Consider the following 86,925-nt stretch of genomic DNA (forward strand, 5'->3'; position numbering starts at 1 on the left):
CGCCTTGATAATAAGTTCAAGTTCCGCGAAGCGTATCATGTCGATGGCTCAGATCCGCTCAATGAGATTGAGCCTGATGCCACACAAGAAGAGTTACTTGAGTACTTCAAAAAGCGTGTACACATCAATCTGGACGAGCAAAGCTATGTGCTGTCAGTATCGACAGAAGCCTTTGATCCAAAGTATGCTTTTGAGCTGAATAAAACGATCCTCAATGAGTCTGAGCAGTTCGTCAACCGTATTTCACAAGAGGTGGCTCGTGATCAGCTGGTTTTTGCTGAGACACAGTTAGATGAATCACAAGATCGCCTAAATGATGCTAAAGAACAGTTATTAAAGTATCAAAACGAAAATGAGATTTACGATCCACAATCCAATGCTCAAATTGTGAATCAGCTGATTGGTAGTTTGCAAGCGCAATTAAGCTCATTACGTACCGAAGAGCGTCAATTACTCAGCTATCTGAACCCAGACGCACCGCAAGTAGTGTCATTAAGAAGTCAGATTAAAGCAGTCGAAGAGCAAATCAACCAAGAGCAAACCAAGCTGACCTCGCCAAATACTACTAAGCTAAATCGACAAGCGGTACAGTTTGAGACTATCAAGGCAGATGTTGATTTCGCTACTGAGCTCTATAAATTGTCGTTATCTTCACTTGAGAAGGCACGTTTAGAAGCCTTTAAAAAGATGAAAAATTTGATTGTCATCTCAACACCATATCAAGCTGAAGAAGCAACTTATCCACGCCGTGCTTATATTATTTGGACGTCGCTAGCATTACTTTTGATGCTTTATGGATTTGTGCGCCTAGTGATGGCGGTTGTTCGTGATCATCGTAGCTAGTTTTAACACACCAGATATCAGTAATGATCGATAGATCAGCAAAGGAATACCACTCATGAATATGAAACCACGTCCTCTTGTGACCGTGATAAAAGTGTTAAGTTTGGCCATAGCAGCCAGTAGTGTATCAGCACTAGCAGCAGGCAGTTATGCTGATCAAATCTCAGGATCTAGCTTTGGCTCCAGTAATAACAGCATGAGTCAAGACCAAAACCGCAATAACATCAATGTCTCAACACAGGCATTTGCAGGTGGTGTATCAGGACAAGCGACCCCGCAAGAAGCGGTTAATGCCTCAAGTTTGCCAAGTCAGTCAGTCATCAATACCACGCGCCCCTATCAAGAAATCAACACGCAAGACATGATGTTTGGTGAGCAGCTCTTCCGTGGAGCATTTTCGACCACCTCTGGCTCTACCTTTAATGACAGTTACGTGATCAACCCGGGTGATAACGTCCAAGTACGGATGTGGGGCGCTTATCAATATGCGGCTACCATGACCGTCGACCCACAAGGCAATATTTTCTTGCCAAATATCGGTCCAGTACGTGTCTCAGGTGTGCAAAATGGCAGTCTGCAAAATGTGGTAAAAAGTGCTGTCAGTCGTATTTATCGCTCGAACGTTGGCGTTTATGCCTCATTAGAGCAAGCACAGCCAGTGAAGGTGTTCGTAACAGGTTTCGTCAAGCAACCAGGCTATTACGGCGGTTTAGCAGCAGACTCGGTATTGTCTTATTTGGATAGAGCAGGTGGCGTTGACCCAACACGTGGTAGTTATATTGATATTCAAATCAAACGTAATGGGCAAATGCTACAGCAAGTCAACCTGTATGATTTTTTACTAGCGGGTAAATTACAAGCATTCTCATTTCGTGACGGCGATGTGATTACGGTCGCGCCGCAGAAAAAAACCTTTGAAGTAGGCGGTCAAGTCCAAAACGAATATACCTTTGAATTTGATGTGAATGATTTGACCATTGGTGATGTGTTGCAAGTGGCCAATCCCGCAGCAAATGCGACCAACGTTAGTATCACTCGCAGTGCAGGACGTGCACAGACGGCGGAATATTACTCGTTGGCAGAAGCTCAAAACGTGCCTGTTTATAATGGTGATCAGATGGTCGTTACCTCCGATCGTTATGCGGGCACAATCGCGGTACAGGTAAAAGGTGCGCATACGGGTAATGGCGCCATGGTTGTGCCATATGGCGCTCGTTTAAAGGACATAGTGCCACAGCTACAGCCAAGCCCACTCGCTAAACTGACTCATTTGACCATTTATCGTGAGTCTGTTGCTGAACAACAAAAACGCATGATTAATGAGTCGCTCGATCGCCTAGAAGAGCTGACGCTTGCCACGCAGTCGACCACTCGTGAAGAAGCAGCACTGCGTCAAGACGATGCAACGTTGGTTAAGCAGTTTGTTGCCAAAGCGCGTAATGTTAAAACGACGGGTCAAATTGTTGTCGTCCCGAATTCGTGGCAGGATATTATTCTGCAGCAAGGTGATATCATTGAGATACCTGCGCAAACTTCTGTCATTACCGTTAATGGTCAAGTACGAGCACAAGGCGCGTTGACCTTTAATCCAGATTATACCGTTGGTGATTATGTTGCCAATTCAGGCGGTTTCTCTGACAATGCTGATGTTAAAGAAATCTTGATTATCCATCAAAATGGCGCCAGTGAGGTGGTCAATACCGCTTATCGTATCCAGCAAGGCGATGAGATTATGGTATTACCAAAAGTCAAAACTAAGCGCGTAGAAATTGCGCGTGGCTTATCGCAAATTGTTTATCAATTAGCCATCGCTGCTAAAGTGGTTCTCGATTTATAACCATTATTGAAAAGTTGTATAACAAGAGAACAAGTCATCTGCATAGATAGATGTAAAAGTAATGAATAAGGGTGTTAGAAATGGCAAAAAGCGCGGCAGATGATGTCAATGTGGCAGTGACCTCTCACTCTGATAATGCGCTGCTTTTGCCATCATACCAATACCAATTGCCACAGCATTTGGCGGTCATTGGTAAGGGTATGCGTCAAAACAATTTACTTTTGTCTCAGGTATTACAAGCAGATATTCAGCGCTGGTATCCGTGGTCAGGTCTACCGCAACGTATCAATGTAGGTAAAACGCTTTTACTGTCTGCATTGCCATTACCTAATGTTGTAAAAAATCAGATAACTCATTTGTCCAGCTCCTTTCTCTCTTTTCAGCAACCCGATGCCTTTATCGGTTGGGGTCGCAAAAAAAGTTATCATCGAGCTAATAAAGTGGCTAAGCGGCAAAAGCTTGAGACATTAAGTGTCGAAGATGGCTTTTTGCGTTCATTAGATTCTGGTATTAGTAGCCGTCATGGCCTGAGTGTCGTCGTTGATGACCTTGGTATTTATTTTGATACGACGCATGACTCACGCCTTGAGCGGCTGATTATTGAGCGTACTAAAAACGCTACTACGCCTAATAATTACGAAATAGATGACGCGCGTGCGCGGCAATTGATGGCACGTATTTGTAATGAACAGCTCAGTAAATATAACACAGTGATCGATTGTCCATCCTTGGATGAATTGATAAGTGAAGACGGCGTTAACACAACGCCAGATTCCTTGAAATCGCATGTTTTATTGATTGACCAAGTGGTTGGTGATGCTTCTATCACCGGTGCGGGCGCGGATAAACGTCAGTTTAAGAAGATGTTAAAATCTGCGTGTCGTAATCATCCTCACGCCCATATCTGGATAAAGGCACATCCTGCGTCAAAATCGGGATACCTGACTCGTTTAAAACTACCTAAGCAGGTTCGGTTATTAACTCAAGCACTCAATCCTATCCAGCTATTAGATCAAGTTGACCATGTTTATACGGTCAGCTCACATATGGGCTTTGAAGGGTTGATGTTAGGTAAAACAGTACATTGCTTCGGGGTCAACTGGTATAGTGGCTGGGGTCTAACTGATGACAGCGGCGCACCCAAAAAGCTGCTTAAAGCGGTCGAGAAACGTCGTCAAAAACTTGTCAGCAAACAGCTAGAGTCTAGAGGACATTCAAATCCTGCGTTGTTTCCTATATCATTTGCTAAAAAAACATCTGCGACGTTAGAAACGTTATTTTATAGCGCCTATATAGATTATAATCGTTATGTAGATCCGGCCACCAAGCAAGCCTGTGATATTGATACAGCGATAGAATGGCTAGTGACTAATCGGTATTGGCAAGCGCATCTTGAAGGTGATTTAACGGTATATGAATTTAGTCGCTGGAAATTACCATTTGTAAAAGCTTTTACGAATCTACCGCGTACGACATTATTTATCAAACCCAAGCCACGTCTCAAGAATCTACTGCATCCTGATCATTTTCGTGTTGATTATCAGCAGCCTCTACTAGTGTGGGGTTTGGCTAAGCGGCAACAAGTAAAAAATAAATTACAGCTTAAGCTTGAGAAACAGCCGCATTTATCCATACCGTCTATATACTGTATGGAAGATGGGTTTATTCGCTCAAATGGTTTGGGCGCGACGTTGTTAGCACCGTTGTCGGTCGTCATAGATAAGCAAGGCATTTATTATGATGCGACCCAGCCCTCAGATTTAGAGACGTTGCTACGTCATTGTCAATCACTGAACCCACAGCAAAGTGTCCGTGTACAACAGCTGCAAGATAAATTGCTGAATCAGCGGGTGAGTAAATACAATGTTGGAGCTGATGTCGACAGTGCTAATAACCAGCATACTTCGTGGATGGATGATGCTAGGGTATCTGGCAAGCGCCGTCTGCTTATCATCGGTCAAGTCGAAGATGATTTATCGGTGCAGTACTGCGGCTCGATCATCAAAACCAACAGCGGCTTGATTGAGCGTGTATGCCAAGACAATCCTGAGGCTTATCTTATTTATAAGCCGCATCCTGATGTTGAAGCAGGACTAAGGGCTGGTAAGGTTAGCGCAGAGTTTTTACAACAGGTTAGTGCCGTCGCCTATGATACTGCGATGCCTGATTGCTTAGAATGTGTCGATGAAGTACATACGATTAGCTCATTGACTGGCTTTGAAGCGTTGCTGCGCGGTTTAGACGTTACTTGCTACGGCTTACCGTTTTATGCTGGATGGGGGTTAACGGCAGATATTGATGCCCAATTATCACCGAAAGCTGACTATTTAGAGAGACGAAAACGCGACACTACATTAACGCTTGAGCAATTATTATATTGTGCGCTTATCCGCTATCCATTATATCGTTTGCCTAATGGCTATGGGCTTGCACAAGTAGAGCAAGTGATTGACTATTTATACCCTCCTAAAAGCGATCCTTTGCTTAAAGATATTCATAATACAGCGTCTCAAGCGCAAATATCTAGCATTATAAATAGCTCGATTAACCATGCGACTTCAGTTTTATCCACGCTACCTGAAAATTTTAAACGCCAAGTGACTACTCGTTTTATGCAGCAGCGTCATCAATGGCAGCAGCGCCTGCGTAAACTATCTCGTTAGTTTATTCTAAACTTGTGACGCAAATCCATTGCGACAAGTAGGGGCTTTTTCGGTATAATCAGTGATGATTAGTGTGTATTTACACGGCTTAATATTCAAGTTATTTAATAAATACTCTCGATTTTATTCTTCATCTTCTCATTAATGGTAATTCAATACTATGGCAGCTTCGATGTCTCACTTGCTTACTCATCGACACGTCTTGCTGTTACAAGGAAAGATGGGCGGATTCTTCAACCGTTTTTCGACATTTCTGCAAACTCAAAATATTAAGGTTAGTAAGATTAACTTTAATGCAGGTGATGCATTTTTTTATCATCATGATAATACCTATGAATATACCGATACGTTAGCGCAGTTCTCTTCTTGGTTGCAGGTTTTCATTGAAGAAAATAGCATTGATGCGATTGTCTGTTTTGGTGATTGCCGTCCGCATCACACCCAAGCTGCTTGTATCAGTGAGCAGTTGGGCACCTCTTTTTTTGTATTTGAAGAAGGCTATTTGCGTCCCGATTACATTACATTGCAAGAATATGGCATTAATGGCTATTCGCGCTTAAATACGGCAGATATTAAAGCGCTCAAAAAAGCCAATGATAAACCACTGTATACTCACAATCGATTTTACCGTTTGAGTATCGCTGCGATTGTCTACTATATTATCGTTTGGATATACAAAAGTCGCTATCCGCATTATTCGCACTATCGCGGTATGACGGCGTGGCAAGAAGCAATCGCTTGGCTCAAAGCACCATGGCGTAAATTGCGAGGGTATTTACCTGATAAGCGATTGCAAAATAAGCTAACCAAAGAACAAAGCAATAATTATTTTTTGATTAGTTTACAAGTGCATAATGACTCGCAGATTACCCATCATAGTGACTATCGTGATGTGGTGCAGTTTATTGATGAGTCTATTGCCAGCTTTGCAGAGTATGCTGATAAGCAGCAATTACTAGTATTCAAGCATCATCCGTTAGATCGTGGTCATCGAGATTATCGCGAGCTGGTATCTAGCTTGGCTAGACGCTATCAAGTGGCGGATCGTGTATTCTATGGTTGCGACATGCACCTGCCAACCTTGATGAAACACAGTATTGGGATGGTGACCATCAATAGCACGACAGGGTTGCAATCGGTATATCACAAAAAACCTACCAAGATCATGGGTCGCGCGATTTATGATACGCCGAAACTGATAGATCAAAAACCCCTTAATGAGTTTTGGCAACAACCTAACCGCCCAGATAATGAGTTTTATCTTAGATTTCGTGAATACTTGATAGAGCAAACTCAGATCAACGGGGCTTTTTACGGTAGGTCACCATGGATGCATAAATATCTGCATAGCGCAGGATGTGAACCCATAGAGAGCGATCTGTCCAAAACCAATACCCCTCAGTAGATTATTGATTGTTCATATCCAGTTAGCATGAGTCTTGTCGAAGTGAATAAGGTGCTATCAAGCCGCTCGCTTTCTATCTGTACAGTTATCCGCTCGTAACTTCACTTGTAAATCATCCCTCTGCTAATAAAATCGCCTTACTTTATGGTAGAAAACTGCTAGAATGCTCTTTCATGCCTGCGCGTAAGAGTTGACGTCCTGAGCGGTTGATTGGAGATGATAATATTGGCAAATAAGCTGATTCTAATTATTTTCTCTTGTTATTGATCCCTTAATGATGGACAGCTATTTTAGCGGTTGCGCCTGACAGTATTTATTTCTTAATTTTATTATTCTATCACTCTTAATTTAGTAGGCGCTTTGTGACTGCATTAGCAAATATTCGTAACTTTTCAATCATTGCCCACATTGATCATGGCAAGTCGACGCTTGCTGATCGTTTTATTCAAATGTGCGGTGCCTTGCAAGATCGCGAGATGCAGGCGCAAGTACTTGACTCCATGGATATTGAGCGTGAGCGCGGTATCACCATTAAAGCGCAGTCGGTAACCTTATTCTACGATCACCCTAATGGTGAGCGCTATCAGCTCAACTTTATCGATACCCCAGGACACGTTGATTTTTCTTACGAGGTGTCGCGTTCACTAGCCGCTTGTGAAGGTGCGCTATTGGTCGTTGATGCCGCGCAAGGGGTGGAAGCTCAGTCCGTGGCCAACTGCTATACTGCCGTTGATCAGGGTCTAGAAGTCATGGCGGTACTAAATAAAATTGATTTGCCACAAGTCGAGCCAGAACGCGTCATTCAAGAGATTGAAGACATCATTGGGATTGACGCTGTTGATGCACCACGAGTTTCTGCTAAATCGGGTTTGGGCGTTGATAAATTACTAGAAGCATTGGTTGAATTTATCCCTGCACCGACTGGTGATCGTGATGCACCCCTACAAGCATTGATTATTGACTCTTGGTTTGATAACTATCTAGGCGTTGTGTCTTTAGTTCGGGTACGTGAAGGTACTATCCGAAAAGGTGATAAGCTTTATATTAAATCAACCAAAGAAGCGCATTTAGTCGGCTCGATCGGTGTCTTTACGCCTAAGCCTGTCGATACAGGTATCTTGGAGGCGGGTGAAGTCGGTTTTATTATTGCTGGTATCAAAGATATCGCTGGCGCGCCAGTGGGTGATACGATTACTCATTCTAAAACGCCAGACGTTGAGCGTATTCCAGGGTTTAAACAGATTACTCCGCAAGTCTATGCCGGTATGTTCCCTGTTGAATCTACAGATTTTGAAAAATTCCGTGAAGCGCTGCAAAAGCTGCAAATCAACGATGCCTCATTGTTCTTCGAGCCTGATACCTCCGATGCGCTAGGTTTTGGTTTCCGTTGTGGTTTCCTTGGCATGCTGCACATGGAGATTATCCAAGAGCGTTTAGAGCGTGAATATGACTTGGATTTGATTACTACTGCGCCATCCGTTATCTACGAGATCGTCAAGAAAAATGGCGATATCATGTATGTTGATAATCCATCAAGACTCCCTGAGCCGAATAATATTGAAGAGTTCCGTGAGCCCATTGCCCGCTGTCAGATTTTAGTACCGCAAGATTACTTAGGTAATGTCATGACGCTTTGTATCGAGCGCCGCGGCGTACAGGTAGATATGCGTTTTATGGGTCGTCAAGTACAGCTGATCTTTGATATTCCAATGGGTGAGGTCGTCATGGACTTCTTTGACCGTCTAAAATCAGTTTCGCGCGGTTTTGCCTCACTTGACTATAATTTTGAGCGTTATCAAGTCGATAAATTGGTTAAAGTAGATGTATTAATCAATGGCGAAAAAGTCGATGCGCTGGCCATGATTGTTCATGAAACCCAATCACGCTATCGTGGAAATGCGTTGGTGACTAAGATGAAAGAGTTGATTCCGCGTCAGATGTTTGATGTGGCAATTCAGGCGGCGATTGGTAGCCAAATTATTGGGCGTAGTACAGTGAAAGCCATGCGTAAAGACGTCTTGGCTAAGTGTTATGGCGGTGATGTGTCGCGTAAGAAAAAGCTATTGTCTAAGCAAAAAGCGGGTAAGAAACGTATGAAGCAAGTCGGTAATGTGGAGATTCCACAAGAAGCCTTCTTAGCGGTATTGCAGGTTGAGTAAGTCATTACTAATTGACTGGTCAACGATAGTTTTGTTGGTGTAATTAGTGGCGCAGTTGATAGTATAGATAGCCAGATAAGTCGCTCGTTAATAGGCAATTGAGTATGGATTTTGATTTTAATTTAATTTTAGTACCGTTAACCATTGGTTTGGGTATTATTTGGCTATTAGATAAGCTGACCCTGAAACAACGTAAAACTCGCGGGCGTGGTCAAGAAAGTCTCTTGGTACGCTGGGCTTACGATTTTTTCCCCGTATTGGCAGTGGTGTTAATAGTACGCTCGTTTTTGATTGAGCCTTTTAATATTCCCTCATCTTCTATGGTGCCGACATTATATACGGGCGATTTTATTGCGGTTAATAAGTATGCCTACGGGGTGCGCCTACCGCTGACGTATAACAAAGTTCTGGATACTGGCGCGCCTGAGCATGGTGATGTGGCGGTATTCCGCTATCCTGAAAACCCAAGTATTTATTATATCAAGCGTGTCATTGGTTTGCCTGGTGATACTGTTAGTTATGATCAAGGGACACTTTCTATCAATGATGTCCCAGTTGACACTAAGCCTGTCGATTTTGCGGCGAACCCTGAGTTGACCTCACAGCTTTATTTACCAGGACAAATTGGTCCAGGGCAAGTACTGACCGAAGACAGTGCGGCAGCGATGGGTCAGCAAGAAGAGGGTGAGGCGCAATACTTTCAGGAAACACAAGGTGAAAACAAGCATCTTGTTCGTTACTTAAATGGTATGAATAGCTCTCAATATGCACCATTTTTGCAGCAGCAATCGCCAGAGGTGGTTAGCTCAGCAGGTACTAAATGGCGTATTAGCGTTCCAGAAGGTCAGTATTTTGTGATGGGCGATAACCGCGATCGTAGTGCTGATGGTCGGTTTTGGGGATTTGTTCCTGATGAGAACTTAGCGGGTAAAGCGGTTTATATCTGGATGCATAAGCCACCCGGACTTAATTTACCAACCTTTGAACGCAATGGTACTATTGATTAAGATTATGTAATTAAGATTATGAGACGCTCTATTGGTTGATTTATCGATAATAGTTTTATGCTAATATTGTTGCTATCTAATAAACGGCTACCTAGTATTTTGGTAGCTCCTAAAAATAGTTGTTTACCAGTAGAGGGATATCATAGTGCAGCAATTATCTGGAATCGCCACACAGCGTGGTGCTAGCGTAACGAGTATCGTTTTAATTATTCTTGTGTTAGGAGTTGCTGCCAAATTGATGGTTGCTATCATACCTGCTCAGATTGGTGATTATCAATTGACCAAGACCTTAAGCGCACAGCTTAAGGAAGCAAATAATAATAATGAGACGGCCAAGCAGTTTGTCGAGCGTGTTAATAGACAGCTATCTATTAATGCTGACTACGATACTCAGGCGGAAGACGTATTTACTTTTATTGATAAAAAGACGGGACAATTGGCTATCCGTAAAGAATATGCAGTCACTAACAATTTCTTTGGTAATGTTGATATCGTCAATCGCTTCGAAGGTGATATCGATATGACAACAGCAGAGTAACTAAAAAGAGTGTTAGATCACTCTTAAACTTTTTAATATCTGAATGTCTTTATAATATTCATTAATCCATACTATTACTAACCAAATCAGTAAAACAGAAGGGATAACCACAAGCCACGCATGAAACCAACTTTGCAGCATTCCCAAGCGATTCCTACTCCTCAACAAAATAGCACGTCTGTCGACACGCTGATTGTTAGCTCAGAATTTATTCAGCAATTAGCCGTATTAACACGCAAGTTAGGCTATGTGTTTAAGGACTTGAGTCTCCCCAAACTTGCGTTGACACACCGCTCATTTGATAGCAAAAAAAATTATGAGCGTTTAGAGTTTTTAGGAGACGCTCTGTTAGGAATGATTGTGGGTGAGGCTTTATATCATCGCTATCCTAGCCAAAATGAGGGTCGCTTGACTCGTATGCGTGCCACTTTGGTACGTCAAGAATCATTGGTCATCATTGCGCAAAACTTAGAGCTCTCTAATCACCTGATATTAGGGATAGGTGAGCGTAAAGGTGGTGGGCGCAATCGCGCTTCTATATTGGCTGATGCTGTGGAGTCTTTGATTGGTGCTATTTATTTAGACAGCCAAGATTTGGATATTACTCGCGATTGTGTTCTCTCATGGTATGGTGATTTGATTGACAACGTTAATGACCAAAAAGCGTTAAAAGATGCCAAGAGTCGATTGCAAGAGTGGCTACAATCTAAGCAATTTGATCTGCCACATTATGAGCTAATGGAAACACGTGGTAACGCGCCGCATCAAATTTTTGTTGTACGTTGCCATGTTAATATCAATAACTGTGCTGATATTACTGAATCTGGTGAGAGCCGCCGTATCGCTGAACAAAAAGCAGCAGAACTAATGATTAACCAATTGCATAAACTGCCGAGCTCAGCTAAAAAGCGATCCTAACTAGGATTAACCTATGGATAGCACATACCAATTTTTTTGACAGTATATGTTAAGTGACGTTTTAAGAATCGTTTATTTGACTTAGCGTAAACGTCACACATTTCAAAACCTTAAATATTTCCCAGCCGATGATGGTTTTGCTTTTTTAGTGCTGATACAGCCAATACATCATTAAGCACCATTTGACTGGGTATAAATTCTATAGGATTAACCTATGAGCAATCGTACTGACTTGCCATCCAATGATGAAGATAATGCCAAAAATATGACCGAAAACACAGAATTGAATCAAAACCAAGATAATATCGATACTACTAACGATGGTATCAATCAAGCAGAAGTTATTACTGTAGACAATGATATGGCAATTGAAGAATTCTTTGCCCCTACTAGTCATGCAGGTATTGCTGATGATTTTAAAGCGGGTTATGTCGCGATCGTTGGACGTCCAAACGTTGGTAAATCGACTTTGATGAATCACTTATTGGGTCAAAAGCTGTCTATTACATCACGTAAGCCGCAAACGACTCGTCACCGTATCCACGGTATTTTGTCAAATCACGAGATGCAGGCAGTATTCGTTGACACGCCGGGTATTCATCGCAATGAAGTACGTGCTATTAATGAGCGTATGAATAAAGCTGCGGTATCTGCATTAGTAGATGTTGATTTGGTGTTATTCGTTGTTGATTCAGATCAATGGCGTGATGATGATTTGTTAGTTCTACAAAAGCTTGGCGACACCAATTTAAATGTGGTATTGGTTATTAATAAATCTGATACCTTAAAAGATAAAGGCAGCGTGTTGCCGCTGATTGAGACGTTTAATGACAGTTTTGATTTTGCCGATATCGTACCAGTATCTGCCTTAAAAAACCAAAACCTAGATCGTCTACAAGAAGTGATTGCTTCGCATCTTCCTATTGCTGCTCCTATCTATGATACCGAGCAAATTACTGACCGCTCAGAACGATTTTTGGCCAGTGAAATTATCCGCGAAAAAATCATGCGTAGCGCTGGTGACGAAGTGCCATATGACTTAACTGTACAGATTGATGGGTTCAAAGATGAGCCTGCGCACACTGATCCAAAGACAGGGCGTCCACGTAAGGCTTGTACTTTCATCGATGCGACTATTTATGTTGAACGTAGTGGTCAAAAAGCCATTGTGATTGGTGATAAAGGTCAGCGTATTAAGCAAGTGGGTATGGATGCTCGTAAAGATATGGAGCAGCTGTTTGATAAAAAAATCATGCTGACACTGTGGGTGAAAGTGAAACGTGGCTGGTCTGATGACGAACGTGCATTGACTAGCTTAGGATATTGATTAAAGAATAGCGCTTTAATCACTTTTCTATATGCTCGATGCTGAGGTGATAAAAAATGCGTAACGAAGCGTTAATCGGTTATTTATTGCATCAGCGTCCTTATCAAGAAAAGTGCGCCTTATATTATCTGTTTTCTCAGCAACATGGCGTGATTCATGGTATTGGGAAAAAAGGCGCGCCATTGTTCATGCCATTGCAGCTCTTTGCCACTGGTAAACGGGATTTAAAAACGTTTAGTCAGATCAATATTGCATCGCAACACACAACTCAAACAGGCATAGCAAAAGAAGATGATGGCATTGCCACTGTTTTAGAAGCACTGTCCTACGAAAATATTACAGGTCAACATCAATATGCGGCGTTGTATTTAAACGAAATACTATGGCGGTTGTTGTCGACTGAAGATCCAATGCCGGTATTATGGCTACATTATCAGGACAGTCTGTCTCAGCTTAGGCGACCTCTGAGCGCCAACGAATTACGGTTGTGCTTGCGCCAATTTGAGCAGCATTTATTCAATGAGTTGGGTTTTAGCTTAATATTGACGCACGATAGTATTGAAAAAATCATTCAGCCTGACGATTCTTATCGCTTTTTACCTGATGTTGGTTTAGTGCCTGTCTTGCAGAATGATATACAGACTGAGCATTTAGACAATACTATGGGGCAATTTTTTTTCAAAGGTACTGATATTATCGCAATGACGCAGTTAGGTATTACTGACAAAACCTTAAATAATTGGTCAAAAATCCATCGACAGCTTATTGATCATTTACTGGATTATCAACCATTGCAAAGCCGCCTACTATGGCAGCAGCAACAGCGTTACCAATAAATAATAGTACTATCCTCAAAGTGTTATAACCAATCCGATTGCTACTGAGACTGTCTAAAGTTTCATATTCTTGTACCGTTGATCAGTTAATTGGGTTTCGTTATCAAAAAGATTTCTTATGACCACTGCTTCATTACCTTCATTTAACAACCCTTTGCAAAAACCTTTATTAAGTATAAACATTGATCACGTAGCAACTCTGCGTTAAGCGCGTGGGGTTAGTTATAAGCCCTTTAGCCGCCGCTCTTTGGTGCGAGAAGGCGGGAGCAGATAGTATTGAGTTACATACAGGCGCTTATGCTGAGGCAAGCTTGGTAGCCGATATGAACATGCAAAATGCTGAGCTGAAACGAATTAAGCAAACTGTTGCTACTGCTTGACGCAGTGATAATAAGCTCTTAATTAACGCAGGTCATGGTCTGACACGTGATAATGTGAACGCTATCGCACAAATTGAGGGTGTTTATGAGTTGAATATTGGCCATACACTCATTGCAGATGCTGTATTTGTAGGACTCGAGCAGGCAGTTATTATGATGAAAGAAGCAATATATACAGATCTACAAAGCTATCAAAAAATATCATTGGTAATTTATGTGAGTGGTAACTTATGCCATTAGTAATTTCTTATTCGTCACATTCAGTGGGATGGTCTTCATTAAGTTTTTGTTTAACAATACCTCCTTGGTTAAATGATATTAGATACATTGCTTCATTATAAGCAACGATGGGACAGTATTTTATATGGCCAAAATGTCCTCGTGGTTTGCCACTATCACCCCAAAATTTGGTGTAGTGGCGTCGACTTCCAACTCGTAAACTTAGCTTACTGTATTTAGGATTTAAAGACTGCTGAACGACTAATGAATCTACCTGAGCATCAAAGTGATTATTGTCATTTTTATCTATGAATAACAAAAGTGTCTTATCGCTGTCTCTATGGCAGCGCCCTCCAGTATCAGACAAGCAAACAATCACATTCTGTCTTCTGATGTAACTCTCAGCCTTGGCTAAGGCAAGAGAATTCTCTAACTGACTTTGAATCCGTTTGGCTTCCATACGTGCTAATTGCGTTCGTATGACTGGGGCTGCGATCGTCACTATAATTGCTAATACACATACAGTGACGATAAGTTCAACCAGCGTAAAACCTTTGTTATTTCTATTAACAGTGCTTGGGTCTGTTCTAATGTTTGTATTAGGTGCTCTTTTATAGAGAGATACTATATATCTGTGATACACATAAAGAATCAATCGGCTTTGAGCTAGCCTGTGCTTATTTGAAGTAAAAACCCATAACATAAATGCTGAGAGCTCTTTGTAACTTGATAATGTTTTATGCAGCAATGCCATGAGGCTTGTTACCTATAATAAGTAGTTTAGTTCAATAAAACAGTCTCGCTTCTTGAAATGTTGTTCAATCCAATCATTGCGTAAAGTCGAGCCAATATGCGCGCGAAATTTTGGAGTAATGATCAAATTTATGATGTATGAAATAATGTTGAGTGCTATAATATAAACAGAATATATGTCTACTGTCAAAAAATGTTTCAATTAGTGAATGACTGGTTTTAATAATAGAGAAAAAACACTAATTGTACTAAAATACGCCCAGACAATAGATACTGTTAGGTTTACTATCTATTGTGAACTGACATACAAAAGATAAAAAGCGTAAGGTGTGTTAGTTCTAGGTAACTTAAGCTGGTTATTGTGTTTTAGTTACGACATTATCGTGTAATAATGTGTAGCTCGTTAACGAAAAAAGTTGTAAACTGAATTGATAATCGCTAAGCTACTCCTTAATTGGTTTTGCTTTGTCACTTAAAATTCGTAAAAGATGTCTATTTTAGAGCATCTTGAGAAGCGGTTTTGCTTAATGCATCACTCAAATTATCCTTTGGAGGAAGTCCATGAAATTGAATAAAATTGCTCTAGCTCTGGTTGCTGTAGCAGCTGCACCTTTAGCAGCTAATGCTGGCGTAACTATTAGCCCATTGTTACTAGGTTATCATTACACTGGCGAAGCTCATGACGAGCAACGCGAAGTCCTTAAGACTGGTAAAGACCTTTATATGAATGGTCAGAATCCATCACAACCAATTGATGGTCGTAACGGAAATCTAAACGGTGGCGTAGCTAAAGAAAGCAGTCTATATACTGGTGCTGCACTAGGTATTGAGCTAACTCCTTCTACTCAGTTCCAAGTAGAGTACGGCGTGTCAAGTGCAAACGGCGAAGCTTCAGAAAGATCAGCAGACGCTGGTGTTAACCGTTTTGACGTAGAACAAACCATGCTTTCTGGTAACTTCTTAATCGGTACTGAAGAATTTACTGGTTATACTGATAGCGCATTCAAACCATATGTATTGGTTGGTGCTGGTCAATCTAAGATTAAAGTAGAGAACCAAGAGCAATATGTTGCGACGGGTAATGCGCAAGGTACTACAGCAGGTCAACCTGTATCAGCTGGTACTGAAGTTGCAGAGTCTAAAGATACCATTGGTAACCTAGGTCTAGGTGCTATGTATCGTATCAACGATGCTTTAAGCCTACGTGGTGAAGCTCGTGCGATTCATAACTTTGATAATAACTGGTGGGAAGGCATGGCTTTGGCCGGTCTAGAAGTTGTACTTGGTGGCCATTTAGCACCTACAGTAGCAGTACCACCAATGCAAGAGCCAGTTATCGATACTACTCCAGTAGTCGTAGTTGAATCTGATCTTGATTCTGATGGCGATGGCGTACCTGATAGCATCGATGCATGCCCAGGCACTCCTATGAATGTTGTAGTAGATGAGCGCGGTTGCCCAGTACCAGTAGATATTACTGATGAGCTGAAAATGGAACTACGTGTATTCTTTGATAACGATAAATCAACGATCAAATCTCAGTATCAACCTGAAATCGCTAAAGTAGCAGAGAAGATGCGCGAGTATCCTAACTCTACAGCACGTATCGAAGGTCATGCTTCTAAAACTGGTCCTTCAGCACGTTATAACCAACGTTTATCTGAAGCCCGTGCCGTTGCTGTTAAATCTATGTTGACTAACGAATTCGGTATTGCTCCAAACCGTATATCAACAGTTGGCTATGGTTATGACCAACCAATCGCTCCAAACGACACTGAAGAAGGTCGTGCTATGAACCGTCGTGTTTATGCCATCATCACTGGTGACAAAACAATGACTGTTGAACAAACTAAAGATATGGTTGTTCAGTAAATAGTATTAAACCGATTGTTATACTAAATATATAGTTACAAAAAAAGTCACCTAATGGGTGGCTTTTTTTTATTTATGGATTGAGAAAAGCAAGTTATTACATAAATTTGTGAAGCAATAATGTTATACTAGCTGCCCAAACATTCTGTAAATTGACAGAATGTACATTAGCATAGCTATCTGTATGATGAATTTATCAGTGTAGATACTTGATTATATTGAAATTATTTGATTAACCGCATCTATTGTGCAGTCTTCCAAAAGTAAGTACTCAATATCTATCTGGTTGATGATAAAAGTTTATCCAGCGGCGCTTATTGCTACTGCATTTTTTTAAGACGAAACGAGCATTTTATATGGCGAACGATATCAAACACCTGCGTAACATTGCAATTATTGCCCACGTTGACCACGGTAAAACAACTTTGGTTGACAAGTTATTACATCAGTCTGGTACTTTTGGCGACCGTGCAAACATTGCTGAACGTGCAATGGATTCAGGCGATATTGAGCAAGAACGTGGTATTACCATTTTGGCTAAAAATACAGCCATCCGCTGGACAGATAAGACTGATGATACTGAATATCGTATCAACATTGTTGATACCCCAGGTCACGCCGACTTTGGTGGTGAAGTTGAGCGTGTAATGTCTATGGTTGACTGCGTGCTTCTAGTCGTTGATGCGGTTGATGGCCCAATGCCACAGACCCGTTTTGTGACGCAAAAAGCGTTCGAGCAAGGTCTAAAACCTATCGTTGTCATCAATAAAATTGACCGTCCTGGCTCACGCCCTGACTGGGTAATGGATCAAATCTTTGATCTTTTTGATAACTTGGGTGCAACTGATGAACAGCTTGATTTCCCAGTTGTTTATGCCTCAGCATTGAATGGTATTGCAGGTTTGGAAGCTGACGATTTGGCTGATGACATGACACCGCTTTTCAAAACAATTGTTGATGTGGTTCAGCCTCCTCAAGTTGATGCTGACGCACCTTTCCGTATGCAAATCTCAAGCCTTGATTACAACAGTTTTGTTGGCGTTATCGGCATTGGTCGTATTCAGCGTGGTAAAGTTAAAACCAATACTCAAGTGACTGTAATCGACAAAAACGGCAATACCCGTAATGGCCGTATTTTGAAAATTATGGGTTATCATGGTCTTGATCGTATTGATGTTGAAGATGCACAAGCTGGTGACATCGTTTGTATTACTGGTATTGATTCGCTTAATATCTCAGATACGATTTGTGATCCTAGTGCTGTCGAAGCATTACCAGCATTAACGGTTGATGAACCTACCGTTTCAATGAACTTCCAAGTAAATAACTCACCTTTTGCTGGTCGTGATGGCAAGTTTGTGACCTCGCGTAATATCCGTGAGCGTCTTGAGCGTGAATTGATTCATAACGTAGCATTACGTGTAGAAGATACAGAGTCTCCTGATAAATTTAAAGTATCAGGTCGCGGTGAGTTACATCTGTCTGTATTGATTGAAAACATGCGCCGTGAAGGTTTTGAGATGGGTGTTTCAGGCCCAGAAGTTATCGTTAAAGAAGTTGATGGTAAATTACAAGAGCCGTATGAAAACGTTGTTTTTGATATTGAAGATGAGCATCAAGGTTCTATCATGGAGCAGGTTGGCTTGCGTAAAGGCGAGATGACCAACATGGAGCTTGATGGTAAAGGTCGTATGCGTATCGAAGCGACGATGCCTGCCCGTGGTTTGATCGGTTTCCGTTCTGAGTTCTTAACGTTGACCTCAGGAACTGGTATCATGACGTCAAGCTTCTCACATTACGGTCCACAAAAGATCGGTGATGTTGGTGGTCGCTCGAATGGTGTCTTGGTTTCTATGGCGAAGGGTGTTTGCTTAGGTTTTGCGCTATTTAACCTACAAAAACGCGGTAAGTTATTTGCTGAGCCACAGCTTGAAGTTTACGAAGGTATGATCGTTGGTCTTAACTCACGTAACGATGATATGGCTGTTAACCCAACGACTGCTAAGCAGTTAACCAACGTTCGTGCGAGTGGTACTGATGAAGCATTGACGTTGACTCCAGCAGTCAAGTTCACACTTGAGCAAGCGCTTGAATTCATTCAAGATGATGAATTGGTTGAAGTAACACCTAAGGCGATTCGTCTACGTAAGCGCTATTTGACTGAAAGTGAGCGTAAGCGTCACGGCCGTGGTAAAAAAGGTGCTTAATATTGAGCCATGAATTACTGAGTAATTTATTGGATTGATATTTTGTAGAAGCATTTGATGCTGTTGTTATTTAATAATAGGCATCAAGATAGCTAAAAAATTAGCAGTGTAGAGTGAACTAAATATGGTTCATTTTATGCTGCTTTTTTTTGTTGTAATTTCCATAAAATATAGACAGAATAACCGACAGTAGTAGTGTTTCTTACTATTACTCTTAAGGCTCAAGATTGGGTCGACTGTTGAGATACTTATTCGATTATAGATTGGTATTTTGAGGAGAAAATAATGAGTATGGTTTCTGAGTTTAAAGAATTCGCTCTAAAAGGTAATGTGATGGACTTAGCGGTCGGTGTCATTATCGGTGGGGCATTTACTACTATCACAACGTCCTTAGTTGAAGACATTATTATGCCAATAGTGGCCTTCATAGCAGGTGGCGAAATCAATTTCAAAAACATGTTCTTAGTGTTGGGTGATGCGCCTGAAGGCGTTGCCATGACCTATGATGCCCTCAAAGCGGCTGGCGTTCCTGTATTAGCCTACGGCAGTTTCATTACCGTACTGATTAATTTCTTAATTTTAGCATTTATTATTTTTATGATGGTTAGAATGGTTAATAAAATGCGTCGTAAAGAAGAAGTACAAGAGTTGGTAAAACAACCTTCAGAAGAGGTGCAATTGCTTCGTGAAATTAGTGCTAAATTAGGTAATACCGCTGTTTCAAAATAAAATATGATGATTTGATTAAAAACACAAAAAAGGCTAACGTCGTGTTAGCCTTTTTTATGGATAATTTATAAATGCATTGTCTTTAGCGCAGTTGTATCATTTAACCAGCTGTTAATATAAAGACTATGGCGTAACTACGACATAATCGTTGGTATTAATCAAAATCTCAGATGGTTGATCAACGACAATACGGACAACATTATCATTAGTCACTTGTGATTTGTAATAATTGTCTTCAGCCACAGTACAACCTAAACAACGTCCCATCGCATCCCAAGGTTCAACAAAAAGTTTCTGCTGCGCCTGATCCGCATTACCACCGATAAGCGAGAAGGGTAGACTAACTAGGTAGGCGGCAGTACCAGCAACGGCACTGACCAGTTGTAAAGGTTTACCCACTACAGTATCAACCACCATTGTCTCATAAGAAGGCCCAAAGTCTGTCTCATCAATTTCTATGGCTGCCAAGGCAGGCTGCATAGTAGCAGCCATTAAACTTAAGCTTGCGACTATAGTAAAGGCTTTTTGCTTAACTGTGCGTTGGTTTTTAGCTTTAACAGTCATAACGATGTCCTAAAATTCATAATTGGTATGATTAATGGCTGCTGCTATTCCCACACAGAGACAATTTCCCTATATAAACAATGCGCAACGATAAGTAATCTAAATATATTACAGATGTATAAACATTATGCACTATTTATGTAAGTGCTCATACTATTAAAGCAATATGTGTGTCAATAAGCAACAAAAATGGCGCGCGATATAATGATATTAGTGCAAAATAATAGGACACTCAGTCAAGAGTATTGTGCTGCCATATTCTACTACTTGATACCTAAGTTATTCTGGTATTTAAGGCAAAACAGATAGTGATAGTTTCAGATAATATTTAAAGGATTGGCTGACAGTTAGGACAGAATACACTGGCACGACCATTAATTTTGATATTCTCAAGCACGGCATCACAATGCGGACAAGTTTCCCCTTGTCTACCATAGACATTTAATGTTTGCTGGAAGTAACCAGTTTGACCATCTGCTACGGTGAAGTCTCGCAGTGTCGAACCACCAAGCGTTATCGCCTTTTGTAGAATAACTTTAATATGATCGACCAAAATAATCATCTGAGCATGGGACAGTTGGTGAGCGGGGGTGGCTGGATGAATAGCTGATAAATATAGGCTTTCAGTTGCATAGATATTACCGACACCCACGACGACCTGTTGTTCCATGATGACTGATTTTATAGCACGAGCAATGGGATGCTTCTTTGATTTGGCTTTGCCAATTGCTACGGTATCAGCACTGTGATCAAGCAAGTTTGACCGTTGAATCAATTGATACAGGTAGTCTGCAGTAAATTCATCTGATAATGGTTCAGGACCTAAATGATCTAATAGCTTAGCACTATAATCCTTGTGCCATAACACTGACCCAAAACGTCTTGGGTCATAGTAATGTAGCTGGACTTTTGTATTGTTAACGCCCTTAAAAACAATGATGAGATGATCATGCTTGCGCTTTTCAGTACCGTAGCTCTGCTGTTGCAGGCTGCCCGACATGCCTAAATGAACCAAAAGTTGACGTGGTACTAACGTATCAGTTTGAGCCGCAGCGCTATCATCATTGGGTAATAAAGGTAAAAAGTTAAGAATTAAATATTTTGCGCGGCGCTCAACGCTATCTAGCGTGTAATCAATCAAGCTATCTAAATCATCTGGCATCGCCCAGCGCAGCTTTGGCTGAAAAACTTTTATATCGATAATGCGTTGCCCTAATAACGGTGCAAGGCTGGTTTTGGTTGTTTCTACTTCAGGCAGTTCAGGCATGATGTTTTTATAATAACCTTATGATTCAATGGACGTACTTTGTGATTTTATATCTAAGCGACGGCGCGGCGAGCATGCAAAATACCATGCTGTTGCTCTAGTTTCGCCAAAAGCTTAGATAGGTGCGCCAATCCTGAGACTTCAATATGAAATTTCAAAAAGGCAATGTTATCATCATTACTGAGCGTCTCAACTTGACGAATATTGACATTTTCTTTATCAATAATTTGCGTCAAATCACGCAACAGTCCACGCCTATCATAGGCTTCTACGTGAATATCAACGGGTTGATAACGACCAGCTTGTACCCGCCACGAAGCCTCTATTTCGCGCTCAGGATCGCGTTCAATCAAGCGCGAATATTCAGGGCAACCACGATTATGGACACTGACACCTCGTGATAAGGTGATGTAACCAGCAATTGGCTCGCCATGAACAGGGTGGCAACAGCCTGCTAGATTGATTTCTATATTATCCAGCCCATCGATACGAATTTTATAAGCATCGATTTTTCCTGCCTCTCTAGCATCTATACTTGGCGCAAAATTTTCTGGCGGTCTTTCAGGTTCTAGATGTAGCTGACGAGAGATGTGGCTGGTGAGTTGGTTGAGACCAATGTCGCCTGTGACCAATCCAACGATAATATCATCAGTCGTATTAACATGGAAATGCTGAATATAGTCGTTTAAATCGATACTATTGGGATGTACCGATAATCGCTCAAGCTCTTTACTGAGCATTTGACGACCAATTTCAATGTTCTTATCACGGTCTTGCTTATTGAACCATTGACGCAATTTTGAACGTGCGCGGTTGGTATGAATGTATCCAAGTGAAGCAACTAGCCAATCACGGTTGGGCTCACGTGATGCTTTGGTGATTATTTCAACTTGTTCACCCGTTTTGAGTTGATAGGTTAATGGTACATAGCGCTGATTGACTCGCGCAGCTTGGGCACGATTACCAACTTGTGTATGTACATAATAAGCAAAATCAAGAACGGTCGCCCCTTTTGGCAGTTCAGTAATGTCACCATCACGGCTAAAGATATAAATGCGTTCGAGCTCGTCAAAATCAACGAGTTGCTCTTCTTCGTCAAATTCCATGCCCTCTATTTCTTCACCTGTTAGTAAAGATGAGCGCGGTTGGTTACGAGTTTCATTATTGATAGATAACAATTGGCGCAGCGAGCTGATTCTTTGATTAAGATAATTGTCTTTTTTATTCTTTAGACCTTCTTTGTAGTTAACATGAGCACACATACCAAGCTCAGCTTCGAAGTGCATTTCATGAGTACGAATTTGCACTTCCAGTGACTTGTTTTCAGCAATGACTGCCGTATGTAGTGAGCGATAACCATTGGACTTGGGGTTGGTAATATAGTCATCGAATTGTTCTGGAATATATCGCCACAAGCCATGTACCAATCCAAGCACGTGGTAACAGTCTGACGGGTTGGTGACCAATACTCGCAGCGCACGAATGTCATAAAGCTGATCAAACGATAAGCCTTTGAGCTTCATTTTTCGGTAGATAGAGTAGATATGCTTGACACGTCCAGAGACTTCACCTTCGATATTAGCCTCTGCTAGTGCTTCATTGAGCTTATCTTGTACGCGCTGAATATAGGACTCGCGTTCGCTGCGTTTTTCGGAGAGCAGTTTGGCAATCTCTTTATAGCGTTCAGGCGCAAGGTAGCGAAAGGCTAAGTCTTCTAGCTCCCATTTAAGTTGCGCGATGCCCAAGCGATGCGCCAGTGGTGCATAAATAGTCATAACTTCACGCGCCACACGATTCTGTCGCTCTTCATTAGAAAAGGTCAATTCGCGCATGGCGAAAGTACGCTCAGCCAATTTGATAAGCACGACGCGTACATCATTGGTGACGGAAATTAGCATGCTATAAATATTAGATAGCTGGTCGCGCTGATTGTTTACGAAGTGATCTTCTAGACGCTTATTGCTTTCAATAATCTCAGACAGCTTACCCATTGCCAAGGTATCTTTGACTAAAGTTGATATGTCTACGCCGAATTTTTTCTCGATATCAGCGAGGCTTATGATTGATTTTCGTGCACTGCGATAGAGCATTGCAGCCACAAGAGCGTCTTCGTCTTGGTAGAGATAGGTCAATATGTCTGTCATGCCAATACCCGTGACATAAGCACCTGAACGCTCAGATTCGCTGGTATTCATATGACTACGAATAAATTCACAAGCAGCACTCAAGTGAGGAACAGACGCTTGTCCGATACGTTTGGCGACGTTGTCTAACCAAGTAGGAACATCAATATTGACTTGATCTAAATCAATTGCTTCCAGCTCTTTATCTGAGAGAGCATTATTTTTATCTAAAAGCGGGTTATCAGAATATTCGTTTTCAAGCTTTGGATCATGACTATGAAAGGCATGTAGTGCTGAGCGATCAAAAGTGGTGTGTAGCTTATGAGTGGACAGCTGGTATTTGATATCGAGGGGGATTTGGGCATAGCTATTGGCAGACTGGTGCGAGCGTTGGCTCGCGACCAGTTGAGCGGCAAGTGCTGCACTATCGGCTTGGGTGGTCTGTCCATCCACCAGCGGTAATCCTTCACGAATTTTTACCATAGCCGACTCCTCTTAGCTATTTTGAATTGATTATAACCTCATCTACTATGCACACACGTTGAACTTACGATTCATAAAGTATCAGCTATAAACCAATATAACTGCTAAAAAATCTGTTTTTTAGCAGTCATAAAATGCGCGTAAAATATATAAAGCTATGAGTGCAAACGTTCACAAGAATGGAAAAAACCAGCCTAGGAATATTGTTTACTATTATCTCACTTTAAAGAGACAAATCAAGCGAGGCTATGTAATGTCTGCGGTTAATCAGGATAAATAACCATCATTTTTTGCCACCGCTTGACTCAAATTTTGAATCAAGCTCAGTGACATGCAGTATGGCTATTTAACGCTCTGAACCGCTCACTTAACCGTAAATTGAATTACACCGCTACTTTTTCAAAACGAGCGATGGACTCAACATGACCGGTATGACAGAACATGTCCATTACGCCAGCATGAGTCAGACGATAGCCTTGCTCTAACAATGCTTTTGTATCACGGGCGAGGGTTGCAGGGTTGCAAGAGACATAAACGATTCGCTCAGCGTTAAATTTCGGCAAGTACTGCATAATTTCCCAAGCACCAGAACGCGGCGGGTCGATCAATAGCGCATCAAAGCCCTGATTTGCCCAAGGTTTATCAGTACAGTCTTGCGTCAAATCTTGGCTATAAAATTCTGTATTATTGATGCCATTACGACGTGCGTTATCGGCTGCACGTGCGGTCATCGCTTCGCTGCCTTCAACACCAACCACAGAACCTGTCTCACCAACGAGGCGCGCAAGTGGCAAGCTAAAGTTGCCTAGACCACTGAATAAATCAAGTACGCGTTCACCTGCTTTTAAGTCTAACAAATCGCAAGCAAGCTTGGTCATTTGACGATTAACGGACAGGTTCACTTGGGTAAAATCTGTCGGGATAAACTCGAAAGTCAAATCGTATTCTGGCAATTGGTAATACAAACGACCAAATTGCTGGCTCATGTCATCATCTGCAGTCAATGCAATACGCTGGATACTGTCCGCACCTTTAGACTGCAAGTATAGCTGCCAGTTGCGTTCGGCAAAAAACACTTTTAACTTTTCTATATCAGCGTCTGATAACGGCTCCAAGTTGCGTACGATAAGGGCAACGGGCTGATTGCCATCTGGCAGCTCAGGCATTTCCTCACCCATGGCCAACTCAAGCTGAGCAATCTTATTACGACTCTCTAGCGTACTAATCAGTGTTTTTAAGTTTTCAATCTCAAAACCAATTCTTGGATCTAAAATATGACACTCATTTAATTCTGCCAAAAAGTTACTTGAGCGCTCACGAAAACCGACAAGCGCGGTTTCTTTTTTGGTGACATAACGCACACCCAATCGTGCTTTGGTACGATAACCAAGACGATCACCAACCACTGGAGCGAGCCAGTTATCAGGCGTGACATTGGCTTGGTGTATCAGCATTTCAGCCAGTACAGATTGCTTAAAGTTGATTTGACCGTCTGGCTGCCAGTGTTGCAAATTACAGCCACCACACACCCCAAAATGTGGGCAGGGCGGTACGGCACGTTCAGAATTTGGATTGGCAGTAATACTGACAGCCTCGCCTTCTTCAAAGCTGGCACGGCTATTGGTTATTTTGACCAAGGCACTTTCACCTGGCAATGCAAAGCTTACAAAGATTTTTTTGCCATGTTTGTCTTCGATATGGCCATCGTCTATACCAAAACCATTACCATAAACGGCAACGCCGCGACCATCATGCGACAAACCATCAATGGTGAAGGGCAGAGGTTCTGCATCCTTTAGACGGCGGCGTGTCTTTGATGAGGGTTTAGATTTTTTCTTATTAGGCGGAATAGTAATCGTTTGGGTCTCGCTCGTTGCTGGCGTAACATCAGAGGTTGTAGACGTTTTTGAATCGGTGGGTTGCATAAACCTGCCTTAATAATAAATGATAAATAATTAAAAAAATGAGGATAAACGCGATGTCTTATAACGCGCCTTCATATAACTTCATTTGTTATGATGTGGGCGCAGATGACCAATCAGCGATGAAGTCTTGATGGCGAGCATGACCATCCGCTTGGGTATATTTTACTAAATAGTCATAGCTCTGCTGCTGCCAAGCGTCAAAATCTTGTGAGGATAATTGTCCAGTTAAACGCAACCAGCGCAAATAGATTAGCCATGTATTCATGACGTCAGACTCGCAATAAATAGACAGCGTTTGCCAGTCATCGTTATTGACAAGCTCACCAACCATACTACCGTCGACAGCTGTTTTACCCGGTAGACCATATAAGCTTGCGACAATATCCATGGCTTCGCGGCGGCTGGCACCATACTGGCTAAATCTGTCCATCAAATCAAGGTGACGCGTGTGGAAGCGATTGACGTAATTATCAAAGCGCATATTTTTGATGCGCTCGCCTTCTTCAAATAACCATGGCGCTGATAAATCGTATTGCATAGCCCGATATATCAGTACAGGGATATCAAAACCTGAGCCATTCCAACTAATAAGCTGAGGCAGTTTTTCAAGGTCACTAAATGCCCGAAAAAATTTGGCAAGAATATCTTTTTCACTGAATTTATCAGCGGTCAATGAGAACAACGAAAACTTGCCATCTTTGATATATAACGCTGAGATACAGACGATACGCTGCAGTGGCAAGCGCATAAAATCATGCCCAGCTTCTTGTATTCGAAGCGCTGTGAGTGCGCTCAACGCATCTGCATCATTCAACTCTGCCAATTGCGGATAGATACGGCGCGCCGCATCGGTATCAGCGACAGTTTCGATATCAAAGACCAATATAGGGTCGGATGGTAGAGCTTGTGACATAAGAAATCCTGATTGAATCAACTAAACTTAGCAGCGTTGTCTGTGCGTTAATTAACTTCTATATTGTTATCGACATTGCTGGCGTCAATATTGTCGTCGTGAATATTGTATAAACCCGTCGACAAATAACGATCGCCGCGATCACAGACAATAAAGGCGATGACGGCATCAGGGTTTTCTTTAGCGACTTGTACGGCAGCCCATGCTGCAGCACCTGATGAAACGCCCGCGAAAATACCTTCGGTTTTGGCCAGTTTGCGCATATAAACTTCTGCGATACGCTGATCCACATCCATGATTTCATCAACCAAATCTGCGTTAAAGATACCCGGCATGTAAGCTGCAGGCCAGCGGCGAATACCAGCAATCGAAGCTTCTTCATCAGGTTGTAGTCCGATGATTTTGATATCTGGATTTTGTTCTTTGAGGTATTGCGATACACCGGTAATAGTACCAGTGGTGCCCATTGAGCTAATAAAATGAGTGATTTTCCCTGCCGTTTGCGCCCACAGTTCAGGCCCTGTGGTCAGGTAATGGGCTTGACTGTTATCAGGGTTATTAAACTGATCCAATACGATGCCTTTGCCATCTGCTTGCATTTGCAGCGCCAAATCGCGTGCGGCTTCCATGCCTTCATCCACCTCGATTAACGTCGCACCATACGCAATCATGGCATCTTTGCGCTCTTGAGTTGAATTGGTTGGCATCAGTAGCGTTATCGGATAGCCACGCATCGCGGCGACCATGGCTAAAGCGATACCCGTATTGCCACTCGTGGCTTCAATCAGCATGTCGCCCGCTTTGATGTCACCGCGCTGTTCTGCTTGATAAATCATATTAAACGCAGGACGATCTTTAACAGACCCCGCTGGATTGTTACCTTCAAGCTTGGCCAGTAACGCAGCACCATTGGTCAGCTGCTCTTGCTCAGGTAAGCGCTGCAATTTAACCAATGGCGTCTGACCGACACAATCAGCAAGTTTGGTGACTTGAGTAATGAAATTAGAGTTGGAGATAGCCGTTGCGGACATAAAGTATCCTTGTTAATTTTTAAAATTGATTTTTAATTACCGTTTATTTTTTAATTATCATTTTGATTTTTGAATAAATATCTTGATACGGCTGCTATTGAGTGAAGTGAGTGATTTGATTGTTAATGACATTTCTGTCGCTTTAACCAAATAGCAATAAATGAAAAGTTGCGTCATTATATCATTTTGTTTTTGGCTACGCTGAAGGCATCAAGAGATTTTGGTAAATGAGTGGTGTTTAAAAAGGGCTGGACAGTTAAAATGCCTTTGCGTCATAGCCACTCACCATGATCGATGAAATGCGTTATAGTTATGGCAATATATAGGTACGGCAATAACAAGAACCATTAAATTTTATCATGGGTAGGCAGTTATTATTTTTAAAATGACGATAGCTTTGAAATGAGAATAGCTTTGAAATGAGCACAGCCCCTAAAAAAATTATGATTGGCTAACACCGCTTACCGCCGCTATTGATTCATAGTGCAATTTTCTGTAGAGAGTAAAGCTAGCATGGCATACAAAAAACGTTTTGATACTAGCAGTGCGTATGGCCAGTTGATTATATTGGTGTTTCTACCCATTTGTATCTTGGCAGCGGTGGGCGGTATTTTGGTCTTTTATGAGACCATGCGTGCCAGCAATTCCGAACAAGAAGTATTGGCGGAGGCGGTGCTGATTCGTTATACCCCAGCGATTGCAGAGCTAATCCCTGAGCTGTTAGCGCAAGAGCGCCAGCAAGCAGACGGCGAACCCAATGCGGATGGCGAAGTCAGAGCAAATGATGCCACTCAAACGACCATCACGAAGCTTGAGGAAATACAAGATAAACTGGGTCGTATGCAGTCCGAGCAACATGTACAGCGTATTGCGATCATCAATGAAAGCAATCAAGTGCTCGCCGCAGTCGGCTATGGACTGAACGAAGCATGGCCTGTAATAGAGACAAAAGAGAATTTTTTATCGCAGCAACCAACACCTATTGGAACCGCTTATGGCAGTGTGTTAGGGGAGTTTGAAGGACAAAAGCTGTGGCTGCTCGTCGATATGGACAATGAACCACTCTATATCGCCCGCTACCGTATCGCCATGGCGTTAGTGATTACTGGCTTGTTCACCATTTTGATTTTATTGCTGAGTTTAAATATTTATTCAAAGCGCTGGATAGCACCAATTTATGAGCTACGTTTGCAGTTGCAGCGTACCCATGTCGACAATTTGTATCAGCCTATTCCCGTTGAGTCAGATGGTGAGCTGAACTTATTGCAGCAAGACTTGGTCAAAACTTTGCGCCGTTTGCATAGAAGCTTTCAGGAATTAAAAGACCATGCCGAGCAAACTGAGGATGATTTGCGCCTCGCGTTTGATGAGATGGAAATGCAAAACATCTCTATTCGTAATGCACGTGATGCGGCAATTTCAACCAGCCAAGCAAAATCGGCGTTTTTGGCCAATATTAGCCACGAGCTGCGCACGCCATTAAACAGTATCGATGGCTTTATTAATTTGCTAGCAAGGCATGGCGAATTGAATCCTGAACAAGATTTGTACGTGCAAACCATACGTAAGTCATCAGCACACTTGCTTGCCTTGGTTAACGATGTTTTGGATTTCTCCAAAATTGAAGCGGGCAAGCTGGTACTTGACCGTCATGAGTTTGACCTTTATGACACCATTTATGACGTGGTCGATATGCTTTCGCCGGTATCCGCAGAAAAAGGTCTGCGCATGGCGGTGCTGTTTTATAATGATGTACCGATGCGCATCAATGGCGATGCCCTGCGCCTCAAGCAAGTATTGACCAATATCGTGGGCAATGCGATTAAATTTACCGACAGTGGTGATGTGGTAGTGCGTGTCAGCTTGGATGATCATCGTGATAATTATCTCATGATCAGTGTGCAAGACAGCGGTAAGGGCATCTCTTTAGCCGATCAAAAGATGCTGTTCCAAAGCTTTAGTCAAGGCGACCCTTCAATCACTCGTCAGTATGGCGGTACAGGGTTGGGGCTCGTTATTTCCAAGCAATTAACGCGGCTGATGGGCGGTGATATTGGCTTTCATGATAATGCTCAAGAGAATATTGCCAATCAGGGCGCGACGTTTTGGTTTCGGATGCCAGCACATGTCGATGTGTTAGAAGCCGCTACTGGCCAGACAATTGAGCTTCCAGTCTTGGCTCCATTGGCGAGTGAGACCGATGAGTTTAATGTATTGGTATGGATCAATCATACCGCCTCTATCCAAGTGCTCAAAGCCAGCTTGCAATATTTGCCGATTAAATTGACCCAAGCCAATTCCTTACCAGGCGTACTTGAGTCATTAAAAGAGTATGGTAATTATTGGGATTGGGTCATCGTCGATGATGATACCCAAGACGATATGATGGCATTACTCAAACAAATTCGTCTGCATTATCAAGGTAAGCTTGCGGTATTTGGCTATCAAGTTGCTGCCGATCAAGCATTATTAAATCGTTATCATGCCAATATTTTGTATGAGCCTTTAGACAAAAGACAGCTTTATGCCATGCTCGACACCCAAAATCGCAGTACCAAAAAAAGCGTGCAAGAACCGCGCTGGACAGGGGTGACGGTACTGGCAGTCGACGATCATCTGCCCAATCTGTTGGTGCTCGATGCATTACTTAGTGAGCTTGGCATCCAAGTCATCACAGCGAGTAGTGGTTTTGACGCCATAGAAATTATCAGTAAACAACAAACCAAAAATCTTAAAACCACAAAGAATGATAAGCAAAGTCTGTCGAATAAAACGCAAATCTCTAAAGCTGAAACGCGCGATGAGGTGAATAAAAAATCAAATAGTACGCTTTATGAAGAGATGAATACCGACGATAAAGTTGCTACTCAGGATAAAGGTCATATTGATCTAATATTCATGGACATCCAAATGCCGCGTATGTCAGGGCATGAAGCTGCAAGACAAATTCGCAACATTGAAAATGATGATAGCCGTATCCCGATTATTGCGTTGACTGCACATGGTTTGGCTGATGAGCGAGACAAACTGATCGCCAGTGGCATCAATGACTATGTAGGTAAACCCATTAGCCAGCCTCAGTTATTACAAGTGCTGCAAAAATGGCTTGGACGCACAACGACAATGCCGCAGTTAACAGCGTTGCCTGATACCAATCTGCACAGTACGGATGTGCACAATACTGATGTGCAGGTCATCGATTTGTCAAAAGATAACTCACACTCTACTGATTTACAGAATAGGGAGGCTGAAACGTATTCAACGTGGCCATCAGACTCTACAACCATTGCCTATCCTATGGTGAAAGGTGATGAAAATAACCGTCATAGCGGTTCTAATACAATCAATCAGCCAAAAATAACGCGTCCTTTATCATTGAAGAAAATTCGTGATAATTACTTGCGAGACAGCCAACCACGCGAGGATTATAGACGCGAAACACCGCGTGACACCCAGCCACGCTATGAGAACTTGCGCTTACATAAACAAGGACAGTCGCCACTATTAAAGCCATCGGAAACACCGATAAATAGTGCTCACAACGGAGTAGCAACGCCTACAGATTCACACACATATGCGCAAGAAACAAAGAGTTGGGACAGCAGTCACCACCATTTAAGCCATCACTCTTTGGGGGCTAACGAAGGTGATGGGTTTGCTATTTTAGATTGGCAAGACGCGTTGACCCGCTCAGCGAATAAGCCCGACTTGGCAGCCAAGCTTATCATTATGATGCTTGATACTATTAATGATGAAAAGCAGGCGTTGACGCAAGCGTGGGACGCCCGTGATCGCAGTATGCTAGCGCAAATTGCCCATCGCATCTTAGGCGGCAGTCGTTATACTGGGGTGCCGCAATTACGTCAGGCCAGTCAAGACCTAGAAGATAAATGCCTGCTGAATGTCCAACACACCACCCCTGCGCAGTTTGCCATGCTTGAGCCATATTATGCCGCATTAATAACAGCGTTAAATAACTTGCAGGCGCTGGATTTATCAGCCTATCCTCAGCTCAATTATCATCGTTTGAGTGAAAATGATATGACGTGGAAAATGATTTAGAACAGTTGGTTTTTTGACACTGTTGGTTTATGACATTAAGGTTGAATCGAATCTTTGCAGTCAGTTATTGATGAGGTAGCGTCGTAACAAGGCTGTTAATATTGTTGCCATCAGCTTTAGACATATCGGCATCATATTTAGATGCCATTTCTATTTTATTCATGAATAAGGATTGTTATGAACGCGATTGCCACTTACCAATATGAAACCTTACAAGTTAGTACGACCGACAATATACTTACGGTAACCTTGAATCGCCCACACAAAAAAAATGCCATGAGCTTTAAAGTGGTGAAAGAATTGATAGCTGTCGCAGAACGCATTGGTAAAGATAAAACGATACGTGCGGTGATTCTAAATGGCGCTGAAGGCACGTTTTGTGCAGGCATCGACTTGGGTGATTTAAATCATCCAAAAAATCAAGCGTTCGCCGTTTGGGAGCTTATAAAGCCATGGCAGAGTTCATTCCAGCGTGTTTGTCTGGTATGGCGCGATGTGCCTGTACCGGTCATTGCCGTACTAGAAGGCTATTGTATTGGTGCAGGTCTTCAGCTAGCGCTGGCTTGCGATGTGCGTATCAGTCATCCAGATTGCAAGCTGTCTATTATGGAAGCTAAGTGGGGGCTGGTACCTGACATGGGTTTGACGCAATCGGCGTTTGGCGTGGTACGTGAAGATGTGCTAAAAGAGCTTGCCATGAGTGCGCGTATCGTGACTGCCAGTGAGGGCAAAGCATTGGGTCTTGTCAGCCATTGCAATGAAACGCCACTTGATCAGGCGCAAAAGCTCGCTGCTGAATTTGCAGAGCGCTCTCCTGATGCGGTGTTGGCGAGTAAGCGTGTGGTCAATGCTATGTTCCAGCAGCCAGCCACTACTTTATATAAAGAAAAAGTATGGCAGCTTAAAATGATGCTCGGTCGTAATCGCAAGCTTGCTTTAAGAAAAGCCAAGCAAGCCAGTACGGCATTTGGCAAGCGCCAGTTCCGCTAGATATTTTTTACTAATTATGCCGCTACGCTAACGCTCAGACCTATTTTGATAAATTATTGTGATTGTTTTTAGTTGTTATTGTTTGTTTTATTCACGTCATACCTCTATTGAAATATGAGCGGATAGTACGATATAACACTGTCCACTTGCGCCGCTGTATGCAAATGTGCACTAATGGTGGCAATGACCCTTGTTTTCAGTATTGAGTAAAGACTAAATATTAAAGACAATGGAAGCCTGAATAATACAATAACAATCACTAGAGTGTATTGAACCTTTATAACGATTCAATACACTCTATATAAAATGGTCTGAATATGTCTGCTCCAAAATCCTCTCTACCCAATCGACCCGTTGCTTCTGAGCGTGTACGCTCTGCTGATTTGCCTGTTGCATGGATTATGATGCTTGGACTTATCGTGGCAGTGGGACCATTGTCTATTGATATGTATCTGCCGGCATTACCATCGATGGCAGATGACTTTGGCGTATCCACAGCCTTTATGGCCAATTCTGTTCCTGCCTATTTTTTAGGCTTGGTATTTGGTCAGTTATTTTATGGACCATTTAGTGATCGTGTTGGTCGCGTTAAGCCTTTATATATCGGTATGACGCTATATGTCATCGCCTCCATTGTTTGTGCGACTACTAATAACGAGTATGTATTGTTTGTTGGACGGACGATGCAAGCGCTTGGTGCCTGTGTCGGCGCGGTGGTCACTCGTGCCGCGATTCGCGATCGATTGACTGCTAAGCAAACCGCAAAAGCCTTTTCTATTATGATTTTGGTGATGGGTTTAGCGCCGATATTAGCCCCATCGCTTGGTGCGCTATTTCTACAGTTTTTTAGCTGGCACTCTATTTTTTGGTTTTTGGCTGCTTTTGGCACGTTGAATTTATTACTCACAAAGTTTTTCTTCTTTGAAACGTTGACGGAAGAAAATCGTAATGTACGTCCTGCAAGAGAGGTACTGAGTCAATACTGGGACTTATTAAAAGACCCGACGTTCAATTATCCAGCGATTGGTGGCGGCCTGCTGATGGGGGCGATGTTTGTTTATATCAGTTCAGCCTCTGAGCTGATTATGGATACCTATGGGGTATCCGCTACCCACTTCGCTTGGCTATTTGGGATGAATGCTGCTGGTTTTGTGGGTTTGACTCAGCTGAATCAGTGGCTTACCAATCGCTTTCGTATTTTGAGTATTTTGCGCTTTGGTGCGATGATGCAGGTTATTTCTGCAGGGGTGCTATTTGTAATAGGTCTATTTTTGGGTACTGATGCTTGGCTTCCACTGGTACTGGCTTGTATTTTCTTCTGTATCGCAGGCTTAGGTCTTACTCAGCCAAATGCTTCTGCTATTGCGCTGGCCTTTCAAAAACGCCGAGCGGGCATGGCAAGTGCGCTACAAGGCTCGCTCATGTTTTCAGTCGGTATCTTTGGTGGATTATTATTAAACCTATTTCCAGTTAATCCTGTACTCAAAATTGGTATTGCGATGTTCGCTTTGATGAGTCTTGGCTGTTTTTTAATTTGGCAGATAGATCGTAATTTAAATCTGGACGATGCGGAGTAAGCCAGAGACTTTATAATTCTTGCACTAGCATCTTAAAAGGCATTCTTACATTGATTATGTAAGGATGCTTTTTTTGTGCTTTTTATTTTATTTTTTGCCTAAAAATGCTCATAAAACAAGACCATATTACAAGTTTTCAGTCGTAAAGGTAGACTTATGTACGCCCTTAATATCCTTTATTTGCCATATATAACAAGTTGTACGTAATAACTAAACATAATTATTGCAATCATAAAGTTAGGCAAGTATTATCAAACGTAACTTTCTGTAAGTAAGTATTGTGAAGATATTGCCTAACCTTGCTAGATTGTCATTAATTAATATGTACAACCACGTGAAGCTTTAAGGGTAAATTATGATGCAGTTATATCGAGTGTTACCAATTGTATTGAGTGTTGGCCTGTTTGGCTGCGGTAACTCTTCCACTCAAGAAAATGCCAATTCGACTGGTACGCCAGTAACAGAAAATAAAGATAATTTTGTCAGTAATTTGCCTGATACGGCACCAACATTAAAGGTCGCTATGACGGGTGATTTACCGCCTTTCTCATTTCAAGATGACTATGGCAATATGCAGGGCACGGACGTTGATTCCATTAGAGCTATCGGCGAGGAGCAAGGCTTTAAAGTCGAGTTTTATAAAGAAACTTGGCAAGACATGTTCGATAGTGTGGAGTCAGGAAAACGTGATTTAGCTATTTCTGGTATCTCTTATAAAGATGATCGTGCGGTAAGATATGGTCTATCAACGCCTTACTTTTTTAACCCAGCTACCATCATGTACTTGGAAGGTAAGTTTGATATCAAAGGCTTAAACGATATAAAGGGTCTAAAAACTGGCACGTTGGCAGGTTCTAAAGAAGAAGATACTCTAAAACAGATGGGTAGCTCGGTTGAGTTGGTTTCAAGATCTACTGCATTTTTGGCTTATCAGGACTTAGTACAAGGTAAGACTGATGTTTTCTTATACGACATGCCAGTGCTGCAGTACATCATAAAAGGTTATCCAGAACATAAAGTGAAGATTGTACCTTATGAAGCGGCAGACGCACCTTCAGCGCAACAAGTTGTATTAATGGCAAAAGAAAATACTCAGTTGATTAATACGGTTAATGAGGGTATTGCTAAATTGAAAGAAAAAGGGACATTTCAAGAAATTGAAGAGCGCTGGTTAGGTGAGGCTGTACCTGCATCTGCTGATAAGAGCAATTCTGATACTAATACTACGCAATTGAACTAAGGAATTCTGAAGATGGCAACCACTCCCAATGTTGACAATAAGCGCTATCAAGGTCTGATCATTTCAATTGCACTATTTTTATCGCTCATCGGTGCTTTGTTAGCCTTTACGTTCTATACCTCAAACTTATTAGAAAGAAATACCGCGTTAATTGACCAAACCAACCAAGTCGCTAATAGCGCGCAGGCGGTAATTAAAGATTTATTCGATTTAGATAATAGCTATGGAGAAGATACGAACTCTCCACATATTCAGCGCGTTTTGGAGCGTTTGGAGGAAAATACGGCGTTGATTACCAGCTCTATTGCTGCTATTGAGCAAGGTGCAACGATCACTGACGTTGATGGCAAAACTTATGATCTGCCAAAGATTGACAGCAACGCACAAGTAAACATTACCGCGGCTAATGAGCAGTGGAAAGCGTTAGAGCCTAAGATTCAAGCATATCTCAAAGATGCTGATAATATTATGGTTTCCTCTGAAGATGATCTGACCCAAGCCGTTGAACAAGCCAAGACGTCAAGTCTATTGATTAACGATTCGTTAGACAATTTGACCAAAGATGTTTTCAATAGTGCAGAACGCCAAGCGACGACCATTCGTCTTATTCAGGTACTTGGTGTTGCCGCCATCTTTACCTACTTTCTAATCTTTGTATTCTTCTTTGTACGTCGTTTACGTGAAACCGATGCTGAAGCGTTCGCTGCTCGTCGCGAGACGCAAGAAATTATGGAAACGGTAAATACGGGTCTATTCTTGCTTGATAAAGACTTGAATATTGGTCAGCAGCATTCTCGCGCACTGAATGATATTATCGGTGAGGACAGATTGTCAGGAGAGAACTTTACTAACGTTTTACGTGGGCGTATTTCTGATAAAGATCTGAAAACTACACAGCAATTTATTGAGCAGCTTTACAATCCACGCGTTAAAGAAAAATTGGTAGATTCTCTGAATCCGCTGCACAAAGTCATGCTACACAACAACGCTGGTGATAAAGCACAGAATAATCGCTTCTTAGACTTCAAGTTCTCACGTGTTTATGACAACAAAGACATTGCCCGTATTTTGGTCAACGTTAACGATGTATCGGATGCCGTATATTTAGAGCAGCGTCTAGAAAAAGAGCGTTCGCAAAATGATATGCAGATTGAGATGCTCACCACTATTCTAAATGTAAATCCAAAGATTATTAATGAGTTTATTGATAATACTCAGATGCACATTGAGAAGATGAACAATATTTTGAAAAATCCTGGTAGCTCACAATACGAGCTTGAGGGCAAACTAAAAGCCATCTATCGCGAAATGCACAGCTTAAAAGGTGAAGCTTCTGCGCTAAAACTGCATAGCTTTACCAAGATTGCCTCAGATGCGGAAGACAAACTGCACGCATTGCAAAACCAAGGTCAATTATCTGGTAACGATTTCTTGCCATTGGCCGTACATTTGGATGACTTATTAAGCCTATCAAATACCATCGCAACCTTGGGCGAGCGTATTAACCGTTCAGCACCAGCGACTGCACCAACTGCAAATGGGTTAGATGATAATATTGCTCAAAACAGTATGTCAAAAACGGTAGTGACTGACAGTCAGACATCAAATCCTTCAATCAGTAGCATGGATACTGATATTGGTCAGGATATTGACCTAGATAATGAAGCAACTGATGATCATCTGTCTTTTTATAAAGCATTTGCAAAAGATATTGCCGCAAGACAAGGTAAGCAAGTAGAGCTAAAGAGTAATACGCTGATGCAAGCGGACATACCAGCGCATCTGGTAAAGCCGATTAAAGAGATTAGCATTCAGCTACTACGTAATGCCGTGGTGCATGGCATTGAAGCGCCAAGTGTTCGTCATTCGATTGGTAAGACTGCGGTTGGGACGATTGATTTAGAACTAAAAGACAACGGCTCAGATTTCATGCTAATGGTGCAAGATGATGGTCAAGGTATTGATTATGACAGCATTCGTGCCAAGTTAAGCAGTGACGGTCGTTTTAGTACAGAAGAAGCCAGCCAGCTCAGTCAAAGCGAGCTGCTCAAACAACTGTTTTCTTCTGGTTTCTCTACCAAAGAACATGCAGATGAAGATGGCGGACGCGGTGTCGGTCTCGATATCATTAAAGCAAAAGTAAAAGATTATGATGGCAAGCTTAATGTAAACAGCGAATTCGGTCAGATGACACGGTTTGTTATTACTTTACCAAAAGCTTAATTAGAAACAGCAGGTATATTGTCAAGGATGACAAGCACTTCATTAAAGGTAATAGATCAGTTATGCATAAGTTAATGATTGTTGATGATTCAAATATTATTAGAAATCGTATTCAACGCGCGTACGATTCAGGGCAGTTTATGCTGGTTGCGACGGCAACCAGTGGTGTACAAGCCATTGAAAAGTTCAATGTCCATCGTCCTGATGTAATCACCATGGACTTGACCATGCCACAAATGGACGGGCTTGAATGCATTGAGAAAATCATTGCGATTGACCCTGAAGTACGAATTTTAGTGGTGTCAGCACTCTCTGATAAAGCCACTGGCATTGAAGCATTGTCGTTGGGTGCCAGCGGATTTTTGTGCAAGCCTTTTTCAGAAGAAGAGCTTGTAGAGTCTTTGTATGAGCTAATGCAAGACTAAACCATTCAACGACTTAAGTAGATGTCATTATGAAAGAACAAAAGCTACAGATTTTTTTAAGTATTATTAGTAACTATTTTAATCAGTTTGGGGGCGAGGAGCTTGTCGCTGACACCCCATATCTGTTAGAGAATAAACAGCCAAAAGTCCATGATTATACGGGTGTGATCGGTATATCGGGTGGACAAAAAGGCGTGGTGTATTTTTCGGCAACCCGTCAGTTATTGTCCGCTATACTGGATAGCATGGGTGAAACGGATAAAAGCGATGAGAATTATATCGATTTGGCTGGTGAAGTGGCCAATACAATCGCTGGTAACGCGCGTAAAGAGTTTGGCTCAGAGTTTCATATTTCTGTGCCGTTTGTATTTAAAGGCTCTCCACAAAGTATTGTGTTGCCGAATGATGAGCGTTCTTTTATCATTCCCATCACTTGGAACTCGCAGATAGGCGAGATTGTGGTCTGTTTGCAGGATTAACGTTGCTGCCACCGCGTCATAAAGATGGATATTAATATATTATGGTTAAAGTAGAAAAATTGGGTGTGTTTCTGAGCTCAATCAATGCATTTTTTGTACAAATTGATGGCTCGGAAGTGTCCATTGATACCCCTTATTTAAATCATAACAAGAGTGCTGTTGGTTATGATTATAGCGGCGTTATCGAGATATCAGGGCCTTTGGAAGGCTGTGTGTATGTGAGTGCACCAAGCGTGATGTTACGAGAGGTCATAAAAGTGATGGGCGAGCCTGACTCATCGATCACGATGATGAAAGATCTGCTCGGTGAGATGGCCAACACTATCTCTGGTAATGCTCGTACTGAGTTTGGCTCAGAGTTTATTATCTCGCCGCCGCATATTGTTGAGAGCGCACCAAGCGTGTCTTATTTGCCAAAAGATCGCCAAAGTTACGTCACGCCATTTACGTGGCGTGGGTATAAAGCGGTCATTGGTATCTGTATCGCTTAATCTACAGCTGCTCATTTATTCAGTATAAAGAACGACGTTAATGCGTCGTTTTTTTATGCGTTATCATCCACTTAAACAGCATAATAGCGCTAGCAGTCGCTAAGCATTATATGATAAAATACAACCCAGCTATTTTTATCACATCGTATTTTTACGTTCAAATGATAGCTCAATTTTTTAAACCAACCCATCAACCAATGACACACACATCATGGCAAAGAATTGCTGGGTGTTTGGCGACTTGATTAATTTGCAAAAAAGTTAGTGCTGCCCCAATAAGCATTAACCGTTAGCAGATGCGTGTCGCTAGATAGGCAGTTTTTGTGATGTGGAGGCATAACCCAACCAATAGGAATTTCACATGTCTACAAAGAATCCAACCAAAATCGAAATGCGCGACTTACTACAAGCCGGCGCTCACTTTGGTCACCAAACACGTTTTTGGAATCCAAAAATGGGACCATACATCTTTGGTGCCCGCAACAAGATTCACATCATTAACCTTGAGCACACAGTAAAAGCGTTTAACGAAGCATTGACTTACGTTAACGGCTTAGCTGCCAAGAAAAACAAAGTATTGTTCGTAGGTACTAAACGCGCAGCAAGTGGTATCATCGCTGAGCAAGCAGCACGCGCTGGCATGCCATACGTTGACCATCGCTGGTTAGGTGGTATGTTGACCAACTGGAAAACACTTCGCCAGTCAATCAACCGTCTAAAAGAGCTAGAAAAACAAGCAGAAGACGGTACTTTCGCCAAGCTTACTAAGCGTGAAGCGTTAGAGCGTACTCGCGATATGGAAAAACTTGAGCGTTCACTAGGCGGTATTAAAGATATGGGCGGCCTACCTGACGCAATCTTCGTTGTAGACGTAGATCATGAAGCGATTGCTATCAAAGAAGCTAAAAATCTAGGTATCCCAGTTATCGGTATCGTTGATACTAACTCTAGCCCAGATAACGTTGATTACATCATCCCAGCAAACGATGATGCTATCCGTGCTGTGACCTTGTATGTGACTTCTATGGCTGATGCGATTATCGCTGGTAAAGAATACGCACAGACTCAAGCGGGCGGCAAAGCTGAGCAAGAAGCACCTGCTACTGAAGAAGCACCAGTTGAAGCCAAAGCAGAAGAAGCGGCGACTCCAGCAGAATAATTGGCTGACCCAAAAGGTCTAACTTTGTAAGGATAGCTTGATAGTCACACTATCTGCATCCATATAACGTTATTAACAGCGTATAAGCTCACACGTATAAGCTCACAATAGGCATGATGTAGTTTTACTCGTCATGCCTTATTGTTGATGGAACACTCGTTAATAAGCGAGTATTATCGCTTATATATGCCCTCGTGATGCACAATATCTTTTATTACAATGATGTCTGTTATCACGATCAACCATGAGTGCTTCCATTACTATAAGAGCGATATAGTACCAATAGATAGCAAAGATATATCTCATAGAAATTAAGCACTCCCATACATAATAAAAGGTAACTCTTATGTCAGAAGTAAAAGTATCTGCCAAAATGGTAAAAGAATTGCGTGACCGTACTGGTCTTGGCATGATGGAATGTAAAAAAGCGTTAGAAGAATCAAACGGTGATGTAGAAACTGCCATTGATAACCTACGTAAATCTGGTCAAGCAAAAGCAGCTAAAAAAGCTGGTAACATTGCAGCGGATGGCGCTATCATCATCGCTCAAGGCGACAACAAAGCATTCTTGTTAGAAGTAAACTGCCAAACTGACTTCGTTGCAAAAGACGAAAACTTTACGGCATTTGCAGAAGCAGTAGCGAACATTGCATTAGAAAACAATGTGACTGACGTAGCTGCTATCGCTGAATTGCCATATGGCAATGGTCAGACTATTGAAGAAGCTCGTGTATCTTTGGTACAAAAAATCGGCGAAAACATCCAAGTACGCCGCGTTGAAGTATTGGAAGGTAGCAACCTTGCTTCATACCGTCATGGTTTACGTATCGGTGTTGTGGTATCTTTTGAAGGCGGCAACGCCGATACTGGCAAAAACCTTGCCATGCATATCGCTGCGTTTAACCCAGTTGCGGTTGATGACGAAAGTGTAGATGCTGATTTATTAGCACGCGAAAAAGACATCATCGAAGCAAAAGCTCGTGAGTCTGGCAAGCCTGATAACATCGTTGAAAAAATGATCGAAGGTGGCCTACGTAAGTACCTAGAAGAAGTGACTTTATTACGTCAGCCATACGTTATGGACAACGAGAAGAAAGTTGGTGATGTACTAAAAGCTGAAGGCGTAAAAGTACTTGCTTTCAAACGTCTAGAAGTTGGTGAAGGCATCGAGAAAAAGCAAGAAGATTTCGCTGCTGAAGTTGCTGCAACACAAGCACTGGCTAACAAGTAATTTTTAAATTTTGCTAAGAAGAAAGGTGAGTGCTAAACTTTTTGGTTTGGTACTCGCCGATCAGCTTTATTATTAATCTTGTATCGAACTCAAAAAAATATGACAAGATAGATTATGAATTACTAGATAAAGCCTCTTAGCACCAAAAAGCCCGTTAATATAATTAATGGGCTTTTTTACGTTTGGATTCAACGGTTCATGTAGTCTTCATTTTAGCGTAGCGCATCATATGCTGAGTTGGCATAGCTGGCACTATTGCTATTACTGCTGGTGCCATAGCTGACGTTTTGTAAGCCGCTACTGAGACTAGGATTGGCGATTTGATTACTAGCGTTCATGGTACTGCCTGATAGCCCTGAGTCATTTTTATACAAGCTATGGTAACGGCTCATGACATTTTTGACATAGTTACGGGTTTCCTTAAAAGGCGGGATGCCGTTATATTTATCAACGTTACCTTCACCCGCATTGTAGCCCGCAACCGCAAATTCTACGTTGTTATTAAAACGCTTCATCAGCCATGCAATATATTTAGCAGAGCCTTCGATATTATCTGCAGGATTCCAAGGATTGCTGACTTTAAAGCGTCGCGCAGTCGCAGGCATCAGCTGCATCAAACCTTGTGCGCCAACAGGTGAGCGTGCATTTGGGTTAAATGCGGATTCGCTATGCATCATTGCTTTTATAAGCCCAGGATCTACGCCATGACGCTGAGCTGAGGCGCGAATATAACTGTCGTATGAGTTGCGGCTTCCACTACTGCTGGCAGAGCTACTACCGTAATTACTGCTGCTATTGTCACTACTACCGTCATACATTTTAGAATCTTTGTAGTAAGTGACTTTTACCTTTTTGGTGAATTTGTCAAAATTACCACTTGGATTGACGTTAGTGAGTAAGACTTGTCCGCCTTTGTCTTTGTAAATATACATATTACCTGCTTGAGCAGCAACAGATAGAGATAGGCTGGATAAGGCGACAGCGGTCAATAAAACAGGAGACAAGCAGCGAGTCACTAAGGTTGTAACATTTATCATAGGGTTATCACTTTTCATCGAGTAATAGCAAATTGCTTTGCCTATAGGCGCGTCGTTCTGCGCATTTAAGCGGTTATCGTGCTGGTAGGATTTTATCGCTGTAAACGATAGAGCACCCTAGCAAAAACCACGTCTAACTAGAAACCACTCGCATCGGATACAAAAAATAATAGTTGCTTACTATAACATATAATAACTTTTCGACGCATACGATTATCAGTACAAAGTATAAAAGTCATTTTTAATTTGTAAAAAAATCAACACACTACCGTTTTTGAGTACGTTGATTGAGTATTAGCTTTACTGTTTTTAGGCGTATGTGGTACGTGAATATTCTGGCTGTGGCAATGAACGAATCGTGAGAAATAAAAGCTGTTCAAAGCACTGAAAAGTGATTTGAACAGGGTTATATAGAAAGTGCGCTGATAAAAATAGGCACCCAAACGGCGGTGACCAGCCCGTTTACTGCCAATCCAAATGCCGCATAACGCCCAGCAGTGTGGCTAATTTGCCATGCTTCGACGGTACCAAAAGCATGCGCTGCCAATCCAAGTGCTAAGCCCTTGGCACGGTCATCATCGATACCGCGAAATAAAAAGCGCGCCAAAGTACCACCGATAAGCCCTGAAACAATAATAATTAAGTTCGCCATGGCTAGTGGTGCTTTGATTAAATCTGCGACACTCAGACCGATTGGGGTGGTCACTGAACGCGTTGCGAAAGCGAGTATGGTGTCGTGACTTAATGAAAATAAATAAGCCAATGACATCGGTAGCAATGCACCAACCACACTTGCAAGGATAACTATGAGAGTAAGCTTTTTGACTGGCAGACCTTTAAAGTTCATTGCTGCTAATGGTACTGCCAATAATACGGTGACATATCCCAATAGGTGATCAAACACAGGCTTGGCAACATCGTAATAATCGTTGTAATCCCATTGTAGGATAAACAAAAATAAGAGAACCAGCGCCAACGCCGTAATCACCATCGGCAGCCATGAGAGCTTACGTGCCAATACACGAGCAGTCACATGAGCGATTAGCGTTAATAATATCGCCGCAAAGGTTGCCACAAACACGTTATCAAAAGTCATTGCATTTCCTTGTTCATGCAGCTCATAGCTGTCCTTTGTGCTCTTCAACGGTGGTGCTATCGATGCTAACATCGTGATTGAGCGAACGGTTGGCAAGTATGGCAAGTCCCCAAAGCGGTATGAGTGTGCTAATAATCATCGTCAGCATAACGCCCCACAGCTCATCGCCTAAAGCGAATAGCAGTAAACCTGCACCTGCAGACACGGGCAAAAAAGCAAAACCGCTATCCACCAATAAAGTATTACTGGCTTGGGTGAGCCAACTGGGCAACCCTTTAAGTAATCGCCATGCCATCAAAATAAAGAACATGGCGACCAATCCAACGATGTTGGCAGCCTTTTCTATTCCTGCTAATTGACAGATGATAACGGCTGATTCACGAACCACGATGACCATCGTGAGTGTCAGGACTAAGGCAAGCCATAGCGGCAAATGGGCGGAGTGAGTAGATTTCATAAGAAATACTGGCCGATTTAGAAATAGAGAGGATAGTAGCAACAAAATAGGTAACCGCACTCTAATGAGTGTGTTCTATCAATGATATGAATATTGGTTGAACCTATAGCCGATGATTATATAGAGAGTAGGCAAACTAATAAAGCTTATAGCATATCGTCAGTGCGATTATAAATAGCAACAGCGTTAAGCTCGCTTACTATAATGAGTGTATCATTTGCGCTAGGCTACCTTGTGCTCACTTTAAACGACGTCAACTATGGTAGCGCGTTTTCGTGATCGGGTAACCTATAAAATTTAATGCTATGTGCCAAAAAAAAGGATGATATCAATGGACATCATCCTTTTGTCTTTTATAAAGCTATTTTACAGATTCAGTCATTTATATCTTTAAGTCAGGAGTTTCCGCTTCTACTGCTAATTTCTCTGACTTAGCGGCTTCAGAATTCAGCGCATCAAACTCATCAAACGCTTTTTCTTCTGCCTCGGTCATCGTCGGCTCTTCAACCTCGTCAGGCTTTTCGAAGTCTTCAAGTACTGGCATCAATAATGTGGCTTGTGCTAATGGCAATACATCTAAAGGCTCTAAATTGGCCTGACCCAGTAGTTGTCTTAGCGTATCGCTTGGCAATCGAATCGTTAAGCACTCATGCCCGCTGTCATCGTAGCTCTCTTCCTGAATAACACCCAGCTCATATAAGGCGTTTTTTAACTGACCTGCATGATAAGGCAAGGTCAACTCAAAGGTGGTAAGTGTACCAGTCAATAGCTGCTGGACGGCTAACGACAACTCTTCCATACCTAGATTTTCTCTAGAAGAAACATAGACACGATTGGGTTGTCCTTCGCTAGCATAACCAATATGTGCAGGCTCATCTGTCAAATCAATTTTGTTGTAGACATTGAGCACTGGTACGTCATTGTCAATCTCTGCTAATACGTCTTTTACCGCCTGAATTTGCTCATGCATATCTTCACTAGAAGAATCGATGACGTGTAGCAATAAATCTGCTTCCAAGGTTTCTTCTAATGTCGCATGAAAGGATTCGACCAACTCATGCGGCAGATGACGGACAAAACCTACCGTATCGACCAAAACAACACGACCAACACCCTGCCAGTCTAAACGGCGTAAAGTGGGATCAAGCGTAGCAAATAATTTATCCGCTGCGTAGATATTCTCGTCGACCAAGCGGTTAAATAGTGTCGATTTACCAGCGTTGGTATAACCGACAAGCGAAATCGTCGGCACATCTGATTTTTGGCGGCGGGCTCGACCTTGCGCACGTGTCTGTCTGACTTTCTCGATTCTGCTTTTAAGCTGATTCACGCGCACTTGTAGCAAGCGACGATCGGTCTCAAGCTGGGTTTCACCGGGTCCACGTAGACCAATACCGCCTTTTTGACGCTCCAAATGCGTCCAACCTCGTACCAAACGCGTCGATAAATGGTTGAGCTGCGCCAGCTCTACTTGTAGCTTGCCTTCATAAGTACGGGCACGCTGCGCGAAGATATCCAATATCAAACCCGTACGATCCAGTACGCGACATTTGACCAAGGCTTCAATATTACGCTCTTGTGATGGCGATAAGCTATGGTTAAATAAGACGATGTCCGCATCATGTTCGCGTACCAATTCTGCTATTTCTTCTGCTTTACCGCTACCAACGAAGTATCTGGCGTCGGGTCTTTGGCGTGAGCCTGTGACTAAAGCCAAACGATCAGCCCCTGCTGAGTCTGCTAACAGCTCAAATTCACCTAAATCGTCAGGATCTTGAATTTGACGGATGTCTAAATGTACTATAATGGCGCGCTCGCCACCTTCGTGTCTTTCAAAATAATCCAAAGAGTATCACCTATTTAATAAAGTAAATATATCGCTATTATCCATTCAGTAAACGTCGATATAGCGTTCATATGACCATATATATGTGGTCTCATCAATTAATATTAAAGCGTTATAGCACAATTAACGATGGTTTTATGTTACAGCGTAAATGAAAGCCATAGGCAAATCAGTGAACGCAGCAGAACTGGTTGAATAAACAGCAACTCAGTGAACAAATCGTCACTGACTGAATAAATTTTGTTATACTCATGGCGCTTGTTTACGATATATAATCATAAGTTTTTAACCACGAGGGACACAGATGAGCCAATCTAAGTCAGGCTTCTCACTCAGACAACAGTTGGGGCGCGGCAAACAAATTGCTGGCATGACTACCACTATCGCTGGTGGATTGCGCGCCGCCCAACGTATTGGCGCATTTAAGCAGCCACCACGCGAGAAATTGCCACGCTATATTCAAGCCTTTTGCCGCAAAATGGCAGGCTCTTTTGGCGTCAAGGTTGTGGCAGTCGAGCGGGTAGAGCAACACCATGGATTATGGGTATCCAATCATGTGTCATGGATGGATATCCCTGTGGTGGGTACACTGAGTCCTGCTTTTTTCTTATCCAAAGCCGAAATCGGTGAATGGCCTGTATTTGGCAAGCTGGCTCATGCAGCAGGCACGGTATTTATTGAGCGTGGTTCCGGTGATGCAGGGTCGGTTGCCGCCCAAATTGCCAGTTTTTTGACCAAAGGTTTCTCAGTTATATTCTTCCCTGAGGCGACCACCACAGACGGTAAAAAAATCAAACGTATTCATGGTACTTTGCTACAAGCAGCGATAGATGCTGACGTGCCCGTACGCCCGCTGGTAATTGCTTACGTCAATAAAGACGGCACGTTAAGTGAAGAGTTGCCTTACTATGGCAAGCTTACGATGAAAGAGAGCATAAAAAAGGTACTCGATACTAAAGATGTGACCGCCTATGTATTGCCACTTGAGCCAATAGATCCTAAAGGGTTGAGCAAAAGTGAATTGACGGATTTGTTACAAGCCCGTATGCAAGAAGGTTTGGCGGAACTGCATTCGCGAGTCTTAACGAAAGTCGCTAAAGTTTAAGCGGTGACAGCATAATAGTTGCGAATACTTAACACACTCCAATAAAGAAGGCGCAAATCGCTCAGTTTATAACTGCGATTGGCGCCTTTTTTGTTTACTAAATACTCAAACATTAATTTATAAATGCTTTACCTATATCAAACTAAGGTGATGGATTGGGATGCTGTGTATGCACCGCTTCAATCGCTTCCAATACTTCTGAGCTTAAGGTTAAATGGATACTATCGATGTTGGATTTTAGCTGCTCGATCGTGGTAGCGCCAATAATATTACTGGTAACAAATGAGCGTGAGTTAACGAAAGCTAGTGCCATCTGTGCCATATCTAAACCTGCATCTTCTGCTATTTTGGCGTATTGAACAGTGGCTGATAGCGCTTGTTCATTGGTATAGCGCGCAAAGCGATCATACATCGTGAGTCGTGCACCAGCTGGGCGTTTGCCATCGAGATATTTACCAGATAAGACACCAAAGCCAAGCGGTGAATAAGCCAATAGACCTACATTTTCACGGTGCGTAATCTCTGCCATAGCGACTTCATATAAGCGATTTAGCAAACTATAAGGGTTTTGCACTGTGATTGGCGCGATTAAACCATTTTTATCTGCTTCCCATAAATAACGCATCAGACCCCAAGCGGTATCGTTCGATAGTCCATAAGCGCGAATACGCCCTTTTTTAATCTCATCATTTAACGCTTGAATGGTCTCTAGAAATGGTGTCAAATCATCTAATGGTTGCGATGCCATCTCTTCGGTATAGCCAAGTTGACTAAAAAAATTTGTTTGGCGTTCAGGCCAATGGAGCTGATAAATATCAATATAATCGGTCTGCAAACGCTGAAGATTGCCATCGATGGCGCTGCTAATATGTTCGGCATTAAAACGCGTTTGCCCATCACGCAAAAAATCCATCGGCGATATTTTGCTAGCAAGAATAACTTTATCGCGCTGTTTGGTTTTATTAAACCATGTACCCATAAAGCGTTCAGTATCGCCTTGCTTGTCCTTATCTGGCGGCGATGGATACATCTCCGCCGTATCCCAAAAATTCACCCCTTCGCTTAGCGCCATGTCCATTTGTTCATGTGCTTGGATCTCGGTATTTTGCTGTCCCCATGTCATCGTGCCTAAACAAATCTTAGAAACTTTTTCATTGAGTTGTGGCAACATTTGATATTGCATATGAATGTCCTTTGTAAATGTATTTTTATAGCTGACAGTTTTTAAGCGATTACATGAGCTTTATGCCAGTGACACCAGGCGGGGTAACTTTAAAGATTTTTACTTTAAATAACAGGGATTGTCCGGCAAGGGGATGGTTAAAATCCACTTCGACTTGATCGTCATCGAGTGCACTAATCGTACCCGGCAGTGTGTTTTTGCCTTTGTCTTCGAACTCTACCATCATGCCGATTTCTGGATTATCAGCGATTAACGCAAACTGAGTACGGCTGAAATGTTGGATGTTGTCAGGATTCCAATCGCCAAATGCCTGCTCTGGCTCAAGGTGGGCAGAGCGCGTGTCACCTGCGCGCAGGTTCATTAATACCTGCTCAAAGCCAGGTAATAAACTTTCATCACCAATGGTAAGCGTCACAGGCGCATCACGGCTAAAGGTAGAATCAATCATCGTACCGTTCTCTAGTGACACTTCAAAGTGCAGCTTTACAAGGCTGCCAAAAGTGATACGGGTGTCTTCATTGGGAGTGATAAATTGTGAGTCGGTCATAGTCAACAGCCATTTATTACGGGGTTAGGAATTGGTTTGGCGAATAATATAAGAAATGATAAGCCATCTTGGAGAGTATGTAAGCGTAAATAGTGTAACGCAAATAGTGTAATATATTTGGCAATTCTAAGAGCAGGCAGGGGTTTTTATGGTAAATAAACAACAAGGTCACATTAAAAAGTGGCAAGACGACAAAGGCTTTGGTTTTATCGAAACACAGAATGGTGATTCAATATTCTTTCATATCAATGAGTTTAAAGCGCGCCGTCGCCCTGAGGTCGGTGAGCCCGTTGTTTTTACATTTGGGCAGGACAATCAAGGGCGTATGCAAGCAAAAGATGTACAAGAGCTGAGCTTTGTGCAGCAAAAAATGGCGCAAAAAAATCAGAAAATCCGTCAGCGTAATCACAAACGTAGCATGCAAGCAGACTTTGAAGCGGGACAAAAGAAACGTTTGTTCCTTGGTGTGGGCTTTTATGGCGTATTAATCTTGTTGGCTGCCATGAACAAGCTCAGCTGGCTGGTTGTGGGTTGGTATGTGGCTTTGGGTCTCATTACTTATATGATGTATGCCAAAGACAAAGCCGCTGCTCAGAATAATGATTGGCGCACACCTGAATCAACCTTGCATCTGCTAAGTGCGCTGGGCGGTTGGGTGGGCGCGATGGTTGCGCAAACGTATCTACGCCACAAGTCGCAAAAGCCTGAATTTCGAGTGGCGTATTATTTGACTGTTCTCATCAATATGGCGGGGTTATTGTTTATATTGACAGGAGGAAGCTTGAAATTTTTGCAAGGATTACTTGATTCTTTGGTATAAAAGCACTTGTTTATTTATCATAGTGAGCGGTGTAGTTTTGACGTTTAATGCTTAAGTCTAAAATAAACGGCTGATGAAACATCAAAGTTTTAGATCTTGAATGGCTGGTTGCCGTGCATTGGTATTTTGTGCGAGTATGACGAATTGTACGTAATGAGCACGATTTTTCAGAATAAACCTTAAATGGATTTCATTAATAATAAAAGGCGAACGTAAGTGATTACTTTATACAAATACACCCATCCGAGTCGCGCTGAAACGGTCATTTGGGCATTGCAGGAGCTGGGCTTAGAATATGAGACCAAAGAAATAGATGGCAAAAAAGGGGAGCAGCGAAGTCCTGAGTTTTTAGCCGTTAACCCCTTTGGTAAAATCCCTACCATCACACATGAAGGCAAAAACTTTACTGAGTCGTTGGCTATTATTGAATATCTCAATGAGTTACACCCTGACAAACCTTTGACACCAAACACAGCAGATAAGAACTTCGCTGAGAAAAACTATAAACTTCGCCAAGTGATTTCATTTGGCATGATCGAGATTGAGAGTTATCTATGGATACTCACCAAAATCAAGGTATTAGACAATTATGAAAACTGGCCTGAGGGCACCGCTAACAACTGCATGAAGTGTATCCAAAAAGCCCTACCAATTGCTTATGCTTGGGTAGATGAGCAGGAGTATATAGCGGGGGACAGCTTTACGTTGGCAGACATTTATTATCAGCATTTGTTTTCATGGTTAAAGATGTTGGGCGTTGAGTTGCCTGAGCAGGTTCAAGATTATCTTAAAAAATTATCGAAGCGTGAGAAGTTTCCTAAGAGATAATCAATCATGAATGTAAGCTGTTAAGAGTGGCGTATAGGCGCAATACTCTATGCTAACTAATAGCCTTTATCAGAAAAAATGATGAATAAAAAAGGTGGGTTACGCAGTCGTAACCCACCTTTTTTATTTATAAATTGAATTAATATCTCTAGCTGTAGACGGTTACGACCGTGGCATTTCACGCTTTTTTTCTAAAAATAGCATGTCAATGACAATCAACGCCACACCGATACTAATGCCCATATCCGCAATATTAAAGATAGGGTAATGCCAGACATCAGCGTTGTGTACATGGATAAAGTCGATGACGTGACCATGTAGCAAGCGGTCAATGAGATTGCCAACCGCACCGCCGAGCACTAGCGCTAGACCTGTCGATAGTAGCTTGGCTTGGCGCGGGGCTTTTATCAGGTAGCCAATTAAAAATAGCGACATTATCAATGCCAATCCCGAAAAAAACCACTTCTGCCAACCACCGGCATCTGCCAAAAAGCTAAATGCCGCACCATAGTTGTATGCCAATGTCCAATTCAGAAAAGGCTCAATCACAGGCACTGGCTCATGAAAAGTCAGCTTAGTTTCAGCTAGCCACTTCGTCCATTGATCGATGATTAGCACGACCAACGATAGGAGATACCACGTAAACGCACGACGGCCATTCGCAATCATTTTTGGCGTCTTATTCAAACGACTTTTCGGTGTCGTTGAGCTGCCTGTAGTTGCATGAGCTGGCTCAGGTGATTTATCGACTTCACCATATGGCGGCTTGTTGTCTGATGATTCTGTTGAGTTAGGCGTATGGTTAGGCATAATGGCGCACCTCACCATCACCGCTGACGTTAGTCACGCAGCGCGCGCATAGTTCTGGATGTGCACTATCGGTACCGATATCATCACGGATATGCCAGCAGCGTACGCACTTGGTGCCAGTTGCGGCGCTCACATTGACCACTAAGTCTACTGATTCATCCGTGCTGCCGTCAGTTTGCTCATCTGTGCTTGTTTTATCGGCAGGAGCGTCGCTCATAGGTTTCAAAGTTGCGCTACTAGTGATTAGTACAAAGCGCAGCTCTTCACCCAGCTTGGCCAAGCTTTCATGCATTGCACCGTCAGCATACAGATTGACATCGGCAGACAAGTTAGCGTTGATGATTTTTTCACCACGTGCGGTCTCGATATGTTTATTGACCATATCCTTTGCCAGCATGATACGTTGCCAGTCATCGTTGCTGATCGCGCTTAGCTCAAATTCTGGAAATTTATACCATTCTTCAATAAACACATAACTGTCAGCGCCATGCAATACTTCCCACGCTTCTTGTGCGGTGAATGACAAAATCGGCGTAATCCAGCGAATGAGTGCCTGAACGATATGGTAAATCGCCGTTTGCGCAGAGCGACGCGGTTGTCCATCAGTCTGAGTCGTATACTGACGATCTTTGATAATATCTAAATAGAAGCTACCCAAGTCTTGCGAACAGAACGCAGTAATATGCTGGGTGACTTGGTGAAAATCCATTGCATCATAAGCACTGATGATTTGTGCTTGCACGGTTTGCGCGCGCTCAATGATGAATTTATCAAGGCTGACCAGCTCATTGATATCGACGCTGTTGGTCGCTGGATCAAAGTCATCGGTATTGGCAAGTAAGAAACGCAGGGTATTACGGATACGGCGATACATATCGATTGCACCCTTAAATACCGTTTTACCTGCGCTCATCTCATAACGATAGTCGCTTGAGGCAATCCACAAACGCAGCATGTCCGCGCCTGTTTTATTGATCTCTTCCTGCGGCGTGATGATATTGCCAAGTGACTTACTCATCTTGCGACCGTTTTCATCAACCACAAAGCCATGCGTCAGTACTTGCTTAAATGGTGGGCGACCGTACATGGCTTCTGAGGTCAATAATGAAGTCTGGAACCAACCGCGATGTTGGTCAGAGCCTTCCAAGTAGATATCTGCTGGATTGGTCAATTCATCGCGTTGTTCAAGTACGGCAAAATGCGTCGTGCCAGAGTCAAACCAAACGTCTAAGGTGTCGGTTGCTTTGTCATAGTCAGCAGCCTCGTTGTCTAAGAAGTCTTCACAGCTGGCATCAAACCAAGCTTCTACACCGCCTTCATCAATTTTTTGTGCAGCGACTTCCATCAGCTCAAGCGTTTTTGGATGCAGCTCGCCTGTTTCTTTATGGGTAAAGAAAGTAATTGGCACGCCCCATGTACGCTGACGTGAGATACACCAATCTGGTCGACCCGTCATCATGGCTTCAATGCGGTTTTGTCCCCATGCTGGTGTCCAGCTTACTGCTGGGATATCTGCAAGCGCACGCTCACGCAGACCTTTGGTTTCCATATTGATAAACCACTGCGGCGTTGCGCGGAAAATAATCGGTGACTTATGACGCCAGCAATGCGGATAGCTGTGCTCAATCTTGGTATGACTGATTAGATGTCCATTGTCATGCAGTGCGGCGATGATTTTTGGATTGGCCTTATAAATGTGCTCGCCCGCAAATACCGCTGCGCTGTCCAGATAAACGCCCGTACCACTGACTGGGTTTTCAACGGGTAAGTTATATTTAAGACCTACGATATAATCGTCAAGACCGTGACCGGGTGCTGTATGGACGAGGCCAGTACCACTATCTGTGGTTACGTGATCGCCTAGGATTAATGGCACTTGACGGTCTGCAATCAGTGGATGCTGAGCACGCAAGCCTTCAAGCTCGCGCCCAGATACGGTAGCTAACACACCCTGATTGCTAAGTTTAAGTTCAGTTAATGCTGTTTCAACCAAATCCGCGGCTAGTAGTAAATTACCTTTTTCAGTCGCCACCACACTATAGTTATGCTCAGGATGTACAGAGATGGCTTGGTTAGCAGGTAGCGTCCAAGGGGTCGTCGTCCAAATAACAGCGGCGATATTGCCTGCTACGTCAGCCAACGAGGCAACCTTATCGGTATCCAAAACATCGAAGCTCACATAGATAGCATCAGACACTTTATCTTGGTATTCCACTTCCGCCTCAGCCAGCGCAGAGCTACAGTCTAAGCACCAGTTGACCGGCTTCATACCGCGAGTCACATGACCATTGTCATAAATTTTGGCCAATGCGCGCACGATGTTGGCTTCTTGGTGGAAGTTCATCGTTAGATAAGGATTGTCCCAATCACCAAACACGCCTAGACGTTTAAAATCCGCCTTTTGCAATTCAATCTGGGTACTCGCATACTCGCGGCACAGGCCACGGAATTCAGTGGCGGAGACTTTTTGACCAACCTTGCCGACTTTGGCTTCGACCTTTTGCTCGATAGGCAGACCATGACAGTCCCAACCAGGGACATAAGGCGCATCAAAGCCGGATAGCGTTTTTGACTTCACGATAATGTCTTTGAGTACTTTATTAACCGCGTGACCCAAGTGAATCTGACCGTTAGCGTAAGGAGGGCCATCGTGCAAAATGTATTTGGTCGCCCCAGCACGTGCCTGACGAATTTTGCCGTACACATCATCCGCTTCCCAAGCAGCAAGCCAATCTGGCTCGCGCTTGGCAAGGTTGGCACGCATCGCAAATGGCGTATCGGCAAGATTTAGCGTGTCTTTATAATCCTGGCTTGGCGTATCAGTACTTTTATCAGTCATAGAAGGTGTCTTTTTAGAAAATGGATTAAAAATCGATGTAAAGTCAGATGTGACATTTAGGGTAATGCTTAGCTGGCTGCTTAACCGTTGATGATCGCTTTCTCACTTATAATATATCGCTGTGCATCAACGTCATAAATATGCTCACGTCAATAATAAATGCTATCGAGACGAATGCAACATAAAATATGCTTATGGATAATAAAATACCGTGATAGCAATAAACTAAAAAGAGGCAATGAGATTGGCAGCTATTATATGACAAAAAAGCTAGGGTAAAAAGAGCTGGTCAGTATTGTCCTTATTTTAGCCAAAACCAATTATTTATATGAGTGATGCATCACCTATTGAATCATACGGATGGCAAGTGCCATTGTCTACCGACTGGACTCTAAATAATTGGACTCTAAACAGCAGGCTAAGCATTAAAAAACGGATGATAACCATAAGCGCAATTTAAGCGACCATAAGGGTTGAATGCCCGTCAAACCTTGAGTCATCTCGCCATTCTTTAAGATGACATACGAAGGCGTCACTTGTCCTTGCCAATCAGCGAAGATGCTGCCTTCTTGATCATTTATCGTCGTAAAGCGATAGCTGTTTTCATTAAGGTAGCGATGCAGCTCTTGGTCAGTGCCTGATTTAATAGCAATCGTAACGACCGGATAATCATTTGCGGCGGCAAGTTTGTCTATAGTCGGCGAGGTGATACTACAAATGGGACACCACGTGCCCCAAAAATACACCAGCGTTGGTTGTTCATTGCTCAGCGCCGCTAAGTCAACGACTTGCCCTTGATAATCGGTCAGTTGCAATTGCGGGTTGGCGGGCATGATAGGTTGTCGCCACCAATTAATAGCGGTATAAATAACAGCAAATACCAAGCCGTATATGAGTAGATTTTTAGCGATAGACAACCCCTTTTGCTTGGGTGTTTTCTTTGGCTTTTTAATGGATTTTTCAGTTTCAGTATCAGTATCAGTCGTCATAATGGCTGCTTTTTTGCTATAGGTATTGTATAAATGGCTTTAATAAGTGGTTTTTAATAGATAAAAATAAACGGCTGAAATGTCAGCCGTATTATTCATAAATTTTATTAAACCGTGTTCAGTGTTGGTATTTTAAAGTGACTGATTAAGGTTTTTGCGCACGGTTTTGTAATGGGTCACCGAGCAGGACGCTACCAGAGTTTTCGAGGCGCTCATCATCGCTTAGCTTACTGGCAGAGACTTTAGATTTTCTCTTCCATTTTAAACTATACAAGTCGTCACGGCGATCAAGCAGATTATGTACCGAGCCTTCGTTACGGACATGAATAAGCTTGTCTAAGTTCACATCTGAGAAGAATACCATCTCAGTGTTGGCGGTGGTTTCTGCCATGATCGCATCATGCGGGAAAGCAAAATCTGATGGCGAGAAGATAGACGACTGCGCGTATTGAATATCGAGACTTTCAACCTGCGGTAAGTTACCAACGGAACCACAAATCATCACATAGCATTCGTTTTCAATTGCACGTGCTTGGGCGCAGTGACGCACGCGTAGATAGCCGTTTTGCGTATCTGTCCAAAATGGCACGAACAAGATGTCCATATCATCAAGTGCCATGAGGCGGGCAAGCTCAGGGAATTCAACGTCATAACAGACCAAAATACCAATACGACCGGCATCGGTATCAAACACCTTAACCTCGTCACCGCCTTCGATGACCCAAGCGCTACGCTCATGCGGGGTAATATGGATTTTGCGTTGCTCTTCGACCGTACCATCGCGGCGGCACAAGTAGCTGACGTTATATAACGTATCGTCCTCGTCCAAGTACGGCATCGAGCCTGTAATGACGTTGACGTTGTAGCTGACCGCTAAATGCGATATCTCATTTTTAAACCATTCGGTATAACCGGCTAAAAATCGAATAGCGACGTTTTGATCCGTCGATTCACACAGCCCCATCAGCGGTGCGTTAAAGAACTCTGGTAAACAAGCAAAGTCAGAATTGTAATCAGCCATAATATCGACAAAGAATTCGACTTGCTGCAGCAGTTCTTCAGGTGACTCGACTTCACGCATTTGCCATTGGATGCCACCAATACGCACCTCAGACTTACGAGTGTTTGGCTTGTAATCTTGTGGCTCATAATAAATATTTGCCCACTCAAGTAGAGTAGCAAAACCTTTAGATTGTTTATCGTCAGGCAAATAAGCCGTTAAGATACGCTTGACGATAAAGCCATTTGAGAGTTGGAAAGACAATGCAGAATCATGAATTTCACGAGCCGCGACGGCTTCAATATATTCGCCAGGTGTGAGATCTTGATGGTTATGATAGTTCGGGATACGACCACCAGCCAAAATAGCTCGGAAGTTTAACTGGCGACACAGCTCTTTACGGGCATCGTATAATCGACGTCCTAGGCGATAACCACGGTATTCAGGGTCGATCAGCGCATCTAGACCGTAAATAGCATCGCCTTCAGGGTTGTCTCTGATAATCTCTTTATGACCAATCAAGTCGTCGTAGGTGTGCGGGTTAGAAAACGTGGCATAATCAACACGCATAGATAATACGATACCAATCAATTGATCATGATCAAATAAAGCGATCTGACCTTCAGGGAAGGCATCGATTAAGGTATTGATAGTGTTCTTTGACCATGCACCGCCCAAGTTGACATAGACACGATCCATCAGTGCTTTTAATTGTGGATAGTCTTTTTTCTTGATTTCAGCGATGGTTAGATGAAAGTCGTCTAGTTTTTCTATTTTGCTCATAATGTTCCTGTTTTGGATCTTTATTAATTTTAGTGATATCAAATAGCATGCGTTGCCACAATTTGGTTGGCAATTTTTTGTGTAAAAAAAGTGATAAAAATATTCCAATCATAAAATATTACCGTTACAATCAATTATCATTGTATTTACAATAAGTTATGAAGATAATTTATCTTATAACTTCTGTCAGCTTTGGCGTTACTGACATGTTTTTTGAACCTCATATCATTTTAAAGTAGCTATAAATTTAAATTAAAGTGACTATAAATTGAAGTGACTATAAAATTTTTCATAATTTTCACAAACAGTCGTTGGGGTTAATACAAGCCAAGTGTTTGGTACAGCTTCTAACCTGAGGGTGTCAGTACAGATATTCTGTTAGCTTAACATTATTTTTAAATAGCATATCTTAGGGCGCTTCGTTTTGGTCTATTTGTTTTGCTCGTTATCATAACAAGCTACTCAAGTAATGACAGTTTAACGTGGTAACTATTTGCTACGTTTTTGTGAGTCGCTGTCTTTTTTCATTGGGGCATCGTTTTGTTTAGCCGTATTTAATCGGTTTTTTAGGATTTTTTTATTATGCCCTCAAGTCACAACAATAGAGTCAGTAGCTGGGATGAGATAGAAGACTCAGCGCTGGTTCAATTGGTGTATGTTAGTAGTTTGACGCTTGTTTCACGTTTAAGCGCCTCTATATTTGATGAAGTAGAATGTCATGCGCGTAACTATAATCAACAGCATGGCATTACAGGTACTCTATGTTATGGTAGTGGTCATTTTTTGCAATGCATCGAGGGTGAGAAAGCGCACGTATTTGCCTTAAAGCAACGCATATTTGCGGATAAGCGCCATAAGAATACTGAAATATTGCTGTTGCAGACGATAGAACATCGCCGTTTTGCGGATTGGCGTATGCGCTTATTATTTTTAGAGCGTTGGTTATGGTCACCAGCGAGCAAAAAGCAAGCCGCACAGTTATCGCCATATTTGCCATTTGCGCCGCATAATTGGTCGCCTGATGGTACCGAGAATTTTTTACAAATCATCAAAACCTTTGATACGCCGCCACATATCAAAGCGGCCGGTATTACCTACAATGCACTGGGCAACATGTTTCGTCATATCGCCGCCCCGCATCAAGCATTTTTAATCGTTCAAGGTGTTTTAAGTGTGTTATTAGTGGTAGCGCTAGTGTTGTTATTTTTATAAATAATCGCTTTTATAAGCCAAAAAAAGACGCTAAACCATCACGTTTAGCGTCTTTTTCATACTCTTATTTATTACTTTAATTATTAAATAAGCACTTACATATCAAAAATCTTGCCACGGTTCATAATATTATTTGGATCAAAGACTTTTTTCACTTCTCGTAAGTACTCAATCTCAATCTCGCTGCGGCTATAATGTAGATACGGCTTTTTAGTCATACCGACGCCATGTTCAGCCGAAACCGAACCGCCATATTTTTGCACGGTTTCAAACACATACTTATTAACAACCTGACATTCAGCAAAGAAATCATCTTTGCTCATGTTTTCAGGCTTTAGAATATTAAGGTGCAAGTTACCATCACCGATATGCCCGAACCAGCAAACTTCAAAGTCAGGGTAGTTGCTGCTGACGATGTGATCAATCTCGGTGATAAACTCAGGGACATAGCTTATCAGTACGGATACATCGTTCTTATAAGGCGTAAATACTGAGATGGTCTCGGAGATGTATTCGCGCAATTTCCACAGCTCTTCAGCCTGTGCCAAGCTTTGGCTCATGACACCATCGACGACCCAGCCTTGCTCCATACAATGCTCAAATATCGCCATGGCTTTATCCATGATCGGCTCGTACGGCGCTTCAAACTCTAATAGCGTATAGAACTTGGTACGCGACTCAAATGGCTCTTGTACTTGACCGTGTGCCATCAACTTATCAATAGCCACATCATCAAAGAATTCAAAAGCGGTCAAATCAATCTTCGCTTGAAAGGCTGATAGCACATTCATGACATCATTAAAGCTGTCCATGCCCAGTACCATGACATTTAAGTCTTGTGGCTGACGCTCAAGCTTGATTTGCGCATGGGTGACAAGCCCAAGTGTGCCTTCGCTACCGATAAACAATTGGCGCAAGTCATAACCCGTAGCGTTTTTGACCATACCGCGATTGAGCTGCAAGATATCGCCTTTACCAGTGACCACTGTCAGCCCCATAATCCATTGACGAGTCATGCCGTAGCGTATGACTTTGATACCGCCTGCATTGGTGCCAATATTGCCACCTATCTGACTTGAGCCAGCTGAGGCAAAGTCGACAGGGTAGTACAAGTCTTTAGACTCTGCGAATGCTTGCAACTGCTGAGTGATAACACCGGCTTCGACTTCAACTATTCGATCGGCCGGATAGAACTGTCCGATACGGTTCATTTTATCCATACTGACGACAATCTCGCCATTGGCGGCGACAGCACCAGCTGACAAACCGGTACGACCGCCACTTGGGGTTAAGACCACATTGTGCTCATTGGCAAGCAGTACAATCGCTTGTACTTGCTCAGTAGTCTTCGGAAAGACGATGGCAGCAGCAGCAGGGGTAAAGTGCTTGGTCCAGTCCTTGCCCCAATGCTCTAAGCTCTCAGTGTCGGTTTTGATTTGGCTGGCGTCAAACTGATGAACATCCATCAAAGTGCTCAAAATAGTTTGAACAGCAGCTGTATGGGTTGCAGAGGTGCTTTGGCTAGATAAAGAAGTCATGGTCAAATCTCGGTATAAACGTAAGCGCTATGCCTAAAGGGGATTATTATATCGCTAAATGGATATAAACATAGCCACATAGGTATGTTTATATAGTACGTATTTGTGTGATTATAAGTGAGCCAGTAAAGCAATGATAGAAAGATGTCATGCTGCGTGCTTATATGGCTGTAAATGGTAAAAAATAGTTTAATAAACGTCGAACAGCGTGATTTACTATAGCATAAAAAGTTTTCAGGCTTGATAACCAATAATTCATCTAATCTGCTAACATCGCCGCCCAATTTTGTGTAAGATATCCAGACTGTTTTCGTTTCACCCACCCTATAGTTAAAGCATTGGTAAGTGGTTACGACGTTAACCTCATTTAATGTACTCAGTGTATGGTTTGCGCTTGGTTACTTTGTACCTACTTTAAACGGCTTCGACTACAGATTATCCCTCAGATAATTTCACAAGACAATTATAGGACAGTTCTCATATGGCGTTATCACTACAAAAAGACAAAATCCGGTTTTTATTGCTTGAAGGTCTACATGACAATGCTTTAAAAGTATTGGAAGGAGCTGGTTATCATAATATCGAGAATATCAGTCACGCATTAGATCAAGATGAGCTGATCGAAAAGATTAAAGACGCTCACTTTATCGGTATCCGTTCGCGTACGCAATTGACACGTGAAGTACTTGAGCACGCGCACAAGCTCATCGGTATTGGCTGCTTTTGTATCGGTACTAACCAAGTAGACTTAGACGCTGCACGTGATTTGGGTATTCCCGTCTTTAACGCGCCATACTCAAATACCCGTTCGGTGGCTGAATTGGTATTGGCTGAAGCCATCATGCTATATCGCGGCATTCCTGAAAAGAACGCGACCGTACATCGTGGCGGTTGGGGCAAGTCTGCGACCAATTCACATGAAGTACGTGGTAAGACTATCGGTATCGTCGGTTATGGTTCTATCGGTTCGCAACTGTCTGTCTTAGCAGAAAGCTTTGGCATGAAAGTCATTTATCATGATGCTGTGACCAAATTGCCACTAGGTAATGCGGTACAAGTAAGTAACCTAGAAGAGCTACTATCAACGGCTGACATCGTGACTTTGCATGTACCTGATGTGCCAAGTACTCGCTATATGATGAAAGCAGAGCAGTTCGCCCATATGAAAGACGGCAGTTACTTTATCAATGCCGCTCGTGGTACTTGCGTAGAGATTGATGATTTAGCCGCTGTGCTTGAATCTGGTAAAATCTTGGGCGCAGCGATTGACGTGTTCCCGAAAGAGCCAAAATCAGCTGATGAAGAGTTTGAATCACCACTGCGTAAATTTGATAACGTCATCTTGACGCCGCACATTGGTGGCTCAACTCAAGAAGCACAGGCCAATATCGGACTTGAAGTCGCTGATAAGTTTGTTAGATACTCTGACCAAGGTGACACAGCGACAGCCGTGAACTTCCCAGAAGTTTCTATTCCATTCAAAGAAAACTCGCATCGTCTATTACATATCCATAGAAACGTGCCAGGCGTGCTATCTCAGATCAACCGTCTGTTTGCAGAAGCAGGAATTAACATCCTAGCACAGAGCCTAATGACAGAAGGCGATGTCGGTTATTTGGTCATGGATGTTGATTATAATGATTCAACTGCCGCGCTAGATCAGTTAAAAGACGTAGAAGAGACGATTCGCGTGCGTATTTTGTTTTAAATAATATTTGCATGCAAACATAATTTTTAGCATAGCAATAGCAGACCATCATTCAGATAGTCTGCTATTTTTTTGTCTTAAATCAAGCAATTGCAATGTTCAATCATGGCATTGATGCTTTTTATTTATAAGTAACCCAAATTATAGCGAATGTAAGTTTTACATTCACTATACTCATTTTTATATAAGTTAACATTATCTTAATTATAGGGTCTTATTAACAATATAAACTACACCAGTACATTAAGCCTATAATGATGAATATATTTTTAATGAACAACATGATTGATTATGTTTTTGAGGTAAATCACGGTTATTTTCTGCGGATAAGCATATTTAAAAATGGTAAATAGCTTGCTGAAGAAGGTAATTTATTTAACACATACAATTGACTGAATAGGATGATTCATGAAAAACAACTTACTCAAGGCAGCTGCATTTGGTAGCGTATTAGCTATGACTGCAACGGCTAGCCATGCTGCTGGTGATCAAGATAAATATCAATTATCTAGTCATATTTTAGATATTAGTACGGGCAAACCAGCACCAAACGTCAATGTAAAACTGATGATGCAAGAGAAAACTGGTAGCTGGAAATTGCTTAATGCGCAAAAGACTGATAATAATGGTCGTATCGGCAACTTCTTACCGAATCAAGACGGTGTTGAGCATGACGGTACTTATAAGTTGATTTTTGAGACGACTCCTTATTTCCGAAATCAAGGTCTAGAGTCTTTCTATCCATATGTTGAAGTCAATTTCAATATCGAAGGCGATAATCATTACCATGTGCCAATCACTTTATCTCCATACGGCTATAGCACTTACCGCGGTAGCTAAGCCATATTACGTACTAAGTAAGTCATAAGTTAGTACTAATAAAGCAGAAAAGGACGCCCCAATCAAATATTTGATTGGGGCGTCCTTTTTGCTTTTATCAAGCTTAAATTTATTCAGCGTTAGCTTTATTGGCTTCTTCTGCTTGACGACGTGCTTCAATTTTAGCGGCTTTGCGTTTCTCAATCACATCAATCACATCGCTACCAATATGCGCTTCGCCACGTTTCTTTGCTAACTGCATTTGATGCTCACGTTCGCGAAATCTGGCTTTTTGCTCACCCGTTGCTTTATCAATACAATGCGGGCAAGACTCGCCTTTGATATAAGCAAGGCTTTGCATGTCATCGACAGTAATGGGCATACGGCAGGCGAAGCATTGCTCATAGTTTCCTTTTTCTAAGTTATGATTGACCGACACGCGGTTATCAAAAACGAAGCAATCGCCTTGCCACATAGAGTCGCTGGCTGGAATTTCTTCTAGATATTTTAAGATACCACCTTCTAAATGATACACCTCTTCAAAGCCTTGTTCACGCATATAAGCAGTAGACTTCTCACAGCGTATACCACCAGTACAGAACATCGCGACTTTTTTATGTTTGGCTGGATCCATCTCTTTTGCGACGTATTCTGGGAACTCGCGGAACGTTTCGGTATTTGGATTGACGGCATTTTGGAACGTACCGATTTTAACTTCATAATCATTACGGGTGTCGATAAGAATGACGTCAGGGTCTGAGATTAACGCATTCCATTCGCTTGGTTTTACATAGCGTCCAACTGATTGCAATGGGTCGATATTTTCAACGCCCATGGTAACGATTTCTTTTTTGAGCTTCACTTTGGTACGATAAAAAGGCTGAGCATCGGTATAAGATTCTTTAAAGGTAAAGCTGCCAATCGCTTCGATACTGCGCAGATACTCAAGGACGTTATCAATACCTTGGCGTGTGCCAGAAATCGTACCATTAATGCCTTCATTAGCAATCAATAACGTGCCTTTGACATCATTATCGAGCATATTATTTAAAATTGGCTCGCGGTATTGCTCAAAGTCAGCAAAACGCGTGAACTTATATAGAGCGGCAACGACGATGTTATTGGTGACGCTATCGTAGGCTGGGGCTGATTTGTTGTCTGTGACAGTGCTGTTTTGGATATTGCTATCTGTATTGTGGTCTTGAATGGTACTCATATTTTTCTCCTGCTGGCTAGGTCGCAAACCTAGTGCGTTGGGTTTAGGGTGCTTTTTAAAATTAACAGTTGAAATTAATTGGTAAGATTCATAACACTAGCGCAATTGTGGAATTGACTAATGCGGGCGTAGTGTAGCAAATTTCAAGGAAGTTTTGGAGGTTTTATCATTCTTAAGAAAGATATAGGTGGTGATTATAATAATAAAGATAGACAACAAAAAGCCCAGTAAGATACTGAGCTTGTTTTATATTCACTGCGTAAAGCAAAATTAGAGTTTACTTACTCTGGAACCAAGTATCGGCTTTGCTACGAGCGCTAGCGATGTCTGAGCTTGATAAGTTCAATGCCAACTGGCCAATTTTACCGCGTGCTTTGTTACGGACTTTTTCATCAAGCATACCATCACGGGCAGCCAAATCGTACCATTTATAAGCATCGACTAGATTTTTTTGCTTTTCATCGAGCAATGCAAGTGTATAGCTGGCACGGTTATCGCCACGCATAGCGGCTTTTTCTAACCAAACTTTCGCTTGTTGCAAGTTAGGCTGTACACCTTCACCGCGCAAGTACATGATGGCAAGATTCAACTGAGCAGGGGCAACGCCTTGCTGAGCCGCTTTGGTATACCACTGGATAGCTTGCTGGGTATTCTTTGCAATGCCTTCACCTTTCTGTAAGCGCTTGGCTAAATAAAACTGAGCGTGATCGTTACCTTGGGCAGCGCGGTTAGACAGTTCACTAACTGGCATTAGCTCAAAACGTGACGTATCAAGTGGTACGTTTGATATTAACTCAGCGTTTGCTAGACCTGCACAAGAAAATAAGGCAGTAAACAACGCAGCTTTTAATAATTTCATAGCAGCTCCAAAATTAGGCAGTTAATAAGCAAAAAAAGTTGCACCGCTAAAAGGGTTTAGACGGCGATAACAATTAGGTGAAATCTTGCGATACCAACTTACCTAATCATTAGCAATATAATTAATCGATGTAGTGTGGCAAATGCCTTTAATCGAACCGATAAACGGTCAGAATCAGGGTGCGATTGACACTATTTTGCTAGCTTAACACCCAAACTTACGAAACTCAAATACTAATTACATGATTTAATGCTTATTCATACCTCATTGTCCTCAATAAAATCATAGAGTTACTTAAGCGTAAGAATAAATTAACCAGTCATTAAGGTTAAAATTTGTATTTCTGAGTCGTCCTATCGCTTTCAGCTAATGCTAGGGCGTGTCCTCAATTCAATCGATTATCCTCTAAATAGGCAGAAAATGGCTAAATTTTGCCAAACATCGTCAAATAGCTTAGCAATATCTCGATATTATTTGCGCTACTTTCCTTATTTGACAGTAATTTATCTCATTTTTATCACCATTTTTAAAATGAAGATACGCCCTAAGTAGACAAACCTATTATTCGGGTTTTTGTTTGGTGACACGATAGATAGCGACGTCTGCCAATAGGTTGGGTGCTTGGCGTATCAATGCTTTCATAAGTGGCGTATGACCTTTTTCAGAATCGCTGACGGCAAAGCGGTTGACGATATGAATATCATGCTGTGCACAAAGCTGCTCAAAATCCTTAAACGTACACAGATGAATGTTTGGAGTGTTATACCATTCGTAAGGCAATGCCTCTGAGACAGGCATCATCCCTTTAAGTCCTAAATGAATGCGGTTTTGCCAATGAGCAAAATTGGGAAAGGTGATGACGGCTTCGCGAGCAACACGTAGCATGTCAAGTAAGAGCACATCAGGTGATTTGACCGCTTGCAGCGCCCGTGCCATGACGACGGTGTCGAAACTGTTATCAGCAAAACGTGCCAGACCATCATTCAAGTCTTGCTCGATGATAGATAAGCCTTTGGCGATACCATCGTTGATTTTTTCTTCGTCAATCTCAAGTCCGTAGCCTGTGACGCCGCGATTTTGTTGTAAATGCGCGAGTAGCTCACCATTACCGCAGCCCAAGTCTAGTACATGTGAGTGCGGCGCAATCCAGCGCTCAGCCAATTGATGATCCATTCTCATGAGCGTGCTCCTGATTTTTGCTGGCTGCTTTGATTTGTGCTTTGTGCTAGTTGTTTTGATTTGCTGTCGGTGATAAATGGCGCAGTCAAAAATCCTCGGACGGCACCCATATAACGGGGAATATCAAATAAGAAAGAATCATGACCATGCGGCGCATCGACATTGATGTAGCTAACTGGTTTGCCAGTCGCCATCAGCGCATCGACAATCTCTTGTGAGCGCTCCGGTGCAAAGCGCCAATCCGTGGTAAATGAGACCACTAGGTATTGGCATTGCGTATGGGCAAAGGCGGCTTTGAGCGCAGACAGCTCTTGCTGACGATTCTGTTCACTCTCATCTATCGTTGCCACTGTACCTTCTAAGGCAGGTTGCGTGCTTTGTTTACTAGATTCCACTGATGTGGCAATCGAGTCCTTAAGCTGTGCTGCTGATTTTGTCGAATCTGTTGCCATGGCTGATGGATAATCACGTGTTGGATCAAAATAATCTAAAGCTTTGGTCATGAGCAAATAAGTATTGGCATCGAAATTTTCGCTAAAGCGCTCGCCTTGATAGCGTAGATAGCTTTCCACTTGGAACTCAACATCGTAGCCATACATAAATTTGCCAGATTTTAAATCACGACCAAACTTTGCCTTCATCGCGTCATCGGTCAAGTAGGTGATATGCCCAACCATCCGAGCCAATATTAGCCCGCGACGAGGGTAGGTGCCTGCTTGTAAATAACGTCCCTCTTTGAAATCAGGGTCAGATAAAATGGACTGGCGCGCCACTTCGTTAAAAGCGATGTTTTGGGCTGAGAGCTTTGGCGTGCTGGCGATGACCACACAGCGTTTTAACCGATTTGGATAATCAACTGACCATTGAAGCGCCTGCATACCACCCATTGAGCCACCAACAATGGCGTGCCAAACGTCAATACCGAGACGATCTGACAGCATGGCTTGGGTTTTTACCCAGTCCTTAATAGTGACGAGCGGAAAGTCAGGACCATAAACTTGCGGTTCATTGCTATCTGGATTAATCGTTGTCGGACCAGTAGAGCCGAAACAGCTGCCGATATTGTTGACACATACGACATAAAACCGATTGGTGTCGATCGCTTTATTAGGGCCAATCATATTGTCCCACCAGCCAGCCTTTTTATCATCAGCACTATAGAAACCTGCCGCGTGATGACTACCAGATAGGGCATGGCAAATGAGTACCGCGTTTGATTTGTCGTTATTTAGCGTGCCATAAGTTTCGATGATTAAATCAAACGATGGCAAAGTACGATTACATTCTAACGTCAACGGCTCAGCGAAATGAAAAATCTGAGGCGTGATAATGCCGACTGAACCTACTGAGTCCATGGGATTAACTAAGCTCGCCGAATGAAGCGTATCTGTCGGGGACTGGTCACTGGTATTATTAGGGCGTGCGTTCAAAGCTACCTCGCAAGACAACAATCATCAATAAAATAAAAAGGGCAAACTGTCGATAGGCAGTGTTGCCAATACTGCTTTGCCGACACTGTTTTCTAAATGTTTTTCTTACAATGTGCTTGCCTATTGTATGGTGATGCGCGTAGGAGTACAACCGTCGAGCGAGTCTTTTGAGCATAGTCTTTTAAGCACAGTTTTTAGGGACGATGGGTGGTAGGCAGAGAAGGGTTGGGGTGAATCAATGATTGCTGACTATCAATAAATAGCAACTAAGTATCAAATTGTATAAGTGTACTTTTACCATGCGTTATTAATGGATAAAATGCTACACTAACAAAGCATTCAATCAATCATGACTTAATAATCTTTTATCGCATATTCTTCTTTAATTAACCTAATAATAAAATAGTGCTGCTATGAAACCTGAACTGCCTCCCCGTATTGCCGTCCTATTAGTGAACTTAGGTACGCCAGATGAGCCAACAGCGCCTGCCGTACGTCGTTACTTAAAACAGTTTTTGTCTGACCCCCGTGTCATCGAGATTCCGAAATTCTTGTGGGCGATTATTCTCAATTTGTTTGTATTGCCAAGCCGCCCTAAACGTGTGGCAAAAGCCTATGCCAGTATTTGGGAAGGCGACTCACCGATTCGTAAGATACTAAAGAGCCAAGTGGAGCTATTGGAACCACGGCTTGCAAATAGTGCCGCACCATTTCGGGTTTCTGTCCATCCGGCGATGAGCTATGGCAATCCTGGTTTGCCTGATGTGATGGATACCTTGCGCGGTGAAGGCGTTGATCACTTTGTTATCTTGCCATTATTTCCACAGTATTCCGCTTCCTCTGGTGGCGCTGTTTATGATGCACTGACAAAGTGGACGCTCAAGCAGCGCAATTTGCCGAACTATACTATTGTCAAAGATTACTTTGCGCATCCGCTGTATATTCAAGCATTGGCTGATTCGATTAGCCGCTTTCAAGCAGAGCATGGCAAGCCTGACAAGCTGATGTTTAGCTTCCACGGCATCCCGCAGCCTTATGCTGATAAAGGCGATCCCTATCCTAAGCGTTGTAAATGTACCGCCGCACAAGTGGCTCACGCGCTTGGTCTAAAAGATGACGAATGGATTATCAGTTTTCAATCACGCTTTGGCAAGCAAGAATGGGTCAAGCCCTATACCGATGTGGTACTAGAAGATTGGGGCAAGTCAGGTGTGCGCTCGGTACAAGTCATTAGTCCGGCTTTTTCTGCTGATTGTCTGGAAACGCTAGAAGAGCTGGCCATCGAAAATCGTGAAAACTTTCTCCACGCGGGTGGACAAGAATATCACTATATTCCTGCATTGAACTTGGATGAGGCGCACATTGATTTGCTCGAAGCTCTCAGTGCGCCATTGGTCAAAGGCTGGGCGGGAACGCTAGATGGTTGGGCTTGATTGACTGTATTTGTAAATCATAAAAAATACCGGACATCATGTTCGGTATTTTTTTCTCTAAAGAATTTCAATGCAATTAAATAAAATGGAATAAAGTTGGGATTTTTTGTGACTGATATGTAAGACTATGCCAAATAAACTTTTGTTTTATTGTCATTGTTAATTTTACGTTTGCTTAACTTTATTTTTAAGGATAAACATGTCCAACCCTAGTAGTCCATACGCCAATGTGTCATTACAAAAATCAGATGGTCAGCCACCCGTTTTGCCGCCAACCGATGAGTATGGCAGTGCATTACCGCAGTTGCTAACCAGTCCACGTAAGTGTGATGCAGCGGCTGGCATGAGCTGGATTATCAAAGCCTTTGGATTGTTTAAAAATCAGCCGTTATTATGGTTTGGTATCAGTGTGACATTCTTAGTAATTGTTGGTATTGCGTCTTCAGTGCCTCTACTTAACGTCCTTATCATACCCACTATATTTATGTTTATTGCGGGTATTATCAAAGGAGCAGCTGCGCAATCACAAGGAACTGAGCTACGCTTTGATCACTTGTTTTCAGCGTTTAAAAGTCATTGGCAGCCACTACTCATCCTTGGCTTACTATATTTAGTCGGTATCATTATTGCTCTGATTCCGCTATTTATCGCTATGGGCAGTATGATGTTTTCTATGATGTCAGGTGACATGGGCAATAATTATGGGGCGATGAATGACATCTCCTTAGGCGGTATTTTCTTCGGTTACCTGTTGACTATGCTGCTCATGATACCGCTCTATATGGTACTTTGGTTTGCCCCAGCGCTGATTGTTTTGCACAATCTTGAGCCTATCGCTGCCATGAAAAAAAGCTTTGAAGCAGGTAAGGTAAACATCATTCCTATCTTAGTTTATGGCTTAGTTTTTTCGTTGTTATTGCCTATTTTAATCATCTTAACGTTGGGACTGGGTGCATTTTTAGTGCTGCCTGTTATGTTGCTCACTTACTACACCAGTTACCGAGACGTTTGGACAGATCAGCCATTGTCAGCGCTATAGTTGGTTGCTTACCAGACCCTGATATCAGAAGTAATGTAAGCACAATGAAAAAGCACGCCCGTTATATCGAGCGTGCTTTTTTATTGTTTGAAAGCTTTTTTATCATGAAAGAGCGTGGTTAAAAATCGTCATCATTACTACGTTCCGCCGCGTCTCTATCAGCGATATCGATAATATCTGGATAATCGCTGTCATCCAAATTATCGTCCACTAATACTTCATCGATTCGCGATTCGTCTATATTTTGATGATGGATAGGGGTTAGCCCTTGAATTGCATCACTTCCGGCTTGCGAGTTGTCGAATCCTGCGCTATTGTCAATGACATCATCATTATCAATGGTATGCAACATAGGGTCAGCCAAATCAATTTCTTGGCTGTTATTATTGACGTCCGTATCACCTTCAATGTGATCCATTGCTTCTGGTAGCGGACTTTTTGAATGGTCCATAGTGCGTTCCTTATTATCGATAGTTATTATTAATGGATGTGACTGATTTTATTTATTAAGATTCATTTATTAAAAGCATTGTCTATTAAAAACATTGTGACGTGTTATGACGATTGCTAATAGTAGTAAGGTGTCACAGGATGTTAAAAAAATGTAAGACAAGTAAGAGATAGACATAAAAATAGGAAATATACGATGGTATCAAGTAGTAGGTTGTTCGTCACAATATCCTTAATCAGTGCCACAATAGGTTTGACGGCTTGTGAAGGTGTACCTTTTTCTGGTAGCAGCGCCCATAGCAGCTTGGATAAGGCTGATTTAAAACAGCCATTAATTATCGATGCCAAACTGCCAAAAGCCATGACAACCATAGACTGCGCACAATTGACGCCGAAGCAAATAGTTAAGGTAAAAGGTCACAGCGTACTCAGTGCAAGCTGTGATTTGACAGCCAAGTCGATACGCTTTGAGTTGAATGATTCGCATAGCTCACTTGATTGTCAAGGCGCACTACTCAGTACTCGCGTTGATGATGCATCAAAGGTTAGCGCCATTATAATTAAGCCCAAAACAGATAGCGCTATCGAAGATATTACCGTTGCCAACTGTCATGTGGATGGCTATGGTCATGCGCTACATATTCGCCAATATAGCCAGCCCAATCAGCGCTATGCGCGCGGCTTGATAGACCCTGCTGCCAATCGTGCGCTTGCACCAAGCGCTATTCGCGTGATTAATGTGAGTAGTCAAAACAGTACCAATAGTGGCATGTTTGTCGGTGATCATGTGCATGGCGTGAGCTTTGATAAGGTACGTATTCAAAATGCAGGCACCGTTGGGTTATATCTGGAATTTGGTAGCCGCGATAATGTGATTAAAAATTCAGTGTTTGTCGGTAATGGTTTCCGTACCTTTAAGCCCAATCGTGAGGCTATTGCCGTGGATTCGTCGAGCAATAACCGTATCGAAAACAATCAATTTATCCATAATGGGGCAGGCAGTATTTTGCTGTATCGCAATTGCTTTGAGCATGCTGATGACAGTACGCGGGGCAATCATTTTAAGCGTACCGAGTCGAGCCGTGACAATATCATTCGTGGCAATATTTTTAACGACGAGCCAGTCGGGGTTTGGGTTGCGTCAAGGCAGTCGCGCAATCTCAAAGGTTTTGAATGCGGTGCTTATTTGCTGAAGCAAACGCCATTTGCGAGCTATCATTTAGACAGTGCTAAGGACAATCAAATTATCGATAATCGATTTGAGCAAGTCGATCAGGGCATTATCGTAGAGGATGACGGCACATTTATTAGCGGTAATCAATTCGCTGCTGATGTGAACTTACCGATTAGCATTGGTTCTGAAATTCGGGAAGACAGCGCAGCAGGGGCGATAAAAGAGACGGTTATTAAAAACAATATTTTTACTGGTAAAACTGCTGAGCAAGCCATAAAAATTCGTGAGGCAAGCAAAACGGCTACTCATATTGAGCAGCCGTAAGTGTGGTTGTATATTAAACAAGCGTTACCGGTAAACAACAGTATAACGAATAGGTGATGTGGCTATTAAGCACCAACCTTGGTATTGACCCAGCGGATTACAGAATCTGGCGTGACTTGCGAGACTGCTTGAAAGATTTTTGCTGGCATGCCCACAGAGTAATGCGTACTTTTGAGTTTACGATTGGGACTGGTCGTCAATTTAAACAATGTTTTGGCGACATCGTTGACCGTTAGATGGATGCCCAAGCGATCCATACTGGTCACTTCGATGTCAGCAGTCATGTCAGATTTGACCCACAGCGGCATCACATCGATCACCTTGATACCCAATTTTTCGTACTCAATATTAAGGCCTTCTGTGAGACCTCGCACAAAAAACTTACTGGCCGCATAAGTCGCAACTTCGGGTTGACCATAGATAGCAGAAGCAGAGGACACATTGATAATTTTGCCGTCTTTGCTATCAGCTAGATAAGGCGCCAGTTTATGACAGCCAATCAAAACACCTTTACAGTTGACGTCAATTAAAGCCAATTGCTCATCTAGATTGGTCGTTGGCAATGCGCCACTGACCAGCACCCCAGCATTATTAATGAGTGCATCAATACCACCGAAATGTTCAATCATTTGATTGATCGCATTGTCCCACGAGTCAGGCTGGGTGACATCCAGCTGACCTGTAATAATACGCTGTTGTTTGACGGCTTTCTTAAAAGATTTGTGTTTAATGGCGCTTTTAAGTGTGGCAGTATTGGTCGCAAATAACCCAATATTGTGGCCTTTTTCCGCCAGCTTTTTGGCGGTGGCCAAGCCGATACCACGTGATGCGCCTGTAATCAATATATTCATAATAAGTGACTTAATCGTTATTAATCATGAGTAAATCGAGGTCGTATATTAGGATGCTTATCCCTCGGACTTATTATTATAGTCATTCCACTATAATAATACTGCGTTAGCCTCGCTTGAAGTATTAAATATACATCTACACTCGGTTGTCTTGTACTATTTTTAAATTGAACTGACTGTAGTATAACAAATTCGTCTAAATATATTTTGCTAGAGAGTATAACTATTGATGTAGAGCGCATGGTGATTAATATAACGAGTAGTTATCACTGTTAGCAGAGACACTCTGCGTTAGTGTGAAGCCGTTTGACAATGCAGCTCGCTCGTCTCTTCTACTTGACAGTCGTACTCGTTTAAGTTTAAGCGCCACAAATAAATCAAGGCAATGCCATAAATAGCAGTCTCTGACAGCTCTTCTGTGATGACGCCAAAAGCTTCGGGAATCATAATGGCGTTTTCGCCCATATATTCTAATAATGCCAAGGCGGCGACGCTAAAATACAAAGAAACGGGTACTTTTTTTAATATTGCCCAAAGATAACGCCATGAATAAGCCAATAAACCAACGATCAGCACATAAACGATGGTCAGGACGAGGTCTTCCCACCAGTCATAAGAATGGCTGAACAACACAAAGTCAGTGGGAACCAATAAGTCTGGTAGATAATTTAACTCACGGCGTATCACAGCAAAGAATACCAGCACCGCTGTCAACCAAAAAGCTCGAATCTGTTTAAACGTATTTGCGGCAGAGCTCTGTAGTAAGTACTGCACACAACGTAGCAGACAGGCGAATAAAATAATAATGCCAGGGATTTCGATGATACCATCTGAACTCAAAATAAAAACCTCCTGATTTTTTAAAATAAAAAAAGTGAGCACAAAGGCTCACTTTAGAACGAAATTAATTTAATTACAGGTAACGCAATAAGCCGCTATTATAACGCCAATGTCAGCGCTATAACGTTATTTAATATAACTAATGAGTCATATGTCATTGTTAATACAAGCAAACAAATGCTCTTTGTTGTGCACATTGCTATCGGCTATTTATACCTATGATGATACAACCAATTCAATAGATAGCAGGGTTAAAATAAGGCTTCCATCCGTAATAATGCTGATGGGTAATGGTCCTTATTTGCTGTTTTATCATTATAGTAATTTAGCTCTGTTTGTACATAAAGCCACTCTCGCCAGACAGGTTGGCGGTAGCTTATAGCAGGGCCATAGCTGTTTAATGTTGATTTGTCATGGTCAAAGTAACCGCCAGTAGAGACACCATAAGCCAACTGTTTTTCATTGCCCAAATAGTGCACTTGTCTGAGGTCGTTGCTCCAGTCTGTGCTTTCTTCATTGTCTCGATTGCGATAACGGATGGCGGTGCGATTATTGATGAACCGGTCAGCATTTGTACCATATTGCAGATTTAGCCCGCCTTTTGCATAGTGCTCACTATCGAGTCCATAACGATAGTAACTATCACTAGTGAGAGTCCATTTTTTGTTGTCATACCAGTCTTTATCGACGCTTACTTTTACGTATAAGTCATCGAGCGAGCGAATCCCGACATCGATATCTGTTTTGACCCCTAACTGCTGCTCAACCTCATGACTAAAACGTGACCAACGAAGGGCGATAGAACCATTGTCTTCTCGCGTTTTTCTCCTGTTGACGAGTCCATCTTGGTTGCTGGTACTTGCTTGGTAAGTATCGCCCGTCACATTCTGTTTTAAAAAGGTATCTTCATCCAAATCCTCATCACCGATAATCAGGCTCAATCTTTTTTCTAACACTGGCAATCGTAAGCGGCCGCGAATCCTAGGTTCAACGCTCACGTCACTGCCTGATTGTGGATCGTTGACCCAGCGGGTATCTAGTACAACTCGTAAACTGGCTTTGGCGGGTTTTTTGGGATCTGGTTCGCCGAACCAACCGTCCATTTTGTGTGCCCATTCATGCAGCTGCTTTTGGACATCTTCACGGCGTTCGTCCGTCCAGTTTTGTGCTCCTTGTACTGATGGAGCAGACTGCTCGGCAGATGTTTCGGTAGATTGAGGTAGATAGCCAAATTGATTGAGGTTTTCATCTCGATTAGAGTTAGCATCATGAGATAACGAAGCCGTGTCAGATTTTAGCAGTTCGACTTTCGGCTTTGTGGTGGGTGTAGTATCCGCCCATGCTTGCGTGCATAAACTTAAGCTGGCAAGTGTGTAAAGGGTAATGGTGTTGAAATTTGCTTGTTTAATCATGGAGAGCTTCAATTACTTTGGGTAGCCAAAAAGGACAAACAAAAGTATTATGCCATAGGTCGTTAAGCATAAGAAGGTCGTGATATGAGATGCTTTAAATCTACTAATAATAAAAAGGCTAGACATTGTGCCTAGCCTTTTTCAATCTCATTTATTCATCATTCGCAATACTTTAATGTGCCTCATCCCAGTTCTCGCCCGCACCCGTCTCAACCAATAACGGCACAGCAAACTCCACACTCCAGCCTTTTTCAACGGCAGTGGTCGTTAATACCTCTTGCATTGCATTGGTAATGAGTTGGCTAATCTCATCTACCTTGTCACTATCCACTTCAAACACCAGTTCATCATGGACTTGTAGCAGCATTTTGGCTTGCGCTTTTGGCAGTACTTTATCGACAGCAATCATAGCCAGCTTAATTAAATCAGCCGCTGAGCCTTGTAGTGGTGCGTTAATAGCCGCGCGTTCTGCCCCTTGTTTAACCATACGGTTGCTATGAGTGATATCAGGCGTGTAGAGCTTACGACCCAATATCGTCTCGACATAGCCTTGCTCGTGAGCACTGGCGCGAGTATTGATCATATAGTTTTTGACACCCGGGTAGCGATCAAAGTACATATCGATATAATCTTGTGCCTCATTGCGGCTCATTTGTAGCTGCTTGGCAAGTCCAAAGGCGCTCATACCGTATAGCAGGCCAAAATTAATGGCTTTGGCATTACGGCGCTCGGTCGAGGTTACGTCGGCAACATCTTTGCCAAGTACTTCAGCGGCAGTCGCAGCGTGAATATCTAACCCTTCGTTAAAGGCGTCAGTGAGGTTTTTATCCCCTGAAAAATGCGCCATGAGACGCAATTCAATTTGTGAATAATCCGCCGCCAAAATAACGCGACCTTCTGGGGCGATAAAGGCCTGACGAATCAAGCGACCAGTCGCGGTACGAATCGGAATATTTTGTAAATTGGGATCAGTCGAAGACAAACGCCCAGTACTGGTCAATGCTTGATGATAGCTGGTATGTACGCGATCAGTTTCGCTATCTGCGACACTATCAAGCGCATCGGTATAAGTGCTTTTGAGCTTAGATAGACCACGATATTCTAAGGTAATATCGACCAATGGATGATCGATTTTTGACAGTACGGCTTCACCAGTAGAGTATTGACCTGATTTGGTCTTTTTGCCACCCGGAACGCCGAGTTTTTCAAATAGCATCTCACCAAGCTGCTTCGGTGAGCCGAGGTTAAACTCTTCTCCTGCCACTTCATAAGCGCGTTTTTCTAGCGCGATAATTTCTTCATCGAAGCGTTTCGATAGCTCGTTTAAAAATGGGCGTTTGATTAAAATTCCGTTTGCTTCCATCTGGCAGAGTATCTCCGCCGTTGGAATCTCTAGCTCGTGTAGCAATTTGGCATTATTGGCATCGTTCGCTAGCTCAACGCTGAACACCTCAAATAGCTGATAAGTAATGTCAGCATCTTCACAAGCATAGTCGCTAGCGATATCGATGGCGACTTGGTCAAAGGTAACTTGCTTAGCGCCTTTACCAGCGACATCTTCATAACTGATAGTTTGCGTTTGTAGATAGTGACGTGCCAAATCATCCATACCATGACGAGTGATAGCGGCATTAATCACGTAGCTGGCAAGCATGGTATCCATCGCCCAATTATTGGGACGAGCATGAATGCTACCCAATAAATCGATATCATAATGGCTGAGAATATGCGCATCGTATTTTAAATGCTGACCGATTTTACCGATATTTGGGTTTTCTAAAATAGGTTTTAGACGTGTTAAAACGCTATCGCGGTCGAGCTGTTTAGCCGTCAGCTCGTCACCCTCTAGCGCATGTGTCAGTGGTATGTAATAGGCTTCATGCGCTTGTACCGCAAAAGACAAACCGACGATTTGTGCTTGACGCCAATGGACGCTAGTGGTTTCGGTATCGATGACAAAATGCGGTGCAGACTCGAGTAAATGAACCAGACTCTCAAAAGCTGGTTCGTCGAGCACAGTATGCCACGCTCTATCATGCTGTTTACCGTTTTGGACATTCTCAATACTGCTTGATTGTAGCGATTTAGCGATTTGTGCTTGTGATTCAGCATCTGCTTGGCTACTTGCAACACTTTGTACGCCGTTCCCATTAGCATTGGCTGGATGGTTTGGGTGGTCAAGAGAAGCAAGCTCATTTCTAAACTCAAGCTCGCTATACAGCTCGCGCAATTCATCTATATGAGCACAAGGATTGGTATCGATTTTCAAATCATTCCAGTCTTGACCGATATCTAAGTCTGTGACGATAGTGGCCAGTTTGGCATTGAATGGAATTTCCTCTGCATGCTCAATCAAGCCTTTAGCGCCGCGTCCTTTAATAAAGCCAATATGCTTTAACATATTGTCGATATCACCGTACTCAACGAGTAGGTCTTTGGCGGTTTTTTTGCCGATACCGGGCACGCCTTTAATACCGTCAGAGGCGTCACCCATCAAGGTCAAAAAATCAATCATTTGGTTTGGATTAATACCGAATTTTTCGATGACCGCTTGGGTGTCTGTCACTTTGCCCGTGAAGCTGTCTTCCAATATGACGCAGTCATTGACCAGTTGCATCATGTCTTTATCGCCGGTTGAGATAACCACATGATGACCTTGCTCGACCGCACGGTGCGCCAGTGTGCCGATAATATCATCTGCTTCTGCACCTTCGATGCGTAACAGTGGAATGCCCAAAGCGGTTACCAAGCGATGGATATAAGGAATTTGCTCCACCAGCTCTATGTCGATGGGCGGACGAGCCGCCTTGTAATCAGCAGACATATGATGGCGAAAAGTTGGTGACTTGGTATCAAAACAGACCGCCATGTGAGTAGGATGATATCGACGCATCAATTTTAACAGCGCATTGAGCGTGCCACGGATGGCATTCGTTATCAGCCCTTGCGAGTTTTGCATGGTTTTTGGCAAGGCGTGATACGTGCGAAACAGATAATAAGAGCCATCAACCAAAATAAAAGGTGGCTGATTTTTGTCCACGTGACTGGTGTCCATAGTCGCTACGTTGGGCATGGTATCAAAATTTGGTAAGGCTTTAGGGTCAAGCGCTTGATGCGAGTTGTGGTTATTGTCTGCGGAGGATTCGGTCATATGGTCAGTCATAAAGGTCACTTATTATTAGGTATCAGATAGAGTCAATATCAGATAAAACGATGCTTCCATTATAACGATAAAATCAGACCTTGCCGAACTTCTCGATAGTTATGATATTTCTACTGCTGACAGACGCTCATAAAAAAAGAACCCAGTATTCACTGAGTTCTCTTATAGATAAAGCCGACATTGTTATTATTAAAAATCTATCTCACTTCTGAAGTCACTTCACTATCGATATTACCGTGAGTCGCTTTAGAATATGGGCAAACTTTATTGGCTTTTTCGACCAGCTTTTGGAACTCATCCGCTGATAGCTCTGTGTTTTCAGCAGTGACATGAATTTTCACAGCTAATTGAAAATCTAAGCCTTCACCTTTCATTAAATCTACTGATACTTCAGTAGTAGAATCAAACTTTGCTTTTTCTGCCCCTTTGACCGCAGCAAGTGCGCCATCAAAGCAAGCTGCATAGCCCATCGCAAATAACTGCTCTGGATTATTACCGTCTTTATCAGAGCCGGGTGCGACCATATTAATCGTCAAATCACTGTCTTGCAGACTGGCATTACCTGTACGGCCGCCAGTAACTGTTGCTTTGGTGGAATATAGTGTTTTCATAACATATCCTTTGTTGTGAGTTTTTATGTTTAAGCATTAAATTTTGATAGGGGATTCAGCATAACAAACCAGTGCATGAGCAATATAGGTCAGTCGTAAGTATATACTGTGGATTTGTAAGTGAACTGTTAGTAGAATCTTTAGCTGCATTTAACTATCGCAAGAAAAGCTTAATCGCTATAAGTAACAGAAGTATTAATGTAATATAGGAATATAGCTGTAAAAAATAAAGTTATCAAAATAGATGATAAAAAATCTAACCAATAAAGGTCTTATTCGATGAATAAATCAATGGTGTTACCTATTGCACTTTCTTTGCTAACATTTACCCTTGCTGGCTGCGGCGGGGAGGATGATGGTATTTATGGTTCGGGTAGCAGTAAGATTACGCTGACCAGCTTTGACAATAGCTATGATAAGCAAGCGAAAGATAGCGCCATTGCACGCATTGATGAGACCTACCGTACTGGTGAGCGTGAAATCAAGATAAAAAATATCGTTAATAATTATAGTAATCAAGGTTTGAATACTTTGGACAGAACGGTATTGGCAGACAACTTCGAAGGGCGACTGGATAATAAAGATATTGAAGTTGATAACCGCACTGTCAAACGTCCTATCTATGAAAAAGACAGTAATAACAAGCTAGACTACGAAACCAATTATAAGACGCTTAACTTATCAGGCTTGCAGGCAAACAGTTATAGCGCTGGTACAAACATAAATAACAGTCGCGGTATTCTCACCGACTTAAATAATTATCCTAAGATTCCAGCCAATGCAGAGTTTCCGATAGGCTCTGTTTGCTATATTCCAGTAGTCGAGAGCGAAAGCTCGTTTTTAGCCTTTAACGACAAAAACAAGACGGGATATACATCGCTCGATAAGTGGATTGATGCAGCTGAAAACCGTTTTAGCGATGATAGAGGCTACAGAACCTCTGAGTTTGGTGTAGGCATCGGCAATAAGCAAAAAGCGGCACAAGTGACGTTCTTTGAATACCGGAATCAGCCTGCTTATCAGTACAATGGTGTCGAATATAACGATGACACTGATGATAAAAATGCTATTTATGAAGCAAATTATGTTGCCAAAGGTGTGATGAATCCGAATACCAACAGTATTCGCGGTGTGGTGGATTGTACGATAGTCAATGAAGTCGCAGGAGATTTCTTGGCTGCACAAATCAAACGCTACTATTAATCTTAAAAACGCATCATGTTAAAAAATTGACCAACACTCTCTATTTGACTATCTAGGGAGTGTTTTTTTATGCGCTAATTCTGCACCTTGACGCTAAATCCGCTACAATACGCTCATTATTTATTCTATTTAGTTAGATTACTGTCTAAAAGACAGCCTTTTTGAAGTTAAGGTTGAAGCCAAAAATTATGAGCGTAGATCCAAAGAAATTAAACAAAGAAGTGGCTAAACGCCGTACTTTCGCCATTATCTCGCATCCCGATGCAGGTAAGACCACCATGACTGAAAAGTTACTATTATGGGGTCAGGCAATTCAGGTAGTAGGCGAGGTCAAAGGCCGCAAGACTGATCGCCATGCGACATCAGATTGGATGAGTATGGAGCAAGAGCGTGGTATCTCGATCACCACTTCTGTCATGCAGTTTCCTTATCAAGACCATGTGGTCAATCTATTGGATACACCGGGTCACGCCGATTTTAGTGAAGATACCTATCGCACCTTGACCGCTGTGGATAGCGCGCTGATGATGGTCGATGGTGCTAAAGGGGTCGAAGAGCGAACCATCAAGCTGATGGAAGTCTGCCGCATGCGCGACACGCCAATCATCTCATTTGTTAACAAACTGGATCGTCAAATTCGTGAGCCGCTTGAGCTGCTTAGCGAGATTGAGGCAGTGTTAAAAATTAAATGTATTCCAGTGACTTGGCCGATTGGTATGGGACAAGATTTCGTTGGTGTCTATCATCTGACCGAAAATAAGACCTACCTTTATGAAAAAGGTAATGGCGGCAAGATGACAGTCTCTGAGACCCGCGCGGGCTATGATTATCCAGATATCCGTGAGCGTTTGGGTCAATTGATGTTTGATGCCTTCGAAGAGTCACTTGAGCTGGTACAAATGGCGTTAGAAGAATTTAGCGTTGAGGCGTTCTTAGCGGGCGAGATGACGCCAGTATTGTTCGGTACAGCATTGGGCAACTTTGGCGTAAACATGGTACTTGATACCTTGATCAAATATGCACCGCCACCCAAGTCGCATCCAACCAATGAGCGTGAAGTAGCGGCAATAGAGACGGATTTTAGTGGTTTTGTCTTTAAAATTCAGGCCAATATGGACCCACGCCATCGTGATCGCATTGCATTTTTACGCGTGTGTTCAGGCAAGTATGAAAAAGGCATGAAGCTAAAGCATGTACGTTTGGGTAAAGACGTACGTATTGCCGATGCACTGACCTTTTTGGCAGGGGACCGCGAAGCGTTAGAAGAAGCGTATCCGGGTGATATCATCGGTTTGCATAATCACGGCACCATCTCTATCGGTGACAGTTTTACGGAAGGCGAAGAGCTGAACTTTACGGGTATTCCGCATTTCGCGCCCGAATTGTTCCGTCGTGTCATTCTAAAAGATCCGCTCAAATCAAAAGCCTTGCAAAAAGGGCTACAGCAGCTAAGCGAAGAGGGCGCGACACAGGTCTTTATGCCGCAGATTAACAACGATTTAATCTTAGGTGCGGTTGGTGTACTACAGTTTGAAGTGGTCGCGCATCGTCTCAAAGAAGAGTACAAAGTACAGTGTATCTTTGAGCCGGTATCGATTGCCACCGTACGCTGGATTCATTGTGATGATGAAGTGGCATTAGCGAAATTCAAACGTAAAGCTCATGACCAGTTGTCGCTAGATGGTGGTGGTTATTTAACGTATCTTGCCCCATCACGGGTCAACTTACAGCTGATGCAAGATCGCTATCCAGAAGTCACTTTTAGTAATACTCGTGAGCATTAAAATCCATCATTTCACGAGTTAGTTTATCTTTTAAGACACGCCAGCCGTGTCTTTTTTATTAGCTTAGATTTAGGCATTAAACGAGAGAGGGTAGGTAGCTATTCGTTAGCAGGAGACAGCAAAACCCTAAAAACACAAACAGTGTTCCTACAATACATCGTCATTGTTACGGTAGAATATCAAGTAACATCTTATGTTTATAAAAGAGGATATATGAACGCTGCGAATCAAATTGATATCAATCAGCCAACAATGAATCCGCATTTATCGATGACAGCAAGTCGTAGTCGTCTGCTGAGACTGCTTGCCGGCAGTTTACTGCTAGGTAGCATCGCCATGCCTGCAAATGCAGGTAATCTCATCAGTAGTACGGATTATCTAGAATATGAGCTGCCTAAAAAAGTGCAAGCACAGTGTATTGAGCGCGATAATTGTCCAGAGATTGACATCAAATATCTGAAGACCAATCACGGTTGGATCAATGATATCGCCAATGCGCGTATTAATAATTTAGTCGTCAATAGTAAACCGACTGAATCTGCGCCTATCAAAACGAACGTCAATCAGACAATGGTGAAAGCCGCCATTGATGACTTTGCCAGCTCACAGTTCATAGATATGCCAGAGGGCAGTTCATGGGCTTATAGCCTAATGGTAACGCCTGAGTATTTAGGTCATGTCAGTGATTTTGAATTGTTTGAAATCAATACTTATGTCTTTACTGGTGGCGCTCATGGCATGCCTTATAGCGAATACTTGATATTTGACCTTGGCACCAAAAAACAAGTCACGCTTGAGGATATGCTTCAATCAGGCAAGGAATCACGTTTTAAAGCGCTTGCTTATGATGCTTATAAAACTTGGGTCAAAACGGTTGACGACGATGTCAGCAGTTATGAGAAAAACTGGCCATTTACCTTAAGTGACAATGTGACACTGACGGATAAAGGCATCGATATTCGTTATCAGCATTACGCTATCGGCCCATATGCCTACGGTATGCCGGTACTTAGTATTCCGTACAGTAAGCTCGACGGTGTCATAAAGCCGCACTTTATACCTAAATAGTTCGGATGGTCATTGCATAACTTATTACGGTTTATATTAAAAAAATCGTAAAATCTCTTAAAAAATTGGCAATGATTTATCTAAAACCATTTGAAATTTAATAAAAGAATAAGGAGTTACCGCATGACGAACAATACAGATAGTATGAAGGCGACAGTCGACACAGAGACTTGGCAACTTAATGCATTAACAGAAGCGCTTGGTGACCTAACGTTGACGGTCAATGACAGCCTGTCTGTTGGTCGTGGCAGCGACAATGACGTGGTACTTGGTAGCAAGCAAGTATCGCGTAATCATGCGGTGTTAAGCGTCTTAGATGGTCGATTGTATGTCAAAGATTTAGACTCGTCGAACGGTACATTTATCAACGAGCAGCGTATCGACGGTAATACATCGAGCCTTTTACAAGTAGATGATACCATTGGATTTGCCAGTTTCAGCTTTCAGGTAAACGCGCCACTTGCTGCCACAGATACTGATGTATTAGCGCCCGTAGCAGTACAGGATTCAGTGGCTAAGACTGAGACCGTGGTTGCTGAAACGACTGCCGAAACACAGGCTGTCGAAGACTTGACGGTGAGTGAACCTGTTATTCATGAATCAGTGGCAAAAGAGCCGATTGTGAAACAAACGGGCATCGAATATATTCTGCCTGTGATAGCTGATGTGAAGACAGTACCTGTTGATACCGCCTCGGATAGAGTAGCAGACTCAGTAGGGGTAACTGAGACCAGTGTTAATGAAACAGTTGAACCAGTCTTACAGGAGCCGATTGTCAAACAAACGGGCATCGATGAAGTCTTAACGGCTATAGATAATACCGTGTCTAACACAACTGAAGCGGCACCAGTCGCTGCTGCAACTGTAGCAGATGCACAACCTGCTGTAAGTCAGCCAGAAGTCGTCGCAGCGACAGAGGCGGCACCGACAGCACCTGCTCATGATACGTCATTAGTAGAGCAGTCAGCTGTACATGAAAAGCCAGCAGTTGAATCAGAGCATGACAAAACGACTAAAACTGCTCTACAAGAAGAAGCAGATCCCGATATTCTACGAGCCAAGCAGGCGGCAACAGCACAATTTTCTGGCACTGCCAATCTAGGTCAATCTCGTGATCTTGGGACAGAAGGTAATAATGCGATGGATCAGACTATCAGTAATCCAGCCAATGCAAGACAGGCAGAGAAAAAACCAAGCGGTGGTTGGTTTATTTGGGTGTTTATTGCCATTCTAATTATCGGATTGGCGCTATGGCTATTTAATATGGGCGGCGTATAATTGACGCATGTAAACGATGATGGCACGCATCTAGCCATCGACTAATGAGTCCGTTGTATGACAGTGAATTAATGTTAGAGAGCTTTGATATTAGCCTTTGAACATTGCCGCCTAGTCAGTCGTCAAATATTAGCTGACTAAGAACATTGCTAATTACAATACGTCATTTTATAGCGTCAACATTCGATAGAGTGTTGACGCTATATTGCATTTATATGCTTATTATCATTTTTACTGTTCCTATCTTTTGCCAATATTTTGCTAAGAGAGCTTCACTATGATGACTTTTGAAGAATACCAAGCTTTTAAAGACCGTGGCTTTAGTCATGCTCCACTGATAAAAAAACGTCTAATGGACGCACAGACACCAGTATCTGTATTTTCTAAAGTACGTGATTTAAGCGGCTCTGCATATTTATTTGAGTCTGTCGTAGGCGGGGAGCGTTGGGCACGATATTCGATGATTGGTTTAGGTAGTGATCTCATTTTGCAGTATGCCGATGGTAATATGACCGTCAAAAAAAATGACCATACCGATGTCGATGCAGTCGCTGACCCGTTTGACTATATTCGTCAGCTAATGGCGCAGTATAAGATGCCAACAGTCGAGGATATTGCAACGCTACCGAGCTTTAGCGGCGGCTTAGTAGGTTACTTTGGCTATGACATGGTGAGGGTTATCGAGCCAAGCGTGGGTTTGTCAGACGCCCCCAATCCGATGACAATGCCGGATATGTGGCTGATGCTGTCAATGAGCGTGATTGTTTTTGACAGTTTAGAAAATACGTTATCTATCATCGTTTATGCTGATTGTCACACTGAAGATGGCTATAGCAATGCCATCCGCGAACTAGAAAAAATTGAAGAAAAACTGGCAGAAATGCCAAATCTGAGCGCACCCGTAATGCCAACGCCGACATTTACCTCACAAACAGGCGCGCAGAAATATTGTCATGATGTCAATAAAATAAAGGATTACATTTTAGCAGGCGATGTCATGCAAGTCGTTCCTGCGCAGCGTTTGACGGCCAATTATACTGGCGACTCATTAGCAGTTTATCGTGCCCTACGATTCTTAAATCCATCGCCTTATCTGTTTCTGGTGCATGGTTACACCCTCGATGATCACAAGCGTTTCGACATTATTGGAGCATCCCCTGAGATATTATCACGTATCGAAAATGGCAAAGTGACGGTACGACCATTGGCGGGTACTCGTAGACGCGGACAAAATGAAGCGGAAGATTTAGCGCTTGAAAAAGAGCTGCTGAGTGATAAAAAAGAGATCGCCGAGCACTTGATGCTTATCGATTTGGGTCGTAATGATATTGGCCGCGTTTGTGAATATGGCAGTGTCAAAGTCACCGAAAAAATGTTTGTCGAGCGTTACTCGCAAGTGATGCACATTGCTTCTAATGTTGAAGGGACGATATTGCCCAATAAGGATGCGTTGGATGTTTTTTGTGCGACGTTCCCCGCTGGTACGCTATCAGGTGCACCCAAAATACGCGCCATGCAAATCATTGACGAGATAGAGCCAGTCCGCCGAACGGTATTTGGCGGCTCAGTCGGTTATCTGGGCTGGCATGGCAACATGGATACCGCCATTGCTATTCGTACTGCCGTGATGCGCCGTGGTAAAATTCATATCCAAGCGGGCGCTGGGGTGGTCGCTGACTCTATTCCAGAAGCAGAGTGGGAAGAGACCAACAAAAAAGCATTGGCGTTGGTCAAAGCGGTAAAAATGGCGTGTAATGGTTTACGGATTCGCTAGGGACTCCAGTCATAAAAACACAGTATGCGGTTATTGTGGAAAAATAGCCTATTTTTTTATTTAAAAAAACATCATTACAATCAATTAGTTATATTTTTTTATTGAAATAATCATAAAAAAGGCAAAAAAGGGCTTGCGTCTTTCAAAAAATTTGATAGAATAGCCACCACTTTAAGAGAACAAGCCGACTTAGCTCAGTTGGTAGAGCAACTGACTTGTAATCAGTAGGTCGCCAGTTCGATCCCGGCAGTCGGCACCATCTCTCTTAAAGTAGCTTTTTATGAATCTGTCTTAAACTAAAGTCATTTTTGTTTAAAGCAAACTAAGGTGGGATTGGGGAGCGGTCAAACCCAACAGACTGTAAATCTGTCGCGAAAGCTTCGAAGGTTCGAATCCTTCTCCCACCACCATATTTTTTAAAGTTTGTCATAGCGCCAAGCATACTCTTTATACTTAATGACTCTCGATTAGAGTCTTCTTAAATAAGAGTAATTGCGGGTGTGGTATAATGGTAACACCTTAGCCTTCCAAGCTAATGACGCGGGTTCGATTCCCGCCACCCGCTCCATATATACAACATCGCAAAGATTATCAATAAATCATCACGACAGTCAGTTTTAGTATTGCTGTATCGTGATATTTTTTTTAGTAAATCCATAAGTTATTTTTTGTGGTTATTAAAAACATGCTCATATAGCTCAGCGGTAGAGCACTCCCTTGGTAAGGGAGAGGTCTTGAGTTCAATTCTCAATATGAGCTCCATTTATTGTTTAAACCTCTTGTGTTTGCTTTGCCATATTTAAACAGTTTGTGACGATATCGAAATTACAAAATATTGAAAATTATAAATTACAGTGTAGCAAATAATATTTAAGGGTGACACTGAGGTGTTGCCTTTTAGTGCTGTCAATTTATTAAGTTACTAATACATGAGTAATTATATAAAATTATTTAAGATAAAAGTATCTAGGTTCGGCAGGCTCCAATATTATTAATGATTTACACTAAGATAAAGTAGTGCAACAGCGATAATGTATAATATCTTGCAATGTTGACTAGATTAAAAAATACGTATAATGCTTAAACTTATGTGTGCAGCATTGAAATGCATAATCTGAGCACATATATACAGTCGTAAAGTGATCCAACAGTTTTAGTAGATAAGCCATAGCGTCAACGGTTTGATGGTTCTGTATGCATCATGAGCCGTCAAACAGCTATTCACCGATCTTTGATTGATAAAGATTCACCAAAAAAAGAGGAAATACCCATGGCAAAGGCCAAGTTTGAACGCGTAAAGCCACACGTCAACGTCGGTACAATCGGACACGTTGACCACGGTAA

Annotated in this window: 65 protein-coding genes, 4 tRNA genes and 2 pseudogenes (1 of these 71 cut by a window edge); 43 read left to right on the top strand and 28 right to left on the bottom strand. The window is 42.4% G+C overall.

What is annotated here, in order from left to right; all coding sequences use genetic code 11:
• The 11 genes and pseudogenes from C8D84_RS06755 to C8D84_RS06805 form a co-directional block, all read left to right on the top strand.
• Positions 1-843: the 3' portion of a capsule biosynthesis protein gene (locus tag C8D84_RS06755; RefSeq protein WP_226950228.1), read on the top strand. Its footprint begins 264 nt before the window's first position; the window shows 843 of its 1,107 coding nt (coding positions 265-1,107); its start codon lies off the left edge, out of view; it ends in the stop codon at positions 841-843.
• Between the two features lie 55 nt (positions 844-898).
• Complete coding sequence (locus C8D84_RS06760) at positions 899-2,680, top strand: polysaccharide biosynthesis/export family protein (RefSeq protein ID WP_109590980.1); 1,782 nt, start codon at positions 899-901, stop codon at positions 2,678-2,680.
• An 80-nt stretch (positions 2,681-2,760) separates the two neighbouring features.
• Positions 2,761-5,343: a capsular polysaccharide biosynthesis protein gene (locus C8D84_RS06765; protein WP_109590982.1), complete on the top strand. Its 2,583-nt coding sequence runs from the start codon at positions 2,761-2,763 to the stop codon at positions 5,341-5,343.
• 160 nt (positions 5,344-5,503) lie between these two features.
• Positions 5,504-6,748 carry a capsule biosynthesis protein gene (locus tag C8D84_RS06770; RefSeq protein ID WP_211181260.1) on the top strand — a complete coding sequence of 415 codons (1,245 nt, stop codon included), beginning with the start codon at positions 5,504-5,506 and terminating at the stop codon, positions 6,746-6,748.
• Positions 6,749-7,110: 362 nt separating this feature from the next.
• Positions 7,111-8,907 (top strand): translation elongation factor 4, encoded by a 1,797-nt coding sequence (gene lepA / locus C8D84_RS06775; protein ID WP_109590986.1) that lies wholly within the window; start codon positions 7,111-7,113, stop codon positions 8,905-8,907.
• 104 nt (positions 8,908-9,011) lie between these two features.
• Positions 9,012-9,914 carry a signal peptidase I gene (gene lepB, locus C8D84_RS06780; RefSeq protein WP_109590988.1) on the top strand — a complete coding sequence of 301 codons (903 nt, stop codon included), beginning with the start codon at positions 9,012-9,014 and terminating at the stop codon, positions 9,912-9,914.
• Positions 9,915-10,059: 145 nt separating this feature from the next.
• Positions 10,060-10,452, top strand: coding sequence for a DUF4845 domain-containing protein (locus C8D84_RS06785; RefSeq protein ID WP_227685419.1), 393 nt, complete (start codon positions 10,060-10,062; stop codon positions 10,450-10,452).
• A 120-nt stretch (positions 10,453-10,572) separates the two neighbouring features.
• Positions 10,573-11,370 carry a ribonuclease III gene (gene rnc, locus C8D84_RS06790; protein ID WP_109590990.1) on the top strand — a complete coding sequence of 266 codons (798 nt, stop codon included), beginning with the start codon at positions 10,573-10,575 and terminating at the stop codon, positions 11,368-11,370.
• A gap of 361 nt (positions 11,371-11,731) precedes the next feature.
• Complete coding sequence (gene era, locus C8D84_RS06795) at positions 11,732-12,697, top strand: GTPase Era (protein WP_407691876.1); 966 nt, start codon at positions 11,732-11,734, stop codon at positions 12,695-12,697.
• Between the two features lie 56 nt (positions 12,698-12,753).
• Positions 12,754-13,533 carry a DNA repair protein RecO gene (gene recO, locus C8D84_RS06800; RefSeq protein ID WP_109590992.1) on the top strand — a complete coding sequence of 260 codons (780 nt, stop codon included), beginning with the start codon at positions 12,754-12,756 and terminating at the stop codon, positions 13,531-13,533.
• Positions 13,534-13,757: 224 nt separating this feature from the next.
• A pseudogene (locus C8D84_RS06805) lies at positions 13,758-14,153 on the top strand (pyridoxine 5'-phosphate synthase); the annotation flags it as partial.
• Between the two features lie 7 nt (positions 14,154-14,160).
• On the opposite strand, the gene C8D84_RS06810 reads toward C8D84_RS06805, so the two are convergent.
• Complete coding sequence (locus C8D84_RS06810) at positions 14,161-14,886, bottom strand: GspH/FimT family pseudopilin (protein ID WP_228244506.1); 726 nt, start codon at positions 14,884-14,886, stop codon at positions 14,161-14,163.
• Positions 14,887-15,446: 560 nt separating this feature from the next.
• On the opposite strand from C8D84_RS06810, the gene C8D84_RS06815 reads away from it, so the two are divergent.
• The 3 genes from C8D84_RS06815 (at position 15,447) to mscL (ending at position 19,693) form a co-directional block, all read left to right on the top strand.
• Positions 15,447-16,757 (top strand): OmpA family protein, encoded by a 1,311-nt coding sequence (locus C8D84_RS06815; RefSeq protein WP_087813996.1) that lies wholly within the window; start codon positions 15,447-15,449, stop codon positions 16,755-16,757.
• Between the two features lie 356 nt (positions 16,758-17,113).
• On the top strand, positions 17,114-18,964 hold the full coding sequence (gene typA, locus C8D84_RS06820; RefSeq protein WP_055125731.1) for a translational GTPase TypA: 1,851 nt from the start codon (positions 17,114-17,116) through the stop codon (positions 18,962-18,964).
• 285 nt (positions 18,965-19,249) lie between these two features.
• Positions 19,250-19,693, top strand: coding sequence for a large conductance mechanosensitive channel protein MscL (mscL, locus tag C8D84_RS06825; RefSeq protein ID WP_109590994.1), 444 nt, complete (start codon positions 19,250-19,252; stop codon positions 19,691-19,693).
• A gap of 123 nt (positions 19,694-19,816) precedes the next feature.
• Here mscL and C8D84_RS06830 read toward each other — a convergent pair whose 3' ends face one another.
• From C8D84_RS06830 to cysM, 6 genes are all read right to left on the bottom strand, one after another.
• Positions 19,817-20,257 (bottom strand): hypothetical protein, encoded by a 441-nt coding sequence (locus C8D84_RS06830; protein ID WP_087813997.1) that lies wholly within the window; start codon positions 20,255-20,257, stop codon positions 19,817-19,819.
• 328 nt (positions 20,258-20,585) lie between these two features.
• The gene (gene mutM, locus C8D84_RS06835) at positions 20,586-21,524 is read right to left on the bottom strand and encodes a bifunctional DNA-formamidopyrimidine glycosylase/DNA-(apurinic or apyrimidinic site) lyase (protein ID WP_109590996.1); all 939 of its coding nucleotides are present in this window, start codon (positions 21,522-21,524) and stop codon (positions 20,586-20,588) included.
• Between the two features lie 53 nt (positions 21,525-21,577).
• The gene (locus C8D84_RS06840; protein WP_109590998.1) at positions 21,578-24,130 is read right to left on the bottom strand and encodes a RelA/SpoT family protein; all 2,553 of its coding nucleotides are present in this window, start codon (positions 24,128-24,130) and stop codon (positions 21,578-21,580) included.
• Positions 24,131-24,513: 383 nt separating this feature from the next.
• Positions 24,514-26,055: a 23S rRNA (uracil(1939)-C(5))-methyltransferase RlmD gene (gene rlmD / locus C8D84_RS06845; RefSeq protein WP_109591000.1), complete on the bottom strand. Its 1,542-nt coding sequence runs from the start codon at positions 26,053-26,055 to the stop codon at positions 24,514-24,516.
• A gap of 88 nt (positions 26,056-26,143) precedes the next feature.
• Complete coding sequence (locus C8D84_RS06850; protein ID WP_087814000.1) at positions 26,144-26,968, bottom strand: 3'-5' exonuclease; 825 nt, start codon at positions 26,966-26,968, stop codon at positions 26,144-26,146.
• Between the two features lie 47 nt (positions 26,969-27,015).
• Positions 27,016-27,999, bottom strand: coding sequence for a cysteine synthase CysM (cysM, locus tag C8D84_RS06855; protein WP_087814001.1), 984 nt, complete (start codon positions 27,997-27,999; stop codon positions 27,016-27,018).
• Between the two features lie 513 nt (positions 28,000-28,512).
• Here cysM and C8D84_RS06860 point away from each other — a divergent pair.
• The 10 genes from C8D84_RS06860 to tsf all read left to right on the top strand — a co-directional run bounded on the left by C8D84_RS06860 (position 28,513) and on the right by tsf (position 41,876).
• Positions 28,513-32,061: an ATP-binding protein gene (locus C8D84_RS06860; protein ID WP_109591002.1), complete on the top strand. Its 3,549-nt coding sequence runs from the start codon at positions 28,513-28,515 to the stop codon at positions 32,059-32,061.
• Between the two features lie 177 nt (positions 32,062-32,238).
• Positions 32,239-33,051, top strand: coding sequence for a crotonase/enoyl-CoA hydratase family protein (locus C8D84_RS06865; protein WP_109591004.1), 813 nt, complete (start codon positions 32,239-32,241; stop codon positions 33,049-33,051).
• A 317-nt stretch (positions 33,052-33,368) separates the two neighbouring features.
• Positions 33,369-34,628 carry a multidrug effflux MFS transporter gene (locus C8D84_RS06870; protein WP_109591006.1) on the top strand — a complete coding sequence of 420 codons (1,260 nt, stop codon included), beginning with the start codon at positions 33,369-33,371 and terminating at the stop codon, positions 34,626-34,628.
• A gap of 355 nt (positions 34,629-34,983) precedes the next feature.
• Positions 34,984-35,868, top strand: coding sequence for a transporter substrate-binding domain-containing protein (locus C8D84_RS06875; RefSeq protein ID WP_087814003.1), 885 nt, complete (start codon positions 34,984-34,986; stop codon positions 35,866-35,868).
• A gap of 12 nt (positions 35,869-35,880) precedes the next feature.
• Positions 35,881-38,091, top strand: a complete 2,211-nt coding sequence (locus C8D84_RS06880; RefSeq protein WP_109591008.1) for an ATP-binding protein — start codon at positions 35,881-35,883, stop codon at positions 38,089-38,091.
• A gap of 62 nt (positions 38,092-38,153) precedes the next feature.
• A complete protein-coding gene (locus C8D84_RS06885) occupies positions 38,154-38,516 on the top strand; it encodes a response regulator (protein ID WP_045443633.1) in 363 nt (120 codons plus the stop codon).
• Between the two features lie 29 nt (positions 38,517-38,545).
• A complete protein-coding gene (locus C8D84_RS06890; protein WP_045443636.1) occupies positions 38,546-38,995 on the top strand; it encodes a chemotaxis protein CheX in 450 nt (149 codons plus the stop codon).
• Between the two features lie 41 nt (positions 38,996-39,036).
• Entirely contained in the window at positions 39,037-39,486 is a 450-nt protein-coding gene (locus tag C8D84_RS06895) for a chemotaxis protein CheX (RefSeq protein WP_109591010.1), read from the top strand.
• Between the two features lie 361 nt (positions 39,487-39,847).
• Positions 39,848-40,645: a 30S ribosomal protein S2 gene (gene rpsB / locus C8D84_RS06900; RefSeq protein WP_045443642.1), complete on the top strand. Its 798-nt coding sequence runs from the start codon at positions 39,848-39,850 to the stop codon at positions 40,643-40,645.
• A 346-nt stretch (positions 40,646-40,991) separates the two neighbouring features.
• A complete protein-coding gene (gene tsf, locus C8D84_RS06905; RefSeq protein WP_109591012.1) occupies positions 40,992-41,876 on the top strand; it encodes a translation elongation factor Ts in 885 nt (294 codons plus the stop codon).
• A gap of 212 nt (positions 41,877-42,088) precedes the next feature.
• Here tsf and C8D84_RS06910 read toward each other — a convergent pair whose 3' ends face one another.
• From C8D84_RS06910 to hflX, 4 genes are all read right to left on the bottom strand, one after another.
• Positions 42,089-42,913 carry a lytic transglycosylase domain-containing protein gene (locus tag C8D84_RS06910; protein WP_045443853.1) on the bottom strand — a complete coding sequence of 275 codons (825 nt, stop codon included), beginning with the start codon at positions 42,911-42,913 and terminating at the stop codon, positions 42,089-42,091.
• 406 nt (positions 42,914-43,319) lie between these two features.
• Complete coding sequence (locus C8D84_RS06915) at positions 43,320-44,009, bottom strand: LrgB family protein (protein ID WP_055125716.1); 690 nt, start codon at positions 44,007-44,009, stop codon at positions 43,320-43,322.
• A 22-nt stretch (positions 44,010-44,031) separates the two neighbouring features.
• The gene (locus C8D84_RS06920; protein WP_045443651.1) at positions 44,032-44,466 is read right to left on the bottom strand and encodes a hypothetical protein; all 435 of its coding nucleotides are present in this window, start codon (positions 44,464-44,466) and stop codon (positions 44,032-44,034) included.
• A gap of 382 nt (positions 44,467-44,848) precedes the next feature.
• Positions 44,849-46,312: a ribosome rescue GTPase HflX gene (gene hflX, locus C8D84_RS06925; protein WP_109591014.1), complete on the bottom strand. Its 1,464-nt coding sequence runs from the start codon at positions 46,310-46,312 to the stop codon at positions 44,849-44,851.
• 304 nt (positions 46,313-46,616) lie between these two features.
• On the opposite strand from hflX, the gene C8D84_RS06930 reads away from it, so the two are divergent.
• The gene (locus C8D84_RS06930) at positions 46,617-47,417 is read left to right on the top strand and encodes a lysophospholipid acyltransferase family protein (RefSeq protein WP_109591016.1); all 801 of its coding nucleotides are present in this window, start codon (positions 46,617-46,619) and stop codon (positions 47,415-47,417) included.
• Between the two features lie 142 nt (positions 47,418-47,559).
• Here the strand turns inward: C8D84_RS06930 and C8D84_RS06935 are convergent, their stop codons facing one another.
• Entirely contained in the window at positions 47,560-48,600 is a 1,041-nt protein-coding gene (locus tag C8D84_RS06935; protein WP_109591018.1) for an aldo/keto reductase, read from the bottom strand.
• A 49-nt stretch (positions 48,601-48,649) separates the two neighbouring features.
• Complete coding sequence (locus C8D84_RS06940; RefSeq protein ID WP_109591020.1) at positions 48,650-49,147, bottom strand: FKBP-type peptidyl-prolyl cis-trans isomerase; 498 nt, start codon at positions 49,145-49,147, stop codon at positions 48,650-48,652.
• Positions 49,148-49,295: 148 nt separating this feature from the next.
• On the opposite strand from C8D84_RS06940, the gene C8D84_RS06945 reads away from it, so the two are divergent.
• Together C8D84_RS06945 and C8D84_RS06950 are read left to right on the top strand one after the other, a co-directional pair.
• Positions 49,296-49,967, top strand: a complete 672-nt coding sequence (locus tag C8D84_RS06945) for a DUF1294 domain-containing protein (RefSeq protein ID WP_060490442.1) — start codon at positions 49,296-49,298, stop codon at positions 49,965-49,967.
• A gap of 216 nt (positions 49,968-50,183) precedes the next feature.
• Entirely contained in the window at positions 50,184-50,795 is a 612-nt protein-coding gene (locus C8D84_RS06950; protein WP_109591022.1) for a glutathione S-transferase family protein, read from the top strand.
• A 162-nt stretch (positions 50,796-50,957) separates the two neighbouring features.
• Here C8D84_RS06950 and lspA read toward each other — a convergent pair whose 3' ends face one another.
• The 4 genes from lspA to C8D84_RS06970 form a co-directional block, all read right to left on the bottom strand.
• Positions 50,958-51,605 carry a signal peptidase II gene (gene lspA, locus C8D84_RS06955; protein ID WP_083475780.1) on the bottom strand — a complete coding sequence of 216 codons (648 nt, stop codon included), beginning with the start codon at positions 51,603-51,605 and terminating at the stop codon, positions 50,958-50,960.
• Entirely contained in the window at positions 51,598-54,444 is a 2,847-nt protein-coding gene (gene ileS, locus C8D84_RS06960; protein ID WP_109591024.1) for an isoleucine--tRNA ligase, read from the bottom strand. The genes lspA and ileS overlap by 8 nt, the downstream gene beginning before the upstream one ends.
• 425 nt (positions 54,445-54,869) lie before the next feature.
• The gene (locus C8D84_RS06965; protein WP_109591026.1) at positions 54,870-55,433 is read right to left on the bottom strand and encodes a protein disulfide oxidoreductase; all 564 of its coding nucleotides are present in this window, start codon (positions 55,431-55,433) and stop codon (positions 54,870-54,872) included.
• A 145-nt stretch (positions 55,434-55,578) separates the two neighbouring features.
• Positions 55,579-57,216, bottom strand: a complete 1,638-nt coding sequence (locus tag C8D84_RS06970; protein WP_045453728.1) for a carbon-nitrogen hydrolase family protein — start codon at positions 57,214-57,216, stop codon at positions 55,579-55,581.
• 582 nt (positions 57,217-57,798) lie between these two features.
• Between C8D84_RS06970 and C8D84_RS06975 the strand changes: the two genes are divergently transcribed.
• Entirely contained in the window at positions 57,799-58,428 is a 630-nt protein-coding gene (locus tag C8D84_RS06975; RefSeq protein ID WP_045443668.1) for a BLUF domain-containing protein, read from the top strand.
• Positions 58,429-58,523: 95 nt separating this feature from the next.
• Here the strand turns inward: C8D84_RS06975 and C8D84_RS06980 are convergent, their stop codons facing one another.
• The gene (locus tag C8D84_RS06980; RefSeq protein WP_228244509.1) at positions 58,524-59,894 is read right to left on the bottom strand and encodes an FAD-binding oxidoreductase; all 1,371 of its coding nucleotides are present in this window, start codon (positions 59,892-59,894) and stop codon (positions 58,524-58,526) included.
• Between the two features lie 553 nt (positions 59,895-60,447).
• Here C8D84_RS06980 and serA point away from each other — a divergent pair.
• Together serA and uraH are read left to right on the top strand one after the other, a co-directional pair.
• A complete protein-coding gene (gene serA, locus C8D84_RS06985) occupies positions 60,448-61,674 on the top strand; it encodes a phosphoglycerate dehydrogenase (protein ID WP_109591030.1) in 1,227 nt (408 codons plus the stop codon).
• Positions 61,675-62,082: 408 nt separating this feature from the next.
• Positions 62,083-62,514, top strand: a complete 432-nt coding sequence (gene uraH / locus C8D84_RS06990; RefSeq protein WP_201539760.1) for a hydroxyisourate hydrolase — start codon at positions 62,083-62,085, stop codon at positions 62,512-62,514.
• A gap of 109 nt (positions 62,515-62,623) precedes the next feature.
• On the opposite strand, the gene trhO is transcribed toward uraH, so the two are convergent.
• The 4 genes from trhO to metX form a co-directional block, all read right to left on the bottom strand.
• Positions 62,624-63,709 (bottom strand): oxygen-dependent tRNA uridine(34) hydroxylase TrhO, encoded by a 1,086-nt coding sequence (gene trhO, locus C8D84_RS06995; protein ID WP_109591032.1) that lies wholly within the window; start codon positions 63,707-63,709, stop codon positions 62,624-62,626.
• A 277-nt stretch (positions 63,710-63,986) separates the two neighbouring features.
• The gene (locus C8D84_RS07000; protein ID WP_045443681.1) at positions 63,987-64,568 is read right to left on the bottom strand and encodes a tetratricopeptide repeat protein; all 582 of its coding nucleotides are present in this window, start codon (positions 64,566-64,568) and stop codon (positions 63,987-63,989) included.
• Between the two features lie 561 nt (positions 64,569-65,129).
• Positions 65,130-65,747 (bottom strand): methionine biosynthesis protein MetW, encoded by a 618-nt coding sequence (gene metW / locus C8D84_RS07005; RefSeq protein ID WP_045443684.1) that lies wholly within the window; start codon positions 65,745-65,747, stop codon positions 65,130-65,132.
• Entirely contained in the window at positions 65,744-67,102 is a 1,359-nt protein-coding gene (metX, locus tag C8D84_RS07010) for a homoserine O-acetyltransferase MetX (protein ID WP_109591034.1), read from the bottom strand. The genes metW and metX overlap by 4 nt, the downstream gene beginning before the upstream one ends.
• 488 nt (positions 67,103-67,590) lie before the next feature.
• On the opposite strand from metX, the gene hemH reads away from it, so the two are divergent.
• On the top strand, positions 67,591-68,610 hold the full coding sequence (gene hemH, locus C8D84_RS07015; RefSeq protein ID WP_109591036.1) for a ferrochelatase: 1,020 nt from the start codon (positions 67,591-67,593) through the stop codon (positions 68,608-68,610).
• 199 nt (positions 68,611-68,809) lie between these two features.
• A complete protein-coding gene (locus C8D84_RS07020) occupies positions 68,810-69,649 on the top strand; it encodes a BPSS1780 family membrane protein (protein WP_109591038.1) in 840 nt (279 codons plus the stop codon).
• Between the two features lie 118 nt (positions 69,650-69,767).
• On the opposite strand, the gene C8D84_RS07025 is transcribed toward C8D84_RS07020, so the two are convergent.
• Positions 69,768-70,100, bottom strand: a complete 333-nt coding sequence (locus C8D84_RS07025) for a hypothetical protein (RefSeq protein ID WP_109591040.1) — start codon at positions 70,098-70,100, stop codon at positions 69,768-69,770.
• Between the two features lie 195 nt (positions 70,101-70,295).
• Between C8D84_RS07025 and C8D84_RS07030 the strand changes: the two genes are divergently transcribed.
• Complete coding sequence (locus tag C8D84_RS07030) at positions 70,296-71,597, top strand: right-handed parallel beta-helix repeat-containing protein (RefSeq protein WP_109591042.1); 1,302 nt, start codon at positions 70,296-70,298, stop codon at positions 71,595-71,597.
• Between the two features lie 65 nt (positions 71,598-71,662).
• Here the strand turns inward: C8D84_RS07030 and C8D84_RS07035 are convergent, their stop codons facing one another.
• The 5 genes from C8D84_RS07035 to C8D84_RS07055 form a co-directional block, all read right to left on the bottom strand.
• On the bottom strand, positions 71,663-72,448 hold the full coding sequence (locus tag C8D84_RS07035; RefSeq protein ID WP_109591044.1) for an SDR family NAD(P)-dependent oxidoreductase: 786 nt from the start codon (positions 72,446-72,448) through the stop codon (positions 71,663-71,665).
• A gap of 291 nt (positions 72,449-72,739) precedes the next feature.
• A complete protein-coding gene (locus C8D84_RS07040; protein WP_228244507.1) occupies positions 72,740-73,288 on the bottom strand; it encodes a hypothetical protein in 549 nt (182 codons plus the stop codon).
• Positions 73,289-73,539: 251 nt separating this feature from the next.
• Positions 73,540-74,700: a hypothetical protein gene (locus tag C8D84_RS07045; RefSeq protein WP_211181261.1), complete on the bottom strand. Its 1,161-nt coding sequence runs from the start codon at positions 74,698-74,700 to the stop codon at positions 73,540-73,542.
• Positions 74,701-74,872: 172 nt separating this feature from the next.
• Positions 74,873-77,863 carry a DNA polymerase I gene (gene polA, locus C8D84_RS07050; RefSeq protein ID WP_407691875.1) on the bottom strand — a complete coding sequence of 997 codons (2,991 nt, stop codon included), beginning with the start codon at positions 77,861-77,863 and terminating at the stop codon, positions 74,873-74,875.
• Between the two features lie 197 nt (positions 77,864-78,060).
• Positions 78,061-78,474: an organic hydroperoxide resistance protein gene (locus C8D84_RS07055; RefSeq protein WP_109591048.1), complete on the bottom strand. Its 414-nt coding sequence runs from the start codon at positions 78,472-78,474 to the stop codon at positions 78,061-78,063.
• A 279-nt stretch (positions 78,475-78,753) separates the two neighbouring features.
• Here C8D84_RS07055 and C8D84_RS07060 point away from each other — a divergent pair, with 279 nt between their 5' ends.
• The 10 genes and pseudogenes from C8D84_RS07060 to C8D84_RS13785 form a co-directional block, all read left to right on the top strand.
• On the top strand, positions 78,754-79,677 hold the full coding sequence (locus C8D84_RS07060) for a hypothetical protein (RefSeq protein WP_109591051.1): 924 nt from the start codon (positions 78,754-78,756) through the stop codon (positions 79,675-79,677).
• Between the two features lie 188 nt (positions 79,678-79,865).
• The gene (locus C8D84_RS07065; RefSeq protein WP_109591053.1) at positions 79,866-81,461 is read left to right on the top strand and encodes a peptide chain release factor 3; all 1,596 of its coding nucleotides are present in this window, start codon (positions 79,866-79,868) and stop codon (positions 81,459-81,461) included.
• 213 nt (positions 81,462-81,674) lie between these two features.
• Complete coding sequence (locus C8D84_RS07070; protein WP_109591055.1) at positions 81,675-82,529, top strand: RsiV family protein; 855 nt, start codon at positions 81,675-81,677, stop codon at positions 82,527-82,529.
• Positions 82,530-82,652: 123 nt separating this feature from the next.
• Positions 82,653-83,807: an FHA domain-containing protein gene (locus C8D84_RS07075; protein ID WP_109591056.1), complete on the top strand. Its 1,155-nt coding sequence runs from the start codon at positions 82,653-82,655 to the stop codon at positions 83,805-83,807.
• A gap of 277 nt (positions 83,808-84,084) precedes the next feature.
• Positions 84,085-85,581, top strand: a complete 1,497-nt coding sequence (locus C8D84_RS07080; RefSeq protein ID WP_109591058.1) for an anthranilate synthase component I family protein — start codon at positions 84,085-84,087, stop codon at positions 85,579-85,581.
• Positions 85,582-85,764: 183 nt separating this feature from the next.
• Positions 85,765-85,840 (top strand) — tRNA-Thr (locus C8D84_RS07085).
• A 67-nt stretch (positions 85,841-85,907) separates the two neighbouring features.
• Positions 85,908-85,991: transfer RNA gene (locus tag C8D84_RS07090), tRNA-Tyr, on the top strand.
• 84 nt (positions 85,992-86,075) lie between these two features.
• Positions 86,076-86,149: transfer RNA gene (locus C8D84_RS07095), tRNA-Gly, on the top strand.
• A 119-nt stretch (positions 86,150-86,268) separates the two neighbouring features.
• Positions 86,269-86,343, top strand: a tRNA-Thr gene (locus C8D84_RS07100).
• 508 nt (positions 86,344-86,851) lie between these two features.
• Positions 86,852-86,925, top strand: a pseudogene (locus C8D84_RS13785) (hypothetical protein); the annotation flags it as partial.

This window comes from Psychrobacter immobilis, assembly GCF_003148585.1.
Lineage (GTDB): Bacteria > Pseudomonadota > Gammaproteobacteria > Pseudomonadales > Moraxellaceae > Psychrobacter > Psychrobacter immobilis.

Excerpts from the sequence above, each read along its gene's own strand:
- C8D84_RS07025 (WP_109591040.1), bottom strand. The coding sequence starts at position 70,100 with ATGGACCATTCAAAAAGTCCGCTACCAGAAGCAATGGATCACATTGAA.
- C8D84_RS06880 (WP_109591008.1), top strand. The coding sequence starts at position 35,881 with ATGGCAACCACTCCCAATGTTGACAATAAGCGCTATCAAGGTCTGATC.
- C8D84_RS07000 (WP_045443681.1), bottom strand. The coding sequence starts at position 64,568 with ATGAAATTATTAAAAGCTGCGTTGTTTACTGCCTTATTTTCTTGTGCA.
- C8D84_RS06810 (WP_228244506.1), bottom strand. The coding sequence starts at position 14,886 with ATGGCATTGCTGCATAAAACATTATCAAGTTACAAAGAGCTCTCAGCA.
- C8D84_RS07045 (WP_211181261.1), bottom strand. The coding sequence starts at position 74,700 with ATGATTAAACAAGCAAATTTCAACACCATTACCCTTTACACACTTGCC.
- C8D84_RS06815 (WP_087813996.1), top strand. The coding sequence starts at position 15,447 with ATGAAATTGAATAAAATTGCTCTAGCTCTGGTTGCTGTAGCAGCTGCA.
- C8D84_RS07075 (WP_109591056.1), top strand. The coding sequence starts at position 82,653 with ATGACGAACAATACAGATAGTATGAAGGCGACAGTCGACACAGAGACT.
- hemH (WP_109591036.1), top strand. The coding sequence starts at position 67,591 with ATGAAACCTGAACTGCCTCCCCGTATTGCCGTCCTATTAGTGAACTTA.
- C8D84_RS07035 (WP_109591044.1), bottom strand. The coding sequence starts at position 72,448 with ATGAATATATTGATTACAGGCGCATCACGTGGTATCGGCTTGGCCACC.
- uraH (WP_201539760.1), top strand. The coding sequence starts at position 62,083 with ATGAAAAACAACTTACTCAAGGCAGCTGCATTTGGTAGCGTATTAGCT.
- C8D84_RS06945 (WP_060490442.1), top strand. The coding sequence starts at position 49,296 with ATGGTAAATAAACAACAAGGTCACATTAAAAAGTGGCAAGACGACAAA.
- C8D84_RS06760 (WP_109590980.1), top strand. The coding sequence starts at position 899 with ATGAATATGAAACCACGTCCTCTTGTGACCGTGATAAAAGTGTTAAGT.
- C8D84_RS06920 (WP_045443651.1), bottom strand. The coding sequence starts at position 44,466 with ATGAAATCTACTCACTCCGCCCATTTGCCGCTATGGCTTGCCTTAGTC.
- trhO (WP_109591032.1), bottom strand. The coding sequence starts at position 63,709 with ATGAGTACCATTCAAGACCACAATACAGATAGCAATATCCAAAACAGC.
- recO (WP_109590992.1), top strand. The coding sequence starts at position 12,754 with ATGCGTAACGAAGCGTTAATCGGTTATTTATTGCATCAGCGTCCTTAT.
- polA (WP_407691875.1), bottom strand. The coding sequence starts at position 77,863 with ATGACTGACCATATGACCGAATCCTCCGCAGACAATAACCACAACTCG.
- era (WP_407691876.1), top strand. The coding sequence starts at position 11,732 with ATGGCAATTGAAGAATTCTTTGCCCCTACTAGTCATGCAGGTATTGCT.
- C8D84_RS07020 (WP_109591038.1), top strand. The coding sequence starts at position 68,810 with ATGTCCAACCCTAGTAGTCCATACGCCAATGTGTCATTACAAAAATCA.
- C8D84_RS06850 (WP_087814000.1), bottom strand. The coding sequence starts at position 26,968 with ATGTCACAAGCTCTACCATCCGACCCTATATTGGTCTTTGATATCGAA.
- C8D84_RS06765 (WP_109590982.1), top strand. The coding sequence starts at position 2,761 with ATGGCAAAAAGCGCGGCAGATGATGTCAATGTGGCAGTGACCTCTCAC.
- rnc (WP_109590990.1), top strand. The coding sequence starts at position 10,573 with ATGAAACCAACTTTGCAGCATTCCCAAGCGATTCCTACTCCTCAACAA.
- C8D84_RS07065 (WP_109591053.1), top strand. The coding sequence starts at position 79,866 with ATGAGCGTAGATCCAAAGAAATTAAACAAAGAAGTGGCTAAACGCCGT.
- C8D84_RS06875 (WP_087814003.1), top strand. The coding sequence starts at position 34,984 with ATGATGCAGTTATATCGAGTGTTACCAATTGTATTGAGTGTTGGCCTG.
- C8D84_RS06910 (WP_045443853.1), bottom strand. The coding sequence starts at position 42,913 with ATGATAAATGTTACAACCTTAGTGACTCGCTGCTTGTCTCCTGTTTTA.
- C8D84_RS06935 (WP_109591018.1), bottom strand. The coding sequence starts at position 48,600 with ATGCAATATCAAATGTTGCCACAACTCAATGAAAAAGTTTCTAAGATT.
- C8D84_RS06970 (WP_045453728.1), bottom strand. The coding sequence starts at position 57,216 with ATGAGCAAAATAGAAAAACTAGACGACTTTCATCTAACCATCGCTGAA.
- C8D84_RS06965 (WP_109591026.1), bottom strand. The coding sequence starts at position 55,433 with ATGACGACTGATACTGATACTGAAACTGAAAAATCCATTAAAAAGCCA.
- mscL (WP_109590994.1), top strand. The coding sequence starts at position 19,250 with ATGAGTATGGTTTCTGAGTTTAAAGAATTCGCTCTAAAAGGTAATGTG.
- rlmD (WP_109591000.1), bottom strand. The coding sequence starts at position 26,055 with ATGCAACCCACCGATTCAAAAACGTCTACAACCTCTGATGTTACGCCA.
- C8D84_RS06770 (WP_211181260.1), top strand. The coding sequence starts at position 5,504 with ATGGCAGCTTCGATGTCTCACTTGCTTACTCATCGACACGTCTTGCTG.
- C8D84_RS07070 (WP_109591055.1), top strand. The coding sequence starts at position 81,675 with ATGAACGCTGCGAATCAAATTGATATCAATCAGCCAACAATGAATCCG.
- C8D84_RS06885 (WP_045443633.1), top strand. The coding sequence starts at position 38,154 with ATGCATAAGTTAATGATTGTTGATGATTCAAATATTATTAGAAATCGT.
- C8D84_RS06980 (WP_228244509.1), bottom strand. The coding sequence starts at position 59,894 with ATGGATGTTCATCAGTTTGACGCCAGCCAAATCAAAACCGACACTGAG.
- C8D84_RS06895 (WP_109591010.1), top strand. The coding sequence starts at position 39,037 with ATGGTTAAAGTAGAAAAATTGGGTGTGTTTCTGAGCTCAATCAATGCA.
- C8D84_RS06930 (WP_109591016.1), top strand. The coding sequence starts at position 46,617 with ATGAGCCAATCTAAGTCAGGCTTCTCACTCAGACAACAGTTGGGGCGC.
- serA (WP_109591030.1), top strand. The coding sequence starts at position 60,448 with ATGGCGTTATCACTACAAAAAGACAAAATCCGGTTTTTATTGCTTGAA.
- C8D84_RS06890 (WP_045443636.1), top strand. The coding sequence starts at position 38,546 with ATGAAAGAACAAAAGCTACAGATTTTTTTAAGTATTATTAGTAACTAT.
- C8D84_RS06975 (WP_045443668.1), top strand. The coding sequence starts at position 57,799 with ATGCCCTCAAGTCACAACAATAGAGTCAGTAGCTGGGATGAGATAGAA.
- ileS (WP_109591024.1), bottom strand. The coding sequence starts at position 54,444 with ATGACTGATAAAAGTACTGATACGCCAAGCCAGGATTATAAAGACACG.
- cysM (WP_087814001.1), bottom strand. The coding sequence starts at position 27,999 with ATGTCCGCAACGGCTATCTCCAACTCTAATTTCATTACTCAAGTCACC.
- C8D84_RS06865 (WP_109591004.1), top strand. The coding sequence starts at position 32,239 with ATGAACGCGATTGCCACTTACCAATATGAAACCTTACAAGTTAGTACG.
- C8D84_RS07080 (WP_109591058.1), top strand. The coding sequence starts at position 84,085 with ATGATGACTTTTGAAGAATACCAAGCTTTTAAAGACCGTGGCTTTAGT.
- C8D84_RS06860 (WP_109591002.1), top strand. The coding sequence starts at position 28,513 with ATGGCATACAAAAAACGTTTTGATACTAGCAGTGCGTATGGCCAGTTG.
- lspA (WP_083475780.1), bottom strand. The coding sequence starts at position 51,605 with ATGCCTAACCATACGCCTAACTCAACAGAATCATCAGACAACAAGCCG.
- C8D84_RS06870 (WP_109591006.1), top strand. The coding sequence starts at position 33,369 with ATGTCTGCTCCAAAATCCTCTCTACCCAATCGACCCGTTGCTTCTGAG.
- C8D84_RS06940 (WP_109591020.1), bottom strand. The coding sequence starts at position 49,147 with ATGACCGACTCACAATTTATCACTCCCAATGAAGACACCCGTATCACT.
- C8D84_RS07030 (WP_109591042.1), top strand. The coding sequence starts at position 70,296 with ATGGTATCAAGTAGTAGGTTGTTCGTCACAATATCCTTAATCAGTGCC.
- C8D84_RS06915 (WP_055125716.1), bottom strand. The coding sequence starts at position 44,009 with ATGACTTTTGATAACGTGTTTGTGGCAACCTTTGCGGCGATATTATTA.
- C8D84_RS06830 (WP_087813997.1), bottom strand. The coding sequence starts at position 20,257 with ATGACTGTTAAAGCTAAAAACCAACGCACAGTTAAGCAAAAAGCCTTT.
- tsf (WP_109591012.1), top strand. The coding sequence starts at position 40,992 with ATGTCAGAAGTAAAAGTATCTGCCAAAATGGTAAAAGAATTGCGTGAC.
- C8D84_RS07055 (WP_109591048.1), bottom strand. The coding sequence starts at position 78,474 with ATGAAAACACTATATTCCACCAAAGCAACAGTTACTGGCGGCCGTACA.
- rpsB (WP_045443642.1), top strand. The coding sequence starts at position 39,848 with ATGTCTACAAAGAATCCAACCAAAATCGAAATGCGCGACTTACTACAA.
- metW (WP_045443684.1), bottom strand. The coding sequence starts at position 65,747 with ATGAGAATGGATCATCAATTGGCTGAGCGCTGGATTGCGCCGCACTCA.
- C8D84_RS07060 (WP_109591051.1), top strand. The coding sequence starts at position 78,754 with ATGAATAAATCAATGGTGTTACCTATTGCACTTTCTTTGCTAACATTT.
- mutM (WP_109590996.1), bottom strand. The coding sequence starts at position 21,524 with ATGCCTGAACTGCCTGAAGTAGAAACAACCAAAACCAGCCTTGCACCG.
- lepB (WP_109590988.1), top strand. The coding sequence starts at position 9,012 with ATGGATTTTGATTTTAATTTAATTTTAGTACCGTTAACCATTGGTTTG.
- C8D84_RS06840 (WP_109590998.1), bottom strand. The coding sequence starts at position 24,130 with ATGGTAAAAATTCGTGAAGGATTACCGCTGGTGGATGGACAGACCACC.
- metX (WP_109591034.1), bottom strand. The coding sequence starts at position 67,102 with ATGGACTCAGTAGGTTCAGTCGGCATTATCACGCCTCAGATTTTTCAT.
- typA (WP_055125731.1), top strand. The coding sequence starts at position 17,114 with ATGGCGAACGATATCAAACACCTGCGTAACATTGCAATTATTGCCCAC.